The 115,343-nt window shown below is 54.9% G+C and carries 94 protein-coding genes (1 of these 94 running past the window's edge); 67 read left to right on the top strand and 27 right to left on the bottom strand.

Going from position 1 to position 115,343, the window contains the following annotated elements; all coding sequences use genetic code 11:
- On the top strand, positions 1-1,421 hold the 3' portion of the coding sequence (gene secA / locus VJ369_RS08120; protein WP_324091579.1) for a preprotein translocase subunit SecA. It extends 1,243 nt beyond the left edge of the window; 1,421 of the gene's 2,664 nt are visible here — the last part of the coding sequence; the start codon falls outside the window, past its left edge; it ends in the stop codon at positions 1,419-1,421.
- Here secA and VJ369_RS19165 read toward each other — a convergent pair.
- Together VJ369_RS19165 and VJ369_RS08115 are read right to left on the bottom strand one after the other, a co-directional pair.
- The gene (locus tag VJ369_RS19165; protein WP_414652635.1) at positions 1,418-1,795 is read right to left on the bottom strand and encodes an Rv3235 family protein; all 378 of its coding nucleotides are present in this window, start codon (positions 1,793-1,795) and stop codon (positions 1,418-1,420) included. The two genes, secA and VJ369_RS19165, sit on opposite strands and share 4 nt — an antisense overlap.
- A 151-nt stretch (positions 1,796-1,946) precedes the next feature.
- Complete coding sequence (locus VJ369_RS08115) at positions 1,947-2,675, bottom strand: LysM domain-containing protein (RefSeq protein WP_324091578.1); 729 nt, start codon at positions 2,673-2,675, stop codon at positions 1,947-1,949.
- A gap of 121 nt (positions 2,676-2,796) precedes the next feature.
- Here VJ369_RS08115 and VJ369_RS08110 point away from each other — a divergent pair, with 121 nt between their 5' ends.
- From VJ369_RS08110 to VJ369_RS08090, 5 genes are all read left to right on the top strand, one after another.
- Positions 2,797-3,348 (top strand): hypothetical protein, encoded by a 552-nt coding sequence (locus VJ369_RS08110; protein WP_324091577.1) that lies wholly within the window; start codon positions 2,797-2,799, stop codon positions 3,346-3,348.
- Between the two features lie 88 nt (positions 3,349-3,436).
- On the top strand, positions 3,437-4,102 hold the full coding sequence (locus VJ369_RS08105; protein WP_324091576.1) for a hypothetical protein: 666 nt from the start codon (positions 3,437-3,439) through the stop codon (positions 4,100-4,102).
- On the top strand, positions 4,099-5,337 hold the full coding sequence (locus tag VJ369_RS08100) for a hypothetical protein (protein WP_324091575.1): 1,239 nt from the start codon (positions 4,099-4,101) through the stop codon (positions 5,335-5,337). Before VJ369_RS08105 ends, VJ369_RS08100 begins: the two co-directional genes overlap by 4 nt.
- Positions 5,338-5,457: 120 nt before the next feature.
- Positions 5,458-10,263 (top strand): NAD-glutamate dehydrogenase, encoded by a 4,806-nt coding sequence (locus VJ369_RS08095; RefSeq protein WP_324091574.1) that lies wholly within the window; start codon positions 5,458-5,460, stop codon positions 10,261-10,263.
- Positions 10,264-10,272: 9 nt separating this feature from the next.
- The gene (locus tag VJ369_RS08090; RefSeq protein WP_324091573.1) at positions 10,273-11,769 is read left to right on the top strand and encodes a sensor histidine kinase; all 1,497 of its coding nucleotides are present in this window, start codon (positions 10,273-10,275) and stop codon (positions 11,767-11,769) included.
- A 66-nt stretch (positions 11,770-11,835) separates the two neighbouring features.
- On the opposite strand, the gene VJ369_RS08085 is transcribed toward VJ369_RS08090, so the two are convergent.
- Positions 11,836-13,554 carry a LysM peptidoglycan-binding domain-containing protein gene (locus VJ369_RS08085; protein WP_324091572.1) on the bottom strand — a complete coding sequence of 573 codons (1,719 nt, stop codon included), beginning with the start codon at positions 13,552-13,554 and terminating at the stop codon, positions 11,836-11,838.
- A 202-nt stretch (positions 13,555-13,756) separates the two neighbouring features.
- Here VJ369_RS08085 and VJ369_RS08080 point away from each other — a divergent pair, with 202 nt between their 5' ends.
- A complete protein-coding gene (locus VJ369_RS08080; RefSeq protein ID WP_324091571.1) occupies positions 13,757-14,110 on the top strand; it encodes an Rv2175c family DNA-binding protein in 354 nt (117 codons plus the stop codon).
- A gap of 208 nt (positions 14,111-14,318) precedes the next feature.
- On the opposite strand, the gene VJ369_RS08075 is transcribed toward VJ369_RS08080, so the two are convergent.
- The gene (locus VJ369_RS08075; protein WP_324091570.1) at positions 14,319-15,377 is read right to left on the bottom strand and encodes a polyprenyl synthetase family protein; all 1,059 of its coding nucleotides are present in this window, start codon (positions 15,375-15,377) and stop codon (positions 14,319-14,321) included.
- Positions 15,378-15,573: 196 nt separating this feature from the next.
- Between VJ369_RS08075 and dinB the strand changes: the two genes are divergently transcribed.
- The 24 genes from dinB (at position 15,574) to nrdR (ending at position 43,672) form a co-directional block, all read left to right on the top strand.
- Positions 15,574-16,752 carry a DNA polymerase IV gene (dinB, locus tag VJ369_RS08070; protein WP_324091569.1) on the top strand — a complete coding sequence of 393 codons (1,179 nt, stop codon included), beginning with the start codon at positions 15,574-15,576 and terminating at the stop codon, positions 16,750-16,752.
- A gap of 182 nt (positions 16,753-16,934) precedes the next feature.
- Complete coding sequence (locus VJ369_RS08065; protein WP_324091568.1) at positions 16,935-17,321, top strand: DUF3040 domain-containing protein; 387 nt, start codon at positions 16,935-16,937, stop codon at positions 17,319-17,321.
- A 416-nt stretch (positions 17,322-17,737) separates the two neighbouring features.
- Complete coding sequence (gene mraZ / locus VJ369_RS08060) at positions 17,738-18,151, top strand: division/cell wall cluster transcriptional repressor MraZ (protein WP_324091567.1); 414 nt, start codon at positions 17,738-17,740, stop codon at positions 18,149-18,151.
- A 179-nt stretch (positions 18,152-18,330) separates the two neighbouring features.
- Complete coding sequence (gene rsmH, locus VJ369_RS08055) at positions 18,331-19,323, top strand: 16S rRNA (cytosine(1402)-N(4))-methyltransferase RsmH (protein WP_324091566.1); 993 nt, start codon at positions 18,331-18,333, stop codon at positions 19,321-19,323.
- Positions 19,324-19,326: 3 nt separating this feature from the next.
- Positions 19,327-20,109 carry a hypothetical protein gene (locus VJ369_RS08050; protein ID WP_324091565.1) on the top strand — a complete coding sequence of 261 codons (783 nt, stop codon included), beginning with the start codon at positions 19,327-19,329 and terminating at the stop codon, positions 20,107-20,109.
- A 76-nt stretch (positions 20,110-20,185) separates the two neighbouring features.
- A complete protein-coding gene (locus tag VJ369_RS08045) occupies positions 20,186-22,000 on the top strand; it encodes a penicillin-binding protein 2 (protein WP_324091564.1) in 1,815 nt (604 codons plus the stop codon).
- A complete protein-coding gene (locus tag VJ369_RS08040) occupies positions 21,994-23,577 on the top strand; it encodes a UDP-N-acetylmuramoyl-L-alanyl-D-glutamate--2,6-diaminopimelate ligase (protein ID WP_324091563.1) in 1,584 nt (527 codons plus the stop codon). The genes VJ369_RS08045 and VJ369_RS08040 overlap by 7 nt, the downstream gene beginning before the upstream one ends.
- 50 nt (positions 23,578-23,627) lie before the next feature.
- Entirely contained in the window at positions 23,628-25,085 is a 1,458-nt protein-coding gene (locus tag VJ369_RS08035) for a UDP-N-acetylmuramoyl-tripeptide--D-alanyl-D-alanine ligase (RefSeq protein WP_324091562.1), read from the top strand.
- A complete protein-coding gene (mraY, locus tag VJ369_RS08030) occupies positions 25,082-26,185 on the top strand; it encodes a phospho-N-acetylmuramoyl-pentapeptide-transferase (protein ID WP_324091561.1) in 1,104 nt (367 codons plus the stop codon). Before VJ369_RS08035 ends, mraY begins: the two co-directional genes overlap by 4 nt.
- Positions 26,167-27,702, top strand: coding sequence for a UDP-N-acetylmuramoyl-L-alanine--D-glutamate ligase (murD, locus tag VJ369_RS08025; protein WP_324091560.1), 1,536 nt, complete (start codon positions 26,167-26,169; stop codon positions 27,700-27,702). The genes mraY and murD overlap by 19 nt, the downstream gene beginning before the upstream one ends.
- A 26-nt stretch (positions 27,703-27,728) precedes the next feature.
- Entirely contained in the window at positions 27,729-28,970 is a 1,242-nt protein-coding gene (locus tag VJ369_RS08020; protein ID WP_324091559.1) for a putative peptidoglycan glycosyltransferase FtsW, read from the top strand.
- A 55-nt stretch (positions 28,971-29,025) separates the two neighbouring features.
- Positions 29,026-30,150, top strand: coding sequence for an undecaprenyldiphospho-muramoylpentapeptide beta-N-acetylglucosaminyltransferase (murG, locus tag VJ369_RS08015; protein ID WP_324091558.1), 1,125 nt, complete (start codon positions 29,026-29,028; stop codon positions 30,148-30,150).
- 3 nt (positions 30,151-30,153) lie between these two features.
- Positions 30,154-31,557 (top strand): UDP-N-acetylmuramate--L-alanine ligase, encoded by a 1,404-nt coding sequence (gene murC, locus VJ369_RS08010; protein WP_324091557.1) that lies wholly within the window; start codon positions 30,154-30,156, stop codon positions 31,555-31,557.
- Positions 31,558-31,574: 17 nt separating this feature from the next.
- Positions 31,575-32,306: a cell division protein FtsQ/DivIB gene (locus VJ369_RS08005; protein WP_324091556.1), complete on the top strand. Its 732-nt coding sequence runs from the start codon at positions 31,575-31,577 to the stop codon at positions 32,304-32,306.
- Positions 32,307-32,524: 218 nt separating this feature from the next.
- Entirely contained in the window at positions 32,525-33,697 is a 1,173-nt protein-coding gene (gene ftsZ / locus VJ369_RS08000; protein ID WP_324091555.1) for a cell division protein FtsZ, read from the top strand.
- Positions 33,698-33,716: 19 nt separating this feature from the next.
- Positions 33,717-34,439, top strand: coding sequence for a polyphenol oxidase family protein (locus VJ369_RS07995; protein ID WP_324091554.1), 723 nt, complete (start codon positions 33,717-33,719; stop codon positions 34,437-34,439).
- A 125-nt stretch (positions 34,440-34,564) separates the two neighbouring features.
- Positions 34,565-35,116 (top strand): cell division protein SepF, encoded by a 552-nt coding sequence (locus tag VJ369_RS07990; RefSeq protein WP_324091553.1) that lies wholly within the window; start codon positions 34,565-34,567, stop codon positions 35,114-35,116.
- A gap of 24 nt (positions 35,117-35,140) precedes the next feature.
- The gene (locus VJ369_RS07985; RefSeq protein ID WP_324091552.1) at positions 35,141-35,437 is read left to right on the top strand and encodes a YggT family protein; all 297 of its coding nucleotides are present in this window, start codon (positions 35,141-35,143) and stop codon (positions 35,435-35,437) included.
- A 225-nt stretch (positions 35,438-35,662) separates the two neighbouring features.
- Positions 35,663-36,400: a DivIVA domain-containing protein gene (locus VJ369_RS07980; RefSeq protein ID WP_324091551.1), complete on the top strand. Its 738-nt coding sequence runs from the start codon at positions 35,663-35,665 to the stop codon at positions 36,398-36,400.
- A 108-nt stretch (positions 36,401-36,508) separates the two neighbouring features.
- A complete protein-coding gene (lspA, locus tag VJ369_RS07975) occupies positions 36,509-37,081 on the top strand; it encodes a signal peptidase II (RefSeq protein WP_324091550.1) in 573 nt (190 codons plus the stop codon).
- Positions 37,078-38,025, top strand: a complete 948-nt coding sequence (locus tag VJ369_RS07970; protein WP_324091549.1) for an RluA family pseudouridine synthase — start codon at positions 37,078-37,080, stop codon at positions 38,023-38,025. The genes lspA and VJ369_RS07970 overlap by 4 nt, the downstream gene beginning before the upstream one ends.
- Positions 38,026-38,108: 83 nt before the next feature.
- Positions 38,109-41,672, top strand: coding sequence for a DNA polymerase III subunit alpha (gene dnaE / locus VJ369_RS07965; protein ID WP_324091548.1), 3,564 nt, complete (start codon positions 38,109-38,111; stop codon positions 41,670-41,672).
- Between the two features lie 73 nt (positions 41,673-41,745).
- On the top strand, positions 41,746-43,098 hold the full coding sequence (gene hisD, locus VJ369_RS07960; protein ID WP_324091547.1) for a histidinol dehydrogenase: 1,353 nt from the start codon (positions 41,746-41,748) through the stop codon (positions 43,096-43,098).
- Positions 43,099-43,183: 85 nt separating this feature from the next.
- Entirely contained in the window at positions 43,184-43,672 is a 489-nt protein-coding gene (nrdR, locus tag VJ369_RS07955; RefSeq protein WP_324091546.1) for a transcriptional regulator NrdR, read from the top strand.
- A gap of 103 nt (positions 43,673-43,775) precedes the next feature.
- Here the strand turns inward: nrdR and map are convergent, their stop codons facing one another.
- Positions 43,776-44,651 carry a type I methionyl aminopeptidase gene (map, locus tag VJ369_RS07950; RefSeq protein ID WP_324091545.1) on the bottom strand — a complete coding sequence of 292 codons (876 nt, stop codon included), beginning with the start codon at positions 44,649-44,651 and terminating at the stop codon, positions 43,776-43,778.
- Positions 44,652-44,763: 112 nt separating this feature from the next.
- On the opposite strand from map, the gene VJ369_RS07945 reads away from it, so the two are divergent.
- Entirely contained in the window at positions 44,764-44,958 is a 195-nt protein-coding gene (locus VJ369_RS07945; RefSeq protein WP_229677107.1) for an SPOR domain-containing protein, read from the top strand.
- A gap of 64 nt (positions 44,959-45,022) precedes the next feature.
- On the opposite strand, the gene panB is transcribed toward VJ369_RS07945, so the two are convergent.
- The gene (gene panB / locus VJ369_RS07940; protein WP_324091544.1) at positions 45,023-45,859 is read right to left on the bottom strand and encodes a 3-methyl-2-oxobutanoate hydroxymethyltransferase; all 837 of its coding nucleotides are present in this window, start codon (positions 45,857-45,859) and stop codon (positions 45,023-45,025) included.
- A 136-nt stretch (positions 45,860-45,995) separates the two neighbouring features.
- Here panB and glnA (VJ369_RS07935) point away from each other — a divergent pair, with 136 nt between their 5' ends.
- The 4 genes from glnA (VJ369_RS07935) (at position 45,996) to VJ369_RS07920 (ending at position 51,517) form a co-directional block, all read left to right on the top strand.
- Positions 45,996-47,336 (top strand): type I glutamate--ammonia ligase, encoded by a 1,341-nt coding sequence (gene glnA / locus VJ369_RS07935; RefSeq protein WP_105673525.1) that lies wholly within the window; start codon positions 45,996-45,998, stop codon positions 47,334-47,336.
- 50 nt (positions 47,337-47,386) lie between these two features.
- A complete protein-coding gene (locus VJ369_RS07930; protein WP_324091543.1) occupies positions 47,387-50,413 on the top strand; it encodes a bifunctional [glutamine synthetase] adenylyltransferase/[glutamine synthetase]-adenylyl-L-tyrosine phosphorylase in 3,027 nt (1,008 codons plus the stop codon).
- 8 nt (positions 50,414-50,421) lie between these two features.
- Positions 50,422-50,928 carry a DUF1990 domain-containing protein gene (locus VJ369_RS07925; protein WP_324091542.1) on the top strand — a complete coding sequence of 169 codons (507 nt, stop codon included), beginning with the start codon at positions 50,422-50,424 and terminating at the stop codon, positions 50,926-50,928.
- Between the two features lie 76 nt (positions 50,929-51,004).
- A complete protein-coding gene (locus VJ369_RS07920; RefSeq protein ID WP_324091541.1) occupies positions 51,005-51,517 on the top strand; it encodes a nucleoside deaminase in 513 nt (170 codons plus the stop codon).
- Here VJ369_RS07920 and VJ369_RS07915 read toward each other — a convergent pair.
- A complete protein-coding gene (locus VJ369_RS07915) occupies positions 51,514-51,882 on the bottom strand; it encodes a hypothetical protein (RefSeq protein ID WP_324091540.1) in 369 nt (122 codons plus the stop codon). The genes VJ369_RS07920 and VJ369_RS07915 overlap by 4 nt on opposite strands.
- A gap of 127 nt (positions 51,883-52,009) precedes the next feature.
- On the bottom strand, positions 52,010-53,434 hold the full coding sequence (gene glnA / locus VJ369_RS07910; protein WP_324091539.1) for a type I glutamate--ammonia ligase: 1,425 nt from the start codon (positions 53,432-53,434) through the stop codon (positions 52,010-52,012).
- Positions 53,435-53,673: 239 nt separating this feature from the next.
- Between glnA (VJ369_RS07910) and VJ369_RS07905 the strand changes: the two genes are divergently transcribed.
- On the top strand, positions 53,674-54,111 hold the full coding sequence (locus VJ369_RS07905) for an RDD family protein (protein ID WP_324091538.1): 438 nt from the start codon (positions 53,674-53,676) through the stop codon (positions 54,109-54,111).
- Positions 54,112-54,182: 71 nt separating this feature from the next.
- Here VJ369_RS07905 and VJ369_RS07900 read toward each other — a convergent pair whose 3' ends face one another.
- The 3 genes from VJ369_RS07900 to lipB form a co-directional block, all read right to left on the bottom strand.
- The gene (locus VJ369_RS07900; RefSeq protein WP_096257108.1) at positions 54,183-54,926 is read right to left on the bottom strand and encodes a DUF4191 domain-containing protein; all 744 of its coding nucleotides are present in this window, start codon (positions 54,924-54,926) and stop codon (positions 54,183-54,185) included.
- A gap of 157 nt (positions 54,927-55,083) precedes the next feature.
- Positions 55,084-56,085 carry a lipoyl synthase gene (gene lipA, locus VJ369_RS07895; RefSeq protein ID WP_324091537.1) on the bottom strand — a complete coding sequence of 334 codons (1,002 nt, stop codon included), beginning with the start codon at positions 56,083-56,085 and terminating at the stop codon, positions 55,084-55,086.
- A gap of 33 nt (positions 56,086-56,118) precedes the next feature.
- Positions 56,119-56,805, bottom strand: coding sequence for a lipoyl(octanoyl) transferase LipB (gene lipB, locus VJ369_RS07890; protein ID WP_256382740.1), 687 nt, complete (start codon positions 56,803-56,805; stop codon positions 56,119-56,121).
- A gap of 66 nt (positions 56,806-56,871) precedes the next feature.
- On the opposite strand from lipB, the gene VJ369_RS07885 reads away from it, so the two are divergent.
- Positions 56,872-58,383: a protein kinase domain-containing protein gene (locus VJ369_RS07885; RefSeq protein WP_324091536.1), complete on the top strand. Its 1,512-nt coding sequence runs from the start codon at positions 56,872-56,874 to the stop codon at positions 58,381-58,383.
- A 67-nt stretch (positions 58,384-58,450) separates the two neighbouring features.
- Here VJ369_RS07885 and VJ369_RS07880 read toward each other — a convergent pair whose 3' ends face one another.
- From VJ369_RS07880 to VJ369_RS07865, 4 genes are all read right to left on the bottom strand, one after another.
- Positions 58,451-58,801: a hypothetical protein gene (locus VJ369_RS07880; protein WP_324091535.1), complete on the bottom strand. Its 351-nt coding sequence runs from the start codon at positions 58,799-58,801 to the stop codon at positions 58,451-58,453.
- A 109-nt stretch (positions 58,802-58,910) separates the two neighbouring features.
- Positions 58,911-60,647: a 2-oxoglutarate dehydrogenase, E2 component, dihydrolipoamide succinyltransferase gene (gene sucB / locus VJ369_RS07875; RefSeq protein ID WP_324091534.1), complete on the bottom strand. Its 1,737-nt coding sequence runs from the start codon at positions 60,645-60,647 to the stop codon at positions 58,911-58,913.
- A gap of 158 nt (positions 60,648-60,805) precedes the next feature.
- Complete coding sequence (gene lpdA, locus VJ369_RS07870; protein ID WP_105673550.1) at positions 60,806-62,185, bottom strand: dihydrolipoyl dehydrogenase; 1,380 nt, start codon at positions 62,183-62,185, stop codon at positions 60,806-60,808.
- Positions 62,186-62,437: 252 nt separating this feature from the next.
- A complete protein-coding gene (locus tag VJ369_RS07865) occupies positions 62,438-63,952 on the bottom strand; it encodes a leucyl aminopeptidase (RefSeq protein ID WP_324091533.1) in 1,515 nt (504 codons plus the stop codon).
- 230 nt (positions 63,953-64,182) lie between these two features.
- Between VJ369_RS07865 and VJ369_RS07860 the strand changes: the two genes are divergently transcribed.
- The 4 genes from VJ369_RS07860 (at position 64,183) to VJ369_RS07845 (ending at position 69,066) form a co-directional block, all read left to right on the top strand.
- Positions 64,183-65,157 carry a PAC2 family protein gene (locus VJ369_RS07860; protein WP_324091532.1) on the top strand — a complete coding sequence of 325 codons (975 nt, stop codon included), beginning with the start codon at positions 64,183-64,185 and terminating at the stop codon, positions 65,155-65,157.
- 62 nt (positions 65,158-65,219) lie between these two features.
- On the top strand, positions 65,220-66,425 hold the full coding sequence (locus VJ369_RS07855; RefSeq protein ID WP_324091531.1) for an MFS transporter: 1,206 nt from the start codon (positions 65,220-65,222) through the stop codon (positions 66,423-66,425).
- Positions 66,426-66,489: 64 nt separating this feature from the next.
- The gene (locus VJ369_RS07850; protein WP_324091530.1) at positions 66,490-67,593 is read left to right on the top strand and encodes a DUF4192 domain-containing protein; all 1,104 of its coding nucleotides are present in this window, start codon (positions 66,490-66,492) and stop codon (positions 67,591-67,593) included.
- Positions 67,594-67,875: 282 nt separating this feature from the next.
- Positions 67,876-69,066 carry an RNA polymerase sigma factor gene (locus tag VJ369_RS07845; RefSeq protein ID WP_324091529.1) on the top strand — a complete coding sequence of 397 codons (1,191 nt, stop codon included), beginning with the start codon at positions 67,876-67,878 and terminating at the stop codon, positions 69,064-69,066.
- A gap of 158 nt (positions 69,067-69,224) precedes the next feature.
- On the opposite strand, the gene VJ369_RS07840 is transcribed toward VJ369_RS07845, so the two are convergent.
- On the bottom strand, positions 69,225-69,449 hold the full coding sequence (locus VJ369_RS07840) for a DUF7455 domain-containing protein (protein ID WP_105673563.1): 225 nt from the start codon (positions 69,447-69,449) through the stop codon (positions 69,225-69,227).
- A gap of 223 nt (positions 69,450-69,672) precedes the next feature.
- Between VJ369_RS07840 and VJ369_RS07835 the strand changes: the two genes are divergently transcribed.
- On the top strand, positions 69,673-71,781 hold the full coding sequence (locus VJ369_RS07835) for a DNA topoisomerase IV subunit B (protein WP_324091528.1): 2,109 nt from the start codon (positions 69,673-69,675) through the stop codon (positions 71,779-71,781).
- 110 nt (positions 71,782-71,891) lie between these two features.
- On the opposite strand, the gene VJ369_RS07830 is transcribed toward VJ369_RS07835, so the two are convergent.
- Both VJ369_RS07830 and VJ369_RS07825 read right to left on the bottom strand, forming a co-directional pair.
- Positions 71,892-72,857, bottom strand: coding sequence for a M56 family metallopeptidase (locus VJ369_RS07830; protein WP_324091527.1), 966 nt, complete (start codon positions 72,855-72,857; stop codon positions 71,892-71,894).
- Positions 72,858-72,880: 23 nt separating this feature from the next.
- Positions 72,881-73,252 (bottom strand): BlaI/MecI/CopY family transcriptional regulator, encoded by a 372-nt coding sequence (locus VJ369_RS07825; RefSeq protein ID WP_105673571.1) that lies wholly within the window; start codon positions 73,250-73,252, stop codon positions 72,881-72,883.
- Positions 73,253-73,645: 393 nt separating this feature from the next.
- On the opposite strand from VJ369_RS07825, the gene VJ369_RS07820 reads away from it, so the two are divergent.
- From VJ369_RS07820 to cydC, 3 genes are read left to right on the top strand one after another with little or no spacing between them, the layout of a single operon-like run.
- Entirely contained in the window at positions 73,646-75,235 is a 1,590-nt protein-coding gene (locus tag VJ369_RS07820; protein WP_324091526.1) for a cytochrome ubiquinol oxidase subunit I, read from the top strand.
- 14 nt (positions 75,236-75,249) lie between these two features.
- Positions 75,250-76,275, top strand: a complete 1,026-nt coding sequence (gene cydB / locus VJ369_RS07815) for a cytochrome d ubiquinol oxidase subunit II (RefSeq protein ID WP_324091525.1) — start codon at positions 75,250-75,252, stop codon at positions 76,273-76,275.
- A gap of 27 nt (positions 76,276-76,302) precedes the next feature.
- The gene (gene cydC, locus VJ369_RS07810) at positions 76,303-79,638 is read left to right on the top strand and encodes a thiol reductant ABC exporter subunit CydC (protein WP_324091524.1); all 3,336 of its coding nucleotides are present in this window, start codon (positions 76,303-76,305) and stop codon (positions 79,636-79,638) included.
- On the opposite strand, the gene VJ369_RS07805 is transcribed toward cydC, so the two are convergent.
- Positions 79,635-82,265 carry a DNA topoisomerase IV subunit A gene (locus VJ369_RS07805; protein ID WP_324091606.1) on the bottom strand — a complete coding sequence of 877 codons (2,631 nt, stop codon included), beginning with the start codon at positions 82,263-82,265 and terminating at the stop codon, positions 79,635-79,637. The two genes, cydC and VJ369_RS07805, sit on opposite strands and share 4 nt — an antisense overlap.
- A gap of 100 nt (positions 82,266-82,365) precedes the next feature.
- Between VJ369_RS07805 and VJ369_RS07800 the strand changes: the two genes are divergently transcribed.
- Genes VJ369_RS07800 through VJ369_RS07790 form a run of 3 tightly spaced genes read left to right on the top strand, consistent with a single transcriptional unit; the run spans position 82,366 to position 86,854 of the window.
- Positions 82,366-85,026, top strand: a complete 2,661-nt coding sequence (locus VJ369_RS07800; protein ID WP_324091523.1) for a GNAT family N-acetyltransferase — start codon at positions 82,366-82,368, stop codon at positions 85,024-85,026.
- 52 nt (positions 85,027-85,078) lie between these two features.
- A complete protein-coding gene (locus tag VJ369_RS07795) occupies positions 85,079-85,663 on the top strand; it encodes a DUF5998 family protein (RefSeq protein ID WP_324091522.1) in 585 nt (194 codons plus the stop codon).
- 6 nt (positions 85,664-85,669) lie between these two features.
- Positions 85,670-86,854: a nucleotide pyrophosphatase/phosphodiesterase family protein gene (locus VJ369_RS07790; RefSeq protein WP_324091521.1), complete on the top strand. Its 1,185-nt coding sequence runs from the start codon at positions 85,670-85,672 to the stop codon at positions 86,852-86,854.
- Positions 86,855-86,947: 93 nt separating this feature from the next.
- Here VJ369_RS07790 and sepH read toward each other — a convergent pair whose 3' ends face one another.
- A complete protein-coding gene (gene sepH, locus VJ369_RS07785) occupies positions 86,948-88,000 on the bottom strand; it encodes a septation protein SepH (RefSeq protein WP_324091520.1) in 1,053 nt (350 codons plus the stop codon).
- A gap of 240 nt (positions 88,001-88,240) precedes the next feature.
- On the opposite strand from sepH, the gene VJ369_RS07780 reads away from it, so the two are divergent.
- The gene (locus VJ369_RS07780) at positions 88,241-88,543 is read left to right on the top strand and encodes a DUF4193 family protein (RefSeq protein WP_324091519.1); all 303 of its coding nucleotides are present in this window, start codon (positions 88,241-88,243) and stop codon (positions 88,541-88,543) included.
- A 56-nt stretch (positions 88,544-88,599) separates the two neighbouring features.
- On the opposite strand, the gene VJ369_RS07775 is transcribed toward VJ369_RS07780, so the two are convergent.
- Positions 88,600-89,130: a DUF3093 domain-containing protein gene (locus tag VJ369_RS07775; RefSeq protein ID WP_324091518.1), complete on the bottom strand. Its 531-nt coding sequence runs from the start codon at positions 89,128-89,130 to the stop codon at positions 88,600-88,602.
- A gap of 132 nt (positions 89,131-89,262) precedes the next feature.
- Here VJ369_RS07775 and dut point away from each other — a divergent pair, with 132 nt between their 5' ends.
- From dut to VJ369_RS07755, 4 genes are all read left to right on the top strand, one after another.
- A complete protein-coding gene (gene dut, locus VJ369_RS07770) occupies positions 89,263-89,721 on the top strand; it encodes a dUTP diphosphatase (protein WP_324091517.1) in 459 nt (152 codons plus the stop codon).
- Between the two features lie 38 nt (positions 89,722-89,759).
- The gene (locus VJ369_RS07765; RefSeq protein ID WP_324091516.1) at positions 89,760-90,443 is read left to right on the top strand and encodes a DUF3710 domain-containing protein; all 684 of its coding nucleotides are present in this window, start codon (positions 89,760-89,762) and stop codon (positions 90,441-90,443) included.
- A gap of 5 nt (positions 90,444-90,448) precedes the next feature.
- Positions 90,449-90,823 (top strand): hypothetical protein, encoded by a 375-nt coding sequence (locus tag VJ369_RS07760; protein ID WP_324091515.1) that lies wholly within the window; start codon positions 90,449-90,451, stop codon positions 90,821-90,823.
- Between the two features lie 63 nt (positions 90,824-90,886).
- Positions 90,887-91,576, top strand: a complete 690-nt coding sequence (locus VJ369_RS07755; protein WP_324091514.1) for a DUF3159 domain-containing protein — start codon at positions 90,887-90,889, stop codon at positions 91,574-91,576.
- On the opposite strand, the gene VJ369_RS07750 is transcribed toward VJ369_RS07755, so the two are convergent.
- Together VJ369_RS07750 and VJ369_RS07745 are read right to left on the bottom strand one after the other, a co-directional pair.
- Positions 91,573-92,238, bottom strand: a complete 666-nt coding sequence (locus tag VJ369_RS07750) for a TrkA family potassium uptake protein (RefSeq protein WP_324091513.1) — start codon at positions 92,236-92,238, stop codon at positions 91,573-91,575. The genes VJ369_RS07755 and VJ369_RS07750 overlap by 4 nt on opposite strands.
- A 19-nt stretch (positions 92,239-92,257) precedes the next feature.
- Entirely contained in the window at positions 92,258-92,932 is a 675-nt protein-coding gene (locus VJ369_RS07745; protein ID WP_096254283.1) for a potassium channel family protein, read from the bottom strand.
- Between the two features lie 144 nt (positions 92,933-93,076).
- Between VJ369_RS07745 and VJ369_RS07740 the strand changes: the two genes are divergently transcribed.
- The 8 genes from VJ369_RS07740 (at position 93,077) to VJ369_RS07705 (ending at position 104,148) form a co-directional block, all read left to right on the top strand.
- Positions 93,077-95,092, top strand: coding sequence for an APC family permease (locus VJ369_RS07740; RefSeq protein WP_414652634.1), 2,016 nt, complete (start codon positions 93,077-93,079; stop codon positions 95,090-95,092).
- Positions 95,093-95,097: 5 nt separating this feature from the next.
- Positions 95,098-96,420: a class I SAM-dependent RNA methyltransferase gene (locus VJ369_RS07735; RefSeq protein WP_324091512.1), complete on the top strand. Its 1,323-nt coding sequence runs from the start codon at positions 95,098-95,100 to the stop codon at positions 96,418-96,420.
- 190 nt (positions 96,421-96,610) lie between these two features.
- Positions 96,611-99,319 (top strand): aconitate hydratase AcnA, encoded by a 2,709-nt coding sequence (gene acnA / locus VJ369_RS07730; RefSeq protein ID WP_324091511.1) that lies wholly within the window; start codon positions 96,611-96,613, stop codon positions 99,317-99,319.
- Positions 99,320-99,560: 241 nt separating this feature from the next.
- Positions 99,561-100,415: a phosphotransferase gene (locus tag VJ369_RS07725; RefSeq protein ID WP_324091510.1), complete on the top strand. Its 855-nt coding sequence runs from the start codon at positions 99,561-99,563 to the stop codon at positions 100,413-100,415.
- 179 nt (positions 100,416-100,594) lie between these two features.
- Positions 100,595-102,562: a 1-deoxy-D-xylulose-5-phosphate synthase gene (gene dxs / locus VJ369_RS07720; RefSeq protein WP_324091509.1), complete on the top strand. Its 1,968-nt coding sequence runs from the start codon at positions 100,595-100,597 to the stop codon at positions 102,560-102,562.
- Positions 102,559-103,146 (top strand): DUF402 domain-containing protein, encoded by a 588-nt coding sequence (locus VJ369_RS07715; protein ID WP_324091508.1) that lies wholly within the window; start codon positions 102,559-102,561, stop codon positions 103,144-103,146. Before dxs ends, VJ369_RS07715 begins: the two co-directional genes overlap by 4 nt.
- A gap of 34 nt (positions 103,147-103,180) precedes the next feature.
- Positions 103,181-103,750: a hypothetical protein gene (locus tag VJ369_RS07710; protein WP_324091507.1), complete on the top strand. Its 570-nt coding sequence runs from the start codon at positions 103,181-103,183 to the stop codon at positions 103,748-103,750.
- Between the two features lie 62 nt (positions 103,751-103,812).
- A complete protein-coding gene (locus VJ369_RS07705) occupies positions 103,813-104,148 on the top strand; it encodes a hypothetical protein (RefSeq protein WP_324091506.1) in 336 nt (111 codons plus the stop codon).
- Between the two features lie 95 nt (positions 104,149-104,243).
- On the opposite strand, the gene argG is transcribed toward VJ369_RS07705, so the two are convergent.
- A complete protein-coding gene (gene argG / locus VJ369_RS07700; RefSeq protein WP_324091505.1) occupies positions 104,244-105,671 on the bottom strand; it encodes an argininosuccinate synthase in 1,428 nt (475 codons plus the stop codon).
- 137 nt (positions 105,672-105,808) lie between these two features.
- Between argG and VJ369_RS07695 the strand changes: the two genes are divergently transcribed.
- Positions 105,809-106,783 (top strand): aldo/keto reductase, encoded by a 975-nt coding sequence (locus tag VJ369_RS07695; protein WP_324091504.1) that lies wholly within the window; start codon positions 105,809-105,811, stop codon positions 106,781-106,783.
- 434 nt (positions 106,784-107,217) lie between these two features.
- Positions 107,218-107,367, top strand: coding sequence for a hypothetical protein (locus VJ369_RS07690; RefSeq protein WP_324091503.1), 150 nt, complete (start codon positions 107,218-107,220; stop codon positions 107,365-107,367).
- Positions 107,368-108,063: 696 nt separating this feature from the next.
- Here the strand turns inward: VJ369_RS07690 and VJ369_RS07685 are convergent.
- Positions 108,064-109,425, bottom strand: a complete 1,362-nt coding sequence (locus VJ369_RS07685) for an LPXTG cell wall anchor domain-containing protein (protein WP_324091502.1) — start codon at positions 109,423-109,425, stop codon at positions 108,064-108,066.
- A 193-nt stretch (positions 109,426-109,618) separates the two neighbouring features.
- Here VJ369_RS07685 and VJ369_RS07680 point away from each other — a divergent pair, with 193 nt between their 5' ends.
- Entirely contained in the window at positions 109,619-111,652 is a 2,034-nt protein-coding gene (locus tag VJ369_RS07680) for a hypothetical protein (protein WP_324091501.1), read from the top strand.
- Between the two features lie 737 nt (positions 111,653-112,389).
- Here the strand turns inward: VJ369_RS07680 and VJ369_RS07675 are convergent.
- Positions 112,390-112,833, bottom strand: coding sequence for a hypothetical protein (locus VJ369_RS07675; protein WP_324091500.1), 444 nt, complete (start codon positions 112,831-112,833; stop codon positions 112,390-112,392).
- Positions 112,834-112,965: 132 nt separating this feature from the next.
- On the bottom strand, positions 112,966-113,424 hold the full coding sequence (locus tag VJ369_RS07670; protein ID WP_324091499.1) for a hypothetical protein: 459 nt from the start codon (positions 113,422-113,424) through the stop codon (positions 112,966-112,968).
- A gap of 170 nt (positions 113,425-113,594) precedes the next feature.
- On the opposite strand from VJ369_RS07670, the gene VJ369_RS07665 reads away from it, so the two are divergent.
- The gene (locus VJ369_RS07665) at positions 113,595-114,167 is read left to right on the top strand and encodes a MarR family winged helix-turn-helix transcriptional regulator (protein WP_324091498.1); all 573 of its coding nucleotides are present in this window, start codon (positions 113,595-113,597) and stop codon (positions 114,165-114,167) included.
- A 167-nt stretch (positions 114,168-114,334) separates the two neighbouring features.
- Positions 114,335-114,625 (top strand): hypothetical protein, encoded by a 291-nt coding sequence (locus VJ369_RS07660; protein WP_324091497.1) that lies wholly within the window; start codon positions 114,335-114,337, stop codon positions 114,623-114,625.
- The last annotated feature ends 718 nt before the right edge of the window (positions 114,626-115,343 follow it).

The following is a 115,343-nucleotide window of genomic DNA, read 5'->3' as shown; positions in this document are numbered from 1 at the left end:
CTAAGTTTGACGCGGTTGTCGAAGATATCGCTGAACGTCACGCAAGCGGGCAGCCCATCCTTGTTGGTACCACCAGCGTGGAAAAGAGTGAGTATCTCTCACGTCTGCTCGCCAAGCGAGGCATTCGCCACGAGGTACTCAACGCTAAGCAGCACGCCCGTGAAGCAGCCGTAGTTGCTATGGCAGGTCGTAAAAATGGCGTTACCGTCTCCACCAACATGGCTGGCCGCGGTACCGATATTATGCTCGGTGGCAACGCCGAGTTCCTAGCCGTGGCAGAGATGGAACGTCGCGGACTCGACGCGGAAAATAATCCCGAAGAGTACAACACGTTATGGGACGAGGTCTTTGCGAACGCCAAAAAGACCGTTGCCAGCGAAGCGGAAGAAGTCACCTCGCTCGGTGGGCTTTACGTACTCGGTACCGAGCGTCACGAATCGCGTCGTATCGACAATCAGCTTCGTGGACGTGCCGGCCGTCAGGGTGACCCAGGCGAATCACGGTTCTACCTGTCGATGACCGACGACCTGATGCGACGCTTTAATTCCGGTATGGCCGAACGCATCATGAACAACCCGTCGATGCCAGATGACGTGGCACTCGAATCAAAAATGGTTTCTAAGGCAATCGAGTCTGCTCAGGCTCAGGTTGAAGGCGTAAACGCCGAACAGCGTAAAAATGTGCTGAAATACGACGACGTGATGAACCGTCAGCGTGAAGCAATTTATGCAGATCGTCGTGCCATCCTAGAAGGCGCCAATATCGATGAGAAGGTGGGTCACTTCCTCGAAGATGTTGTGACCGCCATGGTTAATGAAGTGACTCTGGTCGGTAATCCTGACGACTGGGATCTGAAGCAGCTGTGGACGAACCTCAAGCAGCTCTATCCCATCGGTTTGACCATCGATGAAGTTATCGAAGAGGTCAATGGCCTAGGGCATCTAACGCCTAAGTTCTTGGAGACGGAAATTCTTTCCGATGCTAAGTACCAGTATGAACTTCGTGAAAATGCCATTGGCTCTGAGGTTCTGCGCGACCTAGAGCGCCGTGTAGTGCTTTCCACCATTGGACGTAAATGGCAGGAGCACCTCTACGAAATGGATTACCTCAAGGAGGGCATCGGCCTTCGTGCCATGGCACAGCGTGACCCATTGGTTGAGTACCAGCGCGAGGGCTTCACAATGTTCCAGACCATGATGGAATCCATTCGTGAAGAAAGCATCGGAACATTGTTCAACCTCGAAGTTCCTGCCAGTAGCGAGGCCAATACGGCCGGCCCCGCGGCCGTGCAAACGCCAGCTTCTCCAAAGAACTTGCAGTTCACTGGGCCCGACGAAGACGGTGAAGCTAGCACTCAGGCTGAACAGGCTTCTAATCCTGCCAAGGCAGCCAAGAAAAACAAGAAGGCCAAGCGCCGCTAAATCATTTCGACGCTTGTGATCTGCCACCGTCCGTGCCATGGCTCAATTCTGAGAGCTACGGCGCGGACGCGGTGTTTAAACGCAACTATTACCGAACATTCATAAGCTCCGGAGAGTGTGGGCCAAAGATGCAACGACCTAACCTGCCCATGACTCGTGCCGGGTTCGGGTTGAAGGGTATATCCGCCGGTTTGTAAAATCGCTTGGGCACGAAGTTTCTTCACGCATTCGGGTTCCATAACGAACGCTAGTTGGCCTACCGTGCGATAGCCGGCGATGATCTCAAAGACTGCGCGAGATACAGCGTGTGAAAGTTCGATTACGTTCTTGCGTTCCGAAGTAGTCACCGCAGGGCGGCGGAAGATTCGATCCATGGCCAACGAAATTTGTTGGGGCGATCTCGTTCTATTGTTCTCACGATGTTCTGAAGAGATACGTAGTGGAACATTAGCGCAAGTTATGTTCACCGGTTCAGTCCTGGGCTCGGTGAACGTCTCTGATTGAATACTCACTTTGGTTTCCTCCTTAATCGACAACGGGCAGTTTCAGCTCAAGACCGAGCTGAAGCATATTCGGATCGTCTCCAATCACCTCGCGATTCATCTCGTATATTTGCGGCCATAATTTGGCGATCTCTGCAGACGACCCGTCGCTAAGCAACATTTGTTGGGCAATGCTCCACAGCGTTTGCCCTGAAGTAACGATTACTACCTCGTTATCGGGTGCCGGCCGGTTGCGTTCTTTTCCTGGACCCATCAACCGATTCATCGGAATACTTAGTGAACCGGGCAACCACCCAGGGGTTGGGACCGTCGTATTTGGTTGTGCGTTTACTGCCAATCTGTCATCTGAAAATGCCGCGAGTTCTTCGCTCTGAGAAGAGGAAACCTGCGGAATCGTATAAGTCGCGGCGTGGGCGAGCCCGGTAGCCGCGAAAGCCAAGCTGGTGCCTACAACGGAGCCCAGGATCCGGCGGGTTAGCGTGGGAGCTATCCGGCAAAAGAGCTCTAAGGGTCCGGTATGGCCGTGCCGTGCTGCGAAGATGGCGATGCGTAGCATCAAGTAGGTGAGAAGACCCGTTAACACACAGATGCCGACTGCGCAGAGAAAAAGAATCAGAGAGTTTTGCAAGAGATCACCGTCCGCTTCAAAACGCGGACGCGTGGAACGCACCCAATCGTGCACTGCAAAGGTGAGTACAGAGCAAGCAGCGACGAGCAGACAAATGATGAAGGTCTTTCGGTGACGGATCATTGCTTTGCCTCGTTAGGTTAGAGTAGATGCAATTTGATGTCATTAGATATAGATCATGACACTTTAAGTGAATTTAGGGAATAGGGTTTCCCAATAAACTCATCTCTCGTACAGTTGGCGCATGCGGTGGGAATCTTTCTTTGAAGATCTTGAGGCCCAAGCGGAAGCTCAACATGCAGCGCAATTACGCGATGAAGTAGCTGAAGGTATCAGAGTTGAGCGCGCTACCGAACGCATGCGCAACCGGCTGTTGGAGATGCAGAGCTCAACCGTGGAAGTCAAGCTGACCGGGGGAGTAGAGCTCAATGCGAGGCTCGGACCGGTTGCCGCCGAGTACTTCTGTTTGGAAAGCGACGGGACGCGGTGGATAGTTCGCTGGCTAGCATTACGGTCGCTTGGGTTGTCATCGACGAAATTGAATCCGGGTGCCCGTTTATCCCCGGTAAAATTTGCGGCCGTAGTGCGCGGTGTATTACGCGATCGGCAACGACTTGTTATTTACGATGTCAGCGGCCAGCTGGTTGCCGAAGGGACATTGTGGCAGGTAGGTGCAGACTTCCTCATCATCGCTATTCATCCGCGCGATGAATTTGCACGGGATCGCAGTATCAGCGGCTATCAACTTTTACCTTTGGAAACCATTGGATGGATCCAAATCGCCGGGTCGAATTAATCCACACCCTCGCGGCAAAGGGTTCACAGCGTGCGCAAGTTGTCGTAGGCTCGCGAAACAAGCAACTAGTGCGGTCAAAGGATAAACAATGATTGGTGAACAGAGTAGTAGCGCATCTCGTTCAACAACAGCGGCCCGGGTCAAACGCCCTACATGGAAGGATCCTCGACTCGCTCTAGGTGCAGTACTGGTGGTCGCGTCGGTGGTTGGCACCGTATATTTAGTCCGTGAGCTGAACCACACGACCGAGGTCTATGTCGCAGGTGCCAACATCACCTTAGGAGAAGAGCTAACACTCCAAAATCTCAGGATTGAAAATGTCCAGCTTGGTGAGTCAGGTACACAATATCTGGCAGCGAACCCGGAACTGATCAGTGAGGCACGCGCTAATACGTTTATCGGTGAAGGCGAGTTCATCCCGAACTCTTCGATTACGCATAATGACTTAGGCTCGCGCCGTCCAATAAATATTGAACTTCCGGCTGACCTCACGCCCGCTATCACTCCGGGCAGTTTTGTGGACGTGTGGATCGCGCAACGTGAAAAAGCAGGATCAACCTATGGGGTGCCGGAACAACTAGCGAGCATGGTTGAAGTATCTGCCAGGGTGGCCAGAGCTGGCGGACTGGTGAACCAGACCGGAACTAATCTGGAACTGCTCGTTGAGCCTACCCACCTTGAACCTCTACTCCAGGCGCTAGCAAATGAATCAAGAATTATTGTTATCTACAATCCTGCCGGAACCCAAAAATGAGTATCAGCGTTGTTGTCTTAGGTAACGATGAGCATGTGGTGCGCCAAATCGAGGGCTACCGAGGCGAACTTATGGTGACACGCGTGTGTGAAGATGTAGCTGAAGCAATCGCAGTATGTGCTGTCGGTGCAGTAGACGTGCTGTTGGTTTCAGGCCGTGAACTTTTGCCCCCAGTTGAACAGATTGATGCAATTGCCGCTCTGCGCACTGCCTTGGTGCTCCTTGACAACAAACCGCGGACCGAGAACATCATTACCGGTCTTCTGGAAGTTGAACCAGACATCTCGATGATTGAATTAGAACCACTCGTCCTGAGAACACTTCGTGAACTGACCCATCCTGAGAGACTCGATACTGGGAACGCATCGCCAACTAGTACCGGCTCTGATGGCACAAGCGGAAAAATTGTGTGTTTTTGGGGAGCGCCAGGTTCGCCAGGGCGAAGCACCGTTGCCTTGAACTATGCGGTGGAAGCAGCCCTGGGAGGGCAATCAGTGGTGATACTAGACGCGGACACTTTTGCTGCCTCGATCTCAATACAATTGGGATTGTTGGATGAGTCTGCGTCTATCGCGCAATTGTGTCGAGTTATTGATTCGGGATCCAAAGAACCAGCCCGTTTAGCTGCAACGTGTCTTAGCGTTGAGGTTGCCTCGGCAGTCATCAAGGTTGCTACCGGTTTACCGCGTGCAAGCAGGTGGCCAGAAGTACGTGCCTCAGCTTTACGCCGTGCCACTGAAGTGCTTCGTGAACATCATGATCTGGTGGTGCTGGACGTGGCATCTCCCATCGAATTAGACGAGCAGCTCAGCTTCGATACACAAGCTCCTCAACGGAATGCGGTAACGGTAGAAATGCTGCGTAGTTCCGATGAAGTGTTCATGGTTGTTGCTGCCGATAGCGTCGGAATTCCTCGTGCACTTCGAGCCATTGATGAGTTTGAAGAACAAATACCAGGTGTTGAACTTCAAATTCTTTTCAACAAGCTTGGCACTGCCAATACTGGTCACAGCCCGAAACGCCGTCTTTTGGAAGCATGGGACCGTTTTGGACCGCGCCATACTATTGCCGGCTATCTTCCGCAGGATACCGTCAGCTGCAACGCCGCGTTGCTTGCTGGATCACCTTTAGCTGAAATTGCTCCTAAAAGTACATTGCGTACTGAAATCAAGGGTTTGGTGGGCATTAAATCTTCGGATAAGAGGCAGAAACGCTTGAGTCGTCGATTCGGCTAAAGGCATGAACTTGACGAATCGAAAACACGGTAGTGTGGATTACATCGGAGATCCGCAAAGACGCGGATTGATAAGAATTTCGTTCTTGGAGGCGTTCACTTGAACTCGTCGGAATCCAACATGTCAGAATCATTTATGGATGCGACACTCACCACGCAGTTGGTGGGCGAGTACTATGGCCAGACCGCGCAAGAGGACGTTGCGGCGTACACGCCCGACGAACTTGAAGCGCGAGTGGCTGCACACCTAGAAATTGGATATGGCCGTGACGTTGACACGGCTAACGTATCTATCACCCGCAACAACGGCGTTTCGGTGGTACATATCGTCACCGATGACATGCCTTTTCTGGTTGACTCCGTCACCGCGGAATTGGTTCGTCTTTCGGCGCCCATCCAGCTTGTAGTTCACCCGACGTTCGTCGTCTCGCGCGACCGCGAAAGCGGATTCATCAAGAAGCTGTCACACTCAGGATTGCAGCACGTTGCCAGTGGAGATACTGCGGCTCTGTCAGATCTCAGCGCGTTGACCTCACTTGATACCCACACCAAGGTTGAATCGTGGATCTCGGTGGAGGTCGCCCGTGACCTGAGCGACGACGAGGCAGTGACCATCGTCGAAAACCTAAATAAGGTTTTGTCGGATGTGCGTATTGCAGTCCAGGACTGGCCAGCCATGCTTGATCGTGCCAAAGACATTGCTGCAACATTGCCACAGACCGCTAATGCGGGGGACATCGCGCAACTAGATCAGGCCGTTGAGCTGCTGAACTGGATGTCCGATGGCCGCTTCACCTTCTTGGGATACCGCCATTACGATCTCAGCACCGAGCACGGTGAAGATGTTCTGGTTGCCCGGGAAGGCAGCGGTCTAGGTCTGATGCGTGAAGTGGAGAATCAGGGTCCACAGCATTTGACTAAACGCGGACGTGCCATGGCCCGCGATAAGAGCGCTTTGATCATTACCAAAGCCAATTCGCGCTCCACTGTGCACCGCGGGGTTTACCTCGATTATGTGGGTGTGAAGAGCTTTGATGCAAACGGCGAGGTCAACGGTGAACGTCGTTTCATCGGCCTCTTCGCTTCAAAGGTGTATACCTCAAGTGTTAAGTCAGTACCGGTGGTTCGTGAAAAGGTTGAGGCAGTACTAAAAAACACTGGCTTTGCTGGCGATTCACACTCGGGCAAGGACATTGTCACGATTCTGGAAGCTTACCCTCGCGATGAACTATTCCAGATTTCGATTGAAGAGCTAACTGAGATAGCTTTGGGTATTCTGCGACTGCAGGAACGCCGGCGTACCTCGGTCTTTTTACGCACAGACTCTTACGGGCGTTTTGTGACCGCAATGGTGTACCTGCCTCGTGACAGGTTCTCTACCGATGTGCGTCAGCGTATTGAAAAGGAATTGGCCTCAAGCTTCAACCCGGTATCCACCGAATACGAGGCACAACTTGGTGCCGGTGCGCTGGTTCGTCTCTTCTACCGCCTGCGTCTGCAGCACCACGGACTTGCCCCGGTCGTGGACCGTAAGGCATTGGAAGACCGTATCGCTAAGGCTGTTCGTTCTTGGAGCGATGCGATCACCGACACCGCACGTCTGAGCCTTTCTTCGGGAGACGCTAACCAGCTGGCAAATGCTTGGGCCGGTGCTTTCCCCGAGGCGTACAAGGTGCAATTCGAAATTGAAGACGCGCTGGCTGACATCGACTTGCTCACCGAGTTGAATGACCCAGAGCATCAGGGGCCGGTAGTCTCGTTCTACGACGCACCTTTTGACGAGAGCTCGCCGGTCACCAAGCGCATGAAGATCTTCGTTGATCGTCCATTGCTGCTCTCGCGTATCCTGCCTGTCCTTCAAGATCTGGGACTGGATGTCGTCGACGAACGACCGTTCGAGTTGAGCCCGGATGGTCTGGGGGAACGCTACATCTATGACATGGGACTGCAGGTTGATCCCGACATTGATTTCTCTGCCATCGAAGGCAAACTTGCCGACGCATATTCGGCAGTGGTTCGCTCGGCAGCTGAATCGGACAAGCTAAACGCACTGGTACTGCGCGAAGGTCTCACCTGGCAAGAGGTAGCGATGCTTCGTGCCTACGCTCACTACCTGTTGCAGCTCGGCGTCTCGAACTCCACGGGGTTCATTGCTTCGACCTTGGTGAACAATTCCGCGGTAACTCACGGAATCGTTGCGCTGTTCCAGGCAACCTTTGATCCTGCCTTGTCCGCTGAGGCTTCGACTTCGGCACGCGACCAAGCGCATGCGCAGATCACCGAAGCACTGGAGAACGTACCGACGCTGGACGCCGATACCCTTCTTCGCCGGTTCGTAAAGGTCATCGAAGCAACCAAACGCACCAACTACTTCGCTGATGGTGTGGCGCTCGCTTTCAAATTGGCTCCAGAAGAAATTGACTTCGCACCGTTCCCGCGACCAAAACACGAAATGTGGGTCTACTCGCCGCGTGTAGAAGGCGTACATTTCCGATTCGGCGCGGTAGCTCGTGGTGGACTGCGCTGGTCGGATCGTCGAGAAGACTTCCGCACGGAAGTGCTGGGCCTGGTCAAGGCGCAAATGGTGAAGAACTCAGTCATCGTTCCAACCGGCGCCAAGGGTGGTTTCTACGCTAAGCAATTGCCTAATCCTGCAGTGGACCGTGCAGCGTGGATGGAAGAAGGCAAAGCTTCCTACCGAATCTTCATCAAAACCTTGTTGGATCTGACGGACAACTTGATCACCGATGAAAACGGAGAACACGTTGCGTACCCGGAGAATGTAGTGCGTCGCGACGGTGATGATACATATCTTGTTGTCGCAGCGGATAAGGGAACTGCAAGCTTCTCCGATATTGCCAACTCGATCTCCCAAGATAAGGGCCACTGGTTAGGCGACGCGTTCGCCTCCGGTGGATCGGTGGGCTACGACCACAAGGGCATGGGAATTACCGCTCGCGGTGCATGGGAATCGGTCAAGCGTCATTTCTTCGAGCTGGGTGTGGACACACAAAGTGACGAATTCAAAGCCGTAGGCGTGGGCGACATGTCCGGTGACGTTTTTGGCAACGGCCTATTGCGAACCCGCACGGTAAAGCTGGTGGCGGCCTTTGACCACCGCGATATTTTCTTGGATCCAAATCCTGAGCCAGAAGCAGCTTTTGTCGAGCGTCAGCGCTTGTACGATCTACCTCGCTCCAGCTGGGCTGATTACAATAAGAACCTGCTCTCCGAAGGCGGTGGGGTCTACTCCCGCAGCTTGAAATCGGTCCCGATCAACGCACAGGTTCGGGAAGTGCTTGGCTTGGACGCGTCGGTAACCAAGATGAGCCCTAACGAATTGCTCAAGGCCATCTTGTCGGCCCCGGCCGACTTATTGTACAACGGCGGTATCGGTACATATGTGAAATCCAGCGCCGAGACCCACGGGCAGGTTGGAGACCGTGCAAACGACGCGATCCGCGTTGATGGACGAGACATCCGAGTCAAGGTCATTGGCGAGGGCGGAAACCTTGGCATGACCCAACTAGGCCGTATTGAAGCCGCGCAAAATGGAGTTGTTCTCAACACCGACGCGATTGATAACTCGGCTGGTGTCGACACCTCTGACCGCGAAGTGAATATCAAGATCTTCGTTGATCGCCAGATCAAGGCCGGGCAGCTGAGCGCTGAGGAACGAAGCGAGTTCCTCCTGTCAATGACCGACAACGTGGGCGACCTGGTCTTGCAGACCAACTTCGATCAGAACGTATTGCTACTCAACGAGAAGCATGCAGCGAAAGTTTGGGCTCCAGCTTACGAACGTCTGATGCAGTGGTTGGAGGAGCACGCGGATCTGAATCGTGAATTGGAGTTCCTCCCAAGTAACGAGGAACTCGAAGAGCGTAAGAACTCCGGTGGAGTAATGACTACACCCGAAATTTCGGTGCTCGCCGCCTACGCCAAGATTCAGCTCGCTCACGCGTTAGCCGAATCAGACCTGGCAGATGATCCGTACTACGTTGCAACGTTGCGCCGCTACTTCCCAGAACAGCTCGTTGAGCGTTTTGGGGACCAGTTGGAAACGCACCCGCTGCGTCGTGAAATCATTGCGACGGTTGTCGCCAACGACATGATCAATATCGGTGGCGTCACCTATGTCTTCCGCGCCATGGAAGAGACTGGTGCCAACGAGGTCCAGATCGCAAAGATGTTCACCGCACTGCGCGATGTTTATGGCTTCGACCGTCAGTTCGCTGCGATCAACGTCCAGCGGGCCGGTACCGATGTCGAATACTGGGGACGTCAACACCATGACATGCGCCGTTTGCTCGATCGTACAACCCGTTGGTTCATCAACCGCGTCGATCAGCAGCAGCCGGTAGATGACATCGTCCGCACCTACGAGCCGATTGTCAGCCAGCTACGTCAAAGCCTGCCGACATACCTGGTGGGCTCGGATCTTGAGCGATACAACGAATGGCAGCTAGACGCCATCAACCATGGAATCGATGAGCACCGGGCCAGCATGTGGGCCTCGCAGTTTGAGTCCTACACGTTGCTGGATATTGCTGATCTTGTGGGTCGCTCAGAGTATTCAGCGCAGCAGATCGCCGAGACCTACTTCGTGCTTTACAACGAATTTGGTGCCGATGAACTGCTGAACCGAATCACCAAGTTGCCTCGTTCAGACCGCTGGCAGGCCTTGGCACGTGCGGCAATGCGTGATGATCTGTACACGACGCTTGTGGACCTAACAGGCAATGTGTTGGATAACGGTGCACACATTGCCGACCCGGCAGAGCGTGTTGCGGCCTGGGAAGAGGCAAACGCGGCTAACCTTGATCGTGCGAAGACAATGTTTGCTGAAGTAAACAGCCTCGGACGCGACGACATGGCGTCGCTGTCTGTAGCCCTTCGCCTTCTGCGTTCCATCGTCCGGAGGTAACACCCGCTAATGGCCCTCATTACCGAGCAACAACGTCAACGAGCAAATCTCGGGCCCGGTGATGAGGACTGGCTGCACCTACTGGTGGGGGACTGGCAACTAATCTCGGATCTAGCATTCGCAGACCTGGTTCTCTGGTTCCCCACCGGCGACGGTTCCTACGTGGCTCTCGCGCACGTACGACCGTCAACGTCCCACACGGTATTCCATACCGACTTTGTGGGCGAACGGATCCGCAAGGATCTACGGATGATGGTTGACCAGGCTTGGGATAGCCAAAAGGTGCAGAAATCTGCCGAGCAACCAAGCGCAGAACTGATCTCCGGTCTCACCTCGGTCCAAGCGATCCCATTGGTTCGTCAGCATCGTTCGGTTGCGGTGATCACCTCGCACTTCGATCCAAACCAAGCCCGAACCCCCTCAAATCTTGAACTCGTGTACCGGCAGAGCGCCGATGACCTATTGACCATGGGCACTCGTGGCCTATGGCCCGATTTTGCAAGCCCCACCGGGTCGCGTCGTGGAGCGCCGCGCGTGGGCGACGGGTTTATCCGACTAAATGTTGACGGTGTGGTGGAGTATGCGAGCCCTAACGCCGTGTCGGCCTTCCGCCGTTTGGGAGCAGCCGAAGTGCTCCAAGGACAACCGTTAGCAGATCTCACGATGGCTCTGGTTAGTGACCGTCGTGTAGTCGATGAAACTCTGCCCTTAGTACTCCAAGGGAAAATGCCGTGGCGAACCGAAGTAGAGTTCTCCGGAGTGACGCTCTCGTTGCGTGCCATTCCACTTCGTGATGAATCCAGACGTTGGGGTGCCTTGGTATTGTGCCGAGACGTCACCGAACTTAGGCGCCGGGAGAAAGAACTTGTCACCAAGGACGCCACTATCCGCGAAATTCACCACAGGGTGAAAAATAATTTGCAAACGGTTGCCGCCTTACTGCGTATGCAGTCACGTCGTATGAGCTCTGATGAAGGTAAACAAGGCCTTGAACAAGCGATGCGTCGTGTCTCGACCATTGCCTCAGTACACGACTTCCTATCTAAGGGTCTGAACGAAACCGTAAAATTTGATGATCTTATGGATCGTCAATTCAGGCTGATCGTCGAAATTGCCTCACCCGGTCAGCGTGTGGCAACACGACGTGAAGGTGAATTCGGGATGCTGGACGCCGATTTAGCCACTCCATTGTCGCTGGTCATCAACGAGCTTGTGACAAATGCGGTCGAACACGGGTTAGCGAACCGTGATGGTGAGGTCGGGCTGCTAGCAAACCGCTACAGCGGACACGATGGTAAAGACTGGTTGCGAGTCGTGATCCAGGACGACGGGCATGGGTTGCCAGCAGGTCCACGGCGTGAAGGCTTGGGCCTACAAATCGTCCGCACATTGGTCACTAGCGAATTATCTGGTGAAATTCAGTGGATGCAGTCGGAACCGCAAGGGACCAAGGTCGTCATTGAGATGCCATTGCATCGACATCGCAGAGATCACCATACTGTCTAAGCAACTTCGCTGAGCACAAAAAATGCGGGTAAGTTCCGGAAGGAACCTACCCGCATTTTCTCATGTCTAGCTGTACTGCTTCATCAAAGATTTAACACTGGCAACGTAGCGCTTGGTGTCTTCGAACATCCCGTACTTTCGAACTCCACCCAAGCCCTGGTAGTAGGATGCAATCGCTTCATCCAGGCTGTTGGTGTTATCCAAGTTGAAACGAATCGTAGCAACACCGGCTGCGACATTGTCTTGAGGCTTCAGAAGATTTAGATCGCGTCCTAAACGAGATGACATCCATTCGCCGGTACTTGGAATGACCTGCATGGTGCCAAGGGCGTTAGCAGGGGATACCGCACGCATGTCGAAGCCAGACTCCTGCATGGCATGTGCCATTGCAAGCGACGGGTCTACTCCCATGCTGTTGGCAGTGGAACGAATCAGCGCTTTCATCTCGTCTCGGCTTGGGACCGAGACGGAATCGAGGTAATTCTTATTCTCGTTGGCACTGTTCACGGTGGCATCCGGGTAGGTGCGGCCCAAGAAAGAATTACCGATCTTACGGTCCTTTTTCTTTTCAATGTTTCCATTTGGCGAAACCGAAGAACCTGAGACTCGGAGTTTTTCACCGATCTTCAGGGCAGTCTGCGAGCTTACCTGAGGGTTCAAGTTCAGCAGAGCTGACAGCTTCATATCGTGTTGACCGGCGATACCGCCGAGGGTGTCACCACTCTTGACAGTGTAGGTCGCGTTGCCCGACTTCTTTGGTGAGCTCTTCTTTTCGGTGTTTTTCGATTCCGAAGAACCGCCTGAAACAACGAGCTTATCGCCTGGGAAGATGTGCTTACCGGAGCTAATGTTGTTCTTGCTGAGCAAGGTCGACAGGCTCATATTGTGCTTTACTGCAATTCCCCCGAGGGTATCGCCACTCTTGACCGTGTAGGTCGAGGAGCTCGATGTTGATTTAGGGGAGCTCGACTTTGAGTCTGAATCGTTGCTTGTGGACTTGCCAGAAACGGTGATCTTATCACCGGGGAAAATCGACTTCGAAGCTGAGAGCTTGTTTTTGCTCAGCAGGGTCGACAGGCTCATATTGTGCTTGACTGCAATGGCTCCGAGAGTATCGCCGTCTTTGACGGTATACGTTACCTGACCCGAGTTCGAGCTATTGCGCTGCGAATCGTTCTTTGGCGCAGATGATTTAGAGCTGCCTGCAACGGTGAGCTTATCGCCAGGGAAGATCAAAGTGCTGGTAGATATGTCGTTTTTGCTCAACAGGCTGGACAGGCTCATATCGTGCTTGGCAGCGATACCACCTAGAGTGTCGCCGTTCTGCACGGTATAAGAGGAGCTCTGCTGGGTTTGCGGAGCAGACTTTTTCTTCGATGACGACGCATTGCCAGGGACTTTGAGCGTCTTCCCGGCGACAATCACGTCATTCTTTAGATTGTTGATCTTCTTTAGCTCGGAGATCGAAGTGTTGTATTCCTTGGCGATACTCCACAAGGAAGCTCCCGGTTCAACTTTAATCTCCTTGGCGCTGCGCTGGGCAGGCAGACCAAGAGTTGAAACTCGTGAAGCGAGTAGGTGAGCTTTGATTTGGTTTTCAGCAATTTTTAGACTTGCTGGCGAGACGCTTTTAGGTGCAAGTACGCTCGGGCTCTGTGGAACTGAAACAGGTGCCGCGTGTACGGCTGGAGCTAACGCCAGACTGCCGATCACCGCGGCAGGTATAGCTGCGCCGGCTACGACGCCTAGCGCATGCTTAGCTGCATTGCTCGATTCGTGGGGCATGGAGTGAATCCTCAAATCAGTGGAGTAGGTAACAACTTCGTTCGCACGTCTTCGTTGGCAACGGGGCCAATGTGGTTCGTGTTGAAATTGTTATCAAAGTGATACATGAAAATTTACACTACTAGTGGGGCGCAAGGAAACCATTGTGGCGATTCGGGAAGAAGTTTCTGCACGGTTTACCTTTTTGTGGGAACCTTAAGAGGTGAATGAACTTCAAAAAACCGTTGGCCAGTGGCTGACTCTTCCGGACTTAGCCGAAATTCTTGATGTCGATATCCGGGCAATACACCGGTTACTCGATGAACGAGCCATTATCTCTGTGCGAATCGGAGAGCGAAACGTGCGGTCAATCCCCGCTGACTTTGTACTTGATGGTGCAGTCGTTGAAAGTCTCAAGGGAACGTTGTCAGTCCTGCTGGATGCCGCGTACTCGGATGAAGAAGCCATCATGTGGCTATTCACTGAAGACGAATCACTTCCAGGGACTCCGATGAATGCCCTTCGTACTGGGCGAAAAACAGAAATCCGTCGTAGGGCTCAAGCTCTAGCTTGGTAATAGAGCAGAACTAATCGTAAAGATTGCATAAACCTTAGGTCTCGAACGTGTTGTTGATAACCTCATGTTCGGGACCTTAGTTTGTGCTCGGGTATTTGCGAAAACACGTCGACGGAGTCCCGCTAATGATCCTGGAAATAGCAGTGGCCGACTACGAATAAAAACTTCGTGGTCGGCCACTGCTAACTGAGTACGGATATACGGTTGTTTACTTACTTCTTTTGGTCACGATGCCGCTGAGGTAATGCATCCCTGCCAGCGACAAGTCCGTAACGGTGATGAGTTTGAGTGCGGTAAGAGACTGCTCAGTTAGTTCGCTAATACTCGATTCGGTTTCCGCTAGAGCTCCCGAGGTTTTCAAAATTGTGCTCATCTTGTCCACCTCAACGTCGCTCATATCTGAGGCACCGAGGCGGTCTTGGATAAAGTCACGTTCCGCCGGGGCGGACTTTGCTAACGCATGGGCGATCAATTCGGTTCGTTTACCTTCACGCAGATCGTCTCCCGCTGGTTTTCCAGTCACTGAAGGGTCACCGTAGACGCCAAGAACATCGTCACGAAGTTGGAAGGCCTCACCTAGCGGCAATGCAAACGCGCTATAGTTTTCTAGCAATTCTGCGCCTGCATTAGCTAATGCCCCACCCAACAAAAACGGGTTCTCCGACGAGTACTTTGCAGACTTAAAGCGCACGATAGTCCGAGCCCGCTTCACTGCTTCTGCCGGATCATAAGCAGAGCCGGCAGACTCTTCAAGGACGTCGAGGTATTGCCCGGCCATGACTTGCAGTCGCATCCTATTAAAAATGGATCGAGTCGCTGAATTGAGCCCATCAATCTCCGCAAATACTTCTTCACTCAGAGACAGGCATAGGTCGCCAGTTAAAATGGCGCTCGCCATTCCATAAGCGGCGGCATCGCCGGTTAAACCGAGTGATGAGTGCTGAGCTTCGAATCTCTTGTGAACGCTTGGCTTTCCACGACGAGTATCGGAATTGTCAATGATGTCGTCGTGGATCAGGGCCGCACCCTGAAAAAGCTCCAGAGAAACGCCTAGACGAACGATATTCTCGTCGTCTGGATTTCCTCCAGCACCGAGGTATCCCCAGTACGCAAAGAGTGGACGCAGGCGTTTACCGCCACGTACTAAATCTTGGATGCTACTGACAATTTCAGTGGCGCTGGAGGTAATCTGAGCAACTTCGTCACCTTTTGAAGACAAGAATTGTTCCAGAAGTTTGGCGACCGCATCGGTATAGGTGCGACTCATCTGTTCAGCCTTGGATACCAGAGCTGACAGAGGTTCAGGCGAGGACATGAAAAACCATTTTCTAAGCGTGAACTACTAACGGATACTGTCAACTCTACAGTCATCTCTGTACCGCGATCACGGTGACTGGAACGGCGGACTAATCGAGGTTGATCGTGATCCGCCGAACCGTCGGGTCGCTCATTAGACTAGGAATATGGCAGATCTGGATAATCGCGCAATTTTGCACGTGGATATGGATGCGTTTTTCGTATCCGTAGAGCTTCGCGACCGGCCAGAGCTACTTAATGAACCAGTCATAGTGGGATTCCCTGGCGGTCGTAGCGTAGTGCTTTCGGCTTCCTATGATTGCCGCGCACGTGGGGTGCGTTCGGCCATGCCAATGAGCCAAGCCATGGCCTTGATGCCTCAGGCCACGATCATTGAGCCTCGACATAGTGTGTATACCGAAGTTTCGGCACAAATCATGAACTATTTTGAGACCATTACGCCGCTGGTCGAACAGGTAAGTATCGACGAAGCTTTCTTAGATGTGACCGGAAGTATGCGATTGCATGGTGGACCGGTAGCAATCGCACATAAGATCCGAGCGCATGTGGCAGAAGAACTGCATCTTCCTGCGAGCGTGGGCATTGCCAGAAACAAATTCGTGGCAAAGCTCGCCTCGACACACGCGAAGCCAGATGGCCTAATTGTCGTCGCTCCAGAGCGAACCACAGAATTTTTGCATCAGCTTCCGGTCTCAGCGATGTGGGGAGTGGGAAAGAAAACCGGGGAACAACTGCACGCCCTGGGAATTGAAACCATCGAGCAGCTGGCTACCGAGCCGCAATCCCGAATGATCCAACGCTTTGGAGAACACGGACGTTCTTTGCATCTGCTGGCCCACGGTATCGATAACCGACAGGTGCAAACGACACGGCAGGAGAAGAGCATCTCTGCGGAGCATACTTTTGCTGGTGATGTGAAAGATCTCGAGGTGCTCGAGGAAGAACTACTGAGGTTGGGCCACCGGTTGGGACAGCGCCTAAGGGCTTCCGGAAAAGCCGCGTCCGGGGTGGGGCTAAAACTCAAGTATCAGGACTTTAGCGGAGTGACTCGAAGTAGATCTATGACGGTACCGACTGATTCCTCGGCGACTATAAGTCAACATGCCGTCGAACTGTTGCGCCGCATGACTCCGCTATCTCAGTCCGTAAGGCTGGTGGGTGTCAAAGCGGAAAGGCTAAGCGACCCTGAACTGGGAATACAGTTGAGCCTGGACCCTGTGGAAGAGAAAACCCGTGAAGCTGAAAGAGTTGCTGACGAAATAAGCCAACGTTTTCCTGGCTTCGGATTGTCTCCAGCTCGGTTCTTGCGACCTAAAGAAAAATAGGTCTGCTACTCACAATGATGGAGTTGCCTGAAAGTGCTGAAGATCAACTAGCAGGGGAGCGGCAAAAGAGACTATCCTAATAAGTAGGTAGCAAATACCGATTGGGAACGATTCCAAGTGGTTGTGCGTTATACCTGTAGGCGGTGATGGACCGCTACGGAAGTGATTGGAAGGAGAAGGCGATGCCGCTATCAGAGCACGAGCAACGTCTATTGGAGCAGTTGGAGAAGCAACTGCACGAGGATCGTCGCTTCGCTTCCAGCATGAAGGCTCCAGCAAGTACTGGTCGTCTTTCAACACGCAACATTGCACTTGGTGCGCTTCTGGTCATCGTGGGACTCGCTGGTCTCATCTTTGGAATTTCCCAGCAGCTGATCATTGTCGGTGTTATCGGGTTCGCAGCCATGTTCGCTGGCGTTCTTCTGGCCCTTGCTAAATCGGCGGAAGGAAAAGTCGGTGGCATCAAGGCTCCGGCTAATTCCAAGCCATCGGGATCAGGAAATTCGCCGTTCATGAGCGGTCTGGAAGAGAAATGGAACCAGCGTAAGCGGGACCAGTCCGACGGATAGATTTTTGTTTTCGAGGTGTAACCCTTTGTGGGGTTGCACCTCTTTTTTCTTTTAATCGACTTTGGCCGGCGTCAGCACAATTCTCGGCAGATTCCTAGGTAACGGGTTTTTAGGGGTTATTTACTCACCCCCACTTTCCACCCCGCACCCCTCCATAATGCTCCCCAAGCTTAGATTTCGCCCATAAACAGCGGTTTCTCGGCCTTTTTGCGCTAGAAATCCTTAGTTATCGATCCATCGTTACTTAGGCCCTCCACAACGGAAGCTGGGAAAAACCCGCGAAATCAAGGCTTTTTTTAATTCCAACTCCTCGCGAAAACGCGTTGTTTGCGTTGACAGTGGAGGGTTGTGGAGTAAAGTGGAGTGCAGTAGAGGGAATTGGGTAATTAGACCACTTTGCGGGAAAGGCGGTGTGCATGTTCCTTGGAACGTACACGCCCCGGCTCGATGAAAAAGGTCGACTAATTCTGCCTGCTAAATATCGTGACGAGCTCTCATTTGGCCTAGTGCTTACCCGAGGGCAGGAACGTTGCATCTATGTCTTTAGCCAGCGTGAGTTTGAGAAGCAACATGAGCAACTAGCTCAGGCATCATTGACTTCACGTAAAGCACGAGATTATGCGCGTGTGTTTTTGTCGGGCGCTTCTGATGAATTGCCAGACAAACAAGGACGAGTCACGATTCCGCAGGTATTGCGTAGCTACGGAGGCTTGGACCGTGAAGTGACGGTCATCGGTGCGGGAAGCCGGATCGAAATTTGGGACTCCACGGCCTGGCAGCAGTACCTGCAAGAACAAGAAGAAGTTTTTTCCGAAACGGACGAAGACTAGAACCTATTTCGGGTTCCGGTACTTTCCACAGAAACAAGAGCGCTGGGATGAGATCTCCAGCCACCTTGATGGTGACTTGCTCTGGCTCCACTTCCCCGGATCCAGATCAACGATCATCGACGCGAGGTTGGATGGGGATCTGATTCCAGCGGAGACAACAACAGCGAAAAGGGGGCGCAGTGCCGAATCAAGATTCTCAACGACCAGCTTCGGAACGACATGTTCCGGTATTACTGGATCGATGCGTCAATCTTTTGGCACCGGGCATCGAACGCGCCAATGCCGACGGACGTAGAGCCGTTGTTGTGGACTGCACCCTAGGGATGGGCGGACACTCCGAGGCGATCCTTCAACGCTTCGACAATCTCCACCTGATCGGTCTTGACCGTGACGAACAGGCTCACCAGCTTGCCGGAGCTCGTCTAAAGTCCTTCGAAGATCGAGTGGACCTTGTACATGCGGTCTACGACGAAATCTCGGACGTTGTGGAAGATCTGGGCTTCCCGGGAATCGATGGAGTACTTTTTGATCTTGGTGTTTCCTCATTGCAACTCGATGAGCGAGAACGAGGTTTTGCATATTCCTACGATGCGCCTCTAGACATGCGTATGGACACCTCGGTTGGTCCAACTGCCGAAGACTTGGTCAATGACCTGGACCGAGAGCGACTGCTGCAGATTATTCGACAGTGGGGCGAAGAGAAATTTGCGGGTCGAATTTCCACAGCCATCGTGGATGCACGAGCCACAGAGCGAATCACGACGACGGCTCAGCTTGTCGAAGTTATTCGCTCGGTAGTTCCTGCTGCTGCAGCACGAACCTCAGGGCACCCCGCAAAGCGAACTTTCCAAGCATTGCGTATTGCGGTGAATGAAGAACTTGACGTTCTGGAACGAGCCATACCTGCGTCGATGTCCTCACTAAATATTGGCGGCCGGGTGGTGGTCATGAGTTACCACTCACTCGAGGACAAAATCACCAAACGTCACTTCGTCAAGGGTTCTACCTCTTCAGCTCCTCCGGGTTTTCCAGTTGAGTTGGAAGAGCACAAGCCCGAATTCAAGGTACTCACCAAGGGCACCGAGAAGCCGACAGAAGCAGAAATCGCAGAAAATCCACGTGCTGCATCGGCCCGCTTGCGCGCGGTCGAGAGAGTTCTGAAAAGGAGCTAGCCCATGACCCAACGAGCCCAACGTCGAGTCACCAAGACCGCCGCTATGACCGCACAGACGGTTGTCGACGGTAGTGCTGCTCGCGCCGTTCGTCCGGAACCAGTGGCTGCAAGTGAACTTCCAGAGATTGATTCGCGCCAGCGCGTTACCCTCTCACTCGTACCGCGTATTAACGAGACTAACAAGCGCTCCATGTTGGTTATGGTGATTGCTCTGGTCGTCGTGGCATTTTCAGTGATAGTCACGCTCGTGCTGATGAACACGTCGGTAGCCCAAAGACAATATGACATTGTGTCTTTGCGAAACCAAGAACGCGTGCTCTCGCAAGAAAACCAGGCGCTGCTCAAGGAAGCCCAATCGCTGTCAGCTCCGCAGGCGCTGGCCAAAAAAGCAAAAGCCCTTGGCTTAGTAGCACCGGGGGCTCCTGGACTGGTAGATCTCAACGACAACTCCATCACGAAGTCTGCAGACAAGGCTGTGGAGGTGGAAGGCAATTCCGCCAACTACGCGACGTTGCCACTACCGGGGCAGAGCATCCGCGACAAGGCAAAGGCCGACACGAAGAAGAGTGAGTCCAAGGCTCCAGTGCCTACTGTGGGCAATACCTCTAAAGATGATGCGAAGCCGGCTAGCGATTCCGCGGACTCGAAGAATTCCATGAAATCTGAAGTGAAAGACGAAACGGCAACCCGCAAGGTTGCCGACGACGGACGCCCGGTCTTCAAAGATAGCGAACTCAACGGCGGCACGATCCCTGCACCAATGATCAAATCCCCGACGAACTAGCTTTCGCTTTCTAAGCTAGAACCACGACGGTAATTCTCGCTGTCAAGAAACCACGTTGAGGGGACTGAGTATCACCGTGAGCTCGACCGCACTGGACACAGCAAAAAAGCGCATGCGTTTTTTGCTCATCTTATCTTTGGCAGCACTCCTAGCAATCGCAGGCCGATTGTTTTGGGTACAGGGAATTAACGCTTCGACCGTCGCCGATGCCGCACAGGCAGACCGCCAGCGCGAAGAAGTCATCGCGCCGACCCGTGGTTCTATCGTTGATCGCAACGGTACATTGCTGGCGGTCAGCGTTGACCGTTACGATCTGGTCATTGACCAGCGAGACCAGCGAGATGAATTCCGCCGCGCCAAGCGCGATGGCACCAACGGTAGCGAGTTCATTGGTTGGGATCAGGCGGTCAAAGAACTAGCTCAGATTCTCGACCAAGATCCAGCAGAACTTGCCACTTCCGTTCAGCCGCAAGACGGTGCCAAGCCCAAAGGCTACGTGGTTCTGGCCAAGGGGGTCACTCCAGAAGTTAAAAACGAAGTGATGGAAGTCGGCATCCCACGCCTTTCCCCATTGCTGCGCAGCGAAAGACAGTACCCACAAGGCGTGATCGCCGGACCGCTCCTAGGCTTCGTGCGAAACTCGGAGGATCAAACATCCGTGGTGGGTGCCGAAGGCTTGGAACTAAGCCAAGAAAAGCATCTTAAAGGAACCGAAGGCAGTCGCAAGATTGAGGTTAGTGCCGACGGGGTCCGCATTCCGGTCACGGAGGTTGAAGAGACCCCAGCGGTTAACGGCCAAGACGTCATGCTGACCATCGACTCTGATGTCAACTACGTGGCACAGCGTGAGGCCGAGAAGAAGCAGAAGCAGTTTAATGCTCAATGGGTATCGGTTGTCGTTCAGGAAGTAAAGACCGGCAAGATCCTCGCCATTGGTGACTCTGCTCAATTGGATCCCAATGACCCGGGTGCCACCGACCCAGAGTTCCGTCGCTCCGTGTCTATTACCCGGGCTTTTGAGCCAGGATCCACCGGCAAAGCTGCAATTTTTGCTGCGGCCATAGATCAGGGAGCGGTAACGCCCAAGACCGAGTTCCGTGTTCCGAACAAGTACACAGTCACCAAAGAGACTATTAACGACTCCTTGCCACACGACACCTTCGATATGACTGCGGCCGGAGTTTTTGCACGCTCCTACAACACCGGTACCGTGATGGTCGGAAACAAGCTGACTAAAAAACAACGCTATGACTACATGCGTAAGTTTGGGCTAGGAAGCCCGATTTACCTTGGACTTAATGGTGCAAGCGCCGGACAGCTGGCGAAACCGGAAAATTGGGACCGCCGCCAGCAGTACACCACGATGTTTGGTCAAGGTTATTCGCAAACTGTTCTTCACACTGCCTCGATCTTCCAGACTCTAGCCAACGGCGGGGAACGGATCGCACCGAGCCTCATCGAAGGCTATAAAAACGACGATGGAAGCGTAACCGAACCGGATCAGTCAAAAACGAGCCGCGTTGTGAAGAAAGAGACAGCAAAAGAGATGCTGAAGCTCATGGAAGGTGTCGTGGAATCGGGCACCGGTACTAAAATGAAGATACCGGGATACCGCGTGGGCGGTAAAACTGGTACCGGTCAGGCCGCGAGTGACAAAGGCTATGACGGGTACAGCTATTCCTTCGCAGGCGTAGCACCACTGGATGACCCACAGTATGTAGTGGTGGCAACCATGTACCGTCCGCAGGGTAGCTGGAAAAACTTTTCGGTCGCCGACACGTTTACCGAAGTAATGAGTCATGTACTCAACACCTACAACGTGCCACCAAGCTCCACAAAATCAGAAGCGTATGACGTCTTCGTTGGTAAGGAACAAAAGAAACCTTGGTAGTTCAGGAATCAGGCACGCCACGCGAGCTGGAACATCATTTGCGACCTAGCACAGTCAAAGGCATGGACTTTGATCAGTTGCTGGAACCTCTCGCTGCAACCGCTCATGGAGCCGCTAACAAGCGACCCATTACCGGAGTGAGCCTGAACCCACAGATAGTCCAGCCCGGGGACGTATTCCTAGCCATCTCGGGCGCAAAACGTCACGGTGCAGAATTCCTAGACACCGCCATGGCCAACGGAGCCGTCGCGCTGATCACCGATGAAGCAGGCCTGAACTTGTTGACGCAGCCGGCGTCGATTCCAGTGGCAGTAGTCAGCGACGTGCGTAAAATTGCAGCTCGCGCCGCCAGCATGGTCTACGGTACTGCCCAGAACTGCCCGGAACTGCTAGCGGTGACCGGCACCAATGGAAAAACCACCACCACCTTTATGATCCGGGCAATTACCGAGGCCCTTGGCTCACATGCAGGTCTAGTTGGCACCATTGAAATGTCTGCTCGCGGTCAAATTATCCCTAGCGTGCTCACCACCCCCGAGGCCACGCAGTTGCATGGGGTCCTTGCACGGATGTTTGAACAAGATATTTCCACGGTGGCTATGGAAGTTTCTAGCCATTCGCTGAGTTACGGTCGAGTCGACGGATTGCAGTTTGCCGTATCGGGATATACCAACCTCACCCAGGACCATCTCGATCTCCATGGCTCTATGGAAGATTACTTCCAGACCAAGGCGCAACTGTTTACCTCGGAGCACAGCCAGCGTGCAGTGGTGATGGTCGATGACTCATACGGACAGCGACTGGCGCAGAATGCGTTGATTCCCACCGAGTCACTGAGCCTTGATGCAAAGACCGATGCCGACTGGCACGTAGCGAACATTGCGCCCAGCGTCTTAGGACACGAGTTCTCCATTGTGCACCGCGATGGACGTGAAATTCATGCCCGCACCGGTTTGCCGGGACTGTTTAATGTTGCCAATGCGGCGCTGGCAACCGTGATGGTGCTGGCCAGCGGTGTTGCACTAGAACGGCTCCAGGAAGCACTGAAACAAGCTGACCCACTGTCGGTATCGGTTCCTGGTCGTATGCAGGTCATTGGCGAGTCGCCGGTGGCCGTTGTTGATTTCGCGCATAACTCCGATGCTATTGCCAAGGCCTTGGAATCGATGCGCGTCACCGGGCAAGGACGACGAATCATCGTTTTCGGTGCCACCGGCGAACGTGACAAGACCAAGCGCCCAGACATGGGTGCAGTGGCGGCGCGACATGCAGACATCGTCATTGTCACCGATGATGACCCGCATGGGGAAGACCCGGAACCAATCCGCGAACAGGTTGCCGCCGGCGCGCAAGCGGTGATCGATGCTGAACGTACATCGGTCCAGCTATTTAACATCGCGCCACGCGCTAAAGCCGTAGAATTCGCTGTGAGTTTGGCTGGAGTGCAAGACGCGATACTCGTTGCCGGCCGCGGACACGAAGTTAGCCAAGACGTAGCCGGTATTGACGTTGAGTTGGATGACCGCGTCGAACTGGCCAATGCGCTAAAGCTTCATGGATTTGTGACCATTTACTAGCTCACAGAAGTCCTCCTCAACCGCCGCTCAAGTGTAAAGTCCTAATTGCCATGATTGATTTGTCTCTCTCCGACCTGCTCGCGATCACCGGGGGTCGCGCGACAGCTACTGTCGCCCCATCCGCCGTCATCTCATCGGTTACTACCGATTCGCGTGACGTGCTTCCCGGAGCCCTTTTCGTTGCTAAACCCGGCGAATTTTCTGACGGACACGCCTTTATCGACAAGGCCCTGTCCAGCGGGGCCACATTGGCCCTAGCCGAACGTGTCACCCTCGACGAGCAAAGAGCCGAACATCCGGCAATTATTGTTGAAGACGCGGTCGAAGCTATGGGCCAGATCGCTGCGCACCTCGTTGACTATCTGAAGAAGAAAAACGACGCCGTGGTCATCGGCATAACCGGCTCGGCCGGCAAAACAACCACCAAAGACCTTTTGGCAAGTATCCTGTCCGAAGTTGCGCCCACGGTGTCCCCGATTGGCTCCTATAACGGAGAAGTCGGAGTACCACTGACCGTCTTTAGTGCCACCGAAGACACCAAGTACTTGGTGATCGAGATGGGCGCTACCGGTATTGGCCACCTGACTTACCTCACCGATATGGTCCACCCTAAGATCGGGGTGGTGCTTTGTGTAGGTACCGCACACGCCGGTGAATTTGGCGGAGTGGAAAATATTGAAAAGGCCAAGGGCGAACTTGTTGAAGCTTTAGACGCTTCCGGGACCGCACTACTAAATTTTGACGACTCGCGAGTCGCACGCATGGCGCAGCGCTCCGGGGGAGCGGTACGTTACTTCGGTACCGTCAGCAACAAACCCGAAAACGTAAGCGTCTGGGCTGAAAATGTGGTGGTCAACTCCGATGGACAGCCTGAACTGACTCTCGAATTTTCTAATGGTTACAGCCAGCGCATCACCTCAGGTCTGCTTGGACGCCATCATGTCTCGAATATCTTGGCCGCTGCAGGTGCTGCCGCTGAATTAGGCATCGACGCGGCCCTGATTGCACAGACCCTTGACGGGCTGGCTGCTGGCAGTCGCTGGCGCATGGAACGCATTGAGCGCGCCGATGGAGTCACCATCATTAACGATGCGTACAACGCGAATCCAGAGTCCATGCGTGCAGCACTTCGCACGCTGGCCGAACTCGGACTTCCTAACGAGCAAGGTGTTGCCCGGCGTACCTGGGCGGTACTAGGCGAAATGCTGGAGCTCGGCGACGAATCCCGGCACGAGCACGATGTTTTGGGCCGCATCGCGGTACGAATGAACATCAAAAAGTTGTTGGTGATTGGCTGGGGCGCAAAGCTGGCATATAACTCGGCGGTGCTCGAAGGCAGTTGGGGCGACGAAGCCTACTTCGTGGAAACCATCGAAGAAGCACGTAGCCAGCTTGCCGAGCAGCTTTTGCCCGGCGATATAGTTTTGTTCAAATCTTCAAATGGCGCCGGGTTACGACACCTAGGTGATGACATTGCAGCACTGGTGAAAGAAGGCGAAGACGCATGATCGCATTGATTCTAGGCGCAGGCATTGCCTTAGTGCTGACCATGGTGGCCATGCCGCTGTATATCCGGTTGCTGACCAAAAAGCAGTACGGACAAGTAGTGCGTGACGACGGACCAAATTCTCATGCGGTGAAGTCCGGTACCCCCACCATGGGTGGTGTGGTCTTTATCCTTGCGGTCTTTGTTGCTTACTTTCTCACCCACGGCATCCTAGGTTTGATGGGGCGTACTTCCTCCGGGATCACCGCAAGTGGTTTGCTGGTTCTGCTCTTATTCGGCGGTATGGGACTTGTCGGCTTCCTCGATGACTTCATCAAGATCGCCAAGAAGCGTTCCTTGGGGCTTCGCGCCTACCAGAAGATCATCTTGCAGGCGATTGTGGGCATCAGCTTCGCAGTTCTTGCCTTGCAGTTCCCTAACTCTCAAGGGCTGACGCCTGGCTCGACGGCGATTTCATTTTTGCGGGATCTGAAGATTGACCTGGCCTTCGCCGGGCCACTGGTGGGTCTGATTCTCTTTGTCCTTTGGGCTAACCTGATCTCCACTGCGACCACCAACGGTGTGAACCTGGCTGACGGTCTTGACGGTCTTGCCACGGGTGCTTCCATTATGGTGTTCGGCGCTTACACGCTCATCGGTATCTGGCAGCAAAACCAGGCCTGTGGCCGCGATAATGCGATGGAAGTTTGCTACACCGTGCGTGATCCGCAGGATCTAGCGCTGCTCGGTGCAACGATTTCCGGCGCCTTGATCGCTTTCCTCTGGTGGAATGCTAAACCAGCGAAGATCTTCATGGGGGATACCGGCTCGCTAGCTATCGGCGGCGCCCTCGCAGCGATGGCGATCCTCTCACGCACCCAGCTGCTGCTGGTTGTCATTGCTGGCCTGTTCGTCCTCATCGCCTTGTCGGTGATTATCCAGGTGGGTTACTTCAAACTTTCCGGTGGTAAGCGCGTCTTCAAGATGGCGCCTTTGCAACACCACTTTGAGCTCTCGGGCTGGCCCGAAGAGAATGTTGTTATTCGTTTCTGGATTCTGGCCGGTCTCTTTGTCGCAGCCGGACTGGGTCTGTTCTACTCCGAATGGGTTGTCGCACTGTGAGTGAAAAACTGGCCAATCTGACCAGCTGGGATGCAAATTGGAAAGATCTGCGCGTTGTTGTTGCGGGTCTGGGACTCTCCGGATTTTCCGCCGCCGATACACTAATTGAGCTTGGCGCCATAGTTACCGTCATTGACGGACGAGATGATGAGATCAACTCGCAGCGTGCCGAGACCCTGAAGATTGTCGGAGCGCATCAGGTGCTGCTCGGTGCGGAACATATCGATTCTTTGCCACAGATTGTCGGGGCCGCGCCGGATCTGGTGGTAGTATCGCCAGGTTGGAATCCACGCCACCCAGTATTGGCCGCCGCGGCTGAAGCCGGGATCGAAATCTGGGGCGATATTGAACTGGCCTGGCGCGTGCAGAACCGTGCAGGGCGCACCGCGCCGCAGTGGCTAGCGATCACCGGTACCAACGGTAAAACCACGACCGTAGGCATGACCGAAGCGATCTTGCAGGCCGCCGGGTTACGTGCGATCGCCGTAGGCAACGTGGGCACCCCTATTTTGGATGCGGTTCGTGAACCGGTGGACTACGACGTCTTTGTTGTTGAACTTTCGAGCTTCCAGCTGCACTACACCCACAGCATCTCTCCGTTGGCCTCTGTCGTCTTGAATATTGCCGAAGATCATGTGGATTGGCATGGTGGCTTTGAGGCCTACCAGGCTGATAAAGCCAAGATCTATGAGCGAACTCAAGTCGCCGCGATCTTTAACGTCGCAGACGCCAAGACACTTCAAATGGTTGAGAACGCGGATGTTATTGAAGGATGCCGCGCGATCGGCTTCTCCACCGACAGCCCAACGGTTTCCACCGTAGGGATCGTTGAAGGCCTATTGGTGGACCGCGCATTTATCGAAGAGCGCCGAAGCAACGCCTTGGAACTGGTGGCGCTGAGTGACATCGGCGAAATCGTTCCGAAGCACACCGCAGCCAACGCCGCCGCGGCCGCTACTTTGGCGCGCGCATACGGGGTAGAAGCGGAGGCCGTTGCCAAGGGCCTGAGCAGTTTTGATTCAGGTGCTCACCGTATTCAAGCCGTCGCGCGACGCGATGACATCTTGTGGATCAATGATTCAAAGGCCACCAACCCGCACGCAGCTAACGCTTCGCTGGCAGCTTTTAGCTCGGTGGTGTGGATTGCCGGCGGCCTGTCTAAAGGTGTGGACTACACCGAGCTGATCAAAACTCATGCTCAGCGTTTACGCGCCGTACTGCTAATTGGAACCGATAACGACTCACTGCGGGCAGCACTGGCCGAACATGCGAGTGACGTTCAGCTGGTAGACATCACCGCGCTAGGACAAGCTGCTACGGCAGTGCCTCCGAGCGGCTCGCAGGTGATGACCCAAGCAGTGCGCAAGGCAGCCGAACTCGCGCAATCCGGGGATACCGTATTGATGGCCCCGGCAGCTGCCTCGATGGACCAATTCAGTTCCTACGCCCAGCGTGGCAACGCATTTATCAGCGCTGTCAGTGATGTCATGGATGAGGGAACCGCAGGAACTAAGTAAGCTACTGGACCGGACGGGAGGCAATGATGGCAACAGCACGTGGCAAAAAAACCAGGAATAGAAAGCCTAAGTTCTCCCCGGTAGGTCGGCTCATCGGCAACATTGAATCCGGCAGTGCACGCACCGCTTCGATCGACTACATGCTGGTGTTTGTCACCTCAATTGCCTTGGCAATATTTGGTGTGCTCATGGTTCAATCCTCGGCGTCCGTTGAGGCTATTGCTCGCGGAAATGATGGCTTCACCGTGGCCTTATCCCAAGCGATGTTTGCCGGATTAGGCATTGTTGCGATGGTAGCGATGCAATTTTTCAAACCTGCAACGCTGAAAAGACTGGCCTGGCCAGCCGCACTCGTGGCGGTACTGTTATTGTTCCTGGTGGCGTTCACTCCGCTAGGCCATGAGGTTCTGGGTAACCGAAACTGGATCCGTATCACCAGCTCCATCGGCCTGCAGCCCAGTGAGTTTGCGAAGTTAGCCTTGGCAGTTTTTGCTGCATTTATGCTTGAAAAAAAGCAAAACATGCTCCATGACTACAAGCACTTATTTGTACCCATCGTCCTCCCCGTCGGCGGCGCCATTCTCTTGCTGGTGTTAGCCGGAAAAGACGTAGGCACCGCGCTGGTATTGATTTTGATCATCGCCACGGCACTGTTTCTTGGCGGACTGAAGATGAAGTGGCTGGCGCTGGCCGGCATTGTTGGCTTTGCAATGCTCGCGGTGCTGGTATTCGCGTCCTCTAACCGTCGTGCTCGTGTGCTGGCCTGGTTGAAAATTGACTGCGGTGTCGATGACAGAATCTGTTACCAGTCCAGCATGGGACTGCACGCATTCGCCTCCGGCGGTTGGTTCGGCGTCGGAGCAGGTCAATCACGACTGAAGTGGTCCTACGTTCCCGAAGCGCAAAACGACTTCATCTTCTCAATTCTTGGCGAAGAATTCGGATTTGTCGGTGTCCTCTTCGTCCTGTGCATGTTTGCACTGCTGGCCTTGGCCATGTTCCGTATCGCGATGCGCGCCAGTGATTTGTACACCAAGGTATTGATGGGTTGCATTTCCACCTGGATCATCGGACAAACATTCATCAATCTTGGTACGGTCAGTGGATTGCTGCCAGTCATTGGTGTGCCGCTGCCTTTCATTTCTTCCGGTGGTTCGGCAATGCTAGCGGTAATGCTAGCTATGGGCTTCGTGCTTTGTTCAGCACGCGCTCAAAAACTCGCTGCCCTAGCGAACTTTGCTACGGACACAAAAAAGTCGCCAAAGTAAGTTTTACGTTGATTGTGCCTAATCGCTGGTCTTGGACCCGAGGAGTATAAAAGCCATGAGTGATCCGATCCGTCTGGTCGTTGCCGGAGGCGGAACCGCCGGCCATATTTCGCCAATGCTAGCCATCGCAGACGCAGTGCGTCAGCAAGATTCACAGGCAAGCGTCGTTGCGCTGGGTTCTCCCGGTGGGCTTGAAACGAAGCTGGTTCCCGAAGCCGGTTATCGGTTAGCGCTGATCCCCAAGGCACCGATGCCACGAAGCCTCAATCTGGATCTGCTCAAGTTTCCGTTTCGGTTCCTCAAAGCAATCAATGAAGCAAAGAAGATACTCCGGGAAACCAAAGCCGAAGCGTTGCTCGGCGTCGGCGGATATGTCTGCACCCCGGCTTATCTAGCGGCTAAAAAGCTTGGTATTCCAACTTTTGTTCACGAGGCCAATTCTGTTGCAGGCATGGCCAATAAGCTGGGTGCAAAACACGCGGTGGGTGTCGGAACTACATTCGCTAACACCGGATTACCAGACGCACGCCAGGTTGGAATGCCGATGCGATCTAACGTTGCGCTGATGGATCGGGCCGCGATTCGCGACGAGGCTCGGGCGTACTTTGGCCTCACCGATCAGTCGCCGGTGCTGGTGATCACCGGTGGGTCTTCCGGCGCACAGAGCATTAACGAGACTATTGTTGCTTCGCTTGACCAGCTCGACGCTGCAGGAGTGCACGTAGTGCATATCACCGGCCGCGGTAAGCAAATCACTGATGCGCAAGGAAACGAACTGGAACATGCCGGTTATACGCAACGCGAGTATGTGGACCGAATGGAGTTCGCTTACGCCGCGGCAGACCTGATGATCTGCCGTTCCGGCGCGGGCACCGTGTGTGAGCTGGCGGTGGCGGGAACCGCGTCGGTTCTCGTTCCATTGCCAATTGGCAACGGTGAACAGAAACTTAATGCGAGCGAGCTGGTTGCAGCCGGAGGCGCATTACTTGTTTCAAACTCGGACTTTACTCCCGGCTATGTCACCGGCACGGTCCTGAACTTGATCACCGATCAGCATAAACTTGAACAGATGTCGCAAGCTGCTGCTTCGCTGGGACAACGAGACGCTGCCGAACAAATGGCAGCAATGATTATCGACGAAGTTTCATCCCGACGTTCCACGTCGGGTCAGAAAGGCTAAATTATGGCACAGCAGCCAGACAACCACATCGCCGAATTAGGCAAAGTGCATCTGATGGGCGTTGGCGGCGTCGGCGTCTCAGCCGTAGCCCGACTCCTCCTGGACTATGGGGTAGCAGTCTCTGGCTCAGACGCCAAGGATCTGCCAGTCCTTGAAGGCCTACGCGAGCGTGGCGCCCGGATCCATATCGGTTACGACCCACAAAACTTGGGTGATGCGGATACCGTAGTCATCTCCTCGATCATCAAACCTGGCAATGCGGAATACGATGAAGCATTGCGCCGTGGACTGAAGATCATGCACCGTTCCGAGGGACTCGAAGCGACTATGCGCGGACACCAGCAAGTTGTGACTATCGCCGGTACCCACGGAAAAACCACGACTACCTCGTTGACCGCTCATATGCTCAAAACCGCATCGGCTGCGCCATCCTTCGCGGTGGGAGCAAACATTCCAAGCCTAGGTACGAATGCGGAATTGGGCCGTGGAGAGATCTTCGTGGCGGAAGCAGACGAGTCCGATGCCTCGTTCTTAAACTATCGACCGGATGTCATCGTCGTCACCAATATTGAGGCAGACCATCTGGATCATTACGGCACAGCCGAAGCAGTCCACCAGGCTTTCGTAGAATTTGCCCGTTTGCTGCCCGAAGACGGTCTGCTGATCTGTTGTGCCGATGACCAAGGCGCAAATGATCTTGCGCGGAAGATGCGTCAGGAACGACCCGAGTTGCGGATCCAGACCTACGGTTTTGCGGATCACGCAGATCGCCGGCTAAGTAACGCTCGGGCTCTGGAGGATGGGCGATTCGAGGCCACCATTGAGTGGGGTAGCGGCCAGAGCCAGACACTGAACCTCGCGGTGCCCGGCGAGCACAATTTGCTCAACGCCGCAGCGGCACTAGCCGTAGGCATGGACGCGGGCTTGGAGATTGACGAAGCCTTAGCGGCGCTGGGAAGCTTTGCTGGGGCCGCTCGCCGCTTTGAATTCAAAGGCGCGGGCAATGGCGTTCGCGTCTATGACGATTACGCACACCACCCCACCGAGGTTGATGCCGCGTTGAAGGCCGGCCGAGCGGTGGCAGGCAACGGAAAGTTGCATGTCATCTTCCAGCCTCATCTCTTTAGCCGGACCCAGGAATTCTACCGGCAGTTTGCCCGGGCCCTGTCTTTGGCAGATAGCGTGAGGGTGTTAGAAATTTATCCTGCCCGCGAGGAGCCGATCCCTGGCGTTACCAGCGAGCTCATTGCCCAGCGCATTGAAGTACCTAGCGAGGTTCTTACTCCGCTAGCTGCAGTAGCCCACGCGGTGGAGCATGCCGAACCTGGCGACGTGGTGATGACCATCGGCGCCGGTGATGTGACCGACCTAGGCGAGCAAATAGTTGCCGCATTGTCCTTCGACTAAATCTGGAGGTTGATGTGATGGAAAATTCCAAGGTAGTCGAGCTCCCGGCAAGTCCGGAGAAAAAGCGCCGCAAGCTACTGCTAATTATTGCCGCGAGCATTGTGGCTTTGAGTATTACCGCTGTGCTGGTGCTGAGCTTTTCTCCGTTGCTTGCGGCGAAAAAAATCGAAGTGACCGGCAGCAAATTGGTCAGCGAGAAAAATCTACTTGAAGCATTGGCACCGTTGCAAGGGGTCCCGCTGCCACGAATCTCAGAGTCGCGCGTAGCGGAATTGATCGGTGAAGAACCGGCCGTGGATGAAATCGTCGTCCGGGCAAAGATGCCAGATACTCTCGTAGTCGAGGTCGTTGAAGCTGAACCTGTTGCGATCTTAGTGGACGGCAAGAACTCATTTATTGTGTCCTCGTCCGGAGAGAAGCTGAAGAAGGTTGGCGAGAAAGATAAAACCAAGCTTCCTCGCGTCAAAGCGTCAGATGAAACGAAAGATCCCGAGAAATTTCAACTGCTGACGGGAATTTTGAGTACCGTGGAGCCAAAGGTGCTCGAACAGGTGTCAACGGCGACCCTCACGCAGGCTGGCTTCATGGAACTAGCATTGCCGAACAAGCGGACTCTGATCTGGGGAGACGGAGATAAAGCCGCGCTTAAAAACGAAGTGGCTAATATTTTCTTGAAACAGCTCAAAGAAAATAAGGTCAAGGCTAAGGTCATCGACGTAACCAACCCAGAAAACCCGGTGACGTATTAAGTCGTTCGCCACGGGCGAGGGATGAACATTCTCAAGGGAAATTCTGGAAAGATAGGTTTCAATAGACGACACGCCCCAGCGGTCGTTGCAGAAAGCCAACATGGCTCATAGCGTTCTTAATAGCGATAGCTTGACAGAATCTTAACCTTAAGGTTAAGGGTCAAGGTTTTACGCATGAATCGTGAAATATGTAGCACATCTAACAAGGGAAGCGGGACGTGGCAGCTCCACAGAATTACCTCGCGGTCATTAAAGTCGTCGGAATCGGCGGTGGCGGTGTAAACGCAGTCAATCGAATGATCGAAGTCGGTCTCAAGGGCGTTGAGTTCATCGCCATCAATACCGATGCGCAGGCTCTACTCATGAGTGATGCCGACGTAAAGCTAGACGTGGGACGCGAACTTACGCGTGGCCTCGGCGCTGGTGCTAACCCTGATGTGGGACGCCAGGCAGCCGAAGATCACGTAGAAGAGATCGAAGACGTCCTACGCGGCGCCGATATGGTCTTCGTGACCGCCGGCGAAGGTGGCGGCACCGGTACCGGCGGCGCACCTGTCGTGGCACGTATCGCCCGCGGACTGGGTGCACTGACCATCGGTGTGGTAACCCGTCCATTCACCTTCGAAGGTCGTCGTCGTGCGAACTCTGCCGAAAACGGCATTGAAGCATTGCGCGATGAGGTCGACACGCTGATCGTTATTCCTAACGATCGTCTGCTGTCCATTTCTGACCGTAACGTGTCGGTGCTCGACGCATTCCGTCAGGCAGACCAGGTCTTGCTTTCCGGCGTCCAGGGCATCACCGACCTGATCACCACCTCAGGATTGATCAACCTCGACTTCGCGGACGTCAAGTCCGTGATGCAGGGTGCTGGTTCGGCACTGATGGGTATCGGCTCGGCCCGAGGCGAAGATCGTGCGGTTAAGGCCGCCGAACTAGCAATCGCTTCGCCACTGCTGGAAGCTTCCATCGATGGCGCGCACGGCGTGCTCCTTTCCATCCAGGGCGGTTCGGATCTCGGCTTGTTCGAGATCAACGAGGCTGCTCGACTGGTGCAGGAAGTCGCACACCCAGAGGCAAACATCATCTTCGGTGCCGTCATTGACGATGCCTTGGGCGACGAAGCGCGTGTCACCGTGATTGCAGCAGGATTTGACGAGCCAGATGTCACCAGCAAGCCAATGGCTCCGTTGGCCTCCAAGCCAGCAGCAAGCCGTCCAGCGCAAGAGCAGCCCGTTCCACAGGCTGCACCGGCAGAAGCGGCGCCAGCGCCGGAAGCGAAGCCGGTTGCTGCAGAGCAGAACAACTCCTTCCAGGATCTTCCAGATGTCGTCGATTCAGACCTTAACGGTTCGAACGACGATCTGGACGTTCCTGACTTCCTGAAGTAAATCAGCGATTAGCTGAGCAGTGCTACATTTCGCGTCGAACCTCGATTCGAGTATCCACCTGGCGTTTACTACACAAGCCGAGGGAAACCTCGCCTTGCATGTGAACGATGATCCCTCCCTCGTGGGGGAGCATCGGGCCAGATTGGAAGACTCGATCGGGGTTCGTCGTTTTTCCTTGCACTTCATGAACCAGATTCATTCCACCGAGGTGGTGCACATAGCTCCGCAGCGGCGCACCTCGTGGACAGAACCGGAAGCGCCAACCTGCGACGCACTGGTGGACCCCACCGGACGCGAAGCGCTGGCGGTGATGGTTGCAGATTGTCTGCCGGTACTGTTCGTCGCTAAAGATGCCGCCAGACAGAAGACGTTCACCGCAGCGGCTCATGCGGGCCGGCGCGGGTTGCTGGACGGAATATTGACTCGGACGGTGGGTGAGCTTCAAGCATTGGGAGCCGAGCACATCGAGGCCGTTATTGGCCCGGCAATTTGCGGCCGATGCTACGAGGTCCCTGAATCGATGGCAGCCGAATCTGAGCAGTCTCGTCCCGGAATACGAAGCAACACTAGCTGGGGTACTCCGGCTCTCGATTTGCAGGCCTCCGCGCACAAGGAATTGTCAGACCTCGGAGTAAATGTGCAGCAAAGTGGTGTCTGCACCTTAGAAGATGAGAGATTCTTCTCCTACCGAAGAAGTTCCCGGTCGGGCCGACTGGCCGGGCTGATTTGGCCGAAAACATAGGCCTGCGCGACACACCGCGCAAAAATATCGAATGAGCAATGCCAGCCGTTTGGCGTGCGGTAGCGTCAGAGTAGCGGATTCATGCACCTGGGGTTGCATGCACGGGACAACTGAGGAGAAAAAACGTGGCTGACGGACTACGCAAGGCAATGGTCTATCTCGGCTTGGCGGATGCCGTTGAGCAGAGTGAGGTCGAAACGGACAACTCAGAACCGAGGACCCAGGTACGGGCCGTCGAAGATGTTGCAACGCAACGTCCAGTCGAGGCCCCGCGCCCGCAGCCGGTTGTAAAGTCGGTTGCACCGCATTCAGTAGCCAAAGAACCAGAGAACGAATACCGTGCTCCGGTCACACCCATTAAGCGTGCCCCTTCAGTACGGGATGAGGATTCCGAATTGCGTCAAATTACTACCGTGCACCCACGTTCTTACAACGATGCCAAGATCATCGGTGAGAACTTCCGTGACGGAATCCCGGTGATCATGAATGTCACCGATATGGGAGAAACCGATGCCAAGCGGTTAGTCGATTTTTCGGCTGGCCTGGTTTTCGCACTCCACGGCTCGATTGAACGAGTAACCAACAAGGTTTTCTTGCTGTCCCCAGCCACTGTTGAAGTACTGGGAGAAGACCGCAAGCAGTCTGAAGCCCAGGCGACCTTCTTTAACCAGAGCTAAGTTGCCAGGAGCGAGCGCGTAAAAATGGTGTTCGGGATAATTTATCTCTTGTTAGCTGTCCTGCAAATTCTGCTGATAATGCGAATTGTGTTGGACATAACTGAAAGTTTCGCTCGGCACTGGCGTCCTAAAGGGATTGCTCTGCTCGCTGCGACAACAATCGTCACGATAACGGATCCTCCACTTCGGTGGCTGCGTAGCAAGATCAAACCTCTGGATATCGGTGGAATCCGGCTTGACTTGTCATTTTTGATCCTGTTTATCGTTGTAATGATTGTCAAATCGATCGTAAGTGGCGTAGGTTACAACATAGGGAACTGATTAGGGATTTCGTAGAAGAATGCGAGGTTCTAAAGAGGTCCTGAAGAGCAAAAAACAATAAAATTGAGTTGAACCGGCAGTTCGGTTTCGTAATTAGTGTCCGAATCGTTATATCCTTTAGGAAATGGTGCTCCGACTTCACCGGTCGCGACACTGAATGAACGGTAAGTGTTTCGCAAGGCAGCAACTGTCGGGCGGAAATGATCCCAGTATTGAGGTGACCCAATGGCTTTGACGCCAGAAGACGTAGTCAATAAGCGGTTTCAGCCGACCAAGTTCCGAGAAGGCTACGACCAAGACGAGGTAGATGACTTCCTCGACGAGATCGTTGTGGAATTACGTCGCCTGACCGGTGAGAACGAAGAGTTGCGCCGCCGCTTGGCAGGGCAGGGTGGAGACACAAACGTCTCGGCCAAGGAACAGTCAGTTCCTGCTCCAGTTGCCGCCGCTCCAGCTGCTAAGCCAGCTGAAGAAAAGAAGGTCGAAACCAAGACCGAAGAGCCTAAGAAGGTCGAGACTCCAGTTGCTGCTCCAGCCGCTGAGGTCAAGAAGACCGAAGCTCAGGTTGCTGCAGCTAAGGTCGAGGACAAGAAGGACGCGGCTCCTGGAGCCAACGCTGTTCCTGCTGCTGCCCCTCGCACCGAGTCCGCAGAATCCGCAGCTAACGTGCTTGCCATGGCACAGCGTCTGCACGATGAATACGTCGCCTCCGGTGTTGAGCAGCGCGACAAGATTATCTCGGAAGCTAAAACCGAGGCAAACTCGCTGGTTACCACCGCAGAAGAGAAGAGCCGCAAGACTCTCTCTGCACTGGAGCAGCAGAAGTCGGTACTTGAGCGCAAGCTTGAGCAGCTTCGCGGCTTCGAGCGTGACTACCGTGCACGTCTGAAGACTTACATCGAAGGACAGCTCCGTGACCTTGAGTCGCAGGGATCCATTGATAACGCAGGGAAGACCAACTAATCCTTACCGGGTTTGATGGCTTGAACTAAATATCAGTACAATTAACGGTGGTGCTCGGATTGATCCGGCACCACCGTTGTTGTTTAAAGGGAATTAATGGGTAACAGTGTGAGTGCTTCACCATCTAGGAATACTGCCGCGGCTAAGCGCTTCGCAGGTCTTGGCCTGATCATCGCCTTAGTCGCGCTACTTCTGGATCAAGCCGTCAAGATTCTCGTTGAGAGAACAATGAAACTCGGCGAATCAATTCAAGTGATTCCGAATTTCTTGGATATCCACTACATTCTCAACCCTGGCGCAGCCTTTTCCATCGGCGAAGATTTCACGATCATATTCGCCATTTTGCAGGCTGCGGTAGCCGTATACGTGATTTATCTGCTGATACGTAAAGTGGGCACACGCGGCTGGGCGATCGTCTTAGGTTCATTGCTTGGGGGAGTACTAGGCAATTTGACCGACCGGTTGTTCCGCGAACCAGCCTTTGGCTTCGGTCACGTTGTCGACATGTTCTCAGTCCAGCACTTCGCAATTTTCAACGTCGCAGACTCATTTATCGTTTGTTCGATGATCGTGGTGGCGCTGATGCTGATACGCGGACGCAACCTCGATGGAACCATCGGTGATCCACCCAAGAACAACAAGGCTGACGCTGACGATGAGAAGACGGAGCCCACTGCATGAGCACTACTGAGGGAACTCAGATCCATGATCTCCTCGTGGCTGAAGAGGATGCCGGTCAACGGCTGGATTCGTATCTTGCCAAGGCGTTGGAGATCCCTAGAATTTTGGCGAAGACGCTGTTCAAAGACTCCATGGTTGAAGTTAATGGACGCGTGGTGACCAAGCCGCTGAAGGTTCGAGCCGGCGATGCGTTGCATGTGAGTATTCCACCGCAGTCCGACCCACTAGAAATTAGAGTAATTGCCGTGGAAGATTTGAAGATCATTGCCGACGAAGACGACTACGTTGTCATCGATAAGCCGGTCGGTGTCGCCGCGCATCCTTCGCCTGGATGGGTCGGGCCTACCGTCGTGGGTGCACTCATGGCTGAAGGCTACAATATCTCGACCTCCGGCGCTGCCGAGCGTCAGGGCATTGTTCACCGCCTCGATGTGGGAACCAGCGGTCTCATGGTGGTAGCCAAATCAGAACGTGCCTATACGGGGTTGAAGCGCGCCTTCAAGGAACGGACCCCCAAAAAGATTTACCATGCGGTAGTTCAAGGACTGCCTGATCCTCTTGAAGGCACCATTGATGCACCGATCGGCCGGCACCCAGGCCATGACTGGAAATTCGCGGTCCTCGAAGGTGGACGCGACTCCATCACGCACTACGAGATGCTCGAAGCCTTTGGCCGAGCAAGTTTGGTAGAAGTGCATCTGGAAACCGGGCGCACCCATCAGATTCGTGTGCACTTCTCCGCCTTTGGACACCCTTGTGTGGGTGACCAGACCTATGGGGCAGATCCGAACCTCGGTGCCGCATTAGGGTTGACGCGCCAGTGGCTGCACGCCAAACGATTGGGATTTAGCCACCCCGTCACCGGAGATTGGGTTGAATATGAAAGCGAATACCCTCATGACCTCGCCGGTGCGCTAGAACTGTTGCGCGAAGGTAGCTACTAGTCTATTGGCCCACCGGCTATGAGAGCTCCCACAGCCGGTGGCAGGTGGACGATATTCGTGGCGTAAATCGTTAGACTGGTTCAGTGAGCGCGACACGTGACGGTTTTGTCCATCTGCATACCCATACCGAATACTCCATGTTGGACGGGGCGGCCCGGCTTTCGGAGCTTTTTGAAGAAGCTAACCGACAAGGCATGGAAGCCATGGCGATTACCGACCATGGATACCTTTTTGGTGCCTTCGACTTCTGGAAGAGGGCTACCGACGCCGGAGTAAAACCAATCATCGGCGTAGAAGCCTATGTAACTCCTGGCACGGCGAGAAACGATAAGACTCGTGTGAAGTGGCGCACCGACGAATCTCAAAAGGGTGACGATGTCTCCGGTGGTGGCCTGTATAACCATATGACCTTGCTGTCTTACAACAACAAGGGCATGGATAACCTCTTTAAAGGATCCTCCCGAGCATCTCTAGACTCAGTTTTTGGCAAATACCCGCGCTGGGACCGGGAACTGCTCAACGAACACTCCGAAGGCCTGATCGCCACCACCGGTTGTCCCTCAGGTGAAGTCCAAACCAAGCTACGTCTAGGCCAGTACGATGCGGCCAAGGCAGCGGCAGCCGAACTTCAAGACTTATTCGGAAAAGAAAATTATTTCTGCGAGATCATGGACCACGGTCTAGAGATTGAACGTAGAATCACCAAGGATCTTCTGCGCCTGGCCCGAGAACTAGACATTCCGCTCGTTGCCACCAACGATCTTCACTACACCCATGAAGCCGATTCGAAGGCCCATGAGGCGCTACTGGCCATCAACTCCGGTTCCACCCTCGACGAACCGACCTACGACCAGGGCGGCAGCCGTTTCGCATTCTCTGGCTCCGGCTATTACCTCAAGAGTGCACGCGAAATGCGCGAGTTGTTCAAAGAACACCCGGAAGCGTGTGACAACACCCTTGAAATCGCTGACCGTGTTGATCTTTCTTTCGACACCAACGCGAACTACATGCCCAAGTTCCCTTGCCCGCCGGGAGAAGATGAAACCAGCTGGCTCATTAAAGAAGTCGATAAGGGACTGCACTACAGGTACCCCGATGGCGTCCCTGAAGACTCACGTAGACAGGCCGACTACGAGCTTGATGTCATCATCAACATGGGATTCCCCGGCTACTTCCTAGTCGTCGCCGACTTTATTAACTGGTCAAAGAGCAATGGCATCCGAGTCGGTCCAGGACGTGGTTCCGGTGCCGGTTCCATGGTTGCCTACGCGATGCGTATTACCGACCTGGATCCTTTGGTGCACGGGTTGATCTTTGAGCGTTTCCTGAACCCGGAACGTGTGTCCATGCCCGACTTCGACGTGGACTTCGATGATAGGCGCCGCTCGGAAGTCATCAAATATGTGACCGAAAAGTATGGCGACGAACGCGTTTCTATGATTGTCACCTATGGTTCCATCAAGACCAAGCAGGCCTTGAAGGATTCCTCGCGTGTGCTGGGCTACCCATTTAGCATGGGTGAGACCTTGACCAAGGCACTGCCACCGGCAGTGATGGCCAAAGATATCCCGCTGAACGATATTGATAACCCAGATTCAAAGCGTTATTCAGAGGCCGGAGATTTCCGTAATCTGGTGGCCAACGACCCAGAAGCCGCGCGGGTTTTCGAAACGGCCAAGGGCATTGAAGGGCTGAAGCGTCAGTGGGGCGTTCACGCCGCCGGCGTGATCATGAGCTCGGATCCGATCATCGACGTCATCCCGATCATGCGTCGTATCCAAGACGGCCAGGTTATTACCCAGTTTGATTACCCTACCTGTGAAGGTTTGGGTTTGATCAAGATGGACTTCTTGGGGTTGCGCAACCTCACCATCATTTCCGATGCGTTAGAAAACATCACGTATAACACGGGCGATGAACTAGACCTCGAGGTACTGACGCTCGAAGACACCGAAGCCTATAACCTGCTGGCACGTGGTGACACCCTTGGTGTGTTCCAGCTCGATGGTGGCCCAATGCGCTCACTGCTGAAAATGATGCGCCCGGATAACTTCGAAGATATCTCCGCTGTGATCGCCTTGTACCGGCCGGGCCCCATGGGCGCTAACTCGCATACCAACTATGCGCTGCGTAAAACCGGGTTGCAGGAAGTCACCCCGATCCACCCAGAACTTGAAGAACCACTAGCCGACATTCTCGGCGGTACCTACGGCCTGATTGTGTATCAGGAGCAGGTTATGGCGATCGCGCAGAAGCTGGCTGGCTACTCGCTGGGCCAAGCAGATATTCTGCGCCGTGCCATGGGTAAAAAGAAGAAGTCAGAACTGGATAAGCAGTTCGCCGGCTTCAAACAGGGTATGAACGACAATGGTTATTCAGACGCAGCGGTGAAAACCCTGTGGGATATTCTGCTGCCGTTCTCCGACTACGCGTTCAACAAAGCCCACTCAGCTGCTTACGGGGTGGTGTCCTACTGGACCGCATACCTTAAGGCGCACTACCCGGCCGAATACATGGCCGCATTGCTCACCTCGGTGGGCGATGACAAGGACAAGCTTGCGCTGTACCTGAACGAATGCCGGCACATCGGCATCACCGTGCTTCCCCCGGATGTTAATGAATCAGCGCTGAACTTCACCCCTGTGGGTAAAGACATCCGCTTCGGCATGGGCGCTATCCGTAACGTCGGTGCTAACGCGGTGGCCGGCATGGTTGAAGCGCGCACCGAAAAGGGCGCGTACCGGGACTTCAGCGACTTCTTGAGCAAAGTCCCTGCAGTGGTATGTAACAAGCGCACTATTGAATCCTTAATCAAGGCCGGTGCCTTCGACTCCTTGAAGCACCCGCGCCGTGCCCTGGTGGCCATTCACGAAGAAGCCGTCGACTCGGTCATTCAGCTTAAGCGTAACGAAGCTGCGAACCAGTTTGATCTGTTCAGCGCGCTGGACACCTCCGAAGTTTCAGATGCGATGACGGTAGCAATCCCTGATCTTCCCGACTGGGAGAAAAAGGAAAAGCTTGCCTATGAACGGGATATGCTCGGTCTCTACGTCTCGGACCACCCGCTCCAAGGTTTGGGCTCCGCTCTTGACCAGTACGCGGATATGCCGGTGACGAGCGTGTTATCCGATGAAGGACCAGCCGACGGGCATGTTATTTCGATAGCCGGCATGATCAGCGGTCTGCAGCGGCGTATTGCCAAAAAATCTGGCAACCCCTACGCACGCAGCGAAATTGAGGACCTTTCCGGTTCCATGGAAGTGATGTTCTTCGGTCAGGCCTACCAGCCAATCGCCGAGATTCTCGCCGATGACTTGATTGTCGTGATCAAGGGACGGGTACAGCGCCGCGACGATGGATCGATCACACTTAACGCCCAAGAGATGATGATCCCCGAGCTTTCTGATACCTCAGGAACCGGACCGGTGGTTATTGGTATACCAACGCATAAAGCCACCGAGACGCTGATCCAGAAACTCGGAGATGTGCTTCGCACCCATAGTGGAAACACCGAGGTGCGGGTAAAGCTCAGCGGAAGCCGTGGCACCTCGTTGATGCGGCTAGGCATGAATTTCAGGGTCAATCCGAACCCGGCCCTTTTCGGAGATTTGAAGGTACTGCTCGGCCCGGCCTGTCTGGACGTGTAGCAATCGCACGACGTATGACCGGATGGGGTAACTTATGGGAACCCAATCCGGTCTTACACGTTAAACTGGGGTGGTGACCTTAAACCCAGATACCGATTTTTCCGAACTCGCGACCATCGATTGGCGTGGAGCGAAACTCAACCGTGCTCAGCTCAAAGCAGAGTTGCCTCGACCTGAAATGAATTCGCAGACGGCCGCAGAGGTTGTCCAGCAAATCATTAATGACGTGCGTGAACATGGCATGGAGACGCTCAAAGACCTCGCCAAGCGGTTCGACAAGGTTGAACTGGAACATACCCGGGTCCCACAAGCTGAATTAGACCGAGCCTTGAACGAGCTTGATCCGCAGGTTCGCTTGGCATTAGAAGAGTCCATCAAGCGCGCACGCGCCTTTGCTCAAGCCCAGCTGCCTCAGGACGCCACCGTCGAATATGGCCATGGCGGAACCGTGACGCAGCGCTGGGTTCCGGTGCGACGTGTTGGTCTTTATGTCCCGGGCGGATTGGCAGTGTACCCTTCCTCGGTCATCATGAACACCGTTCCGGCACAGGCTGCAGGGGTCACCTCGCTTGCGCTGGCAAGCCCACCGCAGGCGGACTTTGGCGGACTGCCACACCCTACGATCCTGGCTGCCGCGAAGCTGTTGGGAATTACCGAGGTACACGCAATGGGCGGTGCCCAGGCCGTGGCAGCGTTTGCCTACGGTGTGCAGGTGCCCAACGACCAGCGTGGAGATATTGAACCGGTGGACGTTATTTCAGGTCCAGGCAATGTTTTTGTGGCCACCGCGAAGCGTCTGGTAAAAGGCGTGGTCGGTATCGACGCGGAGGCTGGGCCCACTGAAATTGCGATTTTGGCCGATGAAACTGCCAACGCATCATTCGTCGCGGCAGATATGATCTCACAAGCCGAACATGATGCTAATGCGGCGGCCGTGCTGGTGACCGATTCACCGGCTCTCGCCACCGCTGTGCGCGCCGAACTCGTCACGCAGGTAGCAGCCACAAAACACACCGAACGCGTCCAGCAGGCCCTGTCTGGTGCGCAGTCCGCAATCATCTTGGTTGATGACCTCGTCCAGGGTGTCGCAGTGTGTAATGCTTACGCGGCTGAGCACTTGGAAGTACTGACTGTCAACGCCGACGAGGTGGCAACGCAGATTAATGCTGCAGGCGCGATTTTTGTCGGAGAATTTGCTCCGGTGTCCCTCGGGGACTATTGCGCAGGCTCAAACCACGTGCTGCCAACCAGCGGTACCGCACTGCACGCGTCAGGGCTGAACGTGAACACGTTCCTCAAAGCCATCCAGGTGATCAACTACGACAAGCAGGCGCTTGCTGAGGTGGCCGCTCACGTGATCAATCTTGCCAACGCCGAGGACCTTCCAGCACACGGTGACGCGGTCGCGGTGCGCCAAGCCCATTAGACGCTAAACTGTTAGGTGACGTGTGTGAATTTCTGTACGCCGACGGCGTAGGTTAGCACCACGATCGCAAAAAGTTGGAGGTGTCATGAATTGCCCTTATTGCCGCAACGCTGATTCGCGTGTGGTCGATAGTCGAGTCGCCGATGATGGCGTATCCATTCGACGTCGTCGTCAGTGCACCGAATGCTCGCGTCGTTTTACCACCACTGAAACTGCTGCGTTGAACGTGTTGAAGCAGTCTGGTGCAGTTGAACCTTTCTCGCGCCACAAGGTCATCAACGGCGTGCGTAAGGCATGCCAAGGGCGGCCAGTCACTGATCACGATCTGGCCATCCTTGCCCAAGAAGTTGAGGAAACTGTCCGCACTTCAGGTGCAGCGGAAATTCCCGCGCATCAGGTCGGCCTGGCCATCCTTGAGCCGTTGTCTCGTCTGGACGAGGTTGCTTACCTGAGATTTGCCAGCGTTTATCACAATTTCCAGTCGCTTGCCGATTTTGAAACTGCGATGGCGAAGTTGCGTGATCGCCGTTCCAGCACGCCACAGGGCAACCAACGCCCACTGACAGCAAACTAACCTGACCCGCCAGTCATGGTGGCAGATATAGCGCAGGCCAGGTCTCAACCTTGCGGGTGGATACCTGGCCTGTGCTGTTTGACGATGTTTCGGTGCTACGCGATTATGGGAGTGTGAGGATCTCAGCCCCGTCGTTGGTCACCAACAGCGTGTGTTCGAATTGTGCGGTGCGCTTTTTATCGCGGGTGGTTACCGTCCAATCGTCTTCCCACATATCCCATTCGGTGGTGCCCAAGGTGAGCATCGGTTCGATTGTGAACACCATGCCGGGTTCGATAATGGTGTTATAGGCGGGCGCCGCATCATAATGCGGAATGATCAGGCCGGAATGGAAAGCCTCACCGACACCATGTCCGGTGAAATCGCGGACCACGCCGTAGCCGAAACGCTTGGCATAGCTTTCAATAATGCGCCCGATGACATTAATTTCTCGGCCGGGCATGACCGATTTAATGGCACGTTTCAGCGACATTTCGGTACGTTCAACGAGTAACCGGGACTCTTCATCAACGTCCCCGACGAGGAATGTTGCGTTGTTGTCCCCATGCACTCCACCAATGTAGGCGGTGATATCAATATTGATAATGTCGCCATCTTGGACCACGGTGCTGTCTGGGATGCCGTGGCAAATAACTTCATTCAGTGATGAGCATAAAGACTTCGGGAAACCGCGGTATCCCAGGGTGGAAGGATAAGCCTTGTGGTCCATCAGGAACTCGTGTCCTAGCCGGTCAAGCTCATCGGTGGTTATTCCGGGTTGGCAGGCTTTGCCCACTTCGGCCAATGCCTGAGCGGCAATGCGCGAAGCAATACGTATTCTTTCTATAACTTCGGGGCTTTTCACCTCTGAGGCAGTATTTTCTGCAGGGGCCGCCTTGCCCACGTATTCGGGGCGTTCAATATCGGCCGGGACACTCAGTTCGGGAAAGATTGTGCCGGGAGTCAAGGTTCCAAGAGGTGCAGTTGCGACAGTAGCCATATAAACATTCTAACTACGCAATGAGCACAACATACGCTTTGAAGATCAACCGAACTGCGTGAGATTGAGCTAGCGTTGAGTCATCAAGATCCAACGACCCGAGGAGCTTACGGTGAGCGAAACTTCCATTTCAGAAGAAGGCAAGTATTGGTACAACGTATCAACGGGAAGTATTGAGAAGGGTCCACAGTCCGATTGGACGAAACTTTTAGGCCCCTACGATACTGAAGAGGCAGCACGCAACGCGATGAGCAAGGTGCAGGCTCGTAACGAAGCGTGGGATGCCGAGGACGAAGAAGAAGCCTAAATATGCAGAACCCGCGTAGGGGAGTATTCCCATACGCGGGTTCTTCGTTTAAGCGCGAAGCGACTTATTCTTTGAATTCGTAGTCGGCAGATGGGAAAGAACCGCTGACGACTTCCTGATGATATTGGCTTACCGCCGAGGAAATCACCGAACGAAGATCAGTAAATTTTTTGACAAAACGTGGCGTGCGGTTCGCTCCTAAGCCCAGCATATCCTGCCATACCAATACCTGACCGGTGGTCGCGTTACCCGCACCAATACCAATGGTTGGTACCGTCAGTGCTTCATCGACCTTCGCTGCAACAGGGCTCGGAACCATTTCCATAAGGATGGTGAATGCACCTGCATGCTCTAGAGCTTTGGCGTCGGCGATCATGCTTTCGGCGGCATCGCCACGACCTTGGATCCGGTACCCTCCCAAGGCATGTTCAGACTGCGGGGTGAAGCCGATATGTCCAATTACTGGCACGCCAGCTAGCACCATGGCACGGACGTGTTCAGCGAATTCTTGGCCGCCTTCAATCTTCACCGCCTGCGCGCCACCTTCTTTCATCAGCCGCACAGCAGTGGCCACAGCCTGTTGTGCAGACTGCTCATACGAGCCGAAAGGAAGATCTGCGACAACCAAAGCACGCGTGGTACCGTTTGAAACTGCCTTGGTGAAGACGATCATCTCGTCCACGGTAATTGGCAGGGTCGAATCGTAGCCGATCACGGTATTCGCCGCTGAATCACCGACAAGCAGAATTTCGATCCCGGCTTGGTCGAAAATTTCCGCCATCATGACGTCATATGCAGTTAACATGGCAAACTTTTCGCCGCGTTCTTTAGCCTGCTGTAAATGGTGAACCCGAATGCGTGATGGGCCTTTGTCGGGGTCAGAAAGATATGGTTGTGGCATAGAAAAACCTTATCGCACTTACACCCTGCGATGCGGGGGCGAGATCGGGGCTTAAAACGTATAGTCTTGCAACAAGTTGTTTAACTCCCCGCCGTGATCAGCGCGGGAATAAAAGATTTTTATAAGGCGGTGAATTATGGATCGTCAGCAAGAATTCGTGCTGCGCACCATTGAAGAACGAGACGTTCGATTTGTGCGTATGTGGTTTACCGACGTGGTCGGTTCCTTGAAGTCTGTGGCACTGGCTCCGGCAGAAGTCGAAGACGCTTTTGAAGAGGGACTGGGCTTTGACGGCTCTTCGATCGATGGGCTGTCGCGCATCTCCGAATCGGACATGCTGCTGCAACCGGATCCCGCGACTTTCCAGATCTTGCCGTGGCGTGGTGAAGTAGAACCCACCAGCCGCATGTTCTGCGACATCCTCACCCCCGAAGGCCAGCCCTCTAACGCGGATCCACGTCAAGTGCTCAAGCGTCAGCTGACCGAAGCCGCTGATATGGGATTCACCTGCTACACACATCCAGAGATCGAGTTCTACCTGCTGGAAAGCAGCAAACTCGACGCACAGGGACGCCCGCAGCCCATTGATAACGGCGGCTATTTTGATCATGTACCCGACGGAGTTGGGCAAGATTTCCGTCGCGCGTCGGTCACGACCCTGGAAGCTTTGGGAATCTCGGTGGAGTTCTCCCACCATGAGACCGGTCCTGGCCAGAACGAAATTGATTTGCGCTACGCGGACGCTTTACAGACCGCGGATAACATCATGACCTTCCGTACGGTGATCAAGGAAATGGCGATGCAGAAGGGCATTCATGCAACCTTCATGCCCAAGCCGTTTTCGGATCAGCCGGGCAGTGGCATGCACACTCATTTTTCGCTCTTCGAAGGCGACTCAAATGCGTTCTTTGAAGCCGGCCGTGAGTACCAACTATCTGATGTCGCCCGATCGTTTATCGCGGGAATTTTGCACCATGCGCCGGAAATGACGGCAATCACGAACCAGTTCGTCAATTCCTATAAACGGCTTTGGGGCGGCGGCGAAGCTCCAAGTTACCGTTCTTGGGGTCATAACAACCGTTCAGCTCTGGTCCGTGTGCCACTGTATAAGCCGGGTAAAGGCCAAAGCGCACGAGTGGAGTACCGCGGTATTGATTCGGCAGCGAATCCTTACCTGGCGTATGCAACATTGCTTGGCGCCGGGCTGAAGGGGATCCGCGAGAATTACGAGCTAGAGGAACCAACCGAAGATGACGTGTGGGCATTGTCCACCGCCGAACGGCGCGCTTCGGGCCACGTTCCGCTGCCTGGTACCTTGCATGACGCGCTGAAAGCGATGGAAGAATCCGAATTCATGGCCGAGGTACTTGGCGAACAAGTCTTCAACTCATTCCTAGCGAATAAGCGAGCAGAGTGGGAAGAGTACCGTCAGGTAATTACCCCTTATGAGCTCAACAAATATTTGGGAATCCTCTAAGACGCACGTCACGCTCACCTAGTGGCGGCAGCAGGAGACACACGAAAAACATGGCAGAAGTATCCTCACGTGCACTGATTAACGCTGGCTTCAGCGATACCGAACGCGCAAAGAAATTCCTTGAATCAGAGGAACTAGCGCAAATTGACCCAGTGCTAATTGTGAGGATGATGGCGCATGCGCCGGACCCAGACCAAGCACTGTTGCTGGCCTTGCGTTTGGTGGACCGTCATCCGGAAGCCGCAAGTATTTTTCGCGAGCCTGAGATTTGTCTCGCATTGGTCCGCTTGCTAGGTGGTTCTTCGGCTTTGGGAGAGTTTCTCATCCGGTGTCCCGAAGCATTGGAGATTGTGCGTGAGGCTCCGAGCAGAACCTTTAAACCGGTCAGCTTGGAAACTATGCGTAGCGCGATGCTGGAGTCTGTCGGGGCAACCCGAACAGCCAATAATCATTGGATTTCCTCCAGTATCGGTGCTGATGCGCGGCAAAAACTTCGTGCAAGTTATCGCAAGGCCCTGCTGTCCTTGGCATACCGTGATCTTGGAGCTGCGGACCCGCAAGAAATTCTTCCGTTGGTTGCCGCAGAACTGGCAGATATGGCCGGCGCAGTGCTTGAAGGCGCCTTGGCGATCGCCCGCGCAGAAGCCTCCGAGCAATACAGTCCGGAAGACGTTGACTGCGTCAAGCTTTCCATTATTGGCATGGGTAAGTGCGGCGCCCGGGAGCTGAACTATATTTCAGACGTTGATGTCATTTACGTGCATGGAAGCACTCCTAACGTAGATGAGGATCTGGCGGCGGCCATTGCCACAGTTCTTTGTGGCAACACAGCACGGGCCATCATGACTCCGGGGCCGGAACCGATGCTTTGGGAAGTTGACGCAAATCTTCGTCCCGAGGGTAAGGACGGTGCGCTGACGCGGACCTTGTCGTCGCACGAGGCATATTACAAACGCTGGGCACATTCTTGGGAATTCCAAGCCTTGCTCAAAGCACGTGCCATCGCCGGAGATACCGACCTGGGCCGCTCCTATGAGCGCATGGTCTCACCCATGGTTTGGTCAAGTTCGGAACGCGAAGGTTTTGTGGAATCCGTTCAAGCGATGCGCCGCCGGGTGACAGATCATATCGACAAGGAAGAAGTTCCTTGGCAAATTAAGCTCGGTCCAGGTGGGCTACGAGATGTGGAATTCACGGTGCAGTTACTGCAGCTGGTCCACGGACGAGTTGAACCGTCCATTCAGGTGCCGACGACCACGCTAGCGATTCGCGCCATGAGCGAAACCGGCTATATCAGTCGTGAAGACGCCAAAAACTTTGATGAGTCCTACCGGTATTTGCGTCTGCTGGAGCACCGTATCCAGTTGAGCCAGCTTCGCCGAACCCACCTGATGCCACGCGTTGAGGGCGCCCAGCGCGTGCTGGCCCGTGCAGTGCGCGGGGTCGGCGACTTGCAAGCCACCAACCCCGAGCGGTTGCTACGCCGCTGGAATGAGACCAAACGTTTGGTCCGTTCCCTTCACGAGCGTATTTTCTACCGGCCGCTGCTGGTCACGAGCTCAAACCTCTCTGCAGATCACGTTCGGTTGACTCCAGAGTCTGCTCAGGCACGGTTGCGAGCGTTGGGCTATTTGGATCCGAAGGCTGCAATGCGCCATATCGAAGCGCTCACTGGGGGAGTATCGCGCCGTTCTTCCCTGCAGCGACAGCTGTTGCCAGTGCTGCTGGATTGGTTCGCTCACGGTGTAGATCCGGATGCCGGGCTACTGGGGTTTCGCCGATTGAGTGAGGCTCTGGGCAAATCTCCCTGGTTCTTAGGGATGCTACGTGATACCAACGCGGCCGCCGAACGGCTGAGCCATCTGCTGTCCAACACTCGTTTCCTCACCGATCTGTTGGCTAATGAGCCAGCTGCGGCCGCGTGGCTGGGTTCAAACGCAGCCTTGATACCGCAGTCCTATCAGAGCCTACAACAGCAAAACGCCTCTATCATTCATCGGACTAAGCAGCCAGAAGCGGCTATCCGACAAATTCGGCTGGTACGCCGACGCGAGTTTTTGCGGGTAGCTCTTGCTGACGGAGCTGGACTGTTGAATGTCTCGCAAGTTGGAGAAGCGCTTTCGAATATCGACGGAAATATGATCGATGGTGTGCTGAAGGTCTTGCTCCATGCTGATCAACAAAAGCATGGCGAGCATGCGGTGATTACGGTGATTGCCATGGGGCGCCAAGGCGGTGCAGAAATCGGTTATGGTTCGGACGCTGACGTGCTCTTTGTCCAGCGGCCTTTGCCCGACGCGAGTGCACAAGAATCGCAGGAGCAGGCACTGCGAGTGGTCACGGAGCTGATTTCCTGGTGCGTGAAACCGCTGAAGCCAGCGATCCCGGCCGAAGTAAAGCTTAAAGTTGATTCGGACCTACGCCCCGAAGGTCGAGCCGGGATGCTTGTTCGTTCCCTTGACGGGTACGCAAAGTACTACGAGCGCTGGGTGGAAATTTGGGAACGGCAGGCGTTACAGCGTGCCCGTCCTTTCGCCGGTGACGCTCAGCTTGCCGAAGACTTCATTAAACTTATTGAGCCAGTTCGTTACGGTAAGGGACTTGACGAGTCTGAGATGAAAGATATCCGTAAGATCAAAGCACGTGTGGAGTCCGAAAGGCTGCCACGCGGAGCGGATCCTAACCGGCATCTTAAACTTGGCCGAGGATCGCTATCCGACATCGAGTGGTTGGTGCAGTTTTACCAGCTTCAGTACGCCTGGAAACATACCTCATTGCGCACACCAGCAACGCGCAAAGCACTTGATGCGATGGCTGGGCTCGAACTAATCAGCGAAGAAGATGCCGAACTTTTGGACTACACCTGGTCAATGGCTACTCGTATTCGCAGTGCAGAGATCATCACTTCGGGACGCTCTAGCGATGTGCTTCCCCGGTCCGCCCGCGATATGGAGGCAGTAGCGCGTTGGTGTGGCTACGAAGCAAATCAGGGACCTGCTCTGGAAGAAGATTATCTGCGAGCTACGAGACATTCCCGGGCGATTTTTGAACAACTTTTCTATGGTTTCGAAGACTAGGTCCGCCCTTGAAGAAGCAATACGAAACGACGTTGACCGACCCGTCCAACAAGGGCTGGTCACCAAACTCGGATGATTATGCATGTTGGGAAAAGAGCCGCTACATTGGCCAGGGTGTTGATCAATGGCGGTGGGCCACTGCTCAATTGCTGAGCTGGGGAATCAAAACGCGCAGTGGTTTTAGGGTCACTCCCGCCGTACCAGTGGTACCCGGACAAGAACCGGCAATCAGCGTGCACGCCTTAGGGATGACGGTACTTGAACCGGTTCGGGTGGTAGCCGTAGTGAACACCGAATATCGTGTGGGTTTTGCCTATCAAACGCTTCCAGGGCATCCGGTCCGCGGGGAAGAAGCATTTATTCTAGAACGCCGTGATGAAAATATTTTCCTCACCATCAGGTCATTGACCAAACCTTCTTCGGCTATGCCGTGGCGAGTGCTGTATCCGTTGTTACGTGTAGCGCAAGTCGTGGCTCGGTGGCGGTACTTTCGTGCGTTGAAGCTCAAAAGCTAGTAAATAACTCATCAACGAGATTCCCCGTTTAACAGAGATTTTGCCTAGACTGGCGTCAGGCATCAGGGACAGCTGAGTGCCGAATATTATTCCTGCAACAGAGTATGGAACGGTAGAAGAAATGGACGAGCGATTCATGCGCGAAGCCGTGGCAATGTCACGTCGCGGGATGCAAGCAAATCAGGGCGGCCCTTTCGGCGCAGTGGTTGTCAGGGCCGGCGAAGTCATCGCTACGGGCACCAACCAGGTGACTGGAACCAATGATCCTACCGCTCATGCCGAGGTTGTCGCGATACGTAACGCCGGCACCAAACTGGCCACCTTTGATCTTTCAGATTGCGAACTCTACACAAGTTGCGAGCCTTGCCCGATGTGTCTGGGCGCAATTTACTGGTCGCGTTTTCGGCACGTCTACTACGCCAATACGCGGGTTGACGCCGCGGGCATCGGCTTTGATGACGAGCTGATCTATACAGAGCTCGACAAGCCAATGGGGGAGCGGCTTATCCCCTTCACGCATCTTCCCCTTGATGAGGCCGCGGAGGTCTTCTCCGAATGGACCGTCATGGAAGAAAAAACCCGCTATTAAGCACCCCGGCATGGGATAAGCCTTGACTCGACATCCGGCCATGGCACGATAATTCGCTCGGTGGGCGCCAACGCCTTGGTCAGTAACGCGTCGGCGACCACGATGCCATTAGCTGAGACCTCAAGTATGGCCAATGGCACCTGACCACGGTGGTCCTCAGCATGCAATGTCCAGTGGTCGGCAAGCTCGCCAATCCCTCGCTCTAAAAGCAGCTCTTCGCCGTCCATGTAGTCGCATGCATCGACTACCGGGTGGCCAAGGACTGAGCGAGGGCGCACCTTGTCGTAGGCTGCGTCCAGGGGCTCTAGGTAGCCGACGATTTCGTTGTCGTCGCGTTTGACCGTTAGCCATGTACTGATGTCCATGACTCCACGCTATGTCAGAAAAGCTTCATCCGGTAAGTCTTAGGGCTATTGGATGCAGTAACGCAGAAAGGCCTGTCCCCAGGGGGACAGGCCTTTCTGCTAGCGGTTAGCTAGCAGGTGTGAAGAATTAGCAACCGTAGTAGAGCTCGAACTCGTATGGGTTCGGGCGCAGGCTCAGTGGCTTGATTTCGTTTTCACGCTTGTACTCGACCCAGGTGCGGACCAGATCCTCGGTGAATACGCCGCCTTCGAGCAAGAACTCATAGTCGGCTTCTAGAGCTTTCAATGCTTCTTCTAGGCTCTCAGGAGCGCGCTGGATGTCCTTGGCTTCCTCGGCAGGAAGCTCGTAGAGATCCTTGTCGATTGGGTCCGAAGGCTCGATGCGGTTCTTGATGCCGTCCAAGCCAGCCATGAGCTGTGCTGCAAAGGCCAAGTATGGGTTCGAGGATGCATCAGGCGCACGGAACTCAATACGCTTTGCCTTAGGGTTTGAGCCGGTCACTGGGATACGGATACCTGCGGAGCGGTTGCCCTGCGAGTAAACCATATTCACCGGTGCTTCGTAGCCCTTGACCAAGCGACGGTAGGAGTTCACCGTTGGGTTGGTGAAAGCCAACACTGCAGAAGCGTGCTTCAGCAGGCCGCCGATGTACCAACGAGCGGTATCGGAAAGTCCGGCATAGCCCTTCTCGTCGTAGAACAGTGGATCGCCATTGGCCCACAATGACTGGTGCACGTGCATGCCCGAGCCGTTGTCGCCAAAGACTGGCTTAGGCATGAAGGTAGCGGACTTGCCCCATGCATCGGCCACGTTCTTCACTACGTACTTGAAGAGCATTAGTTCGTCAGCTGCGTGAACCATGGTGTTGAACTTGTAGTTGATTTCAGCCTGACCGGCAGCGCCGACCTCGTGGTGGCTGCGCTCAACTTCGAGTCCAACATTGTCCAACTCGACGCAGATCGCGTCGCGCAGGTCTGCTTGCTTATCGGTTGGTGAGACTGGGAAGTAGCCACCCTTGTAAGGAGTCTTGTAACCCTGGTTGCCGCCCTCTTCCTTGCGGCCGGTGTTCCAAGGAGCTTCGTCAGAGTCGATCTTGTAGAAGGCACCCTGTGGGGTGGATTCGTAGCGGACATCTTCAAAGATGAAGAATTCAGCTTCTGGTGCGAAGAACGCGGTGTCCGCGATGCCGGTTGACTCTAGGTATGCTTCGGCTCGCTCTGCAACGCCACGCGGGTCGCGGTGGTAGGGCTCACCGGTGTGCGGGTTGATGATGGAGAAGTTGAAGGCCAAGGTCTTCTCGATGCGGAACGGATCAACGAAGCCGGTGGTGACATCCGGGATTAGCTGCATATCGGAGTCGGAGACTCCAGAGAAACCGCGGATGGAGGAACCGTCAAAGAGCTGACCGTTGACGAAGAAGTCTGCGTCCACGGATTTTGCCGGGACGTTGAAGTGCTGCTGAACGCCTGGTAGATCGGTGAAGCGGACGTCGAGGAACTTGACTTCTTCCTCGGCAATGTAGGCCAAGACTTCTTCTGGACTGGTAAACATGTGCAGGTTACTCCCTGTTGAGATATTGGTTTGGTAAACGGAACGATCACACAAGTGAATGTGACCGGTTCTCTTGCTTACCTAGTAATCTTACCTAGAATCCGTTTCACATTGGTGTCTCGATTGTTTCGGCCACGTTACATAGGAATCGTTTGGGCGCGTCGTTCCCCGTCAGAGTTGCAATGTGACTCGTAACAAACTGATGAGATTCACACAGTTGCCCCCGATACACTGGGTATGTGGAACGTAAAGACTTTAGCTCGTGGCTTGAAGGCCCCCCGCAATTAAAATCCCAAGAATGGCCGGGGCAACGATTAGGCCGTCCTGAAAAGGGCGCCGGATCGATTGGGCGCTTCCCCCGCAGAGTCGGCGCGCTCTGCCTAGACTGGGGACTGTGCATGTTGCTCAGCTGGTGGCTATTTGATTTTAGAGACCTGGCGACCTTGTTACTCTTCCTCGTAGGGCAAATGATTGCCGTAGGTTTCACCGGTCATAGTATTGGGCATCGTACCTTCGGGCTTCAGGTGCAGTCGATGGACGGAACGGCGGTGAAACCGCTGGCCGGAGTGATTCGATCGGTCCTGCTGTGTCTGGTTATTCCAGTGTTCTTCTCTGACGCAGACCAGCGCGGATTCCACGATCGAGCCGCCAAGAGCGTTCTGGTGAATATCCGCTAAAGAATTTGATGTAGTCCAGACACAGAAAAACCGCACTAGAAATTCTAGTGCGGTTTTTCTTTTGACCGAGATTAGCGAGCGCGACGGTTAGGTCGTGCACGATTCGGGTCGATGCCCTTAGGGATCGGCAAGCGGTTCGCGGTCAAGGTAGTCAGTCGCTTATCAACTGCGCTGATTTCCAGTTTGGTAATCGATTTAGGGAGCTTCTTCATCTTCTTGCTCACGTCGACCAGATCAGTCTGGTCTTCGCTCTGGCCGGCGTTGATCACATGGATCGGAACGTTTGGCAGCACGCGAGAAATACGCTTACGCTCGGAAGTTACCAAATCACGAACGCGGTTGGTTGGGCCTTCGGTAACAAGTACGACGCCTGGGCGTCCAACTGCCAAGAACACTAGGTCCTGGTGACGGTTAAACGCTACTGGCTCATCCTTCAAAATCCAGCCTCGACGTAGCACGCTCATTGCTGCTCCGGCGGCGCCTGGACGACCTATAAGCTGCGCGAACGCAGCTTTCTCGGCCCGTCGGGACAGAATGAACAGGGCTGCAAGTAAGCCGAGCGGGATCGCGATAATCAGCAAGGTGATCCAGTTCTGGATCAGAATGCCGATGATCAGACCTACAACAATGACACCAAGGAATGCCAGTAGCATCCACCAAACGACCATCGGGTCATTACGGCGGGTCATCTGGAAGACCTGGCCCATTTGCTTTAGGCGACCGGGCTCTTTATTTTGTTTTTCAGCTTTGGGTTTACGCGAAAACAAACCACGCTTCTGCTGCGCGGCCGCATCGTTATCGGAGTTTTTGGCCATAGTGCTTCAATTCTACGCGATCTAACTGGCTTATTTTTCTGCAGGACTCTTTACTAGAGAATTTACTTGGTTTTTGGCACTGTACGCGACAAAGCGTCGGACCCAACGACCGCTTTTACGGCTGTTGGGTCCGACGACCATAAAACTCTCGTGCTGCTTAGCGACTAAGTATCGAAGCGGCTTCCTGCCGGGTAGTACCCGAGGATTCAATGTTGGACAATGATTCAGGAATCTCGCGGCCCTTCTTGCGCATTGCGCCAGCCCAGAGTCGGCCAGCGCGGTACGAAGAACGTACCAATGGGCCAGACATAACACCGGAGAAGCCGAGTTCTTCGGCTTCTTGTTGCAGTTCGAGGAATTCTTGTGGCTTCACCCAGCGGTCCACCGGCAAATGGCGCTCGGTAGGGCGCAGGTACTGGGTGATGGTCAGTAGATCGCAACCGGCCTCGTGCAGGTCACGCATGGCCTCGGAGATTTCTTCACGAGTTTCGCCCATGCCCAGAATGAGGTTCGACTTAGTAATCAAGCCGCGCTTGCGGCCATGGCTGATGACATCCATGGAACGGTCGTAACGGAAGGCCGGACGGATACGCTTGAAAATACGTGGAACGGTCTCGACGTTGTGGGCGTAAACCTCAGGTTCGGAATCGCAAATGGCATCCAAATTATCTGGTTTACCTGAGAAATCTGGGATCAACAATTCCACACCGGTGGTGGGATTCATCTTGTGGACCTGTCGTACGGTCTCGGCGTAGAGCCAGACACCCTCATCTTCGAGGTCATCGCGAGCTACGCCGGTAATCGACGCGTAACGGAGGTCCATTTTTTTAACGCTCATAGCCACCTTGAATGGCTCTGAACGATCAAGTGCTGCGGGCTTGCCGGTGTCAATCTGACAGAAGTCACAGCGGCGGGTGCATTCTGAGCCGCCGATGAGGAAGGACGCTTCGCGGTCTTCCCAGCACTCGAAAATATTTGGGCAACCGGCTTCTTCGCACACCGTGTGCAGGCCCTCGGACTGCACCAGATTTTTTAGCCCGACATATTCGGGGCCGATTTTCAGTTCTGCGCGGATCCACTCTGGCTTACGCTCCACAGGAGTCTGGGCGTTGCGTTTTTCGACGCGCAGCAGTCTACGGCCTTCAGGTTCAATGCTCATTAAGGGGGTCCTTCTACGTTTGAATTCTGGTGCTTAGACGACTTGGGGAGTGAGCAAACGCTCAAGTTCCTCTTGTACCCGGTCAACGACATCGTTGGGGGAAACTGTCTGGCCTAGTTCTTGGGAAATTGTGGTGACGCCGGCATCGGTGATGCCGCAGGGGATGATCTGGTCATATGCAGTGAGGTTATTCGAGCAGTTCAGCGCAAACCCGTGCATCGTGACTCCACGGTTGATACGGATACCGATAGCGGCGATCTTTCGGTCCTGCTCGCCGTTAACTCCTGGTACCCAAACGCCTGAGCGACCTTTAACCTGTACGGTAGGGATTCCCATTTCATCGATAACGTTAATTAACGCCTCTTCTAAGGTCTCAACGTACAGACGAATCGCGCTGATCTTCTTGAGTTTCACGATCGGATATCCGATGAGCTGGCCGGGGCCATGCCAAGTTAGCTTTCCTCCGCGATCAACGTCGACAACGGGGGTGCCATCAAGTGGTAAATCTTCAGGTTCGGTCCTCTTGCCGGCGGTATACACCGCCTCATGCTCAAGAAATAGGACTCTTGGGGTCTGTTCATCGGCTGCTACAGCATCGTGCAAATTTTGCTGATAATCCCATGCCTGCATATATGGAATTAGTTCCGTGCCGAGTCCGACTCGTTCGAATTCGATCGCCATATTGGCAACCCTACGCCTTTTGGAACATTGCCTGCTAATTGGTTGTCAACGGCTTAGCTGTGGATAACTTCAACGCCTTTTTCGATTTTGCGTTAGAACTGAATCATGAGTGATTCAAACAATTTACTGGCGTGGCCGACCTGTCCGGGGTACGTGACGGTACGACCACTAAATGCCAAGTCACCATGCAAAGTTTGGTTAATGCGTCGTGACTCAGATCAGAGTTACATGGTGTTGAAGATTTCCTCTGAGGCAGAACGTATTTGTTCCTTGCGACAGAAACAGGTTGAAACAGCAAGGAAATATGTCGTTGATTTTTACGGTACTCTCACGACACAATTAGGCGACGGCATTCTCATGGAGTATTGCCCGGGCGGCAGCCTGGCTCAGCTTCTTGACCAGCGCAGCCCTTTTTCGTTAGGGGAGTGCGTCACGGCCTTGGCCCCGATTGCTCAAACCCTCTCCGCACTGCATGACAGTGGACAGATCCATGGGGATGTTTCGGCGAGCAATGTATTGCTCACCGCCGAGGGCATGCCCAAGCTGGGGGACTTCCAAGAGGCACGAATTGGCAGCGACCAGAGCGTAGGTTCGGGCACACCGGGATTTATGGCACCAGAAGTGGCTGCATGCCAAATAGAATCCCGCGTAGGTGAGCAGGATGTTTACTCACTCGGCGCTTGCCTCTGGTATCTACTCGAGGGTACCGCGCCTCCAGAGCCGGGCCAGCGTCCGCCCATTACGGTAATCTTCCCGCAAGTACCGGCACTCATACATGAATTAATGCTGGATTCTTTGCATTTAGATCCCCGTCATCGCCCAACGGCGGAACAGTTTGCTAGAACATTATTTGCAGCGGTACAGGCCGAACCCATTGATTGGCAACATTGCACGCCAACGGACTCGACTCATTTGATGGCAACCTTTCACCCCGAAATGAAATCGAAACATGCGCGGGTCAAGGTTCTGAAGACGAAAGGTCCCAGGAAATCATCGCCAGCTACACAGCCGCACTGGCAAGAGCACGAGCTACATCAAACCCCGGGACGCCGCAAGGTGTATTTGACTGTCGTCGGCGGAATATCGCTCATTGCCGTCAGTATCTTGGGCGTGAATCTTTTGGGGGACCAGTGGAATGGCGCCCAGACAGAGAACACGGAACCGGCGGTGCCGGTTGAAGACTGCCGGATCCAAGACGCTGCGGTGGTCCCAGCGTGTGCATTTTCAGCCGATGTCGTCATTGCCAACTTCCTCAAACTCTCCGGCGAACGTGATGCAGCTTTGGAAGCGAAAAACATGAAGGCCTTAGCGGCGATCTATCCGCCTGCCTCTGAACAGCTGGAACGCGATAGGCAAATGCTCGACAGCTTGGCTGAGCTGGAGCTAGGGCTCAGTGGTTTGAATACGACGCTGGAAGACATTTCGGTTATGGCTCGTGCACACCCTGACACCGTGATACTCAGCGCAACCTCGACCCAAGAAGCCTATGACTATGTGAATGCAAAGAACCAAGTGGTGCATCGTGCGGCGAGCGGAGCTCACGAACGTATTCAGGTGGAACTCAAACTCGTTGAAGGGCAATGGAAAATTGGTAAATTGCTTGGCCGTGGGGCATGACAAAGGCGAGGCATCCGAGAAATTCCGGAATACCTCGCCTTTGACTAATACCGAGGGTGCGGTGGGGCTAGACCCAGAGCACAGCGATCGCGATATTGATCAGCGCCATGCCGCCTGTGGCGTGGGCAAGTCCGGTAGAAACTTCCTCGCCGGCCTTGATCTTCTTGCGGCCCAAGAATGCGGCAACTGCGATGATGATCGCGATGACGACCTTGACGCCGATCTTGATGTGGTTCACGTCCCCACCATTAGCCTCAGCCATACCCACCAGGGCTAGCCCGGTGACCAGCTGGGCGATGGCGCCGTACCACTGCCACACGTTGACGGTAGGGGTCTTGAAATTAGCCAGCCAGCCGCCAAAGATCGCTGCTGCGCCGAGAATATGCAGAAAAACTAGAAAGAGAGTTAAGAAGGTCATGACTCTAGCCTAATTGATTTTCGACGAATTGTAGAAACGACGATCGCCCCTCCCGAAGTAACGGAAGGGGCGATCGTTGAGCTAGCTATTCTAAGCCGATTTGGGGGCTTTACAGACCCAAGTCGCCCTCGAATGCGCCACCCTCAAGGCGAGCCTTGAGAGTCTGCAGGAACCGACCTGCATCGGCGCCGTCGACTAGACGGTGATCGTAGGTCAGGCACAGGTACATCATGTGACGGATGGCAATCGAATCGTTGCCGTCCGCGTCGGTGATAACCATTGGACGCTTCACGATCGCACCGGTGCCCAGGATTGCAACCTGTGGCTGGTTGATGATCGGGGTGTCGAATAGTGCGCCAACCGAACCAATGTTGGTGATCGAGAAGGTGCCACCGGAAAGCTCATCCGGACCAATCTTGTTGGTACGGGTGCGCTCTGCGACGTCGGCAATGCGCGAAGCCATGCCGGCGAGGTTCAGATCGCCTGCGTTCGAAACAACAGGAACCAGCAGGCCCTTGTCGGTGTCGACAGCAAATGCCAGGTGCTCGGCATTGTGGTAGGTGATCTGCTGAGTCTCTTCGTCGTACTCGGCATTCAGCTTCGGGTGTGCCTTCAGTGCTTCGGCAACAGCCTTGGCGATGAATGGCAGGTACGTGAGGTTGACGCCGTTGACTGCCTTGAAATTGGTCTTGGCAGAAGCACGCAGCTTGACCACGCGGGTCATATCGATCTCGTGAACCTGAGTCAGCTGAGTGGAGACCTCGAGGGACTCGCGCATACGACGGGCAATCACCTGGCGGATGCGAGGAGCCTTCGCGGAGGTACCGCGCAACGATGAAGCTTCGACAACCGGTGCGGCCGCTGGCTTGGCTGCTGCTGGGGCTGAAGCAGCTGGTGCTGCAGCTTCCTTGGCGGCCACTGCGTCGAGAACGTCCTGCTTACGGATGCGTCCACCCACGCCGGTGCCCTTGACCGAGGCGATGTCGATGCTGTGCTGGTTAGCCAAGCGGCGTACCAATGGAGTTACATAGCCAGCGTCGGAGTTGTTCTCAGCTGCTGGTGCTGCTGCTGCAGGTGCTTCGGCCTTAGCAGCTGGAGCTGGTGCAGCAGGAGCCTCTGCCTTTGCTGGCGCTTCTTCCTTGGCAGCTGGTGCTGGAGAGGCCGGAGCCTCTTCCTTGGCAGCACGTGCTGGAGCAGCTGGTGCTTCTTCCTTCGCTGCCGAAGCAGCGCCGGCGGCACCGATGATTGCAAGGACGGCACCGATTTCGGCGGTGTCATCTTCGGCTACGCGGATTTCCAGCAAGGTGCCGGCAACTGGCGATGGAACTTCGGTGTCAACCTTGTCGGTGGAAACCTCAAGTAGTGGCTCGTCGACGGCTACTTCTTCGCCAACTTCCTTCAACCAGCGGGTGACGGTACCTTCGGTAACCGATTCGCCCAAAGCTGGGAGGGTGACTTCGGTGCCGGAACCGGAAGCTGCTGGAGCCTCTTCCTTTGCAGCCGGAGCTGCCTCTTCTTCCTTGGCCGCTGGTGCTTCTGCAGGAGCTTCTTCAGCAGCTGGTGCCTCTTCTTCGGCAGGAGCCGCAGGAGCTGCATCGCCGGAACCAGAGCCATCGCCAATACGAACTAGAGGCGCGCCAACTTCGGCTTCCTCATCTTCGGCGACGAAAATTTCTTCGATAACGCCAGCAACAGGTGATGGAACCTCGGTGTCGACCTTGTCGGTGGAAACTTCCACCAATGGCTCGTCAACCTCTACGCGGTCGCCGACCTGCTTCAGCCAGCGGGTTACCGTACCTTCGGTAACGCTTTCACCCAGTGCGGGCAGGTTTACGGTCTCAGACATCTTCCCGTATCTCCTCTTAAATAAAGCTTGAAGTGTGGTTTGGGTGGGCAGCTAACTACTAGTGCACACCCATAAACCGATGAATGGAGGCGTTGCCTCCGAGCTTAGTACACCGGGTAGCGCGTGTGAACGTGCTACCCGGTGAACTATCAGCGAAATTAGCCGTGAAGTGGCTTGCCAGCCAGAGCCATTGCGGCTTCGCCTAGCGATTCGTTCTGAGTTGGGTGTGCGTGGATGAGCTGCGCAACGTCTTCTGGGTATGCTTCCCAGTTCACGATCAGCTGTGCTTCACCGATCTGCTCACCAATGCGACCGCCAATGCCGTGAACGCCCACAATTGGACCGTTCTTGACGCGGACCATCTTGATCAGGCCGGAGGTGCCCAAGATCGAGGACTTGCCGTTACCAGCCAAGTTGTACTCGGTGGTCTCGATCTGATCCTCGCCGAACTTCTCTTTAGCAGCAGGTTCTGAGTAGCCAACGGAAGCGATCTCTGGCTCGCAGAAAGTCACCTTCGGGATGTTGATGTCTTCAACAATGGTTGGGTTCTGACCGGCGATTTCCTCGGCCACGAAGATACCGTGCTGGTAACCGCGGTGTGCCAACTGAACGCCTGGCACGATGTCGCCCACGGCGTAGATGTTGCCTACGCCGGTGTGCAGACGCTCGTTTGGAATAACAAAACCACGATCCAGGGTGATGCCCTGCTCTTCGAAGCCCATGTTCTCGGTGACTGGGCCGCGGCCCACTGCAACCAGAACGATTTCTGCTTCGAGAACCTTGCCGTCAGCCAGCGAGACCTTCACACCGTTTTCGTCTTGGTCGACCTTCTCGAAGAAGACACCTGTGTTGAACTTGATGCCGCGCTTCTTGAACGAACGCTCAAGGGTCTTGATAATGGCTGGGTCCTCGTTTGGCACCAGTGAAGGCAGGCCTTCAACGATGGTGACGTCGACGCCGAAGGACTTCCAGACAGAAGCGAACTCGACACCGATGACGCCGCCACCGAGCACGATTGCGCTCTTTGGCATGTCAACCATGTTCAGCGCTTCGGTGCTGGTCAGCACGCGGCCACCGATTTCCAGACCGAAGGTCTTGGAAGTCGAGCCGGTAGCAAGAACGATGTTCTTGCCCTTGTATGCGACACCATCTACATCAATGGTGTCCTTGGAGACTAGGCGTCCGTTACCTTCGATAACGTTGACCTTCTTCATCTTCAGTAGACCCTGAAGACCCTTGTGCTTGCCGGCGACGATGCCGTCCTTGTACTTGCGTACGCCACCGAGGTCAATTGACTCAAGCGACGAGTTGATGCCGTACTTGGCACCTTCGCGAGCATTCTCGGCGAGTTCTGCTGCATGCAGGTACGCCTTAGTCGGGATACAGCCAGTGTGCAAGCAAGTGCCACCGACCTTTTCCTTCTCAATCAATCCGACGGTGAAGCCCAACTGGATGGCGCGCAATGCGACTGAGTATCCAGCGGAACCGCCGCCGAGGATGAGGACATCAAATTCTTGCGTTGCTGCCGAATCGGCCACGTGAACGCTCCCTCGTAATAGCTAAGTGAGGTCGGCCATGGCCGACCAGGGGATCGGGTGGTGAACTTATTCGCCCACGTCCGAGGGCGCGAGTAAAAATTCACCGGTGATGTTTCAAAACTTACTTTAGTACCGTCAATGCACCAGAGTCATCTTGAGTTGGCTAAAAGTCGGCCATATCTCGTATTTTGGCATACATTCCGGTGCGGGCTATGACATCGCCCGCACCGGAATGTGTTCTAAAAGGCATTTTTAGCGGGTACCGGACATCTTCTCGGCAAATGCTACGAGAGTGCGCACCTGCGATCCGGTGCCATTTTTCGGTGTGTAGCCCCATGCGGAGCCCTCGTTGAAGGCTGGACCCGCAAAGTCAATGTGCGCCCAAGGGATCTTCTGACCATTGGTTTCGCCCACAAATTCTTCCAAGAACACCGCAGCGGTCATCATGCCGCCCATCCGCTCGCCAATATTTGCCAAGTCGGCGACCTGCGACTCGATGGTCGGACGAAGTTCTTCTGGCAGTGGCATGCCCCAAGCAAGTTCACCAACGGCGTCCGAAGCGGCTACCAAATCGTCACGAACCTGCTCATTGCCCATGATGCCCGCGGTGCGCAAGCCCAGGGCGAGCATCTGCGCTCCGGTCAGCGTTGCAATGTCAATGAGCACGTCCGGGTTCTCAAGACTTGCTGCGGCAAGACCGTCGGCCATCACCAAACGACCTTCGGCATCCGTATTGAGTACCTCTACGGTCTTGCCGCCAAACATGGTTAATACGTCACCGGGACGGGTGGACGCGCCACCTGGCATGTTTTCGGCCAAGCAAAGCCACGCGGTGACCTTCAGATCTAAGCCAAGTTCTGCCACGGCCGCGATGGTGTTGTATACGGCAGCGGCACCGGACATATCGGACTTCATTGCGTGCATTCCGGCGGCTGGTTTGATCGAGATGCCACCGGTATCAAAGGTGATGCCTTTACCAATCAGAGCCAAATGCTTAGCGGCCTTGGAAGGCGAATACTCAACCTTGACCAGGCGAGGCTGACGGACCGAACCGCCACCGACGCCCATCAGACCGCCGAAGCCTTCCTTGGTCAGTCGCTTCTCATCAAAGATAGTGACCTTTAACTGCAAAGACTTGGAATGATCCTTCACCGCGCTGGCGAATGACTCTGGGTACAAGATGTTTGCGGGTGCGTTGATCAGGTCTCGGGTCCCACGCACGGCGCGGCCGATGACCGCGGCACGCTTGAGCAAGCTCGGCAGATCCTTGGAGGTAGCCACCGCGGTCGCGATGAATGCCTCGGTGAGCACTGGCTTGTCGTTCTTCTTCGAACGGAAATTTTCGTAACGGTATGAGCCCAAAGCTACGCCCTCGGCCACTGCGGCGACCTGTTCAGTGCTGTCGGCTGGCAACGCAAAGATTGCGGTCTTGGCGTTCGATAGCTGCCGTGCTGCCGAACCGGCTGCGCGACGTAGCTTCTCATCGGTCAGTTCGCTGAGTTCTTTCACACCCAGTCCGATGAACATGATGGTCTTGACCTTGGTACCTTCAACAGCTGGAAGCAGAGTCACCTCGTCGGCCGAGCCTGCAACGTTGAGTGCCAGGAGCGACTGTTCCAAGGCTGCGGTGGTCTCGGCTGCAAGTGGCGAAGCGGCAATGGATACCTTGTCGTCCTTTTTTAGGACGCCCAAGATGAGCGTGTCGGCGTTTTTCCGTTTGATGTCTGCACCAATGGCGGTCAACGTGAGATCACTGGAGTTGATCACAAAATCATTCCTTCTATGCCTTTGTAGGGTCTAAGGATGGTTCAGCCCGTGAGGATAACCGGTAGATGGAGCCGGTGAGCTGAGTATTTCCTACACACGATGTTAGCCGAAGGTTGCACCTCGGCGTGCCTCACTTCACAGCGAGCGAAAGGGCAAACAGTTAGGATAGTTCCTTGAGCTACATGATTTTGTGGCCGTAGCGGCAGTAACCGGAAACAAATGAGGTGTGAATGTCCAAGGAACCGTTGATGACTCTGGTCAGCACCAACCTGGACGATCCCAGCTTGCAGGGTCTGGGCATGTATGTTTCGTTGCGAGGTGCCTCCGACGCCGGGCATGCCCACGATTTGGTCTGCAACGAGCTTTTTGCGCACCTGAAATCCGAGCTTTATGCGCGCTTCGACGCTGATGAGCTGGTGGTTTACAGTACTCAACGACCTCGCGTGACGTTCGTTGGTGACCACTTCGCAGGCTACCAAGAGCCGCGTTTGGAAATCTATCTGATGACCGATGAACTGGACCGCAAGTTCTGGTTTTTTGCCGGCGTTGAACCGGATCTGCGCTGGGAGCGAACCATCGCAGAACTACTGAACTTTATTCAAGCTTTCAACGTGAATCTAGTGATTGGTACCGCGTCCTTACCGATGCCTGTGCCTCATACCCGTCCTGTCGGCGTGACCGCTCACGGCAATCGCAAAGACCTGATCGAAAATATTTCTACCTGGAGCCCGACGGCTGAAACTCCCTCTGGCCTCACTTCACTATTGGAAATTCGACTCAATGATGCTGGCCGTGACGTAGTCGGCTATTCGCTCCACACGCCGCATTATCTGGCCGAAGCCGAATATCCTGCCGCTGCAGTAGCGGCCTTAGAGCACGTAGGGGCGGCTCTGAAATTGGCGCTCCCGACCGAAAAACTACGTGAAGCTGGCCGACTGATCGAGTCTCAACTTGCGGAACAACTTGAAGGCAGCAACGACGTTAAGCAAATGGTTCTCGGTTTCGAGAAGCGATTTGACGCGCACGCTGAAGAACATGATCGGCGTTCACTGTTGCTGGATGAAGACGAAAGAATCCCGGACGCCGATGAGCTTGGTGCAAGTGTCGAAAATTTCCTTGCCACCATCGAAGACAACGCACAATGGCTAGATGCCAACCGAGAGACCGGGGATAACGACTCCACATCGGGTGACCCCGACCAGTGATTCAGTCGCATCTAAATTCGACTCGCTCATGGATAGTTTTCTGTGCCGGAATTTTTGCCTATATGGCAGCGGTTTCCCAGCGCACAAGCTTCGGTGTTGCTGGTTTGCAGGCTACCGAACGGTTTGATGCAACCGCACAGATTTTGGCCTCGTTTTCGGTTGTTCAACTTGTCGTTTACGCCGGCGCTCAGGTGCCCATCGGGCTACTGCTGGACAAAGTAGGACCTCGAATCTTGATCATCAGCGGGTCGGTGTTGATGGCGCTCGGGCAGGCGTTCCTAGCTATCTCTACCAACGTACCGATGGGACTCGTTGGGAGAATCCTTGTCGGCTCGGGCGACGCGATGGTGTTTGTCTCCGTATTGAAGCTGCTGCCACTATGGTTTTCAGGCTCTAGAATTCCGGTACTGACCCAGCTTGTTGGAACCTTTGGCCAAATGGGCCAACTTGTCAGTCTTTTTCCGTTTCACTTGCTTCTAATTCAGTTCGGATGGACACCTGCTTTTTCGGTGATGTCAGGTTTAGCCCTAGCCAGCCTGCTCATTGCCGTGTCGTTGATACGCAACGGTCCTGGATGGGCGCACCTGAGTACCAGCGCTCCCATGAGTACCCGGGATCGGCTGAGCGCTGCGTGGAAACAACCCGGCACACGCTTGGGTTTCTGGACACACTTCACCACCTCATTTATGCTCAACGTCTTCCTTCTTTCCTGGGGGTACCCGTTCCTCGTCCAGGGCCAAGGGCTCGATGGTGACTTCGCCTCGGCTCTGATGTCGATTTTTGTGATTGTTGCCATTTTGTATGGGCCATTTCTTGGCGCGCTTACCGCTAGATACCCGGACAAGCGTTCCAACTTCGCTCTGGGTGTGATTGCAGCGATGATCTTCATGTGGGCCGTCGTACTGTTCTGGCCGGGGACTGCACCGTTATGGGTGTTAATTCTTTTACTTGTTGCTGTCGCAGCAGGCGGCCCGTCCTCAGTCATTGCCTTCGACTTCGCGCGGACCTTTAACCCGCCTCACCTCATGGGTACGGCCGTGGGGTTGGTAAACACCGGCGGTTTCTTTGGCGGCTTCGTCACGATCTACTTGGTCGGTGCGATCATGGACTGGCAGTATGCCGCGAGCGGATCAAACGGTGAATTGTATAATTTGCCAGCATTCCGTATCGCCCTCTCGGTGCAGTTTGTCATGGCATTAATTGGCATCACTTTCATGCTGATCGAACGCGGTAAAGCACGCCGCCAAAGCGCAAAAATTCCTGAATAAATAGTTCTCCACAGCGCGTACTGAAGTCGTGATGCCCCGACGTCTTTAGGCGCATCGTGGGGATATGACTACTACACCAGAACGCCAGCCCCTCTCGCTCTCTGATTGCGATGACGTGTTTGCTTACATACCCCACGCACTTGGATTTCATCCGCAAAATTCATTAGTGCTCCTGCTCATTGTTGGCCAACGACTTGAAGCGACGCTTCGTGTTGATTTGCCGGGCGAAATTCATCACGAACATCGTGAGGCGTGGCTGGGACAAGTTCTCAATTTGTTACATCGTTTGCCGCAAGTGCGTAGCCTTGTGGCCGTTGTGTATGCGCCGGAAAGTCGTCGTAATCCACGTAATGTCCCATACCGGCAAGTCGTCGGCGAACTTGATGAAGCCCTCGAATTTACCGACATTGATCTGCGTCAGGCATGGTGTCTGTCTGGCGGCCAGGTCTGGGACTACGCCGATGACGACGTGAAAATATCCGTTCCTCGCCCAAACGTTGCCCTAGGAAACACGAACCTTTCGCTGGTACTTGCAGGATCGGCGCCATTAGACCGTCCGTGGGACGGGACCGGGATCGAAGAATGGGACAACGCCGAAGAGGTTCGACTACTCGCCAGGGCTCTTGCCTTAGACGTACTGGAAAGCCTGGAGCAATGGGCTGACGTCCTAGATATGGATGAAATGCGAGCAAAGGCATTCCTGCACTCATCGAAATCGGGAGCAGCCAGAATGCTTGCCGGGCTCCAAAAAAGAATCGTTCGCGATGTCCTGCCCTATCTTGCTGGCGTCGGTGCCGAACAAACCATCGTCATGGCAGAGCAACTATGCCTCAATTCCGGGAAAGACCAGGCTAAACCGTTGGCAGATTTTCTTTTGGGACGAGGATGGCAGGGCCCAGACTGGCGACGCATAGAAAGGCTCTGGTCTATTTCTCGAGATTTATTGGGAGTCGCCCGTGCTGAAGAACGCCACGCCTTGTTATGCATCTTGGCGTGGATCGAATGGGCGCGCGGACGTGGCTCGATGGCCATCATGTTGTTAGACAGAGTTCTTGATGAGCAAGGAGACTATCGTCTGGCCCAGCTGCTTCGTGAATTGATGAATAGGGGAGCCATGCCCGAATGGACAACTGATGAGCTTCGTGCCTGGAGAGCCAAAATGGGATAGCAGACGCGCGGGAAACTTGTCCAAGTGGTGTCTGTGGGCGAATTAGTGGATAATGAAAAAACAGACCCGGTTAGGTTCGAGATGTCTAAGTTCGAAAAACATAGTTTTGGGAACATTAGACGTGGTCGGTGCGTTGATAACAATGTACCCGCCGTCGCGTTGAGTCACTGATTACAACGCATTCGGACTTGACAGGGTCATAGTGGTGTTACCGGCAGGTGCATCCGGAACGCATCGTTAGAAAGGTTATTCGTGTCATCTTCTGAGACGAACGCTAATCGTATGGCAACTGAGGCAGAGACCGAGGAATCGGCAACGACCCCTGTCGCGAAAAAGCGCGCTACCCGTGCGAAGGCTACGCCTCGCACCAAGAAGACTGCAGCTACCGAAGAACCGGTGGAGAACGAGCAGGGTTCTGAAGAGTCCGAAGACGATTCTGAGTCGGGTGCTTCTGACGCAGCTGGCTCCAAGGAAGGCTCGGCAAAGGAAGAGGAATCCAAGGGATTCACTTTGTCTTCAGCCGATGACGATGCTCCTCAGCAGCAGGTCATGGTGGCCGGCGCAACCGCCGACCCGGTCAAGGACTACCTCAAGCAGATCGGTAAAGTCGCTCTGCTAAACGCCGAGCAGGAAGTTGATTTGGCTCTGCGCATTGAAGCGGGCCTTTTCGCTACCGACAAGATCAACAAGGATGATGGTTCGATGGATCAGCGCTTGCGCTGGGACTACGAGCAGATTATCCACGACGGCAAGATCGCCAAAAATCACCTTCTAGAGGCAAACCTTCGACTGGTAGTTTCGCTTGCGAAGCGTTACACCGGCCGTGGCATGCTTTTCTTGGACTTGATCCAGGAAGGTAACTTGGGTCTGATCCGTGCTGTAGAGAAGTTCGACTACACCAAGGGCTTTAAGTTCTCGACTTACGCCACCTGGTGGATCCGTCAGGCGATCACCCGTGCCATGGCCGACCAGGCGCGTACTATTCGTATCCCTGTGCACATGGTTGAAGTCATCAACAAACTGGCTCGCGTCCAGCGTCAAATGCTTCAGGATCTCGGTCGCGAACCGACTCCAGAAGAATTGGCTAAGGAACTGGACATGACTCCTGAAAAGGTTGTCGAAGTTCAGAAGTATGGTCGTGAACCAATTTCCTTGCACACCCCACTGGGTGAAGATGGAGACTCCGAGTTCGGCGACTTGATCGAAGACTCTGAAGCGGTCGTCCCAGCTGACGCGGTGTCCTTCACGCTGCTACAGGAACAGCTGCATTCAGTGTTGGATACGCTGTCCGAACGTGAAGCCGGCGTTGTCGCCATGCGCTTCGGACTGACCGATGGCCAGCCGAAGACCTTAGACGAGATTGGCAAGGTTTACGGTGTGACCCGTGAACGTATTCGTCAGATCGAATCGAAGACCATGTCGAAGTTGCGTCACCCATCGCGTTCACAGGTTCTGCGCGATTACCTAGACTAAACATTTTGAAGTAATGCGGTCTCCCAACCTTTTCTTAGGTAGGGAGACCGCATTATTTTTTATTAGTCGAGCTAACCAGTGATTTATTAAAGCAATAAAGGGTGACCCAGCTCGTGGCTGGATCACCCTTTCTGCTCATCGGATGAGTATCCGATCAGTTAGTCGTTTATGTCGACCTTTGGCTTTTCATACAGTCGTGAGGACTCGTCCTGCCAGACCGAAGTGATTGGGCGTAGCTTGGATTCCACGGAGCGTGCGTGGTGAGCACAGAAGAGTAGTTCCCCGCTGGTAGAAGCCAGCACTGCCCGGACGTAGGCCTGTGCGCCGCATCGGTCGCACCGGTCCAGGGCGTTTAGTTCACGACTAGTGGTAGTAGTAGTCATTGCCAGCCTCCTTAAATCGATGTTCACTCTATACAACCAGCTATGAGCCTGACTTTATGCCCAAAACGGCTTGCTTTCGCTCACCGCGTAGCGAGTGTGGATAAGTTTGGTTGAATTTTTGGCGAATTACCGGCGAGTTCCAGTAGCACCAAGTTCGAACACATAAACGAGTAGAATGGAACCAGTTCATTATTTTCCCGCGTCAGTAGGAGATTGCAGCCCCGTGGCCTCAACCGATAATTACAATGCCCGTCATCTCTCCGTTCTTGAGGGTCTCGAAGCGGTACGCAAGCGACCCGGCATGTATATCGGTTCTACCGATTCCCGCGGTCTTATGCACTGTCTCTGGGAGATTATTGATAACTCGGTTGATGAAGCCCTCGGTGGCTTCGGCCAAGCCATAAACGTCATCCTGCATTCAGATGGATCCGTCGAAGTGCATGACGATGGCCGTGGTATTCCCGTAGATGTGGAGCCGAAGACAGGGCTAAGCGGCTTGGAAGTTGTATTCACTAAGTTGCACGCAGGTGGCAAATTCGGTGGTGGTTCCTACAGCGCATCTGGTGGTCTGCACGGCGTAGGAGCCTCCGTGGTGAATGCTCTATCTGCGCGTTTGGACGTTGAAGTTGATCGTGGCGGAAAAACGTATTCTTTGCAGTTCCGCCGTGGCGAACCAGGAAAGTTTAGCGACCGTGGCAAGCCAAAGGCGGACGCACCATTTACCGCCCACGAAAAAGCAACCACTCCGGAAGTCATTGGTAAAGCAAAGCGGGGGGTTACTGGTACTCGAATTCGTTATTGGGCGGATGACCACATCTTCACCCCTGACGCGAAGTTCTCCTATGAGGAACTTCAAAATCGTGCGCGTCAAACCTCATTCCTGGTTCCTGGCCTACGTATTACGTTGCGTGATGATCGTGGCCTGCCCGGAACAGAAGGAGCCGAAGGCTCCTACGAAGAGGTATTTCAGCATGACGGCGGAATCAGCGAATTCGTTGAATACCTAAGCAGTGATTCTTCAGTCACCGATGTCTGGCGCGTGCACGGCAGTGGTTCTTTCCATGAGAAGGTCCCAGTAATCGATGAAAATGGCCGCAGCCATATGCAAGACGTTCAGCGAGTTTGCGAAGTCGACGTAGCGTTGCGGTGGGGGATCGGCTACGACACCACGATGCGTAGCTTTGTAAACATCATTGCCACTCCCAAGGGTGGAACGCACATTGCAGGGTTTGAACAGGCACTGCTGAAATCCTTCCGTAAGAACATCGAGTCCAATGCCCGCAAGCTGAAGTTCGGCCAAAAAGACAAAATCGAAAAAGACGACATCATGGCCGGCCTGACCGCGGTATTAACCGTGCGCCTTGCGGAACCACAATTTGAGGGGCAGACCAAGGAAATCCTTGGCACGTCGCAAGTACGCCAGATCGTGACAAAGGTTGTCGAAAAGGCGCTCAACGAACGTCTTTCATCGACTAAACGCGGTGAAAAAGCCGAGGCAGCCACGCTGCTTGAGAAGGTTGTCAACGAGATGAAGTCTCGTATTTCAGCCCGCATGCATAAGGAAACCCAGCGTCGTAAAACTGCGCTTGAATCCTCCTCACTTCCGACTAAGCTACTTGATTGTCGTAGCAAGGAAGTTGGACGCTCGGAATTATTTATCGTTGAGGGCGATAGTGCGTTGGGTACTGCACGTGTAGCGCGTTCTAGTGAATTCCAAGCCCTGCTTCCTATCCGAGGCAAGATCCTCAACGTGCAGAAGGCTTCCATCTCGGACATGCTCTCGAACGTTGAGTGCGCGGCGATGATTCAGGTCATCGGCGCCGGATCAGGTCGTAGCTTCGATATTGAACAGGCGCGATACGGCAAGATCATCCTGATGACAGATGCTGACGTGGACGGCGCGCATATTCGAACGTTACTTTTGACGCTGTTCTATCGATACATGCGCCCCATGATTGAGCATGGACGGGTATACGCCGCTGTGCCTCCACTTCACCGGATTGAGGTGATCAATGCCGGCTCTAAGGCCAACGAGGTTGTTTACACCTATTCGGAGGCCGAGATGACTCGTCTGCTGGCGAAGCTGGAAACCGAGGGGAAGAAGTATAAAGAGCCAATTCAGCGGTACAAGGGATTGGGTGAGATGGACGCAGATCAGTTGGCAGAGACCACAATGGATCCACGCCATCGTATGCTTCGCCGCGTGGGGATCGAGCATGCCCAGGCAGCAGAGGAAGTCTTCGACCTGCTCATGGGATCAGACGTCGCGCCACGAAAGAACTTCATCATCGCTGGCGCTGAGAATCTTGAAAGAGACCGTATCGACGTCTAGCCAAGCTTTGTGCTGAGAACTATAGCCCTGGCATTGATCGCCTCAGATGATCAATGACAGGGCTATAAATTTTAATGCTGTTTAGCTTCCCGGACGGTGCGTCAGGTGGACTACCAAGACAGCAGGCGCGGGGCAATAAGAAGAATTGTCGGGCATACAAGCAACAGGACCGTACAGGAGAGAACCACGAAGTTTTGGAACCCACTCAGCGGTGCCACAGGCGACAGTAGACGCTGCAAGCGACGGGAGGAGACTTCTCCACCGGGCATACCTACAATTTCTCCTGCTAATCCCTTAGCGCTGTCCTGGCTGGTCTCCGCCGGTGCAATAGAGGAGGCTACCCCAACGATAGCTCTAAGAAGTACCGGGCGGGTAACGACCTCTAGTGCTTTATCATCAGCGAGCATTTCGATTAACTGGCGCACTGCTTCCAAGGACAAACGAGAAGTCGGCAACCACGGTAATGCCTCATGCCACGCAGTGAACGCCAAGATGAGAAAATCATGACGTTGATCTAGGTGTGAGCTTTCGTGGGCAATGACGCCGCGCTGTTCATCGGCAGAAAGCTGGGTTAGTAGACCTCGCGATAGCACCGTAACGGATCCGTTAAACCCAGGCACACAATAAGCCACGGGCAAATCATGGTCCAGGACCAGTGTGTTAGGTCTTGTCTGAGAAGGGTTGCTCAGTAGCCGTAACAGCTGGCGGTGTTTAGCACGTTGTCTCGTGGTGCGCCATGAAGCCCGCACTAGGGTCAACACAAGATGCAAAGCAAACAAGAAGGCAGTGCTCAGCGCAAACAGGTGGATCACCCCGGGGAAGTTCACGCTGGGATCCCCAGTGGCTAAGAGCCAGCCGGCGTGGAGAGCAGAAATGAGGTCATTGCCTAATGGGGTTAGCCCCCAAACCAGCATTGACCCGATCATGGATAAGCCGCCGCCCAAGGCGATAGCTTGCCACAGCAGGACGGCAGCGACAGGAGCGCGTGCGGTCCATTTTGCTTTCGACAAAGCCAACGGCGTCGGCCACGCCAAGACGATAGCCAACGCCGCTAGGAAATATGAGGTGAGAAGCACCCAGTCCCCGAAATTCGTGTTACTTAGACAGTCTTTACAGAATCCAAGATAGCACGTAGGGACACGGCTTCATCAGCCGAGATTCCTCCGATGAATCGGGCAAGGACGGCTTCGCGATCTTGGGCGGTGCCCAAAGCATCATTTAGCAGTCCAACAGTATGGTCCTCACGAGAAGAGGACGCGGTGTAACGATGTGGACGAGTAGAGCGTTCCCGCGCTACGAGTCCTTTCTTTTCCAGTCGCGCCAACACGGTTAATACCGTGGTTACTGCGAGTTCCTTCGCATCAGTACCGCGTGCAGCTAGGGCATCACGAAGATCATTAGCGGTAAGCGGTTCTGCGGAATCCCACAGTAGGTCCATGACGGAGCGTTCCAGATCGCCAAGGCTGGCCACCAGGTCTTACCTCACTTGCTTTAGTGCTGATGCAGTGTTGTCGCACTTCATAAGGAGTGTAAACATTCTGCTTGGAGATTCTATTGTATAGGCGTTCGTCCGATATTTCTACATGACGTAAAAGTATCGGGTGATTTGCGGGTTTGCCGGTAACTGCATTTAGCCACTCGGGAGTAAGGGTTGCATTGTGCTGACTTGGGTTTTTTTGTTTCAGAAACTCCAGCCTGTGTCAATGCTGGGAATTTTGATTGTTTTAGCGTGGCGCTCGATGGTGAATGATTCGAATGGAGCCGATTTCTACAAGCTGTCGAAATTGGTCTAAGGTGACGGTAAGAGCTTTTCTACGCAACGTAGAAGTACATGTGCTGCGGACTCGTGACAAATGAGGAATCCATGGATGTTTTAGAGATTGCTCGGTGGCAATTTGGGATCACCACCGTGTATCACTTCTTGATGGTGCCACTAACTATTGGGCTAGGGCTGACCGTAGCGGTGATGCAAACCGTTTGGCACCGCACTGGCAACGAACAGTGGTTAAGGATGACCAAGTTCTGGGGGAAGTTGTTCCTCATCAACTTCATTATGGGAGTGGCCACCGGGATTGTCCAAGAATTCCAATTTGGCATGGCGTGGAGTGAATATAGTCGATACGTCGGTGATGTCTTCGGAGCGCCCTTGGCTATGGAGGCACTCTTAGCGTTCTTTGTGGAATCCACTTTCCTTGGCCTATGGATCTTCGGGTGGAAAAAACTACCTCGACGCATTCACTTGGCTACCATCTGGTGCGCATCGCTGGCAGCTATCCTCTCGGCGTACTTCATCTTGGTTGCCAACTCGTGGATGCAGCACCCGGTAGGCACCGAACTGATCAATGGCCGTGCGGTGATGACAGACGCCTGGGCCGTATTTACGAACAATACCGCCCTAGTCACCTTCCCGCATACCATCTTCGGTGCCTTCGCCGTTGCAGGAGGGTTTCTCCTCGGGATTTCCTGGTTCCATCTATATCGACGCCGTAAAGAAGGCATCGACACGATCGATGCGAATGGGCGTGTGGTGGTTGGCGAAGATTTATCCAAGGGCCACGTGCGTGACCGCACCGACCACAAGGTCTGGCTTACCTCATTGCGTATAGGTGCGCTCATCGCCACAATCTCTTTCTTCGGCGTCGCATTGTCTGGCCATGAGCAGGCCAAACTGATGTTTGAACAGCAACCAATGAAAATGGCTGCCGCCGAAGCTGCCTGTCACGACGGCACCGGCTTCTCGGTGCTGACCTTAGGAAATGTTGGCACTCAAGGTGCTACTACCTGTGACGACGTCGTGGCAGTTTTTGAATTACCCGGTCTGCTTTCCTTCTTAGCCAATGGAGACTTTGAGACGCCGGTCAAAGGCGTGAACACGCTCATTCCTGAGTATCAGGAAAAATACGGTAGTCATTACCCAGATGACCCAGCATTCGGCCAATACGCGGGAGAAGAAATCAGCTACCTGCCGGTGATGGAGGTGACCTACTGGGGATTCCGTCTGATGATTACCCTCGGCGGGTTGTCCGCGGTGGCTGCTGCATTGGCCTTGTGGGTCACCCGCAAGGGGACCGTACCGCAAAGTAAGTGGCTGTCGCGTCTGGTACTTCTTGGCATTGCCGCACCTTTTGGAGCGAACTCCGCGGGCTGGATCTTCACCGAAATGGGGCGGCAGCCATTTACCGTGGCCCCGAACCCACAAATGGGTGGGGTGGACCAAGTATTTATGTATACCGCGGCGTCTGTTTCACCAACGGTCAGTGCCGGGGAGATGCTCTTCTCCCTGATTACCCTGACCTTGGTGTACGGGGTACTCCTGGTTGTTGAACTGGTACTACTGACGCGGTATATCCGCGGTGGAACCGGATCAGCCATGCCCGAACTACTGGAAACCGAACAAACCCCAGGCAAGGACCCCAGCGACGACGACGGCGACGTACTCGCCTTCGCATATTAGACAGGCGGAAAGTAATGGATTGGCTTCCAACTCTCTGGTTTATTCTCATCGCAGTACTGTGGACCGGTTATCTCTTCCTTGAAGGCTTTGACTTGGGCGTAGGCATGCAAATCGGGCTGGGTCGGGGAGGCGAGAAACGCAAACGCGTATTGCTCAACACCATCGGTCCAGTCTGGGACGGAAATGAAGTCTGGTTGCTGACCGCAGGCGGGGCCACCTTCGCAGCCTTCCCCTACTGGTATGCCTCGCTGTTCTCCGCACTCTACATTCCGCTGACCCTGGTGTTGGTGGCATTAATCTTCCGTGCGGTAGCCATAGAATACCGTGGCAAGGCACAAAACCCTACGACACGTGGGTTTTGGGATTTGGCCTTGGGCTGGGGATCGTTGATCGCTGCGTTCGGGGTGGGCGCCATGCTTGCCTTGACCACCTTAGGGCTGCCCCTAAACGAAAACGGTGACCGGGTAGGTGGCCCATTCGCGTGGTTCACTTGGCACGCCGTTCTCGGCGGCGTCGCGGTCGTGGCATTTAGCTGGATACACTCTGTGGCTTTCCTGCGTTTGAAAACCGAAGGCCCGATTCGCATACGGGCCGGGCAGCAGTTTGTGCGATGGATGCCATGGTGCGTTTTGCCATTGATGCTGTGGTCCACAGCCGTGGTGCTGGCAGATACATCGCTAGCCGCCTGGACGGTGCTCGCACTGGCATTGGTTGCCGCGTTCTTCGCATGGTTTAGCGCCCGTGCAGGCCACGAGGGCCGCTCGTTTATTGCTTTGGGCATCATGCTCGTCGGAGCTGTCGCTGCGATCTTCACCGCGGCCTTCCCGGTAGTGATTCCTTCAACCATCAACTCGGCATTTGATCTGACTGTATATAACGCTTCGAGTTCCCCATACACGCTGAAACTGATGAGCATCGTCGCTGCATTCGGCGTGCCACTGGTCCTTGCCTACCAGTCATGGAGCTACTGGGTCTTTCGTAAACGCATCAGCGAGAAGCATATCCCCGAAGACCATCTCGTGACCTCAGCCGTGAAGTAGTTCTAGCCAGTCCGAAAGGTACAACAGATGTCTGCGCCGCGCTTTTTGCCACGTGCTCTTCTCAAACGCCGACAAATCGCTTTCCTAGCGCTTTTTTCGGCACTCAAGTCCATCGGGTTGATCCTTGTCGCCTATGCACTAGCTACATGGATTACACGGATGTCGGTAGGCCAAGAGGACTCAGCGAAGCTACTGTGGATGGCATTGGCTGGGGCAGTGCTTCGCACCGTCGGGGTCTGGGCACTAAATGCCGGGGCCCGACGTGTAGGTGCGGGCGCCAAAGAGAAAATGCGTTCAGAGCTCATCGCCACCGTTGCTGTCCGCCCCGGCATCATCGGACATCCGAACCATGACCAAACGGTGGCACAGACGGCGACACTTGCCAGCCATGGCGTGGAAAAGCTCGACGACTACTTCACCAAATTCATCCCGGCGCTCATTGGGGCCGCGCTAATCCCGTTGCTCTTAGGCATTTATGTACTGAGCCTTGAATGGCTTAGCGCGCTGATCTTGCTGTTGACGATTCCCCTGATACCGATATTCATGGCACTCATTGGGATGCACACACAAGACACCATTGCACAGTCCCAGAACAAACTTGATGCGCTGGCTAACCAGCTCTTCGAACTTGCCCAAGGACTACCCGCATTGTTGGGACTAGGCCGAGCACAATCGCAGGGGCACGCCATCAGGCAAGTCAGCGAACGCTACCGGGTGGCCACCATGGCCAACCTGAAAACAGTATTCATGTCCAGCTTCTGGCTCGAATTGATTTCTACGTTGTCCGTCGCGGTGCTAGCGGTCGTAATCGGCGTGCGACTAGTCGGCGGAAATATGGATTTGGCCGCTGGACTGACTATCTTGATTCTTGCCCCGGAACTATTCGTAGCGCTGCGCGAGGTGGGCTCGGCCTACCACGCGGCAGACGATGGATTAGCAGCCTTTGCCCGGTATGAAAAGCAGATCCAGGCAACACCGGCAAAGCAGCTACAGAAGGCAGTTTGCCCGGCCAGCGCTGGGCATGTCCTGGAAATTGAAAACCTGAACCTGCAATATCAGCACACAAACTATATTTATCAGGATTTCAACCTCAGCTTGCAGGCCGGCGAACGAAAAATTTTGAGCAATGCCAGTGGTACCGGAAAAACGAGCCTACTCAAACTTATTGCCGAAACCCACACGAGTAACAATGAATTTGCCAGCGAGCTGGTGAGCGGCACAATTCACGTCTGTGCAGAACTCGCAGTGATCAGCCAGCATCCCCGGTTCAACGAGGCAACCGGTACCGCGCAACTCGCACAAGATGTTCCTCAGGCGCCTGCCCAGTTCGTACTGTCCATGGCGGCCGAATTAAACCTCATTGAGATGTTGCCACGTTCCATCGGGGAGTATTCCCCCGGTGAACTGCGCAGGTTAGAAGTACTGCGTGCGCTCGTACGGGTCCACACCGTTCCCGAATGTAACCTCTTACTGGCAGATGAGCCCACCGCCCATCTGGACGAAGACAATGCCGACAACGTGCGACGGCTGCTTAACGAAGTACCCGCACGTTGCGCAATACTCATTGCCAGCCATGATCCGCTAATCGACGGCAGCAAACCCCGGCAGAGTGTGGGCGGGCTTAGCTTCACAGAGGAGACCGCTAGCCAACAATTTGCAGCTCCCACCGAGGATGATTCGCACGCTGACGCGCTCAAGCCGGGTGATTGGAACCCACGCCGTGAGGTCGTTGGACGCTATGCTTCGGCCCGCAAGGCCCTTTGCTACGGGGTGCTGGCCATACTCTGCGCGGTGGCGCTCGCCGGATTGAGTGGATGGTTGATCGTCGAGTCCAGCTACCAGCCTGCCATCTTGCATCTGACTGTTGCTTTCGTGATGGTTCGAACTCTAGGCATCGGCCGAGCAGTCTTCAGATATCTGGAACAACTGGCCATCCACGACGCAGTACTCCGCTACGCCGGAGCCCTGCGCGAGAAATTGTGGAATGCCATGGTCGCTAACCCCGCGCAATGGGGAGTGATGAGCCGGTCCTCACTGGTTCTGCGCTACCTGCTGGCCGAAGTCGACGAGCTAAGAGACAGTATCGCCCGGGTACTCTTCCCACCCCTGCAGGCAACACTGGTCTGGGTTACCGCCACCGCGGTGCTGTATCTCATCCAGGCAGAATTCGGATACCTCGCCTTGAGCGCTGGGCTACTCTTGCTTTTCCCTGTCCGATGGTTGGTGAAGACCGTGGAGGGCCGCCACCTGGCTATGCAACTGCAACACCGCTTACAGGTGAACCAACTGGTTCTCGCGATCTTGCGGCATAAGGAATCACTGCGCGCCTTTGGAGCGTTGGACAGGATGCTACGCAAACTCGCCGACGCCGAGCAACACAACACCGAACAAACTCGTCGCCACGCCTATGGGCAAGGCACCGCGCCGGCCCTGGCAACGTTGACCACGGTGCTGCTGTCGGTGGCCCTAGTTCTCGCCTCAGACGTAAATGCGTCCTACACGGCTCTGGCGGTCATACTGGCTCTGTCCTTAGGCGAGCCGGCGTCCAACGCTCTGAATGCGGTTCAACAAGGGCGGGCTCTGAGCGAGCTGACCGGGCAACTTGCCCGCAGGGGGATTGACCAACCCGGCAAACTTACCGAAGCCGCTCACCTGGACGAGCCAAATTTCACCGTCCACGGGTATCGGCTCAAGGGTTTAGAATTGGGCTACGTACCGGGTGTCGCGGTGCTCTCCGATCTGGATGCCGAGATACTGCCCGGTCAGTGGACCGCATTGACCGGAGCCTCGGGGTCGGGTAAATCTACACTCATGACCGCGCTGCTTGGCGCACTACCTGCCAGCGCCGGAACCTTGGACGTAATTGACGAGCAGGGGAACTACCGGCCAATGAGCCAAGGTTCCATGGGCACGGTTGCCTGGTGTCCGCAAGAGGCGCACCTCTTTGACTCAACATTGCGTCGAAACCTCAACCTTGCGGTGCCTGCCGAGCTGACAGCCTCTGATGATCAGCTCATCGAAGTGTTGCACCGGGTAGGGCTTGGTCGCTGGTATGCCGATGAACCCAAAGGACTAGACACCCGCATCGGTAGCGGCGGACACCGGCTGTCCGGAGGACAGCGCTGCAAACTGGCGGTGGCTCGCGCCCTCATTGGGGGACATCAAACGATCCTGCTCGATGAACCCACCGCACACCTGGGCGAAGATGAAAGCGCAGAACTAATCCACACGCTCCGGGAAGCGCTCGCCGGTCGGACGGTCGTACTGATCACTCATAATAGGAGACTTGCACAAATGTGTGAGGGTTCGATCAACTTGACCGAACCCTCACACAAGCTGACTAACTTATTGCCAAGGAGTTAGAGCAGTACACCGCCGTCAGAGAACGGCAAGGTGTCCTCGCCCGGGTGTAGCTCAGGCTTAGCGCGCGGCTTAGTCACTGGTGCGACACTAGGGGTCGTTGGGGTTGGTTCATTGGGCAGGCTTTGGGCTGCTCCGGCGATTGGTGTCTGGCCAACAAGGGTGCCGCCAAGAATGTTGATCGTTTGCGCCAATGGGGCGCCGGTGCCGTCTCGCTTGGCGAACTCGGTGGGCAAAGCACGAACCACCCCGGCGGTTGAGCTTGCGCGGGCTGGACCATGGCCGGCGTAACCCAACGCCAGGTGGTCTTCACCCTTGGCGAAGCGGTGTGCCCTGACACCTGCGGTCGCGCGCCCCTTAGCCGGGAACTCGCTAAAGAGACTGACCTTCACCGACTGGCCAGAAGTACCGGGTAAGGTTTGTGAGCCGGCCGCGATGGTGGCCACCACGGCGTCATCATTTGCATCGCCCACCACACCGAAGTGAATAACCTGATCTTCTCCGGAGAGTTTGATGCCTGACATCCCCGCTGCAGTGCGTCCCTGCGGGCGCACTGCGCTGGCAGCAAAACGGAGAAGTTGTGCCTGCCGGGTGACAAAAACCAGCTCATCATTGTCACCGGATGGTGCAGCCGCAACGACCGAATCGCCATCCTTCAGCGTGATGACCTCAAATTCATCGCGGTTCAGCGGATAGTCCGGGGTAACCCGCTTGACCACACCATTCTTGGTGCCTAAGGCAAAGACTTGATTCAGTGGCAGCAAGGCCACCACTCGTTCACGCTTTTCGAGTTTGAGGAACTCATCAACCGGAACACCATTGGCCAGCTGCGGGAAGCCATGAATTTCGGGCAGCACAGGGACATCGATCAGTGAGATTCGAATCATTCGTCCGTGAGTCGTCAATGCACCAATTTCACCGCGTGCAGTGGAAGGCACTTGAGATAAGAGCACGTCATGTTTGATTCGGGCGGAGGAAAAGTCAAGGGTTGCCCGGTCATGGGTGCGGGCGATCTGCCCGGTAGCCGAGAGCAAAACGAAGCAAGGAGAATCTGAGACTTCTAAAGCGAGCTTCGCAGTTTTCCCGGTGCCTACCGCCTCTGGAAGGGCCGTACCCTTCAACGGCTCCAAGGCGGAGGACTTATTCAGCTTGGTACGTCGCGGGGTTCCGAAGGTTTCTGCTATCTGGCCGAGTTCGTCGGAGACAAGCGCACGCAGGATCTTGTCGTCGCCCAGAATTTTACGCAGTTCTTCGATTTCGGCGCGTAGCTGTTCGGCTTCGGCTTCCAGCTCAATGCGTGAGTATTTAGTTAGTTGACGCAGGCGCAGTTCAAGGATGTGGCTTGCTTGGGGCTCGCTGAGATCAAAGACCGTCATCAGTCGTTCACGGGCTTCGGCGGTCTGCTCTGAGGAGCGGATAATTGCGATGACGTCATCAATATCGACAATCGCAACCAGCAAACCTTCAACCAGGTGCAAACGATCTTCGCGTTTAGCCAGACGGTGAGTGGTACGTCGGCGCACCACATCGATGCGGTGATCTACATACACGCTCAATAATTCGCGCAGGCCCAAGGTGCGTGGCTGGCCCTCAACCAACGTCACATTGTTGATTCCGAAGGAGTCTTCCAGCGGCGTGTATTTGTACAAAGCGGCCAACACCGCGTTCGGATTAAAACCGTTCTTCAACTCAATAACGAGTTTCAGTCCGTGATGACGATCGGTGAGGTCAACGACGTCGGAGACACCGACAATTTTCTTGTTGTTGACCCCGTCTTTGATCTTTTCAATGACCTTCTCCGGGCCCACCGTGTAGGGCAGTTCGGTGAAGACCAATGCTGACTTGCGTGCGGAAATCTGTTCCAAAGCAACGGTGGCACGGGTACGGAATGCGCCGCGACCGGTTCGGTAAGCATCTTTCACTCCGTCGAGCCCCACGATCGTTCCGCCGGAGGGTAGATCTGGACCCGGAACGATTTTCATGAGATCTTCGACCGTAGCATCAGGATTTGCAATCAAATGCTGAGTTGCCGCAATCACTTCACCCAGATTATGCGGTGCCATATTCGTGGCCATGCCCACCGCGATACCGGTAGTGCCGTTGACTAAAAGGTTGGGGAATGCAGCGGGAAGAACCTCGGGCTGCATGAACTGATTGTCATAGTTCGGGACGAAGTTCACCACGTCTTCGTCGAGGTTCGCGGTCATGGCTACCGCGGAAGCAGCCAGTCGGGCCTCGGTATAACGTGCCGCTGCCGGGCCATCATCAAGAGAGCCGAAGTTTCCGTGGCCGTCAATCAGTGGCAGACGCAGTGAGAAGTCCTGAGACAGCCGGACCATGGCGTCATAGATCGCAGTGTCGCCGTGTGGGTGTAATTTACCCATCACTTCACCGACCACGCGAGCGGACTTTACATGGCCCTTTTCTGGGCGTAAACCCATTTGAGACATTTGGAAAAGTATCCGTCGTTGCACCGGCTTCAAACCATCGCGGGCATCCGGCAGCGCGCGTGAGTAGATCACCGAGTAGGCGTACTCCAAGAAGGAGGATTCCATTTCGCTGGTGACATCAATATCGACGATGTTTTCGACGAAATCCTCTGGGATCTCAGGGGTTTTTTTGCGAGCCATTACTCTGTCTACGCCCTTCATCTGCTGCTTCACGGCCTAAAATGTTCTACTTTCGTGTTGCGTCTGGGCGCAAACACGAAAGCGCGACTATTCTAAGCCTATGGTGGATCGTAAACTTTCAGCGGCATATCCAGCCCACTGGGAAGCAGATGTTGTTCTTCGCGATGGCACGACCGCGCATCTAAGGCCAATTACGCCCAAAGATGCTCAGGCCTTGCAAGATATGCATAAACAGCAATCTGAAACTTCGGTTTACCTACGCTATTTTACGTACAAGTCATCGCTGACTCCTAAAGAACTCGACCGCTTCACCAATGTAGATCATCACAACCGGGTGGCGTTTACCGTGGTTCGCGGTTCAAAAATTATCGGGGTTGGTCGCTATGACCGTTTGGATGATCCCACCGAAGCCGAAGTGGCGTTCAACGTGTCTGACGAATATCAAGGCACAGGCATTGGATCAATCCTGCTCGAACACCTCGCGGCTGCGGGGCGTGAAAACGGTATAGAGAAATTTACGGCTGAGATTTTGCCGGAAAACCGGAAGATGCTCACTGTTTTCTCAGATGCAGGTTACGCGGTGGCACGTCACTTTGAAGATGGCGTGATCATGCTCGAATTCCCCATCAATCCCACCGATAAATCCCGTGAAGTTACCGAAGCCCGCGAACACCGTGCCGAAGCAAGTAGCGTGGCAGCGATCCTGGCTCCTTCATCAGTCGCTGTCATTGGTGCCAGCCGCACTTGGGGGAGTATTGGGCACGATGTGCTTGATCGACTGGTCGAAGGCCGCTTCTCGGGAACTGTCTATGCGGTAAATGAGCAGGCCTTCGAAGTGGGTGGCTTGACCAGCTACGGAAAAATTACCGAGGTGCCCGGCCCCGTAGATCTGGCTATTATTTGTGTGCCTCGCGAACGTGTACTGGAAACCATTACGGAGTGCGGCGCTCACGGTGTTAAAAGCCTGATTATTATGACTGCCGGCTACGAATCGGTCGACGGACTTCTCGCGCAACGCGAACTTGTGGCCCTGGCCCGCGCCAATGGTATGCGTGTGGTCGGCCCTGCCTCATTGGGGGTATTGAACACAGACCCGGAGATCCGGCTGAATGCTTCGCTGGCCAGGGAATTACCAATTGCTGGCAAGGTGGGCCTGTTTAGTCAGTCGGCAGCCATGGGCATCGTCCTGCAAGGCGCGGCAATGCAACGGGACGTGGGCCAGAGCAGTGCCATCTCGGCTGGCCTACGCGCAGATGTATCTGGCAATGATGCGATGCAGTATTTTGAAGATGATGAACGAACCGCGGTACTCGCCATGCATCTTGAATCTTTCGGTAATCCACGTAAATTCTCGCGCATTGCCCGCCGTCTGGCGCGCAGCAAACCAGTGATCGTAGCGAAATCAGATCTGCTCGGACGCCGTCTTCCCCCAGGACACTCGGTACGTTTAGGCGAAGCTCCGCCTGAAGCACTGAACGCGATGCTCCGCCAATCGGGGGTAATCCGGGTCAGATCTATCGAAGAGTTGATGGACGTCGCTTCGTTGCTCTCCGTTTTCCCTGCTCCCGCCGGGCCGCAAGTTGCGGTGCTCTCCAACTCTTTAACGTTGGCTGAAGTCGTGTGCGATGTTAGCGAAGGACGGAATTTGTTCGCTACCGCGCAACGCGAAGAGCTTGATTATTCGAAGGGTCAATCGCGCTCCACGGGAATACTCCGAGCCCGGGTCAGGGATCTGCTTCATGATCCGCAGGTACACGCTGTGGTGGTGGCCCATTTGCCGGATATGGGCATGGACGCCAAGTCGGTTATCAAAGTACTCTCCGAATTCAGCGGTCAAGACAAACCAGTTATAGCGTTGCTGACCGGACTGACTGATACGAAGATCCGCGAGGGGATACATCATTCAATTCCCGTGTTTACCTCGCCAACCGAAACGATTGGTGCTCTGGCTAAGGCTTACGGTTACAGCCAGTGGATGAATGTGCCCTACGAGGCTCTACCTGATTTTTCGGACGTTGATGCGATCGGTGCCCACGAGTATTTGGAAGAGCTAGTCAACGGTATTTCGGGGACCGAGCTTCAAGAGCTTACCCACGAACAGTCAGTCAAACTTCTCGGATTTTATGGCATCAAGGTTTTCGACTCGAAGGTAGTCAACAACGAGCAAGAGGCCGTGGCGGCGGCCAATCGACTTGGCTGGCCGGTAGCGCTCAAAGCCAATGACCCGGATCTGCGCCAGCGCCTAGACCTCGGGGGAGTGCGTCTCAATATTCCTGACGCACAGAGTTTAGAAGCTAACTTCAAACATATGAGTACGTTGATGGCCGCATACAACGTGAACTCCCTCGAAGTGCAAACTATGGCCCCGGCGGGACAAGCGTGCGTGATCAAGGCGGTGGAAGATCCGCTCCTTGGGCCGGTGATTTCCTTTGGACTGAGTGGAGATCCAGTCAATCTGCTCAATGACTGGTCTCATGCCGTGGCGCCGTTGACCATCGAAGATCTTGATACCTTAATCCGCCGGCCGCGAAGCAGCATCCGACTGTTCGGATATCAGGGCTTGCCCGCAGTGGATCTGGTGTCCTTGAAGGACTTCATTGCCCGTGTCTCGTTACTCAAAGATCACCATCCAGCGATCACCATTATGAACTTCACTCCGGTCAGTGTGGCCCAGGAATCATTGAGTGTGTTGGGCGTCAGCATAAAAATAGGTGATGCCGAACAGCGCACAGATAGTGTCAGGCGCGCGCTGCGAAGTTGAGCTGAGGACTGGCTTGGATGATTTGGTCGGTAGTACTCGGTAGAATTGGGTTATGAACTCACCAACGTATTCCACTACCGCTGGTGCTGAATTGCAGCACGATCTGGTCAGGGCAGGTTTTTACCCGCAGATGGTGCAGGATGTCCTAGCTGAAGCGATGATGTCCCAACCGGTACTTGACCACTATGTCCATCTAGAGACGCACTTTGATCACAACGAAGTGCATCGCCATATTACGGTGATGGTGCTCAGTGAAAAAGTCCTGTACATCATCCACGTTGACGATCAGCAACTTGATGATCACGGTAAAGACGTCATGGCTCAGGTTTCAACCGAAATGATCGCATTGCACCGTATTGCGTCAGTGGCTACCAACTATGTGTATCACCAGCCGCAGCACTACCGCACCGGTGATGAAGTGCGAGAATTGACGTTTGGAATGTCTTGGAATGGCACTCGTCGTATCGATTTGGAACCTGCCTCTTGTGCAGATCCGCAATGCGACTCGGATCACGGGCTGAGCGGAACCGCGCAGCCAGAAGACCTGGTAATTCGCGTGAGCGCTGAAGCCGACGGACAACGTGCAGTGAATAAAGCGCGTGAGTTCGCGGTTCGTCTTCGCCACGAAACTATCTGATTAGCTATGAGCCAAGAAATCAGCAATTCGACGTTGCCTACGCCGCCGCAAGCGCTGCCGGTTGCTCCCGCTTACGGGCAGTCAACGTTATCGGAGATTCTTCCTTCGGCTGCTACGGCACTGGGTGTTCCCGGCTATCTGAACCCGTTAGGGCTACCTCCCACTAAACGGGTTGCCCTGGTCATGGTTGACGGCTTGGGGTGGAATCAATTCAAATCTCATGTCGCACATGCGCCATTTTTACGTTCACTCTTTGAGCGAGCACAAAAATTAGGTACTGGTTTTCCTTCGACCACTGCCACGAGTTTGAGTAGCGTGGCGATCGGGGTGACGCCGGGAGAGCATGGCATGCTTGGCTACGATGTTATCGATCCTGAGCGCCGCCGCGTGGTCAACCAGTTGGGTGGGTGGCCTGCAGATTTGAGCCCCGATGGTTGGCAAACTCTTCCCACGATCTTTGAGGCAACACGTGACCACGGAATTCATGTGGCCTCCGTATCGTTACCATTGTTCGAAAAATCGGCATTAACTCGTGCCTCTTTGCGTGGCCCGAATTTTGTTGCCGCTAGGCAAACCAGTGCGCGGGCCAGAGCCACCCACGAGATTTTTGCGAAGAATCGCAATGCTCTGGTGTACACGTACTTCAACGAGCTGGATAAGGCAGGCCATAAGTTTGGCGTGGACTCTAGCCAGTGGCGAGATTCCCTCGAAGAAATTGACTACGTCATTAAGACGTTAGTTTCACGTTTACCGGAGGAAACCACGGTACTCATCACCGGCGACCATGGCATGGTGGATGTGCCCAGTTCGCAGCGCATTGACTATAGCCTGGAGCCGGAACTTATTGATGGTGTAGAACTGACCAGCGGTGAACCACGTGGTGTCCAACTGAGCTTTGCAGCTGATACTAGCCCGACTCAGCGCCAGCACGTGCGTGAGGCGTGGCAGCGTGCGTATGGCACTAAAGCCTGGGTGCTCAGTCGTGAGGAAGCGATCGACCTGGGCTACTTCGGCAAAATTTCAGCGGAGCACGCAGCACGTCTGGGTGATTTGATGATTCTGGCTGCCGAGCCAATCGCATTTTATGATGGCCGCAGAGTCTCTCCCACAGCTTTTGAGATGGTCGGCCAACATGGTTCGTTGACAGCGGCGGAACGGTTTGTTCCCCTCTTTACGCTCCGCACCAAATAATTTACTTGCGTGCTGATGCGCACACATTAAAGTGAGAGGCACCGTGCAAATATTCTTTGCACGGTGCCTCTCACTTTTCGCGGATCCGACTATTTAAGAATCGGTGTCCTTTTTACGCTTTCCAAACATGATGTCATCCCAGCTGGGAACAGAAGACCGCTTTGGTTTACGCGGAGCGTTATCCTCAGCTGAATCGCCATCGTCATGGGTGGCATCTTCAGAAGCTTCCTTATCGGTGACTACTACCAGCTGCGAGGTTCTTGAAGACACACCTTGAGATAGGTGAGGGAATGAATCTTCCTCATCCTTGTCATACTTACTCATGCTGCGTTCAATGATTTCGTTCAACCGGTCATCCTTTGCAGGATCCACGGGAGATCGCTGACCGCGACGGGCGTTGAGCAGGCTGACTAGTTCATCGGAGTCATTGTTCTCCGCGGCCGGAGCCGGAGCAGACGGAGCCTCAGCTTGTCCTACGGCTGCGATCGGGCGAAAGTATTCAGGAGCCTGCTGCTCGCTTAAGGTTTGCGCCCAGCGGTTCAGGTTTTTCAAAGATTTACGCGACGGAGTGAAAGCCCACTTTGCGATATTTTCTTTGTCCTCATTCGAACCGTTGTCTAGTGACTCAACGTTTTCAGAGTGCAGGGGTGAGTCGAACTGGACCGTGACAATCCACTGTCCTTCTGGATCTTTCCAAGAGTTCCAGCGAGCGTGCTCGGCATCAATGTTCAGCTGGTGCAGACGATGCACCACCATCGATCCAAGATCCGCTGGCTCTTCACCGAAGACCTCTCGGTATTCGGCGTCGGTTTGTGGTCCTGAGACCTCAACGCGACGAGCTAACTCTGCGATATGCTCGCGTTCTGCGAGAACGGGACCCTCATACTTGATGATTTGCTCTACCGGAACATCCCACTCAAGTGAAAGATCATAGGCAGATGCACCGGCGCGTACCCGCGCCTGAATCTCACGTGGCGAATGAACCGAAGACTCATCTCGGTTCCGTGGCGCCCGCGAGCGGGCGATTTCGGCCATTGCACTGCGCAGCGCATCGTCGACAGGAAGTTCAAAACTCATCCCGTCGTCGCTGCTGACCTGCAGGCTGGAACCATTTTCATGAATTCCTACCAGTCTCAGCTGACGCATTACTACCCTCCACACGGTCTATTTCCTGAGTAAAACTCTGCCACTGATGGGCCCAATTTCCTACCACCGCCCCGGGTGTGGCGCAAGATTCGTCTCAAGTTCATATCACTTTGCTCCCTCCATGTCACCGGAGGGAATGTTGTGCCCTGTTAAACGTTATACTTTTAGGCCGGTACCGTTGTTTGCCAGCAGGCTTCCGGTAGCGAGTATTTCGCCAGAAGAAAAGAGTTAGAAACGATTATGGTCAACAAAAACGTTGCTTCACTCGAGACCAGTCAAGACCGGTCCCGTGCCGAGCAGTTGGCCGCGGCAAAAAAATTAGGCACCGCTGCAAGCGCGAACCTGATCGATGAGAATGAAGCAGAACTTGCCGAAGCTTTCATTCTGCCAGGCGGAGAAGCCGGTCAGGATGAAGCCAATGTTGACATTGTTCCGGAGCAAGCCGATGAATTCACTTGCGCCTCATGCTTCATGGTCCGTCACCGTTCGCAGCTGGCGCGTGAAGAGCAGGAACAAAAATATTGCACCGAGTGCGAAGGATAATCTCGCAAGACTCGATGCAATAGATCTGTCACAAGAGCGTCTGGACTACTTGGACGCTAATCGTCTGTTGGGCTTTCGGCGTGGTGAGATTCAGACTCGCGCTGGCCTTCTTCGGTGTATTCATACATCACACCGTTGAGGGCCGCGGTCAGCTCTTCTGGCCGACGTGTAGAGGTAATCCAGTAAGGTGTCTCATCGCGCGGATCGGTTACCTCGATGCAAACAACCGCATCTAGCCATCCACGCAGGTTCATAAAGGCTAAACCGTGCAGCTTCTGACCACGTTGTTTAAAAGCTTCTTCGCCACGGTAGCCGACCGCTTCGCCGACAAATTTACGTTCGATGGTCGCGCGTCCTACGGTGAGGTTTTCGCCGGTGACTTCCAAGGTGGGAACCTTGAGCAAGAAGATGACCACGATGGCGACTAGGACAATCAGCCCGGTGGCGTAACCCCACGGGACACTGATCGGTGCGATAGCAACACCCGCGGTGATGGCGATCAATAAAGGCCAAATCCATGTGCCGGCCGACGGCCATAGCTTTTCACGGAATAAAACATTTGAAGCCTCTGGGCTGGGAGTACTCATACCCTCCAGTTTAGGCACTATTTCGCTGGCTATGAACCGCCGAGAAATCTGGCGGGCACGTTGAACTGCTCACGATAGAGTTGAGCAGGTAGAAAATGACCACACAATTCCTCGGGGGAATAAGCAAAACTCATGAACGAGCCCACGATTTCAGTAAAGATCAAGATGCTGGACCCAGACCTGCCGGTACCTGGGTACGCGCACCCCTCTGACGCCGGAGCTGACCTGCATGCTCGCGAATCCGCAGTGCTCCAACCAGGTGAGCGGGCCTTGATCCGCACCGGTCTCGCGATCGCGCTTCCGCACGGCTACGTGGGTCTAGTTCATCCAAGAAGTGGCTTGGCATCCAAGCATGGAATTACAGTGGTCAATGCACCGGGTACGGTAGATGCAGGGTACCGCGGCGAGATCATGGTCACACTGTTGAATACGGATAACACCAGCGCATTTGAAGTGAAGCGCGGGGATCGAATCGCACAGCTCGTCATCCAGAAAGTCGAACTTGCCCAATTCGAGCAGGTCGAGACACTAGACGACACTGCTCGCGGAACCGGCGGCTTCGGTTCAACCGGCGGATTTACCGCGAACTAAGTACTCTTGATGTAGAGAGCGCAAAATTTAAGGACATCATGATTTTCAAGCGTAAGAAGTCGGAAGCAAATCCGGTCGAAGAGCCAACCACTGTCCCAAGCTCCACGGAGCCCGAGACTAGTTCAGGTCCCTTCGACATAAGTGACGTGTCTGATACCGACAGCTACCTCGATTTCGGTTCGATTCTAGTTAAGCCGATACCAGGTATGAAGGTACGCATGGATATCGAGCAGGCTAATCAGCGAGTTGTTGCTGTTTCGCTAGAAATCGCCGAATCACGCGTGCAGCTGATGGCCTTTGCCTCATCAAAGTCGGAGTCGTTATGGCCCGGAATCCGCGAGAAAATCACCGGTGACATTCGCGAACAGAATGGAGAAATTTTCTCCCGCGAAGGTGAACATGGCGAAGAGCTGCTAGCTAAGGTTCCACAGCAGCTTCCTGATGGGCGTGCCGGACATGTAGCCTTGCGTTTCGTCGGTGTTGATGGTCCACGCTGGTTCCTGCGCGCCGTGGTGGGCGGGGCAGCCATCGGAGACGAGACCGCCACCGAGGTTATCGATGACCTTCTGCGCAGCGTCGTGGTCAACCGTGGGGACAAGCCACTGCCTCCGGCCGAACTTCTTCCATTGAACGTGCCAAGTAACGCCAATACGCGTGTCGAGACTCCTTCGCCGGAAATTACCCGTCCGGAACGCGGCCCCGAAATTACCCAGATCGGCTAAAGGACATGTCCTGCGAGCCTGCCCCCTTATCGGCGCAGCTTGATGGCAGAGAATCAAGACCAGCTCATCGGCATCTTGACTCGTTGTCCGAGCTGCCCGACAAGGGGCGAATCGAGCACGTCGGGTATATCCAATCGGTTAGCTACTCGGCGCCGAATACTCCACCGCGGCTCACTGCCGTGGTCGTTGACCAGTTAGCCGCTGCTACCGGTCGACAGCGCACCGTAGCGCATGTGAAGTTACTCTTCATGGGACAAAAACAGGTACCTGGAATCAAGCCTGGAGTGAAAATCAAATATGCGGGCATGGTGGCTCCAGTTGATCAGGTCCCCAGTATTTTTAATCCCCGGTATTTGATCGTTCCGGTAATCCATGGGTAGTGGCGACGTCCAAAATAGTCGGGTACCAGGTCTTGAGGACCGACCGAGGCAGAAGTGAGAACAATGAATAACGAAGAACAGCATAGTGAGTCACAAGCTCCCAAGGAGCACTCGCTAGCTTCCAGCCTCGGCCAGAACGCAAAGCTATCGCAGAACGCAGACGGTGGGATCGATGTCATCGCCAGCGTTGGTGGCATGCGCGGAATTCTTGAGACGGTAATTCCGGGCTTTGTATTCGTGATGGTCTATGCGCTAAGCCGCGAATTGTCCTGGGCGCTGATCGCATCGATCGGGCTTGGCGTGATCTTAATGATTGTGCGGCTGATCAATAAATCGACATTGGTGCAGGCGGCCAGTGGGCTGATCGGCATCTTGATCTGTGCCTTTGCTGCCCGGTCCAGTGGGGAAGCCAAAGATTATTATGTTCCCGGCTTCTTCATCGGTGCCGGATACCTGGTAGCTCTTGTCATCTCGATTGCCATCAAATGGCCGTTGGCAGGAGTGCTGTTCGGTTTCATTCGCAACGAGGGAACCGAATGGCGGCAGCAACCGGGCAGGTTGCGCCGCTACGCCGTCGCCACTTGGATCATCATCGCGGTCTTTATCGCGCGATTGGCAGTCCAACTGCCGATGTATTTTGCTGACAACGTGGTGGCATTGGGCCTGGCTCGCGCACTGATGGGTGTGCCGCTGTACGCTGCTGGCCTGTGGTTTGCCTGGCTGGTCTCACGCCCGGCTACCGAGAAGTCCTAACGCTTTATCCCGCGCAGCGTAGTCCGCAAGGAAGCTTCGGCCTCGGGTGTGGTGATGAAGAAGATTTCGTCCCCGCCCTCGATAACATCATCATCGCTGGGTGGGAAGGGTGCTTTGTCTCGCACAATCGCCACAATCGTGGTGTCGTGCGGCCAAGCCACGCGGCCCAAGGTACGGCCGATCAGCTCGGAGTCGTGGGGCACGGTGAATTCCGCCATATGAACCTCGCCGCTTTTGAGCGTCAGTAGCCGAACCAGGTCGCCTACTTCGACGGCCTCCTCGACCAATGCAGTCATCAATCGCGGGGTGCTGACGGCTACATCGACACCCCACGCATCATCAAACATCCACTCATTTTTTGGATGGTTCACGCGTCCCACGGTACGGCGGACACCAAACTCACTCTTCGCCAGCAGCGAGACCACCAAGTTGACCTTGTCATCACCCGTGGCAGAGACAACTACATCAAACTCTTCGAGCTTGGCGCGTTGTAATACCGCCAGTTCGCAGGCATCTCCAATGAGCCACTGGACATTGTCCAGGTCTGCGCGTTCGGCCATTTCGGCTTTCTGGTCAACGACCAGCACCTCATGAGAATTCAAAACCAGCTCGCGGGCAATCGAGCTGCCCACCGACCCGGCGCCGGCAATCATAACTTTCACGTGGATTAGCTCTCTAGTCTCAGTCGCTGACGGCGACCGGTGCGTTGGCAAGTATTTTTTCGACGTCTTTACTTTGGTCCAAATTCATCATCACGTGTACCAAATCGCCGCCTTGCAGCCGCGTGCGGCTTTGCGGAATGGTTCCCTCGCCGAAACGAGTCAGGTAAGCCACACGGACCCCGGCAGCTTCCTCGACTTCTTTGACGAGGTGGCCATACCAATCACGATGCAAGGCAACCTCAGTCAGCATCAACCGTCCCGACGGTTCGCGGTAATCTCCGCGCATCGAGTAGTCCGGCAGGATGCGCCGCAACACTTGGTCGGTGCTCCAACGCACCGCTGCGACCGTGGGGATTCCCAGCCGCTGATAAATTTCTGCTCGTCCGGGATCGTAAATACGTGCCACAACATGGGGTACGTGGTAACTTTCACGGGCTACGCGGGTGGCAAGAATGTTGGAATTATCACCGCTGGAAACTGCTGCAAAGGCATACGCTTCCTCAATTTTTGCTTCAACTAAGGTGTCACGGTCAAAGCCGAGGCCAATAACTTTGCTGCCGGAGAACTCTTGTCCTAGCCGGCGAAAAGCCTCGGGGTCTTGATCAATAACGGCCACCGAATGCCCGGCTCCGTCCAGCGTATGAGCCAGCGCAACGCCTACGCGTCCGCAACCCATGATCACAAAGTGCGCCACCGCCAACTCCTCGCTTCTTACCACCAGTAAAACTTGCTTGTGCTGCTCAATGTACAGCTCCGAAAGCAACAATAGCCTCCGGTGCGAAGCACATCATTGACCCAACGCTACTGTCTAGGCCGTGCCCTGAGATAACGTTATCTCGTGCCTGCTTTATTTGATGGTCTCAAAAGGATCCTCGTGGGCCGACCGTTTAGCACTGAACAGCTTAAACGTAAACCGGTCCCACCCAAGATCGCCTTGCCGATCTTCTCCTCCAGCGCGCTGTCATCCTTGGCATACGCGCCTGACGAAATTTTGTTGACCCTTGCCATGGCCGGAATCGCCGCTACGATGCTTTCACCAGCTGTGGGAGTTGCGGTACTCGTGGTGCTTCTGGTGCTGGTGCTCTCGTACCGTCAGTCGGTAGAGGCCTACCCATCGGGTGGGGGAGACTACGAGATTGTCCGTAAGAACTTAGGTCCCCGCTCGGGAACCACCGTGGCTTCGGCGCTCCTGGTCGACTTTGTCTTGACGGTTGCCGTGTCCAGTTCCTCTGCGGCGCAGTACCTCTCTGGTGTTTTCCCGGCTTTGGGGGAGCACCGGGCCGCGGTCGCCTCAGCCATTGTTGCCTTCCTCGTGGTCGCAAACTTGCGAGGACGAGGCCAAGGACGCTGGTCCTTGGCAATTCCGGTGTACCTATTTGTCGGCGGCATGCTGGTGATGATTGCCGTCGGTGCCGTGCTGGCCTTCACCGGAAACTTAGGGTTGGCCCCTAGCGCCGAATTTACAATCATCCCGGAACAAGAATTTGCCACCGGTATGCATGGAGTTGTTGGGGCGTTACTGATCCTGCGCGCGTTTTCCACCGGTTCGGCCGCGCTGACCGGAATCGAAGTACCGATTTCCAACGTCCACTACCTCAGCAAACCGCGTGCCAAAAATGCGGGTCGCATTCTGTTGGCCATGGGGCTATTGTCCGGTGTGCTGACCCTAGGTACGTTGATGCTGGCGCGGGCTACAGGCATTAAGGTAGTCGCCGATCCGCAGACTTCACTGATGCTAGACGGTGAACCTATCTCCGAGGCCTATGCGCAAATACCGGTGCTGGGCCAGCTGGCCCAGGCCGTTTTTGGGAACTTTTTCCTCGGCACCGTGGTGGTTTCGATTCTGACCATCGCGGTACTGCTGCTGGCCGGGAACCAAGCTTTTAACTCGTTCCCAAACCTCGCCAGCCACTTAGCCTCCGATGGCTTTCTACCGCGACAACTACGCACCCGAGGGGATCGCCTTGGGTTTTCCAACGGCATCTTATCTCTGGGTCTTGCTGCCATTGTTCTGATTCTGTTGTTCAACGGTGACGTGACAATCCTGGTGCAGCTTTATGTGGTCGGGGTGTTTGTTTCCTTCACCCTTAGCCAACTGGGCATGCTCAAACACTGGTCCCGGGTGCTCGTGACGGTGACCGACCGGAAGATCCGTGCGGCGAAGCGCCGCAAGCGTCTGTTGAATCTGATCGGCTTGATTTTGTCACTGCTGGTTTTGGTGGTTGTGCTTGCCACTCGGTTTGTTCACGGAGCCTGGCTTGCGGTGCTGGGCATCGTAGCGCTGACACTGATTATGGAATCTTTGCAACGTCATTACCAGCAGGTCGACAGCGAATTATCGATTGATGATGAGCACTCGGCCACCGCGCTGCCGGCAAGAGTTCATGCCTTGGTACTCGTGTCCACGGTACGTAAACCGGTGCTACGCGCCCTGGCTTTCGCCCGGGCCTCGCGTCCATCAAAGCTGGAAGCGATCATCGTGGATATCGAAGCGGAGAAAACCGCGCGCACCTTAGCAACCTGGGATCGATTGCGCATCCCGGTTCCGATCACCGCGCTGGCCTCTCCATACCGCGATATCGCCGGACCCTTGATCGAACATATCCGGTCGATTAGGCGGGAATCACCAAGGGATCTCATCGTGGTTTACATTCCCGAATACGTGGTCGGCCACTGGTGGGAGCAACTGGTGCACAACCAGACCGCCCAACGGGTCAAAAACCGACTGCACTACGAACCTGGAGTGCTCATTGCCTCGGTGCCTTGGCGCCTGCTGAGCTCTTCCGACGCACTGCTCGGTGCACCGACCGAGGAATCCTCGGCGCACCGAAACACCTCACCTCACGAAGGATAATACTTATGAACGCTGCCGAAACTTTAGAACTACGCCTGGGCTCCATTGCACATGGTGGACACACCGTGGCACGGCATGAAGGTCGAGTAATCTTTGTCCGCCATGGGATTCCCGGCGAACTGGTCAACGTGGTGTTGACGGATGCCGGGGAAACCGCCAAGTTTTGGCGCGCCGATGTTGTTGAAGTACTCGAAGCCAGCGAACATCGAGTGCCTCATGTCTGGGATCAGGCCGATGCGCTGACTCACCGTGACCCGGTGGGAGGAGCAGAATTTGGCCATATTAGTCTGGATTACCAGCGCGTGCTCAAAGCGCAGGTGGCCGCGGAGCAGCTGACTCGTCTAGGTGGGCTGAAGGCCGAAGACTACAATTTCCCAGAGGTGCAGGCAGTACCCGGTAATCCGGACGGCCTTGGCTGGCGTACCCGGATGTCCTACTCGGTGACCGAGAACGGCCGTTTGGCTATGAGCGGTTTTCGCAGCAATGAACTGACCGAGATTACCCAAATGCCTTTGGCGCATCCTGGGATCGAAGCCATAGGGCTGTATACCGTGGACTTTAGCGGAATCGATCGGGTGGAAGCCGCGGTTTCAAGCCAGGACGATTCCACGGTGCTCGTGCTGCTTTCAGAAGTTAGTCCCGGTGCCGCATTGCGTGTGGCGAAGCAACTTCCAGAGGGTGTCAACCTTGCCGTCTTTAGCCAGGTGGGCGGTTCTGCAGCTGACGGCAAAGGCGAGCTAGAAGTTATCGCCGGCAACGGTTGGCTCACCGAGCAGGTATTGGGCAATTCCTTCCGGATTACCGGTGAAGGTTTCTGGCAGGTGCACCGAAGTGCCGCAACGCTGTTGACCGAGCGCGTCATGGATCTCACGGCCCCAGACTCTGGCGAAGTCATCGCCGACCTTTACGCCGGCGCGGGACTTTTCTCCTTGCCGCTAGCCGAAGCTGTTGGACCTCAAGGCCGGGTCTTTAGCATCGAAGGTGCACCGGGAACGCACTCGGATGCGAAGAAAAATTTAGCTCAGACCCCACAAGTAACTGTGACACGCGGCCGGGTAGAACGCTTGATGCGCCAGCTGGCTCGCGAGGCTCAGCTGGATGCTGTGGTTTTGGATCCACCGCGCACCGGTTTGGATAAGCAGTCAGCAGCGGAATTGGCTGCTAGTGGTGTTCCGCGCATTTGTTACGTCTCGTGTGACCCGGCAGCTTTTGCCCGAGATACGGCCCGTTTGATGGCTCGCGGCTACGAATTAGATCACATGGAGATTCACGATTTATACCCGCATACTCACCATATGGAGTCGATTGGTCTGTTCGTCCGCCGTTAGACGATGATTTTAGGGGCTTGAATCACAAATTAAGCGTAAAATTTCTGCGGATCCGGCATTTTCTCTCAGTTGCGGATAGACTGGGGTTAGCTCTGCAGCAATACAAATATGACATTCTCAGTTAGGAGCGCCTAACTGGAATTATGTTTGAGCATGCATAAAGAATGAGTGTCTGGCGAGAGGAGTCCCAATGAGTAAAGTGGACAGTTTCGGTGCCAAGGGCGTACTTGACGTCAAGGGAACCGAATATGAAATTTACCGACTGAATACGGTCGAAGGCTCGGAAAGCCTTCCCTACAGCTTGAAGGTTCTACTTGAGAACCTGCTTCGCACTGAAGATGGTGCGAACATCACCGCAGACCACGTAAAGGCCGTAGGCCAGTGGGATGCATCGGCTCAGCCGAACACCGAAATCCAGTTCACGCCAGCCCGCGTGCTGATGCAGGACTTCACCGGTGTACCTTGCATCGTTGACCTTGCAACCATGCGCGAGGCAGTGCAGGAACTCGGTGGAGATCCTACCCGCGTGAACCCACTGGCACCTGCCGAAATGGTCATCGACCACTCCGTGCAGATTGATACCTTTGGTTTCGCAGGCGCCGTTGAGCGCAACATGGAAATCGAATACCAGCGCAATGGTGAGCGTTACCAGTTCCTGCGTTGGGGCCAGACTGCATTTGACGACTTCAAGGTCGTCCCACCAGGCACCGGCATTGTGCACCAGGTCAACATCGAGTTCCTGGCTCGCACCGTGATGACCCGCGAAGTTGACGGCGTGCTGCGCGCATACCCAGATACTTGTGTCGGCACCGACTCACACACCACCATGGTTAACGGTATGGGCGTGCTGGGCTGGGGCGTGGGTGGCATTGAGGCCGAGGCAGCAATGCTCGGCCAGCCTGTCTCCATGCTGATCCCACGCGTTGTCGGCTTCAAGCTTGCTGGCTCGATCCCAGCCGGCGCGACCGCAACCGACGTGGTGCTGACCATCACCGAAATGCTGCGTAAGCACGGCGTTGTTGGCAAGTTTGTTGAGTTCTACGGTGAAGGCGTGGCAGCAGTGCCACTGGCTAACCGTGCAACTATTGGCAACATGTCCCCAGAGTTCGGCTCCACCGCCGCAATGTTCCCAATTGACGACGTCACCCTGGATTACCTGCGCCTGACCGGCCGCAGCCAGGAGAACGTGGACCTCGTTGAGGCTTACGCCAAGGAACAGGGCATGTGGCACGATCCAAGCCGCGAGATCCGTTTCTCGGAATACCTCGAGCTGGATCTTTCCACCGTTGTTCCATCGATCGCCGGCCCGAAGCGTCCACAGGACCGCATCGAGCTGTCCTCGTCGAAGGAACAGTTCCGCAAGGACATCCACAACTACGTATCGAACACCGAAGACACCCAGGGTGTTGGACGTCCATCGACCGCAGTTGAGGTCACCAAGGAAGATGGTCAGAAGTTCACCATCGACCACGGTTTGGTTTCGATCGCTTCGATCACCTCGTGCACCAACACCTCCAACCCTTCGGTGATGCTTGCCGCTGCAGTTCTTGCACGCAATGCTGCCGACAAGGGTCTGGCCTCCAAGCCTTGGGTCAAGACTTCGGTCGCCCCGGGCTCGAAGGTTGTAACCGAGTACTACGAGAAGTCCGGCCTGATGCCATACCTGGAGAAGCTTGGCTTCTTCGTGGTCGGTTACGGTTGCGCAACTTGTATCGGTAACTCCGGTCCATTGGATGCCGAGATCTCCGAGGCAATCAACACCAACGACCTCGCAGCCACCGCAGTTCTTTCGGGTAACCGTAACTTCGAAGGCCGCATCAACCCAGACGTAAAGATGAACTACCTGGCCTCCCCGCCACTAGTTATCGCTTACGCACTGGCCGGCACCATGGACTTCGACTTCGAAACCGATTCCCTGGGCAAGGACAACGAGGGCAACGATGTCTTCCTGAAGGACATCTGGCCATCGCCTGTCGAGGTTCAGGAAATCATTGATTCCTCGATCGACGAAGGCATGTTCGCCAAGGGTTACGAAGGCGTCTTCGAAGGGGACGAGCGCTGGAAGGCACTTGACACCCCAGAAGGCTCGACCTTCAAGTGGGACGAGAAGTCGACCTACGCACGTAAGGCACCTTACTTCGACGGCATGACCGCCGAACCAGCTCCGGTTGAGGATATCTCCGCAGCTCGTGTTCTGCTCAAGCTTGGCGATTCGGTCACCACCGACCACATCTCACCTGCAGGTTCGTTCAAGTCGGAAACCCCGGCTGGTCAGTACCTGATCGCAAACGGTGTGGATCGCAAGGACTTCAACTCCTACGGCTCACGCCGTGGTAACCACGAAGTCATGATCCGCGGTACCTTCGCGAACATCCGTATCAAGAACCAGCTGCTGGACGGCGTCGAGGGTGGCTTCACCCGCGACTTCACCCAGGATGGCGCTCCACAGTCGTACGTGTACGACGCTGCGGAGAACTACAAGGCAGCCGGCACCCCGCTGGTCGTTCTTGGTGGTAAGGAATACGGTTCGGGCTCCTCGCGTGACTGGGCTGCCAAGGGCACCGCACTGCTGGGTGTCAAGGCCGTCATCACCGAGTCCTTCGAGCGTATCCACCGCTCGAACCTAATCGGCATGGGCGTTCTGCCACTGCAGTTCCCACAGGGCGAGTCCGCTGATTCGCTGGGTCTAACCGGTACCGAGAGCTTCTCGATCTCCGGCGTGACTGAGCTGAACAACGGCACCACCCCGAAGACCCTGAAGGTGACCGCTACCGCCGAAGACGGCAAGGTCACCGAGTTCGATGCGGATCTGCGTATCGATACCCCAGGCGAGGCAGATTACTACCGTAACGGTGGCATCCTGCAGTACGTCCTGCGTCAGATCGCAGCTTCTAACTAAGGTCTTGACCACTAGTTAGTTTCAGCTTCTGAAACAACCCGAAGGCCTCAAAGCGCAAGCTTTGAGGCCTTCGGCCGCTTAACCTGGACTGATCCGCTTGCATCAGTCCGCCCACAAAATTCAGCCTCAGCGAGCCTCGGCCAGCGACTAGATTTCCTTCTCGAAAGAATCACTGTGAAGGCCTATAAACGGTGAAAATTCTCTTTAGTATGGGAAGTGAACCGCACAAGGAGCTTGAAACATGCGTCGTAGCTGGCACCAGGAACTGCTCACCGAAGACCAAGCCGCACGAATAGAGGAATGGCTCACCGATCCACAACTTGTCGCAGATCTCTCGTGGGGCCTGACTGACACCAAGGTTCTGCAGCTTCGATCAAGTGGACGACAATATATCCTCAAAACTGCTGGACCGAGGAATCATCACATGCAACGCGAATTTGCAGCTCACGCGAGGTTTACAAGACCACTGGTTGAGCGAGGAATAACTGCCCATGCACGCTTTGCCGACGAGCCCTTGCGGCTTTTGGTGATGGATTATCTGCCCGGGTACTTATGCGACCATTCGCCGGCCGCATTGGATCCAGAAATCCACGTACAGGCCGGACATGCGTTGCGCCTTTTCCACGAGCAATCTTCGTACAACGACGAGAACTACGAGGAAATTTTCATTCGCAAATGCCGTAGCTGGCTTGCGGATGACCATCGAATCGATCAGCGCCTCGCAGCACGCGCGAGCACTGCACTGCGTGAATATCGCACCGGGCCTGCCCTGTTGGTACCAACCCATGGTGACTGGCAACCACGCAACTGGATCATTAATGGGGACAGTCTGCACGTCATTGATTTTGGTCGTTTCGACTTTCGTCCTGCGTCGAGCGATCTGAACCGGTTAGCCGTTCAGCAGTTCAAAGATGCACCAGAATTGGAATCCGCGTTCCTTGAAGGATACGGAGATGATCCACGAGATTCCAGAACTTGGCCGGTCATTTCGTTACGCGAAGCAATCGGGACCGCGGTCTGGGCCTATCAGGTAGGAGACACCGATTTTGAAGCGCAGGGGCACCAGATGTTGTCAGATGCGCTGGATCTGTTCTGAGAAACTCATAAACACCACGCCCGGCGCGAAATTTCAGTGACAGTAGTCAAGGTCATTGTCAGGAAATTCGCACCATCACCAAACGTGACGGATAATGGAAAGTGCCCTGCGAAAGCTATAATAAGTGTTTCGCATGGATTGACCGGTCCGTAATGGGCGAACATGTAAAGGGGATGACAGTGTCTTTATTGGAGACCATCAATAAGCCTAGCGATCTGCGGGCTCTCACCCTGGAGCAGTTGGAAGAGCTCGCAGGAGAAATCCGCGCCTTCCTCATCGCCAACGTTGCGCGTACCGGCGGCCATCTCGGCCCAAACCTGGGTGTCGTTGAACTGACGCTAGGCATCCACCGAGTCTTCGATTCACCGACCGACTCCATCGTTTTTGACACCGGGCATCAGTCCTACGTCCACAAATTACTCACTGGACGCAAAGACTTCACCACCTTGCGCCAGCAAGGCGGTCTGGCCGGATACCCTGACCGTAGCGAGTCCGAGCACGACATCGTCGAGTCCTCACATGCTTCCGCCTCCCTGTCCTGGGTTGATGGCATCTCGCGGGCCAACAAACTTCGTAAGCAGACCGAGCGCTACGCCATCGCGCTAGTCGGCGACGGCGCACTGACCGGCGGCATGGCTTGGGAAGCGGTCAACAATATTGCCGCTGACAAAGACCGCAAGGCCATTATTGTCGTCAATGACAACGGGCGTTCCTACGCGCCAACCATCGGCGGGCTCGCCAACCAGCTCTCCGGGCTGCGTCAGCAACTAGATAAATTCCGCACTCACCCGTCCTATGAGGATGCCATGAGCAAGCTCAAGGGCAAGCTCAAAGATTCGGGCGCCGTAGGAACTTTCGCCTACAAATCTTTGCACGCCACCAAAAAGGGAATCAAAGATTGGTGGGCCCCGCAGGGATTGTTCGAGGACCTTGGGCTGAAATACATTGGCCCGATCGACGGGCATAACCAGCGCGCCGTTGAAGAAGCGTTACTCCAGGCCAAGCAATTCGGTGGCCCCGTATTGGTGCACACGTTGACCGAAAAGGGTCATGGTTATGCTCCGGCCATCGCCGACGTGGCAGACCAGTTCCACGCGGTAGGCGTGATCGACCCAGAAACCGGCGTCCCGGTATCGAGTGGGGGAGCCAAAAGCTGGACCAGCGTCTTTGGCGATGAAATTGCTTTAGTTGCCGACGAACGTGATGACATTGTCGCAATCACCGGGGCCATGTTGCAGCCGGTGGGCCTGAAGAAAATGGCAGACAAATATCCAGAGCGCGTCATCGACGTTGGTATTGCCGAACAGCACGCGATGACAGCCGCCGCTGGCTTAGCCTTCGGTGGTCTGCACCCAGTGGTCTGCGTCTACGCGACCTTCCTGAATCGTGCCTTTGATCAGCTACTGATGGACGTTGCCCTGCACAAGGCCGGCGTGACCATCGTGCTGGACCGTGCCGGAGTCACCGGCCCAGATGGTCCCAGCCACCACGGTATGTGGGATATGGCGTTGACCCAGATCGTGCCGAATCTTCATCTGGCGGCGCCTCGCGATGCCTCACGCTTGCGCGAAGAACTGCGCGAAGCACTGGCCATCGACGACGCACCAAGCGTGGTGCGCTTCTCTAAGGGGTCGGTCGGTGAAGAAGTTGAGGCGATTGATCGATTGCCTGACGGGGTTGATGTGCTCGCTCGCCTCGGAGATCGGGCCGCCCCGGACGTGCTGATCGTTTCGGTCGGAGCCATGAGCGAACTGTCGCTGGACGTGGCACAAAGGCTGAACAGCCAAGGCATCTCTGTGAGTGTCGTTGACCCACGCTGGGTGCTGCCCGTTCCAGCTTCCGTCGTCTCGCTCGCCGCTCGCCACCGCATCGTGGTCTGCATCGAAGATGGCGTGCGCGCCGGAGGTGTCGGTTCCCGCTTGCGCACCGAGATGCGGGCAGCCGGAGTAGACACGGCACTGAACGAAGTCGGTTTACCTACAGAATTCCTAGCCCACGGCACCCGCGCCCAGGTACTCGAGCGGGTGGGACTCACCGCTCAGCAGGTGGCTCGGGATACCTTAGCCCAGGTGCTTGGAACTAAGGTGCCGTTCGCGCGCCCGCTGCCTGGACAAGATTTACCAACTGGCCAGATCCCCAAGCTGTGAGCGCACCAATGCCGTTTCCCACCGGACTGACGCGCACCCCGGAACCGGTGCGTTTCGGCTCGCTCATTGTCAGCCGCGCATGGAAATACGATGGCACGCCGCATTGGGTGGTCCCCGGATTTTATTTAGGCGCCGATGAACATGGTCATTGGCTGCACCAACCGGCGGGTTCCTTGGTAGCCCGTCCCGGCACCGCACATTTGGCGCGCACCGATGCGCTTTGCCTCATTCCGCACCATGGTTTCTGGGTTGCTACCCTCTACTCGGACCCAGCCGACGATTTTGACGTTTACATCGATCTGGCCACCTCGATCGGCTGGCATCAGCTGCGCCGTGGGGGATGGGAAGTAAATTCGGTCGATATGGACCTCGACGTCATTCGTTCACGTACCCGAGGTACCTTTTTAGACGATGAAGATGAGTTTGAAGAGCACGCGTTGAAGATGAACTACCCCGAAGAACTACAGCGTCAGATGCGCGAGACCAGCGCGTCACTCATGGCCCAGGTAGCGGAAAACCTACCACCTTTCACCGACTCACACCGACAAATTTGGCTGGCAAAGGTCGCGGAACTTCCACGCTGAGCCCAGCATTATCACCACTACTAAGGACAAAAAGATGGCGATTATTCGCACCTACCGGCTGGATGAGAAGAACGAACTGCAGTTCCGCGAAGCCTGGTACCAGCAGTTTGATGAAGACGAGCTGGGCCAGTTCGTGATTAATCACGGAACCGTGGGCCACATGTCAAAGACCAGCGATGTTCAAGATGTCAAGGTGGAACGAGCCGACGAGCTTTTCGCCGGCTTCCTTGCTGCCTGCGAAGAAGACGGCTACGCACAGATCCCAGCCGAAGAGCAGAGCTGGGTGATTGTCCAGTATGCGCTAAAAACCAAAGACGGCACTGAGCGCGATCGCTACATGGAGAAAAAAGCCAAGGAAGCGCTCACCGGACACCTGGCCTGGCGTGGACTAGGGACCGTTGAATCAAGTGATTTCGCACCCAACAAGCTCAATATTCGGATCCTTTCGCCGGCTCCGAAACTCGCAGTCGCCTCGGTCAAGGTATGCGTCCGTGACGCCAAATTGGATACCACTAAGATGAGTGTCGGAATTGCCCCGTACGACAATATTGAAGCGGTCAAGATGGCGCACCCAATGCCTGCCAAACCGTTTTCACTGAGCTAAAAACCTTCGGGCCAGGACACCGGCCCACATTAGCTTCTCCATGAACTAAGGACAAAGGACAGATGATTCCTCAAGAGGACCGGGACGAAACCCCGGGGGCCAAGCGTAAGACATCGCAATTTGGTGCTACACGCACACCTCTGCACTTGGTGTTTCAGGCTTGCCTCGGCGTAATCGTTGGTATCGGTATCACCTCGCTGCTGAGCGAAGTCTCGCACGTACAGGTGGCCCTAGCTGGGGTGTTCGTGGTGCTTGCCGCGTGGATCGTGGAGCAGGGCTTCCGTTTGCCGGCACCGAATACAAAAACCGGTGCGCGTATCCGGCTGATCTTGCGCCTGGTCGCGCTGGTTGGTTTCACGATCGCCGTGAGCTCACTGCTGACTTTGATCGACGCCTAACCGCAGTTAGGAATTTTCGAATCTTGGCGGTTAAGCTAAGCCGGCCAGAACATCTTCTGATGTTCTGGCCGGCTTAGTGTTTTTGACTAAAATCCTTAGTCGGTGCCGGAGTCAAATGCTGCGGACTCGATGGCGCGGTCCGTTGCCAGACCCGATTCGTCGACCGGTGAGGCGTCGACGATGTCGTTCGCTCCACCATTTTCCAGTGCGCCAACCAGCTTCGCGGTGGATCCGCCCACCAGGCCCATGCCTGCATACTGTTCCAGGCGACCGCGCGAATCGGCGATATCCAGGTTACGCATGGTCAGCTGACCGATACGATCCAGTGGACCGAAGGCTGCGTCACCTACGCGTTCCATGGACAGCTTGTCCGGGTGGTAGCTAAGGTTTTCACCTTCGGTGTTCAGGATCGTGTAGTCATCGCCGCGACGCAAACGTACGGTTACGGTACCGGAGATGGCCGAACCGACCCAGCGCTGCAGCGACTCGCGCAGCATCAGAGCCTGTGGATCCAACCAGCGGCCCTCGTACATCAGGCGGCCCAGACGGCGGCCTTCGTTGTGGTAGCTGGCTACGGTGTCTTCGTTGTGGATCGCGTTGACCAAGCGCTCGTACGCGATGTGCAGCAGCGCCATAGCAGGTGCTTCGTAGATGCCGCGCGACTTCGCTTCGATGATACGGTTCTCGATCTGGTCGCTCATGCCCAGACCGTGACGGCCACCGATGATGTTCGCCTCGTTGACCAGGGCCACCGGATCGGTGAACTCCTTGCCATTGATGGCTACCGGACGGCCGGCGGAGAAGGTGACCGAAACATCTTCGGACTTAACCTCAACCGATTCGTCCCAGTACTTCACGCCCATGATTGGCTCGACTGCCTCAAGCGAGGTGTCCAGCAGCTCCAGGGTCTTTGCTTCGTGAGTTGCGCCCCAGATGTTGGCGTCGGTGGAGTAAGCCTTTGCTGCCGAGTCGCGGTATGGGAAGCCGTGCTCCTGCAACCATTCGCTCATCTCCTGGCGGCCGCCGAGCTGAGCGACGAATGCTGGGTCAAGCCATGGCTTGTAGATACGCAGCTTCGGGTTGGCCATGAGGCCGTAGCGGTAGAAGCGCTCGATGTCGTTACCCTTGTAGGTCGACCCGTCGCCCCAGACATCCACGCCGTCTTCGCGCATTGCACGAACGAGCAGGGTGCCGGTGACGGCGCGGCCCAGTGGGGTGGTGTTGAAGTAGGCTTTTCCGCCGGAGCGGATATGGAAGGCGCCGCAAGCAAGTGCTGCGAGGCCTTCTTCGACCAAGGCTGGTTTGCAATCGACCAGGCGCGAGGCTTCGGCACCGTATTCCAGAGCACGGTCTGGAACTGCATCGATGTCTGGCTCGTCGTACTGGCCCAGATCGCCGGTGTAGGTGTAAGGGATGGCGCCCTTGTCGCGCATCCAGGCAACTGCGACCGAAGTATCAAGGCCGCCGGAGAACGCGATACCGACGCGTTCGCCGACAGGGAGAGAGGTGAGGACTTTTGACATGTTTCCATCCTAATGGATAAATATGCAACACAGTGAATCGAGGTGTGAAATGTTCAGCACACCGTCCTACCCGATAGCCTATGGGTAAGTCGCCGGCTAAGTGAAGCGGCACCGCGCAAATTATCAAAGAGGTGCTCATGGAATTTCGTCAGCTTGGCCGCAGTGGTCTGAGCGTTTCGGTTGTTGGACTCGGTTGCAACAACCTGGGGCGCCCAGGAACGGCCACGGAATCACAAGCCGGAACCGACGCGGTGATCCACGCCGCCCTCGATGCAGGAATCACCCTCTTTGATGTCGCCGACAGCTATGGGCGTGAGCCAGGACTATCCGAAGAACGCCTTGGCAAGGCGCTGGGCAATGCACGTGAAGACATCGTGCTTGCTACCAAATTTGGCATGGACATGAAGGGCGTGAATGGTCCAGACTTCAACGCCCGCGGATCTCGGCGATACATCGTTAAAGCGGTAGAAGCTTCATTGCGCCGATTGGGAACCGATCACATCGACCTCTACCAATTTCATACTCCTGATGCGAACACCCCCATTGAGGAATCGTTGAAAGCTCTCGATGATCTGGTGAGCAGCGGAAAAGTGCGTTATCTCGGGCACTCGAATCGCGCGGGCTGGCAAATTGCGCAGGCCGAGTATGTGGCCCGTGAGTTGGGCACCGAACGCTTTATTTCAGCGCAGAATCATTACAACCTTATTGATCGCCGAGCCGAGCTGGAGGTCTTGCCCGCAGCAAAGGAATTCAGGCTCGGCGTGTTGCCCTACTTCCCGCTGGCAAACGGTTTGCTGACCGGAAAATATTCCAAGGGGCAGGCTCCAGAAGGAAGCCGATTGACGCACGCTCGTCAGGCGTTGCTTGAAACCAGTGACTTCGAGCAGCTGGATAAGATTGCTGCATTCGCTGCGCAAAGAGATCTCACCCCAGCACAACTCGCATTCTGCTGGCTCGCGGCTCAAGAGCCAGTATCCTCGGTCATTGCCGGGTCGACGCGTCCGGAGCAGGTTACGGCCAATGCAGAGGCTATTAGCTGGGTCCCCACGGACACCGAGCGTGAAGAAATCAACCAGATCTTCTCTAGCCCACAGAAGGTGGCCTTGTTCTAAGCTGAATCTCCGCTCATCACGAACGCAGGGATTCTGATCAATACGGCGTCTGAGGAAGATCGGTACGGAAATTCACGCTAACGTCATGCCGGTGTCGATCCTGGAGTAGATGGGGCTTGATAAATATTGAAATTCCCGACGTCAAGCTTCCGCTGGGTCGGGCAAACGCTGAGAGCCGAACGTTGATTTTTCGAAAGTGACAAATATGGGTCAGTGAGTGGTTGTGCGTTCCCAGCGGCGACCAGCCACTGACTAGTCGACAAAGCGTTCAAGGTCCTCTGCGAATGTCTGGTCGGCGAATCCGCTGATTCCCGCGGCCTGCAATCACTTAGAAAATCAACTGCCCATGAACCCTTTCAACAGGTTTCGAACGCCTTAGTGTAAGTTTTCGGGCAGAACTTTCTCAGACCCCGGATCTGGGATACAACACTTTCGTGCAGTCGGATGCTTCCTCCGCGGCAGACGTATCGTCCCACCAGGCCTCCCTCGGATCTATGGGGCTGTTCGCTCGCGTCACGTCCGTTCCGGAAATCTCTGCCGCGTTTGATGCCAGCGGTTCTGCCGCCGCGCACCAGCAGGTCTAAGCCCGGAGCGGTTCAGGAAGGCGCTCTGGGCTGTCTGGCGTGTTGAGGTATAGCCGGAGTCCCAGTTAGTAATGACCCCGAATCATTGATCCGGGGTCATTTTCATTCGATAATGGGACGTTACGCCTACTTGGGGTTAGACGCAGCGCACACCACTTTCAGTTCCTACATGGGGGAAAGGAACTGGGCTTCCCAGCGCGGTGTAATTCCACGCTAACAGTAAAAAAGTCCAAATAGGAGTTTGGGTAGTAAAAATTACTTCAAGTTTTAAACCAGCAGTGAAGTGCACAGAAATTGAATTCCGAAGAATTGTTACCTGCGTTCGTCAAACTTCCGATTTCAAATATATGAATGGCGATCAAATGGAGGTACGTTATTAGACGTGCAAGGGGTTAACACGGATCGTGGGGACGATCTGCGTTGTAAATGTTTAACTATGGGGATAGTTGAACGGCCCGGACGCCAAACGCGAATCCCGCCCTCCTCGCGAGGGCGGGATTCTCTTTCTAATTAGAATTCATGCCTCTAGTCTTTTTGTTCCCGGAATGACCACCACCTATCGGGCATGGCTTAGAAAAGACTTTCCTGACACACCCGGCAACTGGCGAAACGAAGGAACAAAGGATTTTGGCCTATAGAGCCAGCGGAGCGGTAACGGGCGGATGTTTCAACTTCCTATTACCCCTCAGTACAGTTTTACTTCACAGCAGTTTTGCGTTTGCGCCGCATGGCCAGCGCTCCGACAAATAAAAGAGCGACGCCACCGACTGCAAGCATCAAGCTGCTGAACCCTGTTTCAGCTAACTCAGTTGAACTTTGCTTAGCTACCCGCATCTTCTTCGCAACAGGGTTAGCGACCTCTTGCAAACGCTTACTCATGGCCTTCACAGTTTTTACTGCGGGAACAATCTCAGATGCCTCAGGATGAATATTTGTGCCAGGGAGCGGTGCTGGCGAGGCTGACGGTTGGATTACAGGCTCATTTTCAGGTCCGTTGAGATAGCGGTTAACGAAGTCATCAAACCATCCTGTTCCGTCGTCGAACCACTCCCGGTAGGTCTTGATAAGTTTGCTTAGTTCTTCTGGTGATTTAATCTGGTCGAACTCGAAGGTGAGGAAGAATCCAAGTAGTTGATAACCCTCATCGGTCATCAAGTACTCTTCCCATTGCTTATCACTCCACTCATCGCTTCTCGCAGGCGTCCTGCGTTCCAATTCTTCAAAGAACGCTAGTTCTTCCGGCGTGAGTTCGAAACCAAAGTCATCGCCATAGTATTCGTCGAAAAACTCATTGGTGAGGCGTTCAATTTCCTGGCCTTCAGGGGTCGAATAGAACGCATCCCACTGCGCTTCGTCCCAGCCGTCGCTACCTTCGGGGATCATCTGGTCGATTTTCTCCCAGAAAGCACGTTGTTCCTCAGAAAGCGTGTCTTCCCACTCAGGCAATGTTTCGTAGTACTCGTCCCAGAGACGATCGTACTCAATGCCGTCCTCGCTCTGGGTGAAGTCTTTCCACTGCTGCTCAGTCCAGTCATCCATCCCCTTCGGAGTGATCTTCTCGAGCTTTTTCAGGATCTCTTCCTGCTCAGGAGTTAGCTCATCGTCCTCATCGGTCAGCAGCGAAGTCGAATTGGGATGTTCGGCTGTCGAAGATTCGCTGGGTTCCGGACTGGGCGTGCCTTCTACAGATTCCGGGCCGTCTTCTTCGGTTACTGTTTTCTCTTCAACGATGTCAGCGGTGGGAGCGGTCGGGGCAGGAACCGATGATGGCTCTGTCGAAGTCGTAGGTGCGGGCCCAGTGGTGCTTTCGGTGGGCTGCGGTATTGCCGTCTCGGCATTTTGTTCTTCGCTGAAGTCGGCGGGTATTTCAGCTTGTTGTTGATCGGAGTCATCTTCAGCAACCGGGGCATAGGTTTCGGAGATATCGGAGGGGGCTCTTGTCTCCGTTTCCGGGATTGATTCCGGGGCGGTTTGGGACGGGCTGCTACTCGGCTCCGGGGCCGGGAATCCGCTGTCTGAAATGGCGGCATGCTGGGTGCTGCTCGATGATGGCATCATTTGCGTAGCATGCGCTGGCGCTGCCGAAAGGAGTAGGCCTGAGATAACTGCGGTGGAGAGCAAAGCTCCAGGGACGCGAGGGGTCATGTTTTCCTGTTTTCTATGCGGAAGCGCATCGGTGACAGGTACTGGCGCTGCTAATGGAGCGCTGGAGGGGGCACCTGTAACCGGTCGTGCATTCGGGTGAATGCACATGGAAGATAAATTTAGCGTACTTATTCTGGTGTGGAAAGCATCCCGGTTCCAGAAAAAATGGTCTTTTCGTCGCCTGATTCTCACTGGCTCACTGGTAGGGGTAGCTGAGCGTGAGCTGTGGGATGATGTTCTGAGTATTTTTACTTTAATTTTTTGGGGAATTATGGGATTTCTGCGCCGTATCGTTTCAGCCATCGGCATTTTGTCGTTATCGCCTTCAATCCTTGTCCCGGTAGCCTATGCTGCGCCTAGTACGGCGCTTTCTTGTAGTGAGTCTTTGGATGATTCCTCCGAGGTGGTTACTGGCCTGTCGTGTCGCAACGTCACTTCTTTGCGTCAGCTTCCGATGGCCAAGAGCGTTGAGTGGATCTCGGTCGAAACGCTTCAGGGGCAGACCTTGAACGGGTTGGAAGTACTAGGCCAGAACCCGCAGCTGCGCAGCATTGGGATGACAGAGGCCCCACCAGCAACGCTTTCGGAAGTCGCGAAACTGCCTGCATTGGAAGAACTGGACCTGGTATTCCCCAGGGACCGCATCGTTGACCTTGCGCCACTGGGCAATATTGCAACCCTCAAATCTCTTGATGTTCTTGCGTCGAGCTCCACTGATTACCGTTGGGCAACCTCACTGAAGAACCTGGAACAGTTGGACGTCTCAACGTACGGCCAAGAACGCGTGGATCTGAAAATCGGTGAAACCGCAAGCATCAAACCAGTGCTCGCTGTTGACGGAACCACGCTCACTCCGAAGGAGTATCTCGGCCACCACACTGAACGACGACTCACTGACATCACTGCCACAGGTGTGACCGCGCGTAAAGCTGGAGTTGGGAACCTCCTCGTGGATTACAGGAGCGAAGAAGAGCCGATCCCTGGAATGCCGAATCTCGGGTCGGTCAGCTACCACTCGTCGTGGCACTTTGGCATTCGCGATACTGTCACGTTCACGCCTATTGGCTTGGCACAGAATCCATCGTTCGAGGGCCACGATATTGCGGTCATTGGAGATCTGCTTCTGGCACCGGTGAGCAACTATCCTTTCGCGCGTTTGCAGTGGATGCGCAATGGCGAAGCGATTCCCGGAGCTACGGGGCAGACGTACCGGTTAGCTAGAAAGGATACTAACGCCGTGATCGAGGTGGATTACTCCACCAAACCCGTGTTTGAGTCCTCGGTGTATTGGGTTGCTGCGGTCAAAAACACTGTCAGGTACGGGATACCTATTTCATCTAGTGTGGGAGCTCTTCCGAAGCCCAAGATCACCGGAAGCAAGATCGTGACTGAGAAACTCACTGCCAGAGTGGATGCTTCGTATTTCCCTGGATTCAAACGAAGTTTCCAATGGTATGTCCAGGGGAGCCCCGTTACTGGGGCGACCGGGTCAACTTTTGTTCCTGGTGCTAAGTTCCCTGATCTGAAGGTCTCTGTCCAGGTTAGTTTCCATTGGTCAGATGAGTTCTCTGCGAGTTTGCCGACCAGTGACCCGGTGAAAGTTGGCAAGGGAAACTTCGCTGTTGGCAAACCCGCCATCACCGGGACAGCCCAAGTTGGCAGCAAATTGACTGCGAAGGCAGCCACTTCGAGACCTGCCTCGCAGTCCGTTAGCTACCAGTGGATGGTCAATGGGCAGAAAATTAAGGGTGCTAGTGGCAAAACTTACTCCCTGACCAAAACCGATCTGAACAAGCGCGTTTCCGTCTCGGCGAAGTACTCCATGACGAACTACAACACGAAAACTGTCACGAGTGCGTCTACTGCCAAGGTCGTTCCAGCGAAGCTGAAAGTAGTGAAGAAGCCTGCGATCACAGGCAAGAAGGCTACTGGCAAGGTATTGAAAGTTAGCGCGGGCACCTACAATACGAAGGGCGTCAAAGTCTCGTATCAGTGGTTGCGCTCGGGAAAGATCATCAAAAAGTCCACGAAGCCCCGCTACACCGTGATTAAGTCGGACACTGGCAAGAAACTGACAGTCCAGATTACCGCCTCGAAGCCTGGATACACCACAGTGGTGACGAAGCTGAGCAAGAAATAAACGCTGCTTACTCGTCGTGGCTCTTCACTGGTTTCTGAGCGCTCAGGTTTAGTCATGCCGGCAAGCCTGCTACGTGGGACACATGAACCGAGAAGGTCGGTTGCTCGAGTGGCCGGGAAATGCGAATGGTCAAGTGCCCGATAAAGACACTTGACCATTCGACTGGGTTTTTCGCACGAATGAGTGAGGTGAAACGCTCGATCCGAACAATGCGAAGCTCAGGTCAGGACCTGAACCACGCATGACTCTAGGCTAAACCGCCTTTGGCGCCCACATTGTTCACCACGCCCTGAAGATGGAGTGGCCACCCACTAAGTTAGCTCACCGGTTCGTTTCTCGCGCAGTGCGGCAAGAAGTCCGCACATTCTGCCAAACGTGATTGAGCTACGTAGGCTCTCGAAAGTCTGTGGCGACACCTCGGCTGTGAAGTTGGCCCAGAGTGCTGATCAAATGTTCCGTCCGACACCTAGGCCAAGGAATCCTGTAACGAACCTGATCCAGCCCTGATTGCCAACCGAATAAGATCCTCGTTGGGGACGGTACGGATGTTTCCTTGTAGTTCGGATGGTGAGCCTGGTACCCGCAAACTTGGATAGAGACATTAACCGGAGAGATCACCCGATTCCTGCCCACGCGCTAAGCCAACGAAACTGTTGGCCAGCCAGAGGGAATGAGTCAGAACCAGGGGAGCAAGGTTTTTACCTGCTGGTACCCGCAGCGACCGGGGCCGATATGCGTCAGGGTGCTGGCAGCGGGTAGCGTGCAGCTGTGGTATTCACAGTCCGCATCGCGGTGCACGTGGGGATCTTGTGGGCGACGGCGGTATGCTTCCAGAATTTCGCACGGAACTCAGCAATGGACTGCGTTGTGAGGTGATCGAAGAACTCTCCCATGGTGAGCCGATCCGTAGCTGCCTTCGTGACTGTCAGGGCGGTTTGCGGGATGGTGACATGCGCCATGAGTAACTCTTCAGTATGCGCATCAAGCATTGCTATCAGGACTGCCCGTCCGTGGAGCGACACCATCCCCATGGCATCATTGAGTGATTCGGCCGGTTGGGTCATGACGATTGGCATTCCCGGCGCCCAGCCAAAGTCGGACAGGTGAGCTTTGCCTTCACGTGTGGCGAGAAAATCTGCGACTCTGACTGCGGTCTGGGTTCGATCGATTCGACCGGGCATTTAGGATACTTCCTTTTCTAGCACTGCTCATGAAAATTGTGAGGGAGGTCAGGAATCCAGAGCAGAGTAGGCTTTGGGCTGGCCCTGCCGCTGGGGGCTGCCGCCTTGTGCTGGCGACAGGTGGTGCAGTTTCTAGACGATGTGCAAATCTGTCCGTGGCTTGCTGGCTTCAATCACCATGCCAGGAGCAGGGGGTAGCACGGGTGCAGCGAAGGGATGATCCAGCCAATGCTTGGGGAGTTCAACACCATCTATATGCTCAGGGGAGGCGAGGAGGCTTCCCCTGCCGGCGACAGCGAACTGCAGGTTGCGCACCTCAAACTGGACACCGAGGGCCTTTTCCATCTGCGGTAAGAGCGCCTCATCGACGTATTGCATCAGCTCGGAAACCTGGACTTCGCTCTTCGCGGTACATGCCAAATTCACCACCAGCGCCTCTGCAGATCCAGTGATAGTGCAAATTGCTGAATGCACGCTGTCTCTACTACGGCACTGCTGCGCGCCGAAGACTGCGATGTCTTGCATCCGCGCACTCCACGCCTTGACACGACGCGTGGTGGTCTCTACAGGAACTGCTAGGGATTTTTTCATCTTTCACTCCGGCACTGGTTGCTGTTGCGTAGTAGAATATGATTAGACTGTCTAACTATTAGACAGGTTACATTATTTTTTTTCGTTTCGACAAGCTGGATCTCGAGCAAAAGCCAGGGGGAGCCTGCGGGGTGCGGGCAGCAAGTTCATATCCGGCGGAGGGAGTTCTCATGAGCAGTTATAAGGCCAGCGGGTACTGGTATCAGGAGGGAAGCTCGGTGCCCGAGGCAGTGGATTTGTTGAACCTCATGCGACGCTACCGTGAGGCGGAACGGAAGATGCGAGCTGTCGCTCGTGGTTCGATGGGAATGAATGAAACCGATATGTCTGCGTTGCGCTTCCTTCTGAGGGAGCACCGCAAAGGGGTGATTCCCCGCCAACGAGATTTTGCTGAAGAACTGGAGATTTCCAACGCTTCAGTGTCGGTGCTGATAGACCGGTTATGCCGTGACGGCTATGCCGAACGTATTGTGCATCCTGCAGATCGGCGGTCGGTGGGGATTGTGCCCACGGAACACAGTGACACCGAGGTCCGCGGGACGCTGCGTCAGATGCATGAGCGAATGCTGGATGCGGTGAGCTCGCTGTCCGAGAGCGAGCGCATTGCCGTCGCCAAGTTCTTGGAATCGATGATCGGCAGCGTGGAGACAGATGTCCGCCGAACAGGCACTCTCGGGCAAACGGAGCCGCGGGTCTCTGCTATGGCTGGGGGAGCACGTTTTTCCCCATCGGATAATGCATAGCATCACGGGCGAGACCAATGTGGCGCTTCGGGAGCAACCCCGTTTGGAGTAGATGCTTTGTCGTTTCTGTTGGAAACCTTGTGGTTGATGCCATCTTCGCCGAAAGGGAGTATTTTTGAGCCAACCCGAATTTATCTAGCCTGTCTAACAAGAATGGAGTGATTCTCATGCCGCGTAGACGTATTAATGTCAGTGTCAGCCATGATGAGTTCGAAGATCTGAATAATGCGCTGGAGGACCATCGTGATGGTTTCAAGCAGAGGGCTGAAGAGGCGACGAATGGCTTCGGTTTGGAGCCTGGATATTGGTCTGACCGAGCCCAAGAAGTTGAGAGCCTGCGCGTGAGTGTCCATGAGCACAGTACGCTGGAATCTGACCGGCGCGAGCTTTCTCCTACGGAGCGGCAGGCAGGTACCGATCCTAGGCCGTCGCTGGATCAGGATTTCGATTCCCGCTAATGAGATGCTTGCGAAGACGTGTAGCACTCACCTTGAATGGATATGGCAACGGTCCACCACGATTTTGTGGTGGACCGTTTTTGAAGGAATAAAGATTAGGCACGCTTGCGCGTAAGCAGCGCCCAGATGGCCAGCACAATCAATGAACCAATGGCTAAGAGCCTAGTGGACAGGGATCAGAACTGGTCAACGCCTACGTTGAAGAGTGCTGAGCCGATCCAGCCACCCACAATCGCACCGAGTACATCTAGAAGCAGCGGAGCGAACCATCTGCCGCCCTGTTCTCGTGGCTTAGGGGCCTTCGCGAGACCGCTGGCAATTAATACCAGAATGGTCCAACCTAGAATAACCCACAGTGTTCTCCTCGTTGCGCCGTGATGCTGGGGAAAACACGCCACCGCTCTGGCTCGACGGTCGGTGTACCTTCGAGCGAATCCTTATTCAAACGCTGATGCGAATACACAGAAAAGCCTTTGCAACCCCAACTGGAGCTGCAAAGGCTTCTAATCTCTTCAAGCAATGGAAAACGAAGCGCCATCTACTAGGAGAGCTCAACCTGCGGTAACCACGCAAGAGGGCGCGTTGACTCATCATGAATGCTCGCGAAATGAAGCCCATGCCTCATTTACTTTTGCTCGCGAAAACTCTGGTGTTCCAGCGAGCATAGCGGTGTGCTGGAGTGATGAAACAAGGACTCTCGATGAACACTCGTCATCAA

The sequence above is a fragment of the Glutamicibacter sp. genome, from assembly GCF_035257265.1.
In the GTDB taxonomy this organism is placed as follows: domain Bacteria; phylum Actinomycetota; class Actinomycetes; order Actinomycetales; family Micrococcaceae; genus Glutamicibacter.
This window is presented reverse-complemented; position numbering and strand designations above follow the sequence as displayed.

Coding starts and splice junctions, on each gene's coding strand:
- argG (WP_324091505.1), bottom strand. CDS start 105,671: ATGTCAAAAGTCCTCACCTCTCTCCCTGTCGGCGAACGCGTCGGTATC.
- VJ369_RS07705 (WP_324091506.1), top strand. CDS start 103,813: ATGATTCCTCAAGAGGACCGGGACGAAACCCCGGGGGCCAAGCGTAAG.
- VJ369_RS07755 (WP_324091514.1), top strand. CDS start 90,887: ATGAATAACGAAGAACAGCATAGTGAGTCACAAGCTCCCAAGGAGCAC.
- acnA (WP_324091511.1), top strand. CDS start 96,611: ATGAGTAAAGTGGACAGTTTCGGTGCCAAGGGCGTACTTGACGTCAAG.
- VJ369_RS08035 (WP_324091562.1), top strand. CDS start 23,628: ATGATTGATTTGTCTCTCTCCGACCTGCTCGCGATCACCGGGGGTCGC.
- VJ369_RS07860 (WP_324091532.1), top strand. CDS start 64,183: ATGTCCAAGGAACCGTTGATGACTCTGGTCAGCACCAACCTGGACGAT.
- VJ369_RS08085 (WP_324091572.1), bottom strand. CDS start 13,554: ATGCCCCACGAATCGAGCAATGCAGCTAAGCATGCGCTAGGCGTCGTA.
- VJ369_RS07915 (WP_324091540.1), bottom strand. CDS start 51,882: ATGGACATCAGTACATGGCTAACGGTCAAACGCGACGACAACGAAATC.
- mraZ (WP_324091567.1), top strand. CDS start 17,738: ATGTTCCTTGGAACGTACACGCCCCGGCTCGATGAAAAAGGTCGACTA.
- VJ369_RS08005 (WP_324091556.1), top strand. CDS start 31,575: ATGGAAAATTCCAAGGTAGTCGAGCTCCCGGCAAGTCCGGAGAAAAAG.
- cydB (WP_324091525.1), top strand. CDS start 75,250: ATGGATTGGCTTCCAACTCTCTGGTTTATTCTCATCGCAGTACTGTGG.
- VJ369_RS08110 (WP_324091577.1), top strand. CDS start 2,797: ATGCGGTGGGAATCTTTCTTTGAAGATCTTGAGGCCCAAGCGGAAGCT.
- VJ369_RS19165 (WP_414652635.1), bottom strand. CDS start 1,795: ATGGATCGAATCTTCCGCCGCCCTGCGGTGACTACTTCGGAACGCAAG.
- VJ369_RS07790 (WP_324091521.1), top strand. CDS start 85,670: ATGAGCCAAGAAATCAGCAATTCGACGTTGCCTACGCCGCCGCAAGCG.
- VJ369_RS07840 (WP_105673563.1), bottom strand. CDS start 69,449: ATGACTACTACTACCACTAGTCGTGAACTAAACGCCCTGGACCGGTGC.
- VJ369_RS07930 (WP_324091543.1), top strand. CDS start 47,387: ATGGCAGAAGTATCCTCACGTGCACTGATTAACGCTGGCTTCAGCGAT.
- murG (WP_324091558.1), top strand. CDS start 29,026: ATGAGTGATCCGATCCGTCTGGTCGTTGCCGGAGGCGGAACCGCCGGC.
- VJ369_RS08100 (WP_324091575.1), top strand. CDS start 4,099: ATGAGTATCAGCGTTGTTGTCTTAGGTAACGATGAGCATGTGGTGCGC.
- murD (WP_324091560.1), top strand. CDS start 26,167: ATGGGTTGTCGCACTGTGAGTGAAAAACTGGCCAATCTGACCAGCTGG.
- VJ369_RS07780 (WP_324091519.1), top strand. CDS start 88,241: ATGGTCAACAAAAACGTTGCTTCACTCGAGACCAGTCAAGACCGGTCC.
- VJ369_RS07725 (WP_324091510.1), top strand. CDS start 99,561: ATGCGTCGTAGCTGGCACCAGGAACTGCTCACCGAAGACCAAGCCGCA.
- sepH (WP_324091520.1), bottom strand. CDS start 88,000: ATGCGTCAGCTGAGACTGGTAGGAATTCATGAAAATGGTTCCAGCCTG.
- panB (WP_324091544.1), bottom strand. CDS start 45,859: ATGCCACAACCATATCTTTCTGACCCCGACAAAGGCCCATCACGCATT.
- VJ369_RS07850 (WP_324091530.1), top strand. CDS start 66,490: ATGACTACTACACCAGAACGCCAGCCCCTCTCGCTCTCTGATTGCGAT.
- glnA (WP_105673525.1), top strand. CDS start 45,996: ATGGATCGTCAGCAAGAATTCGTGCTGCGCACCATTGAAGAACGAGAC.
- VJ369_RS07900 (WP_096257108.1), bottom strand. CDS start 54,926: ATGGCCAAAAACTCCGATAACGATGCGGCCGCGCAGCAGAAGCGTGGT.
- VJ369_RS07680 (WP_324091501.1), top strand. CDS start 109,619: ATGGAAGATAAATTTAGCGTACTTATTCTGGTGTGGAAAGCATCCCGG.
- mraY (WP_324091561.1), top strand. CDS start 25,082: ATGATCGCATTGATTCTAGGCGCAGGCATTGCCTTAGTGCTGACCATG.
- VJ369_RS07980 (WP_324091551.1), top strand. CDS start 35,663: ATGGCTTTGACGCCAGAAGACGTAGTCAATAAGCGGTTTCAGCCGACC.
- VJ369_RS08075 (WP_324091570.1), bottom strand. CDS start 15,377: ATGAGTCGCACCTATACCGATGCGGTCGCCAAACTTCTGGAACAATTC.
- VJ369_RS07735 (WP_324091512.1), top strand. CDS start 95,098: ATGAACGCTGCCGAAACTTTAGAACTACGCCTGGGCTCCATTGCACAT.
- VJ369_RS07855 (WP_324091531.1), top strand. CDS start 65,220: ATGGCAGCGGTTTCCCAGCGCACAAGCTTCGGTGTTGCTGGTTTGCAG.
- dut (WP_324091517.1), top strand. CDS start 89,263: ATGAACGAGCCCACGATTTCAGTAAAGATCAAGATGCTGGACCCAGAC.
- VJ369_RS07820 (WP_324091526.1), top strand. CDS start 73,646: ATGGATGTTTTAGAGATTGCTCGGTGGCAATTTGGGATCACCACCGTG.
- glnA (WP_324091539.1), bottom strand. CDS start 53,434: ATGTTTACCAGTCCAGAAGAAGTCTTGGCCTACATTGCCGAGGAAGAA.
- VJ369_RS07885 (WP_324091536.1), top strand. CDS start 56,872: ATGAGTGATTCAAACAATTTACTGGCGTGGCCGACCTGTCCGGGGTAC.
- dinB (WP_324091569.1), top strand. CDS start 15,574: ATGGCAGATCTGGATAATCGCGCAATTTTGCACGTGGATATGGATGCG.
- VJ369_RS07765 (WP_324091516.1), top strand. CDS start 89,760: ATGATTTTCAAGCGTAAGAAGTCGGAAGCAAATCCGGTCGAAGAGCCA.
- VJ369_RS08050 (WP_324091565.1), top strand. CDS start 19,327: ATGACCCAACGAGCCCAACGTCGAGTCACCAAGACCGCCGCTATGACC.
- VJ369_RS07695 (WP_324091504.1), top strand. CDS start 105,809: ATGGAATTTCGTCAGCTTGGCCGCAGTGGTCTGAGCGTTTCGGTTGTT.
- VJ369_RS07760 (WP_324091515.1), top strand. CDS start 90,449: ATGTCCTGCGAGCCTGCCCCCTTATCGGCGCAGCTTGATGGCAGAGAA.
- lipA (WP_324091537.1), bottom strand. CDS start 56,085: ATGAGCATTGAACCTGAAGGCCGTAGACTGCTGCGCGTCGAAAAACGC.
- VJ369_RS07845 (WP_324091529.1), top strand. CDS start 67,876: ATGGCAACTGAGGCAGAGACCGAGGAATCGGCAACGACCCCTGTCGCG.
- VJ369_RS07685 (WP_324091502.1), bottom strand. CDS start 109,425: ATGATGCCATCATCGAGCAGCACCCAGCATGCCGCCATTTCAGACAGC.
- VJ369_RS07710 (WP_324091507.1), top strand. CDS start 103,181: ATGGCGATTATTCGCACCTACCGGCTGGATGAGAAGAACGAACTGCAG.
- VJ369_RS08095 (WP_324091574.1), top strand. CDS start 5,458: ATGTCAGAATCATTTATGGATGCGACACTCACCACGCAGTTGGTGGGC.
- VJ369_RS07880 (WP_324091535.1), bottom strand. CDS start 58,801: ATGACCTTCTTAACTCTCTTTCTAGTTTTTCTGCATATTCTCGGCGCA.
- murC (WP_324091557.1), top strand. CDS start 30,154: ATGGCACAGCAGCCAGACAACCACATCGCCGAATTAGGCAAAGTGCAT.
- cydC (WP_324091524.1), top strand. CDS start 76,303: ATGTCTGCGCCGCGCTTTTTGCCACGTGCTCTTCTCAAACGCCGACAA.
- VJ369_RS07665 (WP_324091498.1), top strand. CDS start 113,595: ATGAGCAGTTATAAGGCCAGCGGGTACTGGTATCAGGAGGGAAGCTCG.
- VJ369_RS08020 (WP_324091559.1), top strand. CDS start 27,729: ATGGCAACAGCACGTGGCAAAAAAACCAGGAATAGAAAGCCTAAGTTC.
- VJ369_RS08090 (WP_324091573.1), top strand. CDS start 10,273: ATGGCCCTCATTACCGAGCAACAACGTCAACGAGCAAATCTCGGGCCC.
- VJ369_RS07800 (WP_324091523.1), top strand. CDS start 82,366: ATGGTGGATCGTAAACTTTCAGCGGCATATCCAGCCCACTGGGAAGCA.
- VJ369_RS08105 (WP_324091576.1), top strand. CDS start 3,437: ATGATTGGTGAACAGAGTAGTAGCGCATCTCGTTCAACAACAGCGGCC.
- VJ369_RS07675 (WP_324091500.1), bottom strand. CDS start 112,833: ATGCCCGGTCGAATCGATCGAACCCAGACCGCAGTCAGAGTCGCAGAT.
- nrdR (WP_324091546.1), top strand. CDS start 43,184: ATGAATTGCCCTTATTGCCGCAACGCTGATTCGCGTGTGGTCGATAGT.
- VJ369_RS07985 (WP_324091552.1), top strand. CDS start 35,141: ATGGTGTTCGGGATAATTTATCTCTTGTTAGCTGTCCTGCAAATTCTG.
- VJ369_RS08065 (WP_324091568.1), top strand. CDS start 16,935: ATGCCGCTATCAGAGCACGAGCAACGTCTATTGGAGCAGTTGGAGAAG.
- VJ369_RS07670 (WP_324091499.1), bottom strand. CDS start 113,424: ATGAAAAAATCCCTAGCAGTTCCTGTAGAGACCACCACGCGTCGTGTC.
- VJ369_RS07970 (WP_324091549.1), top strand. CDS start 37,078: ATGAGCACTACTGAGGGAACTCAGATCCATGATCTCCTCGTGGCTGAA.
- VJ369_RS08115 (WP_324091578.1), bottom strand. CDS start 2,675: ATGATCCGTCACCGAAAGACCTTCATCATTTGTCTGCTCGTCGCTGCT.
- VJ369_RS07795 (WP_324091522.1), top strand. CDS start 85,079: ATGAACTCACCAACGTATTCCACTACCGCTGGTGCTGAATTGCAGCAC.
- VJ369_RS07775 (WP_324091518.1), bottom strand. CDS start 89,130: ATGAGTACTCCCAGCCCAGAGGCTTCAAATGTTTTATTCCGTGAAAAG.
- sucB (WP_324091534.1), bottom strand. CDS start 60,647: ATGTCTGAGACCGTAAACCTGCCCGCACTGGGTGAAAGCGTTACCGAA.
- map (WP_324091545.1), bottom strand. CDS start 44,651: ATGGCTACTGTCGCAACTGCACCTCTTGGAACCTTGACTCCCGGCACA.
- VJ369_RS07805 (WP_324091606.1), bottom strand. CDS start 82,265: ATGGCTCGCAAAAAAACCCCTGAGATCCCAGAGGATTTCGTCGAAAAC.
- VJ369_RS07660 (WP_324091497.1), top strand. CDS start 114,335: ATGCCGCGTAGACGTATTAATGTCAGTGTCAGCCATGATGAGTTCGAA.